This is a genomic window from Snodgrassella sp. (assembly GCF_024103505.1).
GTDB lineage: Bacteria > Pseudomonadota > Gammaproteobacteria > Burkholderiales > Neisseriaceae > Snodgrassella > Snodgrassella communis.
This window is the reverse complement of sequence record NZ_JAGGIJ010000001.1, coordinates 230,686-346,028: the sequence shown is the minus strand read 5'-3', so window position 1 is coordinate 346,028 and position 115,343 is coordinate 230,686. Positions and strand designations below refer to the sequence as shown.

100 protein-coding genes, 5 tRNA genes and 2 pseudogenes (2 of these 107 only partly in view) are annotated in these 115,343 nt (G+C 42.6%); 56 read left to right on the top strand and 51 right to left on the bottom strand.

The genetic code is table 11. The features are described 5' to 3' along the window. A protein-coding gene (nadE, locus tag J6578_RS01580; RefSeq protein WP_287953744.1) for an NAD(+) synthase crosses the window boundary here: on the bottom strand, positions 1-270 show its 5' portion. It extends 522 nt beyond the left edge of the window; 270 of the gene's 792 nt are visible here — the first part of the coding sequence; it begins with the start codon at positions 268-270; the stop codon falls past the left edge of the window. A gap of 152 nt (positions 271-422) precedes the next feature. On the opposite strand from nadE, the gene J6578_RS01575 reads away from it, so the two are divergent. The 4 genes from J6578_RS01575 (at position 423) to J6578_RS01560 (ending at position 4,538) form a co-directional block, all read left to right on the top strand. Next, on the top strand, positions 423-809 hold the full coding sequence (locus J6578_RS01575) for a gamma-butyrobetaine hydroxylase family protein (protein WP_239364337.1): 387 nt from the start codon (positions 423-425) through the stop codon (positions 807-809). Between the two features lie 70 nt (positions 810-879). Further along, positions 880-1,617, top strand: a complete 738-nt coding sequence (gene ubiE / locus J6578_RS01570) for a bifunctional demethylmenaquinone methyltransferase/2-methoxy-6-polyprenyl-1,4-benzoquinol methylase UbiE (RefSeq protein WP_093090796.1) — start codon at positions 880-882, stop codon at positions 1,615-1,617. A 76-nt stretch (positions 1,618-1,693) separates the two neighbouring features. Beyond that, positions 1,694-3,133, top strand: coding sequence for an aminoacyl-histidine dipeptidase (locus J6578_RS01565; protein ID WP_287953743.1), 1,440 nt, complete (start codon positions 1,694-1,696; stop codon positions 3,131-3,133). A gap of 211 nt (positions 3,134-3,344) precedes the next feature. Then, on the top strand, positions 3,345-4,538 hold the full coding sequence (locus J6578_RS01560; RefSeq protein ID WP_287953741.1) for an LD-carboxypeptidase: 1,194 nt from the start codon (positions 3,345-3,347) through the stop codon (positions 4,536-4,538). A gap of 40 nt (positions 4,539-4,578) precedes the next feature. On the opposite strand, the gene J6578_RS01555 is transcribed toward J6578_RS01560, so the two are convergent. Then, the gene (locus tag J6578_RS01555; RefSeq protein WP_093090790.1) at positions 4,579-5,028 is read right to left on the bottom strand and encodes an Rrf2 family transcriptional regulator; all 450 of its coding nucleotides are present in this window, start codon (positions 5,026-5,028) and stop codon (positions 4,579-4,581) included. An 85-nt stretch (positions 5,029-5,113) separates the two neighbouring features. After that, positions 5,114-6,331, bottom strand: a complete 1,218-nt coding sequence (hmpA, locus tag J6578_RS01550) for an NO-inducible flavohemoprotein (RefSeq protein ID WP_287953739.1) — start codon at positions 6,329-6,331, stop codon at positions 5,114-5,116. 281 nt (positions 6,332-6,612) lie between these two features. Here hmpA and lgt point away from each other — a divergent pair, with 281 nt between their 5' ends. Further along, positions 6,613-7,464 carry a prolipoprotein diacylglyceryl transferase gene (gene lgt / locus J6578_RS01545; RefSeq protein WP_093090786.1) on the top strand — a complete coding sequence of 284 codons (852 nt, stop codon included), beginning with the start codon at positions 6,613-6,615 and terminating at the stop codon, positions 7,462-7,464. Positions 7,465-7,549: 85 nt separating this feature from the next. Here the strand turns inward: lgt and J6578_RS01540 are convergent, their stop codons facing one another. The 5 genes from J6578_RS01540 to J6578_RS01520 form a co-directional block, all read right to left on the bottom strand. After that, positions 7,550-9,913 (bottom strand): DNA translocase FtsK, encoded by a 2,364-nt coding sequence (locus tag J6578_RS01540; protein WP_287953737.1) that lies wholly within the window; start codon positions 9,911-9,913, stop codon positions 7,550-7,552. A gap of 111 nt (positions 9,914-10,024) precedes the next feature. Then, positions 10,025-11,131, bottom strand: coding sequence for an anhydro-N-acetylmuramic acid kinase (locus J6578_RS01535; RefSeq protein ID WP_287952961.1), 1,107 nt, complete (start codon positions 11,129-11,131; stop codon positions 10,025-10,027). Between the two features lie 8 nt (positions 11,132-11,139). Next, a complete protein-coding gene (xth, locus tag J6578_RS01530; RefSeq protein WP_239364320.1) occupies positions 11,140-11,904 on the bottom strand; it encodes an exodeoxyribonuclease III in 765 nt (254 codons plus the stop codon). 75 nt (positions 11,905-11,979) lie between these two features. Continuing rightward, entirely contained in the window at positions 11,980-13,311 is a 1,332-nt protein-coding gene (locus tag J6578_RS01525) for a M23 family metallopeptidase (protein ID WP_239392855.1), read from the bottom strand. Positions 13,312-13,414: 103 nt separating this feature from the next. Beyond that, positions 13,415-14,635 (bottom strand): YihY family inner membrane protein, encoded by a 1,221-nt coding sequence (locus tag J6578_RS01520; protein ID WP_287950374.1) that lies wholly within the window; start codon positions 14,633-14,635, stop codon positions 13,415-13,417. A 132-nt stretch (positions 14,636-14,767) separates the two neighbouring features. On the opposite strand from J6578_RS01520, the gene wrbA reads away from it, so the two are divergent. Both wrbA and nfsA read left to right on the top strand, forming a co-directional pair. Further along, positions 14,768-15,367, top strand: a complete 600-nt coding sequence (gene wrbA / locus J6578_RS01515) for an NAD(P)H:quinone oxidoreductase (protein ID WP_093090778.1) — start codon at positions 14,768-14,770, stop codon at positions 15,365-15,367. Positions 15,368-15,386: 19 nt separating this feature from the next. After that, complete coding sequence (nfsA, locus tag J6578_RS01510) at positions 15,387-16,127, top strand: oxygen-insensitive NADPH nitroreductase (RefSeq protein WP_239364311.1); 741 nt, start codon at positions 15,387-15,389, stop codon at positions 16,125-16,127. A gap of 72 nt (positions 16,128-16,199) precedes the next feature. Here nfsA and J6578_RS01505 read toward each other — a convergent pair whose 3' ends face one another. Genes J6578_RS01505 through J6578_RS01495 form a run of 3 tightly spaced genes read right to left on the bottom strand, consistent with a single transcriptional unit; the run spans position 16,200 to position 20,047 of the window. Further along, a complete protein-coding gene (locus J6578_RS01505; protein WP_093090774.1) occupies positions 16,200-17,354 on the bottom strand; it encodes a GDSL-type esterase/lipase family protein in 1,155 nt (384 codons plus the stop codon). Then, positions 17,344-18,555 carry an SGNH/GDSL hydrolase family protein gene (locus J6578_RS01500; protein WP_287953735.1) on the bottom strand — a complete coding sequence of 404 codons (1,212 nt, stop codon included), beginning with the start codon at positions 18,553-18,555 and terminating at the stop codon, positions 17,344-17,346. The genes J6578_RS01505 and J6578_RS01500 overlap by 11 nt, the downstream gene beginning before the upstream one ends. Beyond that, positions 18,542-20,047 (bottom strand): MBOAT family O-acyltransferase, encoded by a 1,506-nt coding sequence (locus J6578_RS01495; RefSeq protein WP_287953734.1) that lies wholly within the window; start codon positions 20,045-20,047, stop codon positions 18,542-18,544. Before J6578_RS01495 ends, J6578_RS01500 begins: the two co-directional genes overlap by 14 nt. Positions 20,048-20,742: 695 nt before the next feature. On the opposite strand from J6578_RS01495, the gene J6578_RS01490 reads away from it, so the two are divergent. Genes J6578_RS01490 through J6578_RS01480 form a run of 3 tightly spaced genes read left to right on the top strand, consistent with a single transcriptional unit; the run spans position 20,743 to position 23,150 of the window. Further along, positions 20,743-21,723 carry a cation diffusion facilitator family transporter gene (locus tag J6578_RS01490; protein ID WP_287953732.1) on the top strand — a complete coding sequence of 327 codons (981 nt, stop codon included), beginning with the start codon at positions 20,743-20,745 and terminating at the stop codon, positions 21,721-21,723. A gap of 46 nt (positions 21,724-21,769) precedes the next feature. Next, the gene (locus J6578_RS01485) at positions 21,770-22,423 is read left to right on the top strand and encodes an HAD family hydrolase (protein ID WP_037405808.1); all 654 of its coding nucleotides are present in this window, start codon (positions 21,770-21,772) and stop codon (positions 22,421-22,423) included. A gap of 25 nt (positions 22,424-22,448) precedes the next feature. Further along, on the top strand, positions 22,449-23,150 hold the full coding sequence (locus tag J6578_RS01480; RefSeq protein ID WP_093090764.1) for an aspartate/glutamate racemase family protein: 702 nt from the start codon (positions 22,449-22,451) through the stop codon (positions 23,148-23,150). A gap of 106 nt (positions 23,151-23,256) precedes the next feature. On the opposite strand, the gene J6578_RS01475 is transcribed toward J6578_RS01480, so the two are convergent. From J6578_RS01475 to J6578_RS01450, 6 genes are all read right to left on the bottom strand, one after another. After that, positions 23,257-24,147, bottom strand: a complete 891-nt coding sequence (locus tag J6578_RS01475; protein WP_287953729.1) for an NAD(P)H-hydrate dehydratase — start codon at positions 24,145-24,147, stop codon at positions 23,257-23,259. Between the two features lie 70 nt (positions 24,148-24,217). Then, on the bottom strand, positions 24,218-26,782 hold the full coding sequence (glnD, locus tag J6578_RS01470) for a [protein-PII] uridylyltransferase (protein ID WP_287950382.1): 2,565 nt from the start codon (positions 26,780-26,782) through the stop codon (positions 24,218-24,220). 2 nt (positions 26,783-26,784) lie between these two features. Further along, positions 26,785-28,023: a multifunctional CCA addition/repair protein gene (locus tag J6578_RS01465; RefSeq protein WP_287953727.1), complete on the bottom strand. Its 1,239-nt coding sequence runs from the start codon at positions 28,021-28,023 to the stop codon at positions 26,785-26,787. 189 nt (positions 28,024-28,212) lie between these two features. Continuing rightward, the gene (locus J6578_RS01460; protein ID WP_239364302.1) at positions 28,213-29,526 is read right to left on the bottom strand and encodes an SLC13 family permease; all 1,314 of its coding nucleotides are present in this window, start codon (positions 29,524-29,526) and stop codon (positions 28,213-28,215) included. A gap of 809 nt (positions 29,527-30,335) precedes the next feature. Beyond that, the gene (locus tag J6578_RS01455; RefSeq protein ID WP_287953858.1) at positions 30,336-30,647 is read right to left on the bottom strand and encodes a DUF4303 domain-containing protein; all 312 of its coding nucleotides are present in this window, start codon (positions 30,645-30,647) and stop codon (positions 30,336-30,338) included. 601 nt (positions 30,648-31,248) lie between these two features. Further along, entirely contained in the window at positions 31,249-31,431 is a 183-nt protein-coding gene (locus tag J6578_RS01450) for a hypothetical protein (RefSeq protein ID WP_093090756.1), read from the bottom strand. A gap of 408 nt (positions 31,432-31,839) precedes the next feature. Between J6578_RS01450 and J6578_RS01445 the strand changes: the two genes are divergently transcribed. Together J6578_RS01445 and ribA are read left to right on the top strand one after the other, a co-directional pair. Beyond that, positions 31,840-32,544 (top strand): hypothetical protein, encoded by a 705-nt coding sequence (locus J6578_RS01445; protein WP_287953725.1) that lies wholly within the window; start codon positions 31,840-31,842, stop codon positions 32,542-32,544. A 5-nt stretch (positions 32,545-32,549) separates the two neighbouring features. Next, a complete protein-coding gene (gene ribA / locus J6578_RS01440) occupies positions 32,550-33,173 on the top strand; it encodes a GTP cyclohydrolase II (RefSeq protein ID WP_100151158.1) in 624 nt (207 codons plus the stop codon). A gap of 295 nt (positions 33,174-33,468) precedes the next feature. Here the strand turns inward: ribA and J6578_RS01435 are convergent, their stop codons facing one another. Further along, entirely contained in the window at positions 33,469-36,783 is a 3,315-nt protein-coding gene (locus J6578_RS01435) for a PilC/PilY family type IV pilus protein (protein ID WP_287953723.1), read from the bottom strand. Between the two features lie 1,548 nt (positions 36,784-38,331). Here J6578_RS01435 and comJ point away from each other — a divergent pair. The 5 genes from comJ (at position 38,332) to J6578_RS01415 (ending at position 40,349) form a co-directional block, all read left to right on the top strand. Further along, entirely contained in the window at positions 38,332-38,706 is a 375-nt protein-coding gene (comJ, locus tag J6578_RS10275; RefSeq protein WP_353846645.1) for a competence protein ComJ, read from the top strand. Between the two features lie 1,034 nt (positions 38,707-39,740). After that, positions 39,741-39,816, top strand: a tRNA-Val gene (locus J6578_RS01430). 32 nt (positions 39,817-39,848) lie between these two features. Continuing rightward, positions 39,849-39,925 (top strand) — tRNA-Asp (locus tag J6578_RS01425). Positions 39,926-39,952: 27 nt separating this feature from the next. Further along, positions 39,953-40,028, top strand: a tRNA-Val gene (locus J6578_RS01420). Positions 40,029-40,264: 236 nt separating this feature from the next. Next, positions 40,265-40,349 (top strand) — tRNA-Leu (locus J6578_RS01415). 451 nt (positions 40,350-40,800) lie between these two features. Here the strand turns inward: J6578_RS01415 and argS are convergent. Then, a complete protein-coding gene (gene argS / locus J6578_RS01410; RefSeq protein ID WP_093090745.1) occupies positions 40,801-42,522 on the bottom strand; it encodes an arginine--tRNA ligase in 1,722 nt (573 codons plus the stop codon). A gap of 272 nt (positions 42,523-42,794) precedes the next feature. On the opposite strand from argS, the gene J6578_RS01405 reads away from it, so the two are divergent. From J6578_RS01405 to J6578_RS01390, 4 genes are all read left to right on the top strand, one after another. Further along, positions 42,795-43,025: a hypothetical protein gene (locus J6578_RS01405; RefSeq protein ID WP_287953721.1), complete on the top strand. Its 231-nt coding sequence runs from the start codon at positions 42,795-42,797 to the stop codon at positions 43,023-43,025. Positions 43,026-43,285: 260 nt separating this feature from the next. Then, positions 43,286-43,669, top strand: a complete 384-nt coding sequence (locus tag J6578_RS01400) for a hypothetical protein (protein WP_287953719.1) — start codon at positions 43,286-43,288, stop codon at positions 43,667-43,669. Positions 43,670-43,713: 44 nt separating this feature from the next. Then, on the top strand, positions 43,714-44,661 hold the full coding sequence (locus J6578_RS01395) for an SHOCT domain-containing protein (protein WP_287953717.1): 948 nt from the start codon (positions 43,714-43,716) through the stop codon (positions 44,659-44,661). Between the two features lie 274 nt (positions 44,662-44,935). Beyond that, the gene (locus J6578_RS01390; protein WP_287953715.1) at positions 44,936-45,106 is read left to right on the top strand and encodes a hypothetical protein; all 171 of its coding nucleotides are present in this window, start codon (positions 44,936-44,938) and stop codon (positions 45,104-45,106) included. Between the two features lie 249 nt (positions 45,107-45,355). On the opposite strand, the gene metW is transcribed toward J6578_RS01390, so the two are convergent. Both metW and metX read right to left on the bottom strand, forming a co-directional pair. Then, positions 45,356-45,952, bottom strand: a complete 597-nt coding sequence (gene metW / locus J6578_RS01385) for a methionine biosynthesis protein MetW (RefSeq protein ID WP_287953713.1) — start codon at positions 45,950-45,952, stop codon at positions 45,356-45,358. Beyond that, on the bottom strand, positions 45,949-47,088 hold the full coding sequence (gene metX, locus J6578_RS01380) for a homoserine O-succinyltransferase MetX (protein ID WP_239364273.1): 1,140 nt from the start codon (positions 47,086-47,088) through the stop codon (positions 45,949-45,951). The genes metW and metX overlap by 4 nt, the downstream gene beginning before the upstream one ends. Positions 47,089-47,169: 81 nt before the next feature. Here metX and J6578_RS01375 point away from each other — a divergent pair, with 81 nt between their 5' ends. Next, positions 47,170-47,352 (top strand): protein MIGRI, encoded by a 183-nt coding sequence (locus J6578_RS01375; RefSeq protein WP_287950392.1) that lies wholly within the window; start codon positions 47,170-47,172, stop codon positions 47,350-47,352. 75 nt (positions 47,353-47,427) lie between these two features. Here J6578_RS01375 and J6578_RS01370 read toward each other — a convergent pair whose 3' ends face one another. Then, entirely contained in the window at positions 47,428-48,405 is a 978-nt protein-coding gene (locus J6578_RS01370; protein ID WP_239423335.1) for a malate dehydrogenase, read from the bottom strand. An 895-nt stretch (positions 48,406-49,300) separates the two neighbouring features. Between J6578_RS01370 and sdhC the strand changes: the two genes are divergently transcribed. The 10 genes from sdhC (at position 49,301) to J6578_RS01320 (ending at position 60,745) form a co-directional block, all read left to right on the top strand. Continuing rightward, the gene (sdhC, locus tag J6578_RS01365) at positions 49,301-49,681 is read left to right on the top strand and encodes a succinate dehydrogenase, cytochrome b556 subunit (RefSeq protein ID WP_287953712.1); all 381 of its coding nucleotides are present in this window, start codon (positions 49,301-49,303) and stop codon (positions 49,679-49,681) included. Next, entirely contained in the window at positions 49,678-50,025 is a 348-nt protein-coding gene (sdhD, locus tag J6578_RS01360; RefSeq protein WP_037405779.1) for a succinate dehydrogenase, hydrophobic membrane anchor protein, read from the top strand. Before sdhC ends, sdhD begins: the two co-directional genes overlap by 4 nt. 2 nt (positions 50,026-50,027) lie before the next feature. After that, on the top strand, positions 50,028-51,797 hold the full coding sequence (sdhA, locus tag J6578_RS01355) for a succinate dehydrogenase flavoprotein subunit (RefSeq protein WP_093090727.1): 1,770 nt from the start codon (positions 50,028-50,030) through the stop codon (positions 51,795-51,797). A gap of 12 nt (positions 51,798-51,809) precedes the next feature. After that, positions 51,810-52,514: a succinate dehydrogenase iron-sulfur subunit gene (locus J6578_RS01350; RefSeq protein WP_093090725.1), complete on the top strand. Its 705-nt coding sequence runs from the start codon at positions 51,810-51,812 to the stop codon at positions 52,512-52,514. Then, the gene (locus tag J6578_RS01345) at positions 52,514-52,780 is read left to right on the top strand and encodes an FAD assembly factor SdhE (RefSeq protein WP_093090723.1); all 267 of its coding nucleotides are present in this window, start codon (positions 52,514-52,516) and stop codon (positions 52,778-52,780) included. The genes J6578_RS01350 and J6578_RS01345 overlap by 1 nt, the downstream gene beginning before the upstream one ends. A 72-nt stretch (positions 52,781-52,852) precedes the next feature. After that, a complete protein-coding gene (gene gltA, locus J6578_RS01340; protein ID WP_287953711.1) occupies positions 52,853-54,136 on the top strand; it encodes a citrate synthase in 1,284 nt (427 codons plus the stop codon). 197 nt (positions 54,137-54,333) lie between these two features. Next, a complete protein-coding gene (locus J6578_RS01335; RefSeq protein ID WP_093090719.1) occupies positions 54,334-57,159 on the top strand; it encodes a 2-oxoglutarate dehydrogenase E1 component in 2,826 nt (941 codons plus the stop codon). Between the two features lie 65 nt (positions 57,160-57,224). Continuing rightward, positions 57,225-58,445 (top strand): 2-oxoglutarate dehydrogenase complex dihydrolipoyllysine-residue succinyltransferase, encoded by a 1,221-nt coding sequence (gene odhB / locus J6578_RS01330; protein ID WP_287952540.1) that lies wholly within the window; start codon positions 57,225-57,227, stop codon positions 58,443-58,445. 151 nt (positions 58,446-58,596) lie between these two features. Next, complete coding sequence (lpdA, locus tag J6578_RS01325; protein ID WP_287953709.1) at positions 58,597-60,009, top strand: dihydrolipoyl dehydrogenase; 1,413 nt, start codon at positions 58,597-58,599, stop codon at positions 60,007-60,009. A gap of 175 nt (positions 60,010-60,184) precedes the next feature. After that, the gene (locus J6578_RS01320) at positions 60,185-60,745 is read left to right on the top strand and encodes a TIR domain-containing protein (RefSeq protein ID WP_093090713.1); all 561 of its coding nucleotides are present in this window, start codon (positions 60,185-60,187) and stop codon (positions 60,743-60,745) included. A 135-nt stretch (positions 60,746-60,880) separates the two neighbouring features. On the opposite strand, the gene J6578_RS01315 is transcribed toward J6578_RS01320, so the two are convergent. From J6578_RS01315 to J6578_RS01290, 6 genes are all read right to left on the bottom strand, one after another. Further along, positions 60,881-61,291 (bottom strand): RNA-binding S4 domain-containing protein, encoded by a 411-nt coding sequence (locus J6578_RS01315; protein WP_176715022.1) that lies wholly within the window; start codon positions 61,289-61,291, stop codon positions 60,881-60,883. A gap of 109 nt (positions 61,292-61,400) precedes the next feature. After that, positions 61,401-62,639, bottom strand: a complete 1,239-nt coding sequence (gene pncB, locus J6578_RS01310) for a nicotinate phosphoribosyltransferase (protein WP_287952539.1) — start codon at positions 62,637-62,639, stop codon at positions 61,401-61,403. A gap of 101 nt (positions 62,640-62,740) precedes the next feature. Beyond that, positions 62,741-63,172: a PaaI family thioesterase gene (locus tag J6578_RS01305; protein ID WP_287953707.1), complete on the bottom strand. Its 432-nt coding sequence runs from the start codon at positions 63,170-63,172 to the stop codon at positions 62,741-62,743. After that, the gene (locus tag J6578_RS01300) at positions 63,169-63,648 is read right to left on the bottom strand and encodes a PaaI family thioesterase (RefSeq protein ID WP_100102053.1); all 480 of its coding nucleotides are present in this window, start codon (positions 63,646-63,648) and stop codon (positions 63,169-63,171) included. The genes J6578_RS01305 and J6578_RS01300 overlap by 4 nt, the downstream gene beginning before the upstream one ends. 58 nt (positions 63,649-63,706) lie before the next feature. Further along, a complete protein-coding gene (locus J6578_RS01295) occupies positions 63,707-64,540 on the bottom strand; it encodes a segregation and condensation protein A (RefSeq protein WP_287953857.1) in 834 nt (277 codons plus the stop codon). Between the two features lie 8 nt (positions 64,541-64,548). Continuing rightward, entirely contained in the window at positions 64,549-65,322 is a 774-nt protein-coding gene (locus J6578_RS01290) for a tRNA threonylcarbamoyladenosine dehydratase (protein ID WP_287953856.1), read from the bottom strand. Between the two features lie 102 nt (positions 65,323-65,424). On the opposite strand from J6578_RS01290, the gene J6578_RS01285 reads away from it, so the two are divergent. Further along, the gene (locus J6578_RS01285; RefSeq protein WP_037405757.1) at positions 65,425-65,895 is read left to right on the top strand and encodes a universal stress protein; all 471 of its coding nucleotides are present in this window, start codon (positions 65,425-65,427) and stop codon (positions 65,893-65,895) included. A 206-nt stretch (positions 65,896-66,101) separates the two neighbouring features. On the opposite strand, the gene J6578_RS01280 is transcribed toward J6578_RS01285, so the two are convergent. The 4 genes from J6578_RS01280 to trkA all read right to left on the bottom strand — a co-directional run bounded on the left by J6578_RS01280 (position 66,102) and on the right by trkA (position 71,573). Further along, complete coding sequence (locus J6578_RS01280) at positions 66,102-66,644, bottom strand: isochorismatase family protein (protein WP_239364245.1); 543 nt, start codon at positions 66,642-66,644, stop codon at positions 66,102-66,104. 94 nt (positions 66,645-66,738) lie between these two features. Beyond that, on the bottom strand, positions 66,739-68,625 hold the full coding sequence (locus J6578_RS01275) for a lytic transglycosylase domain-containing protein (protein WP_502957982.1): 1,887 nt from the start codon (positions 68,623-68,625) through the stop codon (positions 66,739-66,741). Between the two features lie 32 nt (positions 68,626-68,657). Next, positions 68,658-70,163: a TrkH family potassium uptake protein gene (locus J6578_RS01270; RefSeq protein ID WP_176715021.1), complete on the bottom strand. Its 1,506-nt coding sequence runs from the start codon at positions 70,161-70,163 to the stop codon at positions 68,658-68,660. Positions 70,164-70,175: 12 nt separating this feature from the next. Beyond that, complete coding sequence (gene trkA / locus J6578_RS01265) at positions 70,176-71,573, bottom strand: Trk system potassium transporter TrkA (RefSeq protein WP_239364240.1); 1,398 nt, start codon at positions 71,571-71,573, stop codon at positions 70,176-70,178. Positions 71,574-71,939: 366 nt separating this feature from the next. Between trkA and J6578_RS01260 the strand changes: the two genes are divergently transcribed. The 4 genes from J6578_RS01260 to J6578_RS01245 all read left to right on the top strand — a co-directional run bounded on the left by J6578_RS01260 (position 71,940) and on the right by J6578_RS01245 (position 77,639). Next, positions 71,940-72,836: a M48 family metallopeptidase gene (locus J6578_RS01260; protein WP_287950412.1), complete on the top strand. Its 897-nt coding sequence runs from the start codon at positions 71,940-71,942 to the stop codon at positions 72,834-72,836. A 282-nt stretch (positions 72,837-73,118) separates the two neighbouring features. Beyond that, positions 73,119-75,704, top strand: coding sequence for a bifunctional aconitate hydratase 2/2-methylisocitrate dehydratase (gene acnB, locus J6578_RS01255; RefSeq protein WP_287953705.1), 2,586 nt, complete (start codon positions 73,119-73,121; stop codon positions 75,702-75,704). Between the two features lie 346 nt (positions 75,705-76,050). Then, on the top strand, positions 76,051-76,983 hold the full coding sequence (cysK, locus tag J6578_RS01250) for a cysteine synthase A (protein WP_037405750.1): 933 nt from the start codon (positions 76,051-76,053) through the stop codon (positions 76,981-76,983). 158 nt (positions 76,984-77,141) lie between these two features. Next, a complete protein-coding gene (locus tag J6578_RS01245) occupies positions 77,142-77,639 on the top strand; it encodes a prokaryotic membrane lipolipid attachment site family protein (RefSeq protein ID WP_100149686.1) in 498 nt (165 codons plus the stop codon). A gap of 141 nt (positions 77,640-77,780) precedes the next feature. Here the strand turns inward: J6578_RS01245 and J6578_RS01240 are convergent, their stop codons facing one another. The 3 genes from J6578_RS01240 to J6578_RS01230 form a co-directional block, all read right to left on the bottom strand. After that, complete coding sequence (locus J6578_RS01240) at positions 77,781-78,272, bottom strand: peptidylprolyl isomerase (RefSeq protein WP_287953704.1); 492 nt, start codon at positions 78,270-78,272, stop codon at positions 77,781-77,783. A 54-nt stretch (positions 78,273-78,326) separates the two neighbouring features. Then, on the bottom strand, positions 78,327-79,307 hold the full coding sequence (locus J6578_RS01235; RefSeq protein ID WP_239428095.1) for a class 1 fructose-bisphosphatase: 981 nt from the start codon (positions 79,305-79,307) through the stop codon (positions 78,327-78,329). A gap of 104 nt (positions 79,308-79,411) precedes the next feature. After that, on the bottom strand, positions 79,412-80,260 hold the full coding sequence (locus J6578_RS01230; protein WP_037405743.1) for a 23S rRNA (adenine(2030)-N(6))-methyltransferase RlmJ: 849 nt from the start codon (positions 80,258-80,260) through the stop codon (positions 79,412-79,414). A 180-nt stretch (positions 80,261-80,440) separates the two neighbouring features. Here J6578_RS01230 and J6578_RS01225 point away from each other — a divergent pair, with 180 nt between their 5' ends. Beyond that, positions 80,441-81,127: a glutathione S-transferase family protein gene (locus J6578_RS01225; RefSeq protein ID WP_287950416.1), complete on the top strand. Its 687-nt coding sequence runs from the start codon at positions 80,441-80,443 to the stop codon at positions 81,125-81,127. A gap of 71 nt (positions 81,128-81,198) precedes the next feature. Here J6578_RS01225 and J6578_RS01220 read toward each other — a convergent pair whose 3' ends face one another. The 6 genes from J6578_RS01220 to J6578_RS01195 form a co-directional block, all read right to left on the bottom strand. Then, on the bottom strand, positions 81,199-82,260 hold the full coding sequence (locus J6578_RS01220) for a beta/alpha barrel domain-containing protein (protein ID WP_287950418.1): 1,062 nt from the start codon (positions 82,258-82,260) through the stop codon (positions 81,199-81,201). Between the two features lie 241 nt (positions 82,261-82,501). Then, positions 82,502-82,951: a large conductance mechanosensitive channel protein MscL gene (gene mscL, locus J6578_RS01215; protein WP_093090683.1), complete on the bottom strand. Its 450-nt coding sequence runs from the start codon at positions 82,949-82,951 to the stop codon at positions 82,502-82,504. A 152-nt stretch (positions 82,952-83,103) separates the two neighbouring features. Further along, the gene (fabI, locus tag J6578_RS01210; protein ID WP_037405736.1) at positions 83,104-83,913 is read right to left on the bottom strand and encodes an enoyl-ACP reductase FabI; all 810 of its coding nucleotides are present in this window, start codon (positions 83,911-83,913) and stop codon (positions 83,104-83,106) included. Between the two features lie 152 nt (positions 83,914-84,065). Then, positions 84,066-85,022, bottom strand: a complete 957-nt coding sequence (gene trxB, locus J6578_RS01205; protein WP_093090681.1) for a thioredoxin-disulfide reductase — start codon at positions 85,020-85,022, stop codon at positions 84,066-84,068. Positions 85,023-85,160: 138 nt separating this feature from the next. Further along, the gene (locus J6578_RS01200) at positions 85,161-85,352 is read right to left on the bottom strand and encodes a zinc-finger domain-containing protein (protein WP_037491685.1); all 192 of its coding nucleotides are present in this window, start codon (positions 85,350-85,352) and stop codon (positions 85,161-85,163) included. 88 nt (positions 85,353-85,440) lie between these two features. Next, complete coding sequence (locus J6578_RS01195) at positions 85,441-86,364, bottom strand: branched-chain amino acid transaminase (protein ID WP_037491688.1); 924 nt, start codon at positions 86,362-86,364, stop codon at positions 85,441-85,443. 326 nt (positions 86,365-86,690) lie between these two features. Here J6578_RS01195 and J6578_RS01190 point away from each other — a divergent pair, with 326 nt between their 5' ends. The 3 genes from J6578_RS01190 to pyrF all read left to right on the top strand — a co-directional run bounded on the left by J6578_RS01190 (position 86,691) and on the right by pyrF (position 89,088). Next, complete coding sequence (locus J6578_RS01190) at positions 86,691-87,032, top strand: LapA family protein (protein WP_080701853.1); 342 nt, start codon at positions 86,691-86,693, stop codon at positions 87,030-87,032. A 1-nt stretch (position 87,033) separates the two neighbouring features. Then, entirely contained in the window at positions 87,034-88,218 is a 1,185-nt protein-coding gene (gene lapB, locus J6578_RS01185) for a lipopolysaccharide assembly protein LapB (protein ID WP_093090677.1), read from the top strand. Between the two features lie 141 nt (positions 88,219-88,359). Then, entirely contained in the window at positions 88,360-89,088 is a 729-nt protein-coding gene (gene pyrF / locus J6578_RS01180; RefSeq protein ID WP_093090675.1) for an orotidine-5'-phosphate decarboxylase, read from the top strand. Between the two features lie 79 nt (positions 89,089-89,167). On the opposite strand, the gene ubiM is transcribed toward pyrF, so the two are convergent. After that, positions 89,168-90,382 carry a 5-demethoxyubiquinol-8 5-hydroxylase UbiM gene (gene ubiM / locus J6578_RS01175; RefSeq protein ID WP_287953703.1) on the bottom strand — a complete coding sequence of 405 codons (1,215 nt, stop codon included), beginning with the start codon at positions 90,380-90,382 and terminating at the stop codon, positions 89,168-89,170. Positions 90,383-90,549: 167 nt separating this feature from the next. Here ubiM and J6578_RS01170 point away from each other — a divergent pair, with 167 nt between their 5' ends. The 4 genes from J6578_RS01170 (at position 90,550) to prmB (ending at position 93,431) form a co-directional block, all read left to right on the top strand. Further along, positions 90,550-91,179 (top strand): Smr/MutS family protein, encoded by a 630-nt coding sequence (locus J6578_RS01170; RefSeq protein WP_287950421.1) that lies wholly within the window; start codon positions 90,550-90,552, stop codon positions 91,177-91,179. A gap of 247 nt (positions 91,180-91,426) precedes the next feature. Next, the gene (locus J6578_RS01165) at positions 91,427-91,930 is read left to right on the top strand and encodes a DUF2062 domain-containing protein (RefSeq protein WP_287950422.1); all 504 of its coding nucleotides are present in this window, start codon (positions 91,427-91,429) and stop codon (positions 91,928-91,930) included. Positions 91,931-91,934: 4 nt separating this feature from the next. Continuing rightward, positions 91,935-92,441 carry a DUF4157 domain-containing protein gene (locus tag J6578_RS01160; protein WP_287950423.1) on the top strand — a complete coding sequence of 169 codons (507 nt, stop codon included), beginning with the start codon at positions 91,935-91,937 and terminating at the stop codon, positions 92,439-92,441. Between the two features lie 84 nt (positions 92,442-92,525). Then, entirely contained in the window at positions 92,526-93,431 is a 906-nt protein-coding gene (prmB, locus tag J6578_RS01155; protein WP_287950424.1) for a 50S ribosomal protein L3 N(5)-glutamine methyltransferase, read from the top strand. Positions 93,432-93,479: 48 nt separating this feature from the next. Here prmB and J6578_RS01150 read toward each other — a convergent pair whose 3' ends face one another. The 3 genes and pseudogenes from J6578_RS01150 to J6578_RS01140 form a co-directional block, all read right to left on the bottom strand. Next, positions 93,480-93,944: a CYTH domain-containing protein gene (locus J6578_RS01150; RefSeq protein ID WP_239423354.1), complete on the bottom strand. Its 465-nt coding sequence runs from the start codon at positions 93,942-93,944 to the stop codon at positions 93,480-93,482. A gap of 98 nt (positions 93,945-94,042) precedes the next feature. Further along, a pseudogene (locus tag J6578_RS01145) lies at positions 94,043-94,987 on the bottom strand (serine hydrolase domain-containing protein); the annotation flags it as partial. Between the two features lie 463 nt (positions 94,988-95,450). After that, a pseudogene (locus tag J6578_RS01140) lies at positions 95,451-96,403 on the bottom strand (ABC transporter transmembrane domain-containing protein); the annotation flags it as partial. A gap of 424 nt (positions 96,404-96,827) precedes the next feature. Here J6578_RS01140 and J6578_RS01135 point away from each other — a divergent pair. From J6578_RS01135 to J6578_RS01115, 5 genes are all read left to right on the top strand, one after another. Then, complete coding sequence (locus J6578_RS01135; RefSeq protein ID WP_287953701.1) at positions 96,828-97,307, top strand: hypothetical protein; 480 nt, start codon at positions 96,828-96,830, stop codon at positions 97,305-97,307. 200 nt (positions 97,308-97,507) lie between these two features. Next, the gene (locus J6578_RS01130; RefSeq protein ID WP_287953700.1) at positions 97,508-97,987 is read left to right on the top strand and encodes a hypothetical protein; all 480 of its coding nucleotides are present in this window, start codon (positions 97,508-97,510) and stop codon (positions 97,985-97,987) included. A gap of 200 nt (positions 97,988-98,187) precedes the next feature. Beyond that, the gene (locus J6578_RS01125) at positions 98,188-98,667 is read left to right on the top strand and encodes a hypothetical protein (protein ID WP_287953700.1); all 480 of its coding nucleotides are present in this window, start codon (positions 98,188-98,190) and stop codon (positions 98,665-98,667) included. Positions 98,668-98,880: 213 nt separating this feature from the next. Next, positions 98,881-99,123 (top strand): hypothetical protein, encoded by a 243-nt coding sequence (locus J6578_RS01120; RefSeq protein ID WP_287953698.1) that lies wholly within the window; start codon positions 98,881-98,883, stop codon positions 99,121-99,123. Positions 99,124-99,163: 40 nt separating this feature from the next. Beyond that, entirely contained in the window at positions 99,164-100,900 is a 1,737-nt protein-coding gene (locus tag J6578_RS01115) for an SPM autocatalytic domain-containing protein (protein WP_287953696.1), read from the top strand. 197 nt (positions 100,901-101,097) lie between these two features. Here J6578_RS01115 and clpB read toward each other — a convergent pair whose 3' ends face one another. After that, on the bottom strand, positions 101,098-103,671 hold the full coding sequence (gene clpB, locus J6578_RS01110) for an ATP-dependent chaperone ClpB (RefSeq protein ID WP_093090663.1): 2,574 nt from the start codon (positions 103,669-103,671) through the stop codon (positions 101,098-101,100). A gap of 761 nt (positions 103,672-104,432) precedes the next feature. On the opposite strand from clpB, the gene J6578_RS01105 reads away from it, so the two are divergent. Beyond that, the gene (locus J6578_RS01105) at positions 104,433-104,792 is read left to right on the top strand and encodes a hypothetical protein (RefSeq protein ID WP_287953694.1); all 360 of its coding nucleotides are present in this window, start codon (positions 104,433-104,435) and stop codon (positions 104,790-104,792) included. A 606-nt stretch (positions 104,793-105,398) separates the two neighbouring features. On the opposite strand, the gene J6578_RS01100 is transcribed toward J6578_RS01105, so the two are convergent. Next, positions 105,399-105,489, bottom strand: a tRNA-Ser gene (locus J6578_RS01100). A 108-nt stretch (positions 105,490-105,597) separates the two neighbouring features. After that, entirely contained in the window at positions 105,598-106,380 is a 783-nt protein-coding gene (yaaA, locus tag J6578_RS01095) for a peroxide stress protein YaaA (RefSeq protein ID WP_093090659.1), read from the bottom strand. 208 nt (positions 106,381-106,588) lie between these two features. Here yaaA and J6578_RS01090 point away from each other — a divergent pair, with 208 nt between their 5' ends. The 3 genes from J6578_RS01090 to J6578_RS01080 all read left to right on the top strand — a co-directional run bounded on the left by J6578_RS01090 (position 106,589) and on the right by J6578_RS01080 (position 110,240). Beyond that, positions 106,589-107,773: an O-succinylhomoserine sulfhydrylase gene (locus tag J6578_RS01090; RefSeq protein WP_100151126.1), complete on the top strand. Its 1,185-nt coding sequence runs from the start codon at positions 106,589-106,591 to the stop codon at positions 107,771-107,773. A 171-nt stretch (positions 107,774-107,944) separates the two neighbouring features. Beyond that, positions 107,945-108,274 (top strand): thioredoxin TrxA, encoded by a 330-nt coding sequence (gene trxA, locus J6578_RS01085; protein WP_287953692.1) that lies wholly within the window; start codon positions 107,945-107,947, stop codon positions 108,272-108,274. Between the two features lie 700 nt (positions 108,275-108,974). Next, entirely contained in the window at positions 108,975-110,240 is a 1,266-nt protein-coding gene (locus tag J6578_RS01080; protein ID WP_287953690.1) for an MFS transporter, read from the top strand. A gap of 119 nt (positions 110,241-110,359) precedes the next feature. Here the strand turns inward: J6578_RS01080 and J6578_RS01075 are convergent, their stop codons facing one another. The 3 genes from J6578_RS01075 to aroA form a co-directional block, all read right to left on the bottom strand. After that, complete coding sequence (locus tag J6578_RS01075; protein WP_287953689.1) at positions 110,360-111,748, bottom strand: phosphomannomutase/phosphoglucomutase; 1,389 nt, start codon at positions 111,746-111,748, stop codon at positions 110,360-110,362. Positions 111,749-111,844: 96 nt separating this feature from the next. Beyond that, positions 111,845-112,885 carry a Holliday junction branch migration DNA helicase RuvB gene (gene ruvB / locus J6578_RS01070; protein ID WP_093090649.1) on the bottom strand — a complete coding sequence of 347 codons (1,041 nt, stop codon included), beginning with the start codon at positions 112,883-112,885 and terminating at the stop codon, positions 111,845-111,847. A gap of 81 nt (positions 112,886-112,966) precedes the next feature. After that, complete coding sequence (aroA, locus tag J6578_RS01065) at positions 112,967-114,280, bottom strand: 3-phosphoshikimate 1-carboxyvinyltransferase (RefSeq protein ID WP_287953855.1); 1,314 nt, start codon at positions 114,278-114,280, stop codon at positions 112,967-112,969. A 200-nt stretch (positions 114,281-114,480) separates the two neighbouring features. Between aroA and J6578_RS01060 the strand changes: the two genes are divergently transcribed. Next, entirely contained in the window at positions 114,481-115,101 is a 621-nt protein-coding gene (locus J6578_RS01060) for a hypothetical protein (protein ID WP_287953687.1), read from the top strand. Positions 115,102-115,296: 195 nt separating this feature from the next. Further along, on the top strand, positions 115,297-115,343 hold the start of the coding sequence (gene cmk / locus J6578_RS01055; RefSeq protein WP_287953685.1) for a (d)CMP kinase. Its footprint extends 628 nt past the window's final position; only the first 47 of its 675 coding nucleotides appear in the window; the start codon lies at positions 115,297-115,299; its stop codon lies beyond the right edge, outside the window.

Below are 115,343 nucleotides of genomic sequence, written 5' to 3'. Positions count from 1 at the left end.
GCTGGTAAGGTCTATTGAGTTACTTTGGATGTTGCTAAAGCGGCTTTTCAGCTGGCGGATATGTTCTTGTGCACGTGCTATTTGGTTCACTTTCTGGTGAATAGGTAGTTCCAGTACCAGTGTAGGCAGACCGGTTTGGGCGGCTAGGGTGGAGGCGACGGCGGAATCGATACCGCCGGAAACGCCAACGACAAAGCCCTTGCAGTTGGACTGGGTGGCGTAATCGCGTAGCCAGTTAACGATGTGTTCGATGATGGCTGCTGCTTGCATGTGATGCATCCTTTGGCTGATTGTATAATGGGGTTAATATACTTCTTTGCAGGTAGACTTGCAAAGTATCTGCAAGGGGGTTGTACAGGTGGTAGTCTGTTTCTGTGTGGGCAGTAAGTGGTATATTGGGTTAGAATAGGTTGTGTTTATTCATGGCTTGTGATGAGGAAGTAGTTTGTATGCAGGATAGGGTGCCAGCTGAAATCCGTTTGAGCCAGAACCGGCAGGTGTTAAGGCTGGTGTATGCATCACAGACATATGAGCTTGCCGCTGAGTATCTGCGGGTGTTTTCTCCCAGCGCAGAGGTGCGCGGGCATGGTGCGGGGCAGGAGGTATTGCAGACAGGTAAGCGTAATGTGACGATTGCTGGTTTGTCGCAGGTGGGTAATTACGCTTTGCGCATTGCTTTTTCTGATGGGCATGATACTGGTTTATATGACTGGGATTATTTGTATGATCTGGCTATGCGGCAGGCTGAACACTGGGCGGGTTATGAACAACAGTTACTTCTGGCTGGTGCCAGCCGAGAACCGGGCTAATGCTGTATTGATAATGGTACTGGTTGCTGGATATGTTTATTTGGGCAATATTTAATTCTGAAAGTGTGGTATGAGCGATCACAAAACTCATTTTGGTTATCAAACTGTTGATGAAGATGAAAAAGCGGGTCGTGTTGCCGGGGTGTTTCATTCGGTAGCCAAGAACTATGATGTGATGAATGATGTGATGTCTGGTGGTTTGCATCGGGTCTGGAAGCACTTTACGATTACTACAGCACCGTTACGCAAGGGTGACAGGGTGTTGGATATTGCTGGTGGTTCAGGTGATTTGTCACGCGGCTGGGCTAAGCGGGTAGGGCGTTCCGGTGAGGTGTGGTTAACGGATATTAATTCATCCATGCTGACTGTGGGGCGTGACCGTTTGCTGAACGAGGGGCTGGCGCTGCCTGTGGCGTTGTGTGATGCGGAGAAACTGCCGTTTGCGGATAATTATTTTAATCTGGTATCGGTGTCGTTTGGTTTGCGTAATATGACGCATAAGGAGGTGGCACTGGCTGAGATGTATCGGGTGTTGCAACCCGGTGGTACGTTGCTGGTGCTGGAATTTTCTCATGTGTTTAAGCCGCTCAAGCCAATTTATGATTTGTATTCTTTTAAGATGCTGCCGCTGATGGGCAAGCTGATTGCTAAGGATGCAGACAGTTATCAGTATCTGGCGGAATCGATCCGCATGCATCCGGATCAGGAAACGTTAAAACAGATGATGCTGGAAGTGGGTTTTGACAGTGTTAGTTATCACAATTTAACTGCTGGGGTAGTAGCGTTGCATAAAGGGGTAAAGTTTTAGTTTGCTGGTTGACACTGTGTTCAGGCTGCCATATGGTGGCCTGATTTGTTTTGACTTGTGATTGAGTATCAGGAATATGAGTAAAATTGAACAATTACAGCCACAGCCGGTATGGCAGTGGTTCGCGCGTTTATGTGCTGTACCACGCCCGACTTTTCATGAGCAGGCTGTGCGGGAAATGCTGGTGCAAGCAGCGCAGCAGCGTGGTCTGAAAACGGATGTTGATGCGAAAGGTAATCTGCGCGTCTGTAAGCCTGCTACGCCGGGTATGGAGAACTGTGTACCGGTGGCCATTCAGGCACATATGGATATGGTGGCGCAGAAAGGTGCTGATTCGCTGCATGATTTTCTGCGTGATCCAATTCAGACCAGAATTGAGGACGGCTGGGTTTGGGCTAACGATACAACGCTGGGTGCTGATAATGGTATCGGCTTGGCCATGGGGCTGGCGGTGCTGTTTGCTGATGATGTGGCTCATCCGGAATTAACGCTGATTATTACGGTGGAAGAGGAAATCGGTATGGGCGGTGCTGAGGCATTGAGCGCAGACTGGTTACAGATGCCGTATCTGATTAATCTGGATACGGAAGAAGCAGGGGAAATTTTTATCGGTTGTGCCGGTGGTCGTGACGCCAGTCTGACTTTGCCGCTGGACTGGCAGTCTAATCAGGCACCAGCCTGTACGATTCGGGTATCAGGCCTGCGCGGGGGACATTCCGGGATTGATATTGATAAGAATCATGCTAATGCTAATGTGTTGCTGGCGCGGGTGTTGTCCAGTTTGTATGCACAGAAGCCGTTTGCGCTGGGTTCATGGCAGGGCGGTGAGTTACGTAATGTGATTACGCGTGAGGCTCAGGCTGTGATTGTGATGGATGAAGCAGCAGCCCGTGCAGCGGTCAAACCGATTGCAGCTGTGATTGCAGCAGAATGGGCTGAAGAAGCGCAACTATGCATTGAGGTGTTACCGGCAGAAAGTTTGTTGCAGGCTGCTACACTGGCATGTACACGGAAAGCACTGGATTTACTTGCTGCTGTCCCCAATGGTGTGATGCGCATGAGTGCGGAGTTCACTGGTATTGTGGAAACTTCATCCAATATAGGTGAGGTGAGAACCAGTGCAGAAGGTTTGCAGATAAATTGTCTGATGCGCTCTCTTCTGGAAACGCCAAAAGATGAATTCAGTCTGCGTCTGGCTGCGCTGGCTCGTTTGGCTGGTGCACATCTGGATTTAACAGCAGATTTTCCGGGTTGGGCACCGAACGCAGATTCGCCATTGCTTAAGCTAACCAGTGATATGTTTGCCAGACACTATGGTAAACAGCCACCATTACAGATTATTCATGCTGGTCTGGAATGCGGTATTCTCAGTGGTAAGGCACCACATCTGGATATGGTTTCTTTCGGGCCGACTATTCGTGCGGCTCATTCGCCCGAAGAGCGGGTAGAGATTGCTGCTGTAGCTGAATGCTGGGCTGTTTTGCTGGATTTGCTGAAATCAATGCCCTCGCGCTAGTTATAGGTGGTTGGGTTCTGAAAAGCATGGTGATTCCATGCTTTTGTTATTTTTGCTGCTGGTGGTGAAAGGCTGGGCTATAGTAAGATATGGTTGGTTTGTATCGGCTTTGGTGTTCTGGTTCTGGCTGTTAATTGGTATGAACAGTCTTTTGTTACTATAGTCGGTATTTTTCTGTCAGATAACCCACTGAATCAGGAAGTGAGTTTTTATGGATGCCCAACAACAAAGCCGTCGTGGTTTTTTACGAGCCAGTGCTGCCTTCGCAGGAGCTGGTTTGTTGCAAGCGTGTGGTAACACCCAGAAGCAAACTGTACCGACAACGTCTTCCCCAAAAGTACCTGTACAATCAAAGAATAATCTGAATACTATGCGCATTTTTGCCTGTTCTGGTTTTGGAGAAAGTAGCAGTCGCAGTGAGCTGGCGGCACAACGTTTGGCTGTGGCTGGTTTTGCAGTCAGTAACCAGCAGGCGTGTGTGCGCCGCTATCAGCGTTTTGCCGGCAGTGATGCTGAGCGGGCTGCTGATTTGCAGGATGTGGCCGCTGGCCGTGTACCTGTGCCAAAGGTGCTGATGGGGCTGCGCGGTGGCTATGGCGCGATGCGTATTTTGCCGCTGGTTAACTGGTCGGCTCTGGGGGCGCGGATGCGCGAGCAGGGTACTTTACTGTTTGGTTATAGTGATGTGACTGCGGTGCAACTGGCTTTGCTGGCACAGGGGCAGATGTGCAGTTTTGCCGGACCTATGTTGTATAGTGAATTTGGCAAGCCGCAGATGAGTGAGTTTACTACTCGTTCTTTTATTGATAATAGTTGCAATCCGGCAATGGTGGTTAGGGTTGCTGCTATGCAGAATTATCAGATTCGAGCCGAAGGAGTTTTATGGGGCGGTAATCTGAGTGTGCTGTCTGCGTTAGTGGGGTCACCTTATATGCCGCAGATAAATGGCGGTATTTTGTTTATTGAAGACGTGGGTGAGCAGCCATATCGGATTGAACGTATGCTTCAGACTTTGTATCTGAGTGGTATTCTCGCACGTCAGCAGGCGATTGTGCTGGGTAATTTCCGTATGGGGTCGATTCGGGATGTGTATGACAGTAGTTATACCTTCAATTCTGTGGTACAGACTATGGCTCGGTTGACGAAGGTGCCGGTATTAACCGGATTTCCTTTTGGTCATGTTGCGGATAAGGTAACTTTCCCGCTTGGTGCCCGCGCTAGTTTGCATTCGACCAGTGATGGCGGTTATCAAATTGATTTCAGTGGTTATCCGGTGCTGAATGCTTCTGCACTGGCTTTAAATACTTTGCTTCCGCAGCCTCCGGCTGTTGAAGGTTTGCTTAATGGTGTAATGGGTGCGCCAGCTAGTGAGAATTCGTCGTCAGAAACAGAAGATGTGATGTAGTGTGCTCCGTTCAGCAGGGGTGGTGGTATAGCAGCCCGGGTTATTCCTGCTGCACCAGCCATTTTAAGACAGTTTGTTTGGTGGCCGGCGCCTGTAGCTGCCTGATGGTGTAGCGGTTTAGTGAGTGATAAAAAGCCTGCTGTGCCTCGCTGAAGGCTTGTGGCAGATAGCAGAATTCTTTTATGGAGCAGGGTGGCTGCTGGCAGTTGACTAAGGCGGATGTTTCGGATGAAGCTTGTTCCAGTGCCTGAACGATATCGCCCAGTTTGAGCTGATAGCTGGTGGAGGCCAGTCTGATACCGCCGTTTCGACCTTTGAATGAATTAATCCAGCCTGATTGTGCCATAAAATAAACAATTTTTACCAGATGGTTTCTGGATACATTGAGCTGTTTGGCGAGTTCTTCTACTGTAGAAAGTTTGGACTCTGGCAGGTATTGTAGTGATATTAATACGCGTAAGCCAAGATCGGTAAAGCGGTTTATTTGCATGGCAGTCTGTCGGGCAGTTGATAGGACAATTCTGCCCGTTTTCAGCTGCCATGAAAAGTTTTATGTATCAATTGCTGCTGATTGTTCAGGCTGCAAGCTGGCAGAATGTGCCTGTACCAAACAGTTCCATGAAGATTTGATTTTTCGGTATAGACAGGTTAAGCAATGCCTGATACTGGCTATGCATAAATTGTTTGGGGCCACAAATATAATAATCGGCATCTGCTGGTAATAAGGTGCTATCCAGCTCGGTGAGTTCTAGCCGGCCGATTTTGTCTGGGGCTAATTGTGTATCCGGATTTTCGCAGGCCAGATAGCTGTGCAGATTAGGCATGGTCTGCTGTAATGTGATGATGTGCTGGTGCATGGCCAGTACATTGCTGTTGCGGCAGGCATGAATGAAACTAATCTGTTGGTATGGATTGTTTTCTGCTGCGAGGGTATTGAGGATGGCGATCATGGGGGTGATGCCTACACCTGCGCTAATCAGTACGGTATTTTTATCCGGATTATGTAATAAGAAGGTGCCGGTTGGGTTGGTGACTTCTATTTCGTCGCCAATGTGGTAATGTTCATGCAGGGTGGTAGAAACATAACCTGCATCATGCTGCTGATCAGCAGCTTCTTTTTTGACACTGATGCGGAAATGGTCGACATGATTGCTATCGGACAGGGAGTATTGGCGCGGTTGTCTGATACCCAGTTGTGGCACCAAAACGCGTACGGAAATGTACTGGCCGGGCTGATATTCGGGCAATGGACTGTTGTCTACCGGTTGCAGATAGAATGAGGTAATTTCGCTGCTTTCTTCTCGTTTATCAACAATTTTGAATTTCTTCCAGCCTTTCCAGCCGCCTTTGGTGCTGTCTTGTTGCTGATAAAGGTTTGCTTCGACCTGTATGAGAATATCGGCCAGTTGCTGGTAGGCGGCGCGCCATGCTGCTATCAGTTCGCTGTCCATTGGTACGTTTAATACTTCGCTGATGGAATGGAGCAGGTTGGTGCCAACTATTGGATATTGCTCTGGCTGTATATTCAGGCTGACATGGCGGTGTGCTATCTGAGTGATGGCGTTGCCCAGATTCTGTAATGTCGTGATGTTTTGTGCGTAAGCAAGTACGGCACTGGCCAGTGCCTGTGGCTGAGCATCGTTGCGTTGGTTGCCGAGGTTGAATATTTCTTTCAGCTCTGGGTTGTTGCTAAGCATTCTGTTATAGAAGTAACGGGTTAGTTCAACGCCATGTTGCTGTAGTGTGGGTATGGTTGCCTGAACCAGTTCGATTTGTCTGGTTGTTAATTGCATGGTTGGTTCTCCCGAATAATTTAATATGTATATAAAATACATATTTGATATTAGACTGCCTGCTACTGGCTGTCAATGTGTATAGGTCTGTTTGTGAGAATTAATTTTACTCTAGTATGTCTTTGGAACAGCAGGGGTGCTGAAAGGGGCGCATAGTTCGGCTAATATGGGTTAAACTGTGAGCTGTTTTGGCTGTAGTGTTTATGGCTGTGCTGGCTGTTATCTGACGCATATTGCTGCGGTAGGTAAGATAATTAAAATATTTGAGGAATGATAAGTTTATGATGATTCATCCGAATTTTGATCCGGTGCTGGTGCATTTGGGACCGCTGGCGATTCGCTGGTATGCATTGAGTTATATTGTTGGTTTCTGTTTGTTTATCTGGCTGGGACGCAAGCGGATTAAGAGCGGACAGACGGTTTTTACCAATGAAACGCTGGATGATTTTATTACTTGGGGTGTGCTGGGGGTGATTCTTGGCGGACGTCTGGGTTATGTATTGTTTTATCAACTGGCTTTTTATCTGAACCACCCGCTGGAAATTCTGAAAGTCTGGCAAGGCGGTATGTCTTTTCATGGCGGTTTTATTGGTGTGCTGGTGGCAATGTGGTTATTTGCGCGCAAACACGGGATTAAGTTTTGGGCAGTAGCGGATTTTGTGGCGCCATTGGTACCGCTTGGTCTGGCATGTGGCCGTATTGGTAATTTTATTAATGGTGAATTATGGGGGCGGGTGACCAATCCAGATGCTTTCTGGGCTATGGGTTTTCCTCATGCACGAGAAAATGATATTGCGCTGGTGATGCAGGAACCGAACAAATGGTTGCCAGTATGGGAAAAGTTTCAGATGTTGCCGCGCCATCCTTCTCAGCTGTATGAATTTATGCTCGAGGGGGTTGTGTTGTTTGTGATTATGTGGCTGTTTACTAAAAAGCCACGTCCGTTGGGGCAGGCATCAATGTTGTTTTTGCTGGGCTATGGGGTATTTCGGTTTATTGTTGAGTTTGCGCGTGAACCTGATGATTTTCTTGGTTTGCTGGCGATGCATATGTCGATGGGACAATGGCTCAGTCTGCCGATGATTGTGATTGGTATGATTGGTTTTATTTACGCCGGCAGAAAAGCAAAGTAAGCGAGGCTGGAGGTATGGTTAATGCCGCAATAAATATGTTTTTATTGCGGCATTATTATATGGGCTGCTTCAAAATTGCTGGGTATTACAGATTGTCTTTTTGCGCCAGAATCCGCCGGCTGCCGCCTAGTTCGGCCGCAGAGACGATGCCGGCAGCTTCGAGTGCTTCCATTAGGTTGGCGGCACGGTTGTAGCCAATGCGCAAATGGCGCTGTAATGAGGAAATGGAAGTTTTACGCGTTTCCAGCACGAAAGCCACTGCCTGATCGAATAATTCATCGCTGTTGGCATTCGGGTTAACTTGATTGACGTTGGTTTGGGCAGCTTCTCCAGACAGTAAACCATCCACATACTGGGTGGGCGCCTGCTGTTTGATGAAATTAACCACTGCGTGGACTTCTTCATCTGATACAAATGCACCATGCAGACGGGTTGGTTCGGCTTGACCGGGCGGTAAAAACAGCATATCTCCTTTGCCAAGCAAATTTTCTGCACCCATCTGGTCGAGAATGGTGCGGCTATCGATTTTGCTGGATACCTGAAAGGAAAGCCGCGTGGGGATGTTGGCTTTAATCAGGCCGGTAATGACGTCGACACTGGGGCGCTGGGTGGCCAGTATCAGGTGAATGCCGGCAGCGCGGGCTTTTTGTGCCAGACGGGCAATCTGTTGTTCTACTTTTTTGCCTTCAACCATCATTAGGTCTGCCAGTTCGTCAATGACTACTACTATGTAAGGCAGTTTATCCAGCGGCTCCGGTTCATCCGGATTGTTACTAAATGGGTTGACCAGTGGAGTGGAAGCAGCTTTGGCGGCTGCTACTTTGTCGTTGAAGCCGTTAATGTTGCGCACACCTACATGCGCCAGCAAGCGGTAGCGTTTTTCCATTTCGGTAACGCACCAGTTGAGTGCCTGCGCGGCTTCTTTCATGTCGGTGACTACTGGTGCCAGTAGGTGAGGAATGCCGTCATATACGCTTAATTCAAGCATTTTCGGGTCTACCATGATAAAGCGTACTTCATCTGGTTGCGCTTTGTATAAAATCGACAGAATCATGCAGTTGACGCCAACTGATTTACCGGAACCGGTAGTGCCGGCAACCAGTAAATGCGGCATTTTGGCCAGACTGGCAATAACAGGTGCACCGGCAATGTCTTTACCCATTGCCATAGTTAATTGATCAGTAGCCTCATGGAAAATTTTTGCGCCCAGAATCTCCGCTAGCAGAACGTTCTGACGTTCATTATTGGGGAGCTCAATTCCCATGGTGGTTTTACCGGCGATGGTTTCGACCACGCGTACACTCTGGACTGAAAGTGAGCGAGCCAGATCTTTATTGAGGTTAACAATCTGGCTGCCTTTGACACCTTGTGCTGGTTCAATTTCATAGCGGGTAATAACGGGGCCGGTAGTGGCACTGGTCACTTCGACTTCTACACCGAATTCTTTTAATCTGGATTCGATTTGTGCAGCGGTTTGCTGTAGAAGCTCACTGTTGATGACGGTTGGTTGCTCGGTTGGCTTACTCAGCAGTTCGACATTTGGTAAATGGATAAGACCATTTTCACTTTTTGTGGCTGTCTGGTTAGGTACCGATGACGATTCGGTTAGATTCTGTGCGATGGTGGGTTCGGTGCGTACGGCTACCGTTTTACGATTGCTGGTAGCAAGTGGTGGAGGGTCGATATTTTTGGCAGTAATGGTTTTAGCCTGTTTGACCATGTGCCGGACAGTTTTGTTATTGGGCAGTTTGGTTATCAGGCGTTGCGGGCGGCGTAGCAGTTTGCACCAGAACCATTCACACTGAGCACCAAGTTTTTCGATTAATGTTAACCATGAAACCTGTAATAACAGTGATAAGCCAATCAGTATTAGGAAAACGCTGAAGATTAGGCTGCCGCTAAGGCCGAAAAGCTGTTGCAGCAGGCTACCCAGTGCTTGCCCAATCAAGCCACCAGCACCAATCGGCAGGGCATTATGAAGCATGCTGGCAAATACCAAATTTTCCAGAATGGGGCTGAAAACCAGCAGGATAAATAAACCGGTTAACGCTAACCAGCTGCTGTAGGGTTTGCTGTCATCACTGGTATTCAGTGAGCGGGCATTAAGCGGGCGAAAGCTCTGATACAGGGCAATGCCGGCAGCGATTATGCTCCACCAGACGGATAGGCCGAAAATGTAATAACCAATATCAGCTAACCAAGCACCGGTTAAGCCAGCCAGATTATGCGGTTTGTTAATCTGGATAATGCCACGAGACCAAGCTGGGTCTGCCATATTGAAGCTAACGAGAGACAATATGGTAAACAGGGTAATCATGAGCGCCAGAAGCCAGAAAATGTCGTTAATCAGGTTCATTAACCACGGCTGTTTTGGTTTGCTGACTTTCTGCGACTTGATTTTTTTTGGCGACTGTTTACGGGGGACAGATTTTTTTCGTGTGGTGGTCATAAATCTTGCGGCTGAATTGGTATTCTTATCTGAAATTAACCGGTTATTATAAGGTCTGTTGGAGGTTATGGCTGATATTGATAACAGGATTTAACGGTTTTTTGCGGATAGTCAAGCCCAGTAACCACAGCCGAGAATGCGTGCACCGGCTGCTCCTGTAGCATGATGGGTAGCTACTGGCTGGCGCTGATACCAGCATGCGGCCAGCCAAGCAAAGGCTGCGGCTTCAACCTGCTGTGCCGGTAGTTGTAGTGTGTCCGTACGGTGCAGAGTAATTCTGTACTTTTCGAGCAGTTGCGCCATTGTTTGCATTAAGAGCCGGTTTTGACTTCCGCCACCGCAGACATAGACGCTATGGGTAGCAGGCGCAGCATTTATGATGGCGTTTACTGCCGTTTGTGCGGTTAGTTCGAGTAGGGTACGTAGAACATCAGCAGGATTTTCCTGTCCGGTGAGATATTGGTTGAGCCAAGTGAGGCTGAACAAATCACGACCGGTACTTTTGGGATAGGGCTGGCTGAAATAGCTATGGCTGAGCATGGCTTGTAACAGTGGCTCAATTATCTGCCCCTTACTGGCTAGCGTACCATGGTAATCAAATTCCTGCTGCCAGTTATGCTGTACCCATGCATCCATAAGCATATTGGCCGGTCCGGTATCGAAACCGAAAGCCGGCTGTTGTGGCTGGAGTACGCTGATATTGGCAATGCCCCCCAGATTCAATACCACGCGACAATACTTTTCACTGGCAAAAACAGCCTGATGAAAAGCCGGCACTAATGGTGCTCCCTGACCACCTGCGGCCAGATCGCGACTGCGAAAGTCTCCTATGGTGGTAATGCCGGTAAGCTCAGCCAGTAATGCCCAGTCCATTAATTGAATACTGTAATGCTGTTTTGGTGCATGTCGAATGGTTTGTCCATGACAACCCAAGGCCGTAACCGCCTGAGCTTCGATTCTGGCTTCGCTGAGTACGGCACTGACTGCCTGTGCATTGAGATGAGCCAGTTCCTGTGCCAGTACGGCTGCCTGTGCCAGCTCATTATGCGCCGGAGTTTGCAGTGCCAGCAGCTGTTGTTTCAGTGGTTCAGGATAGGCAATAAATGCCTGCGCGCACACGTCAAGCCATTGCGTACCTGCCATTCTGGTCAGTACTGCATCAATACCATCCATGCTGGTGCCTGACATCAGGCCAATATAGTATTGGAAGGATTGCATACTGTTCATCAGGCAAGTGTAGCCATAACTGGCGCATGGTCACTAGGGCGTTCCCAGCCACGGGCGGTGCTATCAACCTGTACTTCACGTAATGCCGGCAATAATGGCAGGCTCAGCAGGATATGGTCGATGCGTAATCCGAGCTTGCGTTTGAACATATTCATGCGGTAATCCCACCACGTGTAATGGGCACTGTCAGGATATAGGTGATGCAGGCTATCAGTTAATCCCAGTTGCAGCAGTTGCTGAAACCAACTGCGTTCTTGTGGAGAACACAATACTTTATCCTGCCATTTTTTCGGGTCGTAAACATCTATATCGTGCGGTGCAATATTGAAATCACCCAGCAGGATGGTTTTCGGATGCTGTGCCAGTTCACTGCGCACATAGGCATTCAGAGCGGCAAACCAGCGCTCTTTATAAGCAAATTTTTCACTGCCCACTGCTTCGCCGTTCACACAGTAAGCACAGATAATTCTGATATCGTTGATGCTGGCAGCAATAATACGCTTTTGTGGCTCATTTAATTCTGGAATATCAATGGTAACCTGCTCAAGAGGCTGGCGACTGAGTATGGCAACACCGTTGTAAGTTTTCTGGCCATTCCATGCTGCATGATAACCAATCCGAGTAAATTCGGTCTCTGGAAATTTGTCCTGCTCAAGCTTCAGTTCCTGTAAGGCCAGAATATCCGGCTGATTTTCTTGCAGCCAGCGCAAAGTATGAGGCAGACGCACATTCAGTGAGTTAACATTCCATGTAGCGATTTTCATGATAAATTCTGTAACAGCAAAGCGGTTATTGTATGCGTAAAGTGTGACGAGTTCCAGACTGAGAATGGCTATCTTCTAATCCAACTGGGCAATGGTTACGCTCAGATTACGAATGCTAGCCAGTTGCTCATTCCAGTGCTGCTGTTTCTGCCTGAAATCGGCTAGTTCGCGTGTATTTAACGTACGGGTGGGCAGGGCAACACTGGTTGGGTTTACCGGCTGGCCATTAATCCGCACTTCATAATGCAGGTGCGGACCCGTAGAAACGCCGGTGCTGCCTACATAACCAATGATTTCTCCTGCCCGTACATGCTGGCCGATACTGAGGTTGGCAAAGGCACTCATATGCCCGTACAGGGTTTGCATGCTATCGTTATGGCGCAATACGACGGCATTACCATAACCGCCTTTGATACCAAAGCTTTCAACTGTGCCGTCAGACGGAGCATGGATGGGCGTGCCACTGGCAACGGCATAATCAATGCCGCTGTGCATGCGCAGTGTTTGCAGTATCGGATGAAAACGGGTACCGAATGGTGAGGATATTCGCGCACCTTCAACCGGTACGCTGGAAAAGCCTTTGCGCAGCGGTTTACCGTGGGCATCATAATACTGGCCATTGCCATCATTGCCGGTATCGTAGTAGTAGGCTTGATACAACTTGCCATTATGGCTGAATTCAGCAGCACGGATATCACCGGTTGAAAGTTCCTGCCCTCGATAATACAGGCTGTCGTAAATCAGACGGATAGTATCGCCGCTTTGCAACGTATTGACGTCTATTTTATCCTTAAAGATTTCGCGTAGTGATTCGCGGATTTCCACAGGTATGCTTGCCTGTGCCAGTGCGCCGCGGGCAGAGGTTTTGACGACCACAGCCTTGAATGTTGTCAGTGTTTCAGTATCAACCGCACTAACATCAGCATTCCAGCTGTTACCCACTTTTTTCAGTGCTACCAGATTTTTTTCACCATTGTCGTCGTCATTAAAAAACTGGATATTAGTCAGGTGGCCATCGTTATCCATACGTATACTGAATACCTGATTAACCTGTAGATGCTTGACTTTGTCTTTAATAATTTTAAGACCGATTATCTGCTGAATTTCTTCGGAGCTGATATTAAAGCGACTCAATACCATACTGATGTTATCTCCCGGCTGAACAATTTCATCTCGCCAGAAATTCAGATTGGTTGCATGAGCTTTGATGCTTACCGGTGCCAGTTTAAGATTTAAGTGTTTTGCCTGATAGCGCTCTGGAGTGTGCTTGCGGCTGAAAATACACACACAAGCTATGCTCAGTAGCAATAAAGCGACTACGGCAAAGCCAAACCATAGCCTAGGTTTGCTGGCTATTTTCTGCCTGAGGCGTCGAAGTAGTGCTGCTGAGTGGGTAAACATGGTCATGATTAGTATTTTGTTGAAAGTGCAAAATCAAAACCGGTAAATGTAAAACTATTTACCAGAAAATACCAGTGGCAAAGGTATTTTATACTTAATTCAGTGGTTACTACTCTGAAACCTGCGGTGGTAATTGTTTTACCCATTGATATAGGCTGATATCAAGTTGCTGTAGACAGGGTTGTAACAGCGACTGAATTGAACTGGACACCGCTGAATTGGAGTTTGGCTGATAAATAAATAGCTTATACAAATCAGCCAGTATGATTTTGTTTGGATCTGTCTGCAATAGCCAGCCATTGCTGCTGTAAGCAATATAATGCTGTTGTTGGAGCTGGGTAAGAATTTGGTCTAAATGCTTATCACTGATACTAAGTTGTTGTTGCAGCTGGCCGGATTTAACTGCTCCTCCATGTTGCTGAGCCTGTACTAACTGGTACAGCAAATTCAGCACATTTTCAAAAGGCTGATACTGATGCAGATAGCGAAATCTCTCCTGATGCCAATAGCGCAGCGAAGAAGTGAATACTGCACCGGTGAGTAACAACAGCCATAATAAATTTAGCCAGATTAAAAATACCGGTATAGCAGCAAAGGCACCGTATACTTTCTGGTAATTGCCAAAATAGATTACGAAAATAGCAAATCCGCGTCGCAGTAAATCCAGCGCAACAGCAGTGACAACTGCACCCAATAAAGCATGCTGCCACTGAACAAAACAAAATGGTACCAGCTTGTATAGCAGAAACAGTAACAGAGTAAACAGCACCAGATTAGTGATAATACCAAACAATGTGCTGTAAAACGGAATCTGGCTAGCCATATTGGCCGGATTGGATAATAAGCCAATAACTGAAAGGCTCATGCCCAGTGCCACTGGTCCAAGAGTAAGTAATGCCCAGTAAATCAGAATCCGAATCCATAACGGACGCTGGTCACGTGCCTGCCAGATCTGATTGAACGCTTGTTCTATAGTCTGAATCAGCATCAATGAAGTGATAATCATAAAGCTGATGCCTACTGCGGTGAGCCCACTGGCTTTATCGCGAAAGGCATACAGATAATCACTGACAGAGTCGGCACCGGCTGCCGGTACAATAATATGTGTCAGAAACTGGTTAAAGCGTGTTGCCATATCCGCAAACATGGGAAAGGCGTTTACCACAATCACAGTAATGGTAAAAAATGGTACCAGTGCCAGTAAAGTAGTGAAAGTTAGACTGGCTGCAATCAACGGCAGATTACAGCGCTGATAATTATGTCCAACAAACAGTAAAAATTGAGGCAGACGCTGCATTAAATATTTGCTTTTATTTGCATGTGTATCCATGGCTACTCCTGACAAGTGGCTAGCTGATTGTAACTAAAAAGCGCATACTGTGCAGACTTTCCATGCTTACTGGTCAAGTAATCATAGTTACGGCACAATACAAACATTCAAACACTATTAAAGGAGTGCTGTATGGCAGATTTACCTATTCTGGTGGTTTATTACAGCCTGTCTGGCAGTACGCGTAATCTGGCACTGGCGCTGGCACGCGGAGTAGACAGTGTGGCCGGTTGTGAAGCATTATTGCGAACTGTGCCCAAAGTGTCAGCTGTGTGTGAAGCGACAGAGCAGGAAATTCCAGACGAGGGTGCACCCTATGTTACCTTGGAAGAACTGCAAAGCTGTGCCGCACTGGCACTTGGCAGCCCAACCCGCTTTGGTAATTGTGCAGCACCTGTGAAATATTTTCTGGATAGTACCAGCAGCTTGTGGCTGGCCGGTAGTCTGATTGGTAAGCCCGCCTGTGTGTTTACCAGTACCACCAGCCTGCATGGCGGACAGGAAAGTACACTTTTAAGTATGATGACTCCTTTATTGCATCATGGTATGCTGGTGTGCGGTATACCATTTAGTGAACCGCAATTGAATCAGACACAAAGCGGAGGAACCCCTTATGGTGCCAGCCATGTTGCAGGACACGAAAATTGCTCCATACTGAGTGATGCAGAAGAAGCACTGGCATTTGCGCAAGGCAAACGACTAGCAGAACTGGCATTGCGTCTAGCGCGCTGAAACAACTTTAGGAATTATCATGAGTTACCACTCCAATTTAAGCAGTGCGGCTACCCTGCCCACTATTTACCGCCACCGCTCCATTCGAAAATTTACCGACGAAGCGTTAACAGATGAGCAGCGTGAGGCTATCTGGGAAGCAGGCCGTGCCGCTTCTTCATCCAGTTTTATGCAAATTGTGCACATTATTCGTGTAACAGATATGGAAAAACGTGCTGCCTTGTCTGAAGTTGCCGCTAATCAGAAATATGTGCGCACCGCAGCTGAATTCTGGGTATTCTGTGTTGATTACACCAAACACAAGCTTGCTTTTCCCGAAGCACAGCTAGACTGGACGGAAGGCATGATTACCGGTGCTGTCGATGCGGGTATCATGGCGCAAAACTGTCTGCTGGCTGCTGAGTCGCTTGGATTAGGCGGAGTGTATATTGGTTCCCTGCGTAATGATGTACAACGGGCAGCCGAACTACTGGAGTTGCCACAATTAACTTTTCCTCTGTTTGGGCTGTGTCTTGGGTATCCGGCGCAAGACCCAATGTATCGCCCGCGCTTGCCGCTGGATACATTAGTGAGCGAAAACCGCTATCGTCCGCTCGACCCGGCCAAACTGGCTGCTTATGATGAACAGCTCAACGTATATTACCGTGAACGCAGCGGACTGGAACTGAACTGGAGTAAGGCAGTAGCCAATAATTTTGCTCAGCCGGTACGTCCACAGATTCTGCCATTTCTGCACCAGCAGGGTTTAGCCAAACGCTAAATAAATTTGGTAAAAATTTACCAGTTCTGCCTCGTGCAGAACTGGTATGATTGAATTGAAGTAGGGCTAATCTTATCGACGCAGTGAAAGAATACTGTCTGCCAATGCTTCACCAAGGCGCTGATAACCACTGGCTGTAAAGTGGACGCCATCACTGCGCGCCAGTCCCTGATTTATCCATGATTTCATACTGCATTCGCCCCCCATTACCGCTTGCCAGTCCCAGTAGAAAGTATGCTGGCTTAATGCCACTTCTTTTTGCATCGCTTGCAGCTCAGTTAGCTTTTCAGGGCGCACACCACAGGAACCAGCAGTACTTTTCAGGCTTTCTGGTGCTCCCAGAAGCATAATGGCACTTTTAGGTGAAGCCGTGCGAATCCGGGTAATCGTCTCCAGCAAATTCTGCTTAACCGTTTCAACTTCTACCCCGTTATAGGCTTCATTTGTGCCAAAGGCCAGAATAATCAGGTCTGGTGCAATCACATTCAGCTCCTGCTGCCATGCCTGAGTATTCCAGCGATTCCACTGATTGAGCTGGAAACCATTAATTCCCAAAGCAGAAAATACTACTCCCTGTTGGTTTTTATTTCGCATCCACCATCCGCCTATAGCAGTCTGAAAATTCATGCCAGCTTTGATTGTTAGCGGAAAACGTGCATTAAACGTACTGAAATGCCACTGATTATCCTTAGGCTGTGCTGAAAGCAAAATTTCCTCACCATTACCATCCGTAACGAACAAGTCTTCATCATTCTGTCCCTGCCGGATACTGACAATAACCGTTTGCTCAGCTTCAGGTTCACGGGTTCTGATAGTCATCAGCGAACCAATAGACGGAGTAGCAATCAAACCGCCGAGAGCATAATTCTGGCTGGCTTGCGTACGGCTGGAAATAGCCTGCCAGCCTTGATTCTCATAAGTAAAGCGTGCCAGCCGCATACCGGAAAAATGAACGGGCATCGCCCAACCCGGACCCCCATTGCCCAGTTGCTGTTGCAGACGCACACGCGCGGCGTTAGTAAGGTAATCTGCCGCAGTATGGGAATCGCCCAGTTGCACAATATTGAGACTTTTTTTCTGTAAAGCTTCAGTAAGCTGTGCAGCATGTTCAGCCTGTGCGGATAAAAGGGCATGATAATGGTTGGATTGTGCCGGAGTTGGATCAGCTGAACAGGCCATTATCCACAGGCAGCAGCCCAGAATGGCAAAATGTTTTTTAGTGTCCATTTGACGTATCGTTTTTAACAGACTGAGGCGGTAGATTAAAGCGGTTAAAAATGTTTCTGGCAATTATTTTCTGTCCTGAAACTGTGAAATGAATACCATCAGGACTACGGGTTTTGATTTTCTTTCCGTCAGCTTCTGTTAGCGTATCATTGAATTTACCACCATTGCTACCAAGCATAGCCCGCGTATCCATTATATAGCCGTGATTTTTACTTACTTCATCTGTAGTGAGCTCGCGCAGGTAAACCATTTGTTCATTAAGCTTATTGCGACGCATATCCGGCGGTGTAAGCCATAAAACAGTTACCTGATGTTGCCGGGCAGTATCCATAATGGTTTTAATTCGGCTGCGGTACATACTTTCCCATTGTGCAGATGCAAAGCTGATAAACCTGCTGCCATTTCGCGGATCGGGAACATCCCACGGATCATTCGGACCTAGAAACATCACCATTATCTTGATATGCGGATTATTATCCAAAGTACGCTCAATAGTTTGCGGCCAATTAAAGAAACTGGAATAGGTCAACCCAGTACTCTGCTTACTCAGATTGATAGTTTTAATGCCATAGTCATCACTAAGCCATTTTTGCACATGTGGTGCTACAGCTTGCATCAGTGAATCACCAGCAAAAAATACCACATCGTTAGAACTGAGCGTAAAGGCTGTTTTAATACTATTTTCTCTTGCAGTCTTTTGCAGCTTCTGCTGGCGTTGCTGTTCAGCCAGATTCGCCTGTTGCTGTAACCTTACCTTATCCCTGTGTGCATAGACATAATGCTTATTAAAAGCCGTAATAATATCGTGGTTAACCGTGGCAATATTCTGATTAAGCCGAACAACACCATCATTAAGCATCATGCCAATCTGTGCTCCTTTTTGCCACCATATCTGTTGTTTCAGTTTTAGTAAAATGCTGTTTTGATGGTAGGTTTGTTGATAATAAGCTGTCACCGAATCTTGCATCAGCCATAATGAAATGCCCGCAGTAATCATCAAAGTCAGCAAAACAAAACGAAATTGCTGCTTATTATTTTTCTCTACCTGTATTTCAGTTTTCGGTTCTTCACTGGCCACCACCATCGGCAAAGTGGTTACTGTTTTCAGCGTCACCACCGGTATTTGATTAAACTGACTATATTTTTTTTGCTGATTGTAATTTTGATATGAAGGCAGACGGCGATATTTAGAAGTTGGCATAGATAAATCCCGGAATACCAGCCGGCGCGCAGATTAATACCAGAATCAGCAACAGCAATAGAGGGAGAATCAGGCTGTAGCGAGGCAAAGTATCAGCACGCTCATATAACGAAGCAATGAATTTTGCCAGCAACGGATACAGCATCCATGCCAGCAATAACAGGCTGAAAAAGTAAAATGGATTGGTAGTCAGTGGTACATTAACATGGTTGTATAGCAGAGCATGTAACAGGAGAAAGGCATCATTAACAGTTGGCGCACGGAAAAAGACAAAACAGAAACACACAAAATGTACCGTAAACACAATGCTGATAATATTGCCAGCCTTATTGCTTTTACTCAGACCATTGCGTGCCTGTTCCAAAGTACAGTGGCGCAGACGGGAGTACAGTAAATCGCCTAGATTCAGCGCAATCATGCCGGCACCGTGTAGTAATCCCCAAATAAAAAAGTGCCAGCCATTGCCATGCCAGATACCAGATAAAACCATGGCAATCAGCAGATTGAGTTGGGTTCGCACCATACCGTGCCGGTTACCACCTAATGGAATATAGATATAATCGCGTATCCACGTGGACAAACTGATGTGCCAGCGCTGCCAGAATTCCCGGATATTATGAGCCAGTAGTGGCGCGCGAAAATTCACGGGCAAACGAAATCCCAGCAGTAGCCCCATAGCTACTACTAAATCACTATAACCGGAAAAATTGAAAAAAAGCTGTATTGTATAGCCATAAATAGCAGCCAGAATTTCCAGACTGTGATACTGCATAGGATTCGCAAATACCGGATCAACCCAGTTATCGGCAATCCAGCCTGATAACCACCAGTTTTTCATCAGTGCTATTACAATCAGACATAAAGCTACAGCGGGCGCCAGAATCCGGCGGCGTTCTGGCATGTGTATTTGCGTTAGCATACCACAGGGCTTACTGGAAATATCTGTCAGCCCGCGCGCATCATAGGCACGTGCAATCGGGCCTGCCGTAATAGTAGGAAAAAAACTCAGATACAAAGCCAGCCCGGGCAGAGAAAATTGCCTGTCAGCCGGTTGTGCATTGCTGCGCAACTGATAAAGAGAAACCAGATAACTGATTGCCTGAAATGAATAATAAGATATGCCCAGCGGTAATATAATGCCCGCCAGCCAGTCAGAATTGTGGCCGAATGTATCCAGACCATCGCCCAACTGAGTGCGGAAAAAATCGAAATACTTCCACACCATCAGATTCAGCAGCGTAAACATGTACCCGCTTATCAGCCAGATTTTGGGTTTACTGCTGACATTAATCCGGATGGAAATAACATAAATAAATACAGTGAATATCACTAAAGCAAATAATGCCTGTGCTTTCCCGCTCAAATAAATAATTAAGTAGCTAGTACACAGTAAAAGCAAATTTTGCAGCTGCGGTCTGGCTCCCAAAAGCCAGTACAGACAGAAAAAAGCGATAAATGACAGGCCGAATTCAATGGAAATAAAGCTAAACATGAAGCAGATGAACAGTCAAAAAATAGTGATTGTTAAACCATGCCAAATAAAACTAAGCAGAAAAGTTCCTATTGAAACCTGTTAACTCATGTTTGTGCGTATAAACTGAAACTACGCACCTGCTGCTCCTCTAACAGGGTTGCAATCGAATAGTAATATTATTCAGATGCCGTTAATACGCTAAGAATTAATATTCATACACTATGAACACAAACCCGCTTACACAGATAAAGTAAAGCTTACAGTGTAACATTGCTGAATTTACATTCTTTTCAGTTAATCTGAATTGGCGGTAATTCCCATAATCCGATACTGCTATGCTAAATTAATTGAATTAATGACGGGAAACAATATTTTACCTGTAAATGTGAAGAATTGTAACAAAATTCAGATATAAAATTTTGTTATCAGAACAAAATTAATTTTAGTAAACGACTATTAACCGCGCGCGCAATACCCATAAAGCAATATCTCGACTCTCTGCCACAAGTACTATTGACGTCTTACTTAATTAAACAGCAGCAGATTTTCTCTTTTTTCTGTTAATATCAAATAGAATCAGGTATTCACCATTTGAGAGTATATTTGTATCAGCAACATGTCTCGGAATGATCACAACAGGCGTAAAAATTTGAATTTCACCTCCTATCAGGGTTTAGCCCGTAGCAGTAGCAGACAATTGAAAAAGGCATTATATGCACGAACACAACCATACCCATGAACACCACCATAATGGTGCTGCACATCATCACCATCTAGGTTCACACAGTACAGATAAGCAGGTTTTACGCATATCCCTGCTGGTGATCGGCGCATACATGGTAGTAGAAATTATAGGTGGCTGGTTAACCAATAGCCTTGCGTTGCTGTCGGATGCAGGCCATATGTTTTCGGACACACTCGCACTGGCATTATCCCTAATAGCATTTCATCTGAGTGAACGCCCGGTTAATCAGCGCCAGACTTTTGGCTATAAGCGTTTTGAAATTATTGCTGCTGCGGTGAATGGCATGGCACTGATTGTGATTGCAGTAATGATCGTGTATGAAGCAATCGGCCGTTTTATCAATCCACCCGATATCGCTACCCGTGGCATGTTGATTATCAGCATTCTTGGCTTGCTGGTGAATATCATTATCGCTTGGTATATGCATCGGAGTAGCGAGACCAAGCATAACGTCAACATGCGTGGCGCTTTTTTACATGTGCTGGGCGATTTACTGGGTTCTGTGGGGGCAATTGCTGCTGCCGTACTCATGATGCTGTTTGGCTGGCGCTGGGCTGATCCGCTCACCAGTATCGTAGTTGCTTGTCTGATTGCCTACAGTGGCCTAGGAATTCTGAAAACAACCCTGCGCATTCTGATGGAAAGTACACCAGATACCATTGAACTGGAACAATTGAGTAACATTATTCTGGCCATGCCCGGAATTGAAGCAGTACATGATTTACATGCATGGACCATCACCAGCAACATGAATGCCTTATCCTGCCATATTGTGGTTGATGGCGCATTAACAGTGACAGAAGCAGAAAAATTAGTGAATGCACTGGCAGAAACACTACTGACACATAACATCCACCATGTAACCGTACAGACAGAAAGCACTGCCCATACCCACAGCAATAATCTGCTGTGCTGCATTCCATCGGTTGCCCATCGGCATGTACATTAATACAATACATGCTGAATGATTAATGATATTTGACTGGATAGAAAACATGATTAAAGCAGTATTATTTGATTTGGATGGTACACTTGCAGATACCGCACCGGATTTAGGTACAGCCCTTAATCGGGTATTGGAGCAGCAGCAATTACCGCCCAAAAATATGGCCGAAATTCGTCCTGTAGCCAGTCATGGCGCCGCAGAATTGATTAAACTAGGTACAGGGATACAGCCTGACAACCCTAAATTTAACGCTTTAAGACAGGCATTCATGGCAGAGTATGAACAGCACTTTACCGAACAAACAGTACTCTTTGGCGGTATAAATGAAGTCTTACAGAAGCTCGATCAGCAAGGTATAGTCTGGGGTATTATCACCAATAAATCACATATATTCACCGAACGCCTGATACCGAAACTAGGTTGCAGTATCGCGCCGGCAGTTGTCGTCAGTGGTGATACCACCAGTGCACCCAAGCCGAGTACCGAACCAATGTATTATGCTTGCCGGCAAATCAACGTGATGCCTGAAAACTGCCTGTATATCGGTGATGCGGAACGTGATATGCAGGCCGGACGCAATGCCGGCATGACAACAGTACTAGCAAACTGGGGTTATATCAGTGCACAAGATAACACAGCAAGCTGGCCGGCAGATTATATTATTGAACAGCCAAAAGAAATTCTCAGATTGCTGACAAAATAGCTGTTTAACTAACAAAAGGGATATCATGAAAACCATCGGTTTACTGGGCGGTATGAGCTGGGAAAGCTCTGCCGAATATTACCGCATGATTAATGAACAAGTACGTGACCGTTTGGGTAGCCCGCATTCTGCCCGAAGCGTCATGTTATCCGTAGACTTTGCAGAAATTGAAGCATTGCAGCATCAGGGATGCTGGGATGAATTGGCAGAAAACATGTGTACGGCTGCGCGCCAACTGGAGCAGGGCGGAGCACAATGCATCGTAATTTGTACCAATACCATGCATCGCATGGCCGAACAGGTACAGAACACCGTGCGCATTCCACTGCTGCATATTGCCGATGCAACTGCACAGCAGATTTGTCGCCAAAAACTGCACAAAGTGGGTTTGCTAGGTACAGAATTCACCATGAAACAAGATTTTTATAAAGGGCGGCTTACAGATAAATTTGGTTTGGAAGTAGTGATTCCGAATGACACAGATTGCCAGACCGTACACAAAATCATTTATAACGAACTGGTATCAGGTATTATCCGAGAAGAATCGCGCCAGCAGTACCGGCAAATTATCCAGCGTCTGGTAGATGCAGGTGCACAAGCGATTATTCTGGGCTGTACCGAAATTATGCTACTGGTTTCGCAGGCTGATAGTCCTGTTCCGGTATTTGATACTACTGCTATCCATGCAACTGCCGCCGTAGACTGGGCTTTGGCAGATGAGCAATAAATGCGCAGCATCTTTCCGATATCGTAAAAACGCTAATATATAAACTAACACAAAACCAAAACTGATGGTCATTATCTGCTCATCGCCATCAGTTTTTTTATCGTATTCAGACTGGTTCAGTCAGGCGGTTACGCAGCCAGCGTACAGCTGCTGCTATTTCACTGGCACATAAACCTATGGGGCCGATTTCACTGGCTGCAAGAATGTCTGCCGCAGCACCATGTAACCACACACCAGCATAAACAGCCTGTTGTGGCGGTATGCGTTGAGCCAGTAAACTGCCAATAATCCCAGCCAGCACATCACCACTACCGGCAGTTGCCAGCCCTGAATTACCCGTTTCATTTTGCTGTACCTGCCCGTTGGGCGACGCGATCAGACTCTGGTGACCTTTCAATACCACCCATACATCATATTTTTCGGCCAGACAGCGCACAGCCTGATAACGGTTATTCTGTATCTCACCGATCGAACAATGTAACAGACGTGCTGCTTCGCCCAAATGCGGCGTTAAAATAATGTCTTGTTGATTTTGTCTGCTGCTCAGCAAAGCCGGCTGTTGTGCCACCAAATTAAGCGCGTCGGCATCCAGTAGCATAGGGACAACGCTTTTCTGTTGCAGACATTCAGTCAGCTTAGTTAAAGCAGATGTTTCTGTTCCCAGACCGCAGCCAATCACCCATGCAGTAATATCTGAGCGTTGTAGCAGCCGATTTGCAGTACTCAGCATAATTTCAGGCTGCTGAAACAGTAACGGTATTGGTAAAGCAGACTGGTGAAAGCCAAGCCAGACTTTACCGCAACCACAATGCAAAGCAGCCATGCCCGCCAGCGTAATCGAACCGGCCATCCCTTCAGCACCACCCACAATGCCCAGCGTGCCAAATGTGCCTTTGTGGCTGTGCGCAGAGCGAGGCTGGCACAGAGCTGGAAAGTGAATAAGCGCCAGTCGCCGCCATTGCCTCAGAAGTTCATTATCAATCTGAAACCCGTTCATTATCCGCTCCCTGTCATTACCGCTTACTACCATTGTAAAGTATATCTCAGTAGATGCGTATCATCTTCACTTACAGCAGAAGCTGATCAAGCAAAGCATTTTTAAGCCGTAATTGCTGCCGCGTATCGGCTAGCTGAGGGGCATATATCAAAAAACTGTCTTCCACACGCTCATCTAAAGTTGTGATTTTAGCAAAGCGAATACTGATGTTTAGCTCAGATAATACCGCGGCAATATTAGCAAGTAAAAACCGCCGGTTAGCCGTAATAATATGCAGATTATACCAGCCAGCATCTTCCTCATCGTCAATGCTGATACGCGGTGCAACTGGTATATGGCGGCTACGCCGGCTCAGATTGGCCGGATTGCTGGCAGACATCGGCAAATGACCGTTGACAAACTGATTCAGCGCCAGTTCTGTTTTATTCTGAATAGCCAGATAATCGCCAGTGCTGAGCCCTGAGGGAAACTGCAAAATAAAAGTGTCCAGAATAAAATTGTGCTCAGTAATATAAGCACGGGCAGTCAGAATATTCATACCGGCCTCACTGAAAACCGAGGCCAGCTCAGTAAACAATTTCGGACGATTAGGCATGTACACCATTACCTTTAACGTATCAGTATCCGGTAGCAGCCGAGTATGCGCCTGTGCCTGTTGTTCATAATTGATAATTTTCGACAAATGCCAGAGAATATCCTGCCACTCATGGCGGGCAAAATAAGCCTCCCCCAGAATGTGCCACAACTCCCGTTGCTGAGTTTTGCTAATATGATAATGACTTAACTCATGCATTGCCTGCTGCCGGCGGTCAAGAATAGCTGCCTGCCGGTTACTTTGTTTACCACTTAAATGGTGCAGCGTGGCTTTATATAATCTTTCCAGCAGACTGGCTTTCCAAGAACTCCAGATTTTAGGATTGGTGCCACGAATATCAGCCACTGTAAGCAAATACAGCGCAGTCAGGCGTTCAACCGTTTTTACCTGTTTACTGAATCGGGCAACTACTTCCGGATCCTGAATATCTTCTTTTTGTGCAGTCATCGACATCAGCAAATGCTGTTCTACCAGCCACGTGAGTAAATCACTTTCTTCCGCATCCAGAAAATGATCTTCAGCAAAACGCCGTGCATCAGGCACACCCTTTTGCGCATGGTTGCCGCCACGCCCCTTAGCAATATCATGAAACAGTGCCGCCATATATAAAACATGCTTATGCGCAAAGGAATGCATCAGAGTAGATGCAAAAGGCAATTCATGGCTGTGCTGCTCCATAGCCATGCGCCGCATATTGCGCACCACCATTAAAATATGATCGTCTACCGGATAAATATGAATTAAATCGTGTTGCAGCAAACCAACGATTTTTCCCCATGCAGGCAGGTAGCGTCCCAGCACACCATACAGATTGATAAACCGCAGTAAATGAGTCAGCCCGTCGCCATGCCTGAAAAAACTGGCAAAACACTTGCGGTTAACCGGATTCTGATAAAACTCCTCATTAACCAGCTCATGGGCTGCTGCCCACCAGACACGCAACGTTTTCGGCGCGAGACCAACAATATCGCTGTGTTCCTGAGCAATGCGCAGAATAGTAAAAATATGTTCTGGCTTTTTCCGGAAAAGCTCAAGATCGTGTACTGCCAGCATATTGCCAACCTGATAGTAATACTCATCAAGTTCCGCAATCACACGCGGTAGAGTAGCATAGACACGGTCGCGCAGCATTGGCACCAGAATGCCACTGAGCTGTTTTACCCCTTTAAGAGCACGGTAAAAATCATGCATCAGCTTTTCACTGGCACGCGAAGTGCCATCATCTGCATAGCCCAGATTCTGTGCCACCAGCGTTTGCAGATCAAAAATCAGCCTGTCTTCTGCACGTTTGGCAGTTAAATGCAGCTCAATGCGGATTTTTGCTAACTGTTTTTGGCAGCTAAGTAACAGTCTGGCTTCAGTGCGGTTCAGAATCGCCTTTTTCATCAGCTCATGAATCTGCGGCGGTAATCCCTGTACCTTAGCCAGCCACAGCAGCGTATGAATATCACGTAAACCGCCCTGAGTAGTTTTTACATTCGCTTCCAGCAGACTGGCTTCACCTGAAGCTTTGGCATAGCGTTGCCATTGCTCCAGTATTTTCCCTTCAATAAAAGCGGCTACATCACGCTGCAAATCAAGCTGATGGATAAATTCTGTTGCCAGTTGCTGTTCACCGCACAGAAAGCGACTTTCCAATAAAGCAGAATCTCCCGTTAAATCCTGCCGTGCACTTTCACATAATTCCCCAATCGTGCCCACCTTTAATGCTGGCTGTAATTGCAAATCCCATAATATTTGCACAAATGCAGCAATCTGCTGTTGCAGATCATCATCAATCACATTTTTACTGATAATAGCCATATCCGTGTCAGAATACGGATACATCTCCCCACGCCCGAAACCACCTATAGCCAGTAAACATAACTGCTTTCCGGCAAAAAATTCCTGCCACAGCGTAAGTAACACCTCAGTAACAACCTGAGTATGCTGGCGAAAATATCCAAATGGATGCTGGCGTTGCCGGAACATCTCTGCGGCCAGTTGTTTATGCAGTGATAATTTATCCGATAATTGAGTGACAAGCGCAGAGACAGACATAATTAGTAGCCGTTAGATTGAGATTGACGATAAGCATTCTGTAACGGGCGGATCTGATTCAATCTTGCCTGATCTATAGCCTGAGCAATCTGCTGCGAATCAGCCGTAGTACGGGCGATTGAAGCTGCATCAATATCCATTGCCGCAGATTGCATGGTCAGCCAGTGCTGCTGTTGTGGGTATTGCTGTTGTTCAAATCCTAGCCGCCCGCGTATATCCGCCACACATACCCGTAAAATCTGGGCAAACCGTTGCGGGCGGCGAAAAGCATCGGTTTTTTTCAGAATGTCCAGAACCGTTTTCGGTTTGAACTGGCTCACACTGTGCAGCCTGATATGATATTCACAGACAAGCCTTGCCAGCTGTGCGCACACCTTAGGCACCTGCCAGCGCTGGTTAACTGCCTCCACAGGCAGAATACCGGCATGATCGTGTCCGGGGTGGCTAGGTAATTTATCAACTGGTGTCAGCGCCTTACCCAGATCATGGGTAAGCGTAGCGTAGCGTTCTTCCAGCGAATAATCATGTTCGGCTGCATACTGCAAGCAAAGTAGCGTATGCTCACCAGCATCTATTTCCGGATGATAATCAGCCCGTTGCGGTACACCGAATAAAGCATCTACTTCCGGCAGAATAATCTTCAGTGCACCACAGATACGTAAAACCTCAATCATCAAACGGGGTTGCTTTTCCATCAGCCCTTTCGCCAGCTCCTGCCACACCCGCTCAGCAACCAGCGCATTTACCTCACCATTGTCCACCATCTGGCGCATTAATACCATCGTTTCATCCGCAACCTGAAACCCGTAACGGGCTGCAAATCGGGCGATACGCAAAATCCGCACAGGATCTTCCGCAAATGCCGGGCTGACATGGCGCAAAATACCACGGCGTAAATCAGACAGACCATTATATGGATCGATCAGATTGCCCGCTGCATCTTCTGCCATCGCATTTATCGTTAAATCACGTCGCTGCAAATCCTGCTCCAGCGTAACATCAGCTGCTGCATGAAAAGTAAAGCCAGCATAACCTGCCGCTACCTTGCGTTCCGTGCGCGCCAGCGCATATTCCTCATGTGTCTGCGGATGCAGAAAAACCGGAAAGTCTTTACCCACCGGCTGATAGCCAGCCTGTAACATATCTTCAGCGCTGGCACCTACAACCACCCAATCGCGGTCAGCTACCGGACGTTGCAAATACTTATCCCTTACCGCCCCACCAACTAAATAAATTTGCATATCAAACGTATCAATCAAAAACAGAATATCATTGTGCCGTAGTCCAGAGCAGCTGTTAACTGATTTTTCCACCAGATAAACCCAAAACCAATAGAAAAACACAATTCAAAGATCAGCCAGCTCCAGACAATTACAGCATAGATAATAAAAAGCTCTGCTTACAGGCAGAGCACTTACATCGCACGGTAATTACATCATTAGCACGGGCACAATCATAGCCAAGCCCGGGAAAATCGGCACCGTAGAAAAAGCAATAATCAGCAGACGTTTAAACATTGTCTCCTGCTGCTTTTCATCCGTAACACTCACCACCAGCGTACCGGCAATATGAATCGGATTAACCACACTGAGCATCGCCGGAGCTGCACAGGCTGTCAGAATCAGCGAAATTTGCGGTGAGTCACCAAAAATAGTAAATACCATCGGAATCATCAGACTGATTACGCCTAAAGTAGACGACTCAACATTACTCAGGAAAGTAATCAGGTAAGCCAGCATAAATAGCAAAGCGATTTTACTGCTGGTCAGACTTAACAGCCCATGCTCAACTGCTTTCATCGTATCTATCTGCATCATCGTACCAATAAGAACCAGCAAACCACTGATAACCACCACAGCATTCCACGGAATCTTTTTCACAAAATCCTTACTGTTTTTAGGGAAAAACAGCATCAGCACCACAGCCAGCGTCAAAGCAGTTAAGCCCACATTGGCTTTAGCAAAGACCACCAGCAGAAGAAAAATCAAAACTGCAACAGTAGAGCATATAGCATAAAATGGTTGTAACTGATGATTGTCACCGTTTTCCTGCTTGATTGGTTTAAGCAGCAAAAAGCCCTTTTTGGATGCATTAACATCATCTTTATCAACTACTCTTTTTTCATGAAACACAATCTGTAAAGCAATGACAAAAATAAAACTGATTAACATTCCCAGCAGCCATACCAGCCACGGGTTATACACAACTTGCGCCTTTTTAGCTGCATCAAGAATTACCTGACCAGTGGGATTAATCGGCGACAATGCCCCCGTATTAGCCCCAATAATTGCTGCCATCTCACAGATAAAAAACAGTCTGGGATGTTTTCTGCCCAAAGCTGCAATTACTGGTACCAGCAACGTAATCGAAGCAGTAGAAAAGGCACCGGCTGTAGAAATAGTAAATCCAATAAAATAGCCAATCCAAGGTACAACATGCGTATGATGCCCCAACTTAGCGTATACCTTATCAGTAAACCAGCTCAATCCGCCGCTTTTTTCCAGATGAGCAAATAATATAGACACACCAATTAACAACGTCACAATAGCGCCGGGAAAATGATGGAGAACATCCTTACTACTTAGCACCATCCCTGTGGCAGAACTATCTGCAATGAGCACAGATACCATAACCAACACTGCTGTAGCACTAAACCCCAGCAAACCAATATTGACATGTCGCCAGACAGCCAGAATCAAAATCACAACTAATAATACGAGCGATAATACTTGTAGTAAGTTCATAGATTGTCCTGATTTGTTATCGTTCTGAAAAAAAATTACGCAGAAAATCGTAAAATAATCAAACGGAATTTATGCTAATTTGACCTTAGTCGTATTCTCCTTCGTCAAAGTTGAGTGAATGCATCATTTATCATTTATAGCGTATTTAATAGATTCTAACAAACTAAAATTAACCTAATGGATATATTTGCAATAGCAAACCCTCTTAGAAAAAAAACTGATTTAAAACAAACTTACAAAATATACTTATGTAAGATAAAAGAAAAAATTTTAATTAATGACATTTTGTTCTCTGGAAAAACAAAATGCACTTATCAAAACCATTGATTACCATACACATATAGAATATATGTAAAGTATTATTAAATTTGGCGATGAGCACAAACTTACCACATCATTGTTGCAGGAAACAAAGCTGTGCCCGAAATAATCGGGAAAGCTAAAAAGCAATTATCAACAGATACTGAAATCAGCTGCTTACCTCAATCGCATCTCGAACTATCAGCACGATCGTTATATCAATATGTTAGACAACAACACCAGAGGGCATTCCAGCATAATCAGCCATAAATACCGGAAGATCCAAAATCATAAAATTAACCGCTTTATCTGACCAATCAACCCAATAACAGACGATTTCACATCATTCAGATAGAAAAGATAACAGAATTAGATGGTTAGTAACCATAATACGCAAATTTTCATCCGGCATCCGAAACATGCATATACCAATGTTATACTGTTGAAAACCAGCATTGAAATAAATATCTTTCAAGCCATAAAGATAAATGCTTATAGCCAAAAATATTTTAATCAGACAAAACCAGATTCATGTGCTCTATGGCTTCTTCAATATCTTCATCATGGTCTATACAAAAAAATTTAAAATCATTTGTTTTAGGAATTTTTTTAAAAATTTCTGTTTTTGAAAATTCAACTAATTGGTTTGTGAATAAATCAAACAAACTATTAACGAAAGCTTTCCATGCACCATAATCATCATCAACGCCATTAGGATAAAGCTGATTAAAATAGTTATTGAGCTCATCCTCACTAAAAACGTATAGCGTATCCAAACATTGATACTCCCAATCACCGATATTGTATCTGAGGTGATAAATTGCCTCAGTCGTACAGTAATTCTCATCAAAACCCCCGTTTTAATAACTGTTTAAAACCTTAGCAAAAACCTGTTCCGTATTAAAGCATCAATTAATTTCGCCGTATTCACAGTTGCAATCAAAGGCAAAAACATAAAATATTAACCCAGAATCTTGTATTAAAAATTTCTCAATCCCATTAATGGAAAAATCAAAAATCTTTTTACTTATCTAGTGGTTAAGGCTGATCAAAGAATTACTTCACCCTCATCTTTGGATACTAATCTTGTGAATTAATAATATATAATCAATACCTAAACAATCATTAAAGTGATTGCAATAACTCCTTAGTTCACTTCTTTAATAAAAAATCATAACCAACATATTAATTAGTATATTGGTAGAAAATTAGCATAAAACCAAACAGTATAAAAGAGAGAAGAAGATGACTACATAAAACACAGCCAATAGTAAACATTCATAGTACTAATACAGCATTAATATAATCAATAACAAACAAAAGCTATCTGGTTGCCTGTTATCATGCAGCAGTTACCACAATAACAAATTACCGTTTAACAACATGCATGACAGCCAGCCAGATAGCTTGCAACAAATATAATCAGTGCTTACTGTCTGGTGTGCGTTCCTTCAACTTCCAGCTATTACCTGCATGCTGAGTTGGAGGTGCTTTTTCATGGTCTTTCAGCGTAATATAATTTTCCACACCATGACCATGCTGATCAACTTCCTGATAAATTCCGCCATTAGTACCAGAATTATCACCGGGTTTCAGATTACTCATATACCACTCCTTTTACAATATCTACCGTGAAGCTACGGTAGACTTATTATTGATTGTAATTTTAAATAATACAAGAACTTAACCTTAATTTAACTTGCTGAGATTAAATTAACAGCTACAAGAGTTTAAAGTAAACTACGGCATCTTTAGATACGGCTAATTAATAGCAGAATATATTGATTCAGCTAGTCATTAATCAACAAATAAACTCATTGTTGGCAACAAACAGCAAAATAATCATTTATAAATAACTGATAGAAATGATTTAATCATAGTTGCTGATTCTCAGCATCCAAAATACCATAATAAACAATAAAGAAGTTTTTAATCACCCATGTAGCTTGTATCCGGTATCCGGGCGATTTTCGGTTACAATAATCGCTTGCCAAGAAAAAAGTAAGGACAAATATGATATGCGCTCAGGTGCGTGATTACCTGCAAACGCAAGGATTAAAAGTACCGGCAGAAGAAGTACAGATGGCCATATTGGCGATACAATCTGTATTAGAGCTGGCGCAGGCAGAAATCGATATGTCTGTATTGTGGTATGAAGAAAACGGATTCAGACTGGCACAAAAATTTGGTTTGGATCAGGCAGCATTGCGTCAGATACAGCCAGTTGATCTGTTTACCGCCAATAATAACAGCGCTTATACCTTGCGCCAGATGTATCTTGCTTTCGACTCAATAGCAAGCCGGCATCATAACGATACCTTTGCTGTATATTTATACGAAACAGATGACAAAGCAGGGCAGTTATATCGATTATTGGCTCAGGGCAGTAAATTGCCGGCCAGAATTGAATGCGGGCAGCAACAGGTGCAACAGTATCTATTTGCCCGAACAGCGACAACCGGCTGGCTGAATCAAGTAAATGACGTTCAGCAATGGCTTGCAGATGGCAGCCTGAGCGGTGAACAGACCGGTGCCTCCCAGCTAGCAGCGCCCATAACCGGAGAGCAGGGGCAGATACTCGGCGTATTGCACTCCACCCATCAGCATAATAATGCCATTACCGACGCCGAATTAATCGACTGGACAGCACTGGCCATAGCGATCACACCATTACTGCAAAATCTGCATAACGCCAGTACAGCACTTATCAAGGGATAAATATCATGACAACAACACATCAAAACCAGATTAAAGATCATAGCCCAGTACGCTTTATTGCCTCCTGCCGTTTACCAACACAGTGGGGTGAATTTACCATGTACGGGTTTGAAGACATACGCAACCGGCAGGAGCACGTAGCACTCACCGTAGGCGACATTGCCAGTGGCCAAGCAGTACTGGGACGAATTCATTCGGAATGTCTTACCGGCGATGCCTTATTTTCCAAGCGTTGCGATTGTGGCCCGCAGCTTGAAGCTGCCATGAAAGCCGTGCAGCAGGCAGGGCGCGGCGTAATCGTTTACTTACGTCAGGAAGGGCGTGGCATTGGTTTATTAAACAAAATCAGAGCCTACAAACTACAGGATGAAGGTCTGGATACAGTAGATGCCAATCTGGCCTTAGGGCTACCCGTAGACGCCCGCGATTTTTCTCTGGCTAAAGATATACTTGATTATCTCGGTATACACTCAGTACAGCTAATGACCAACAATCCGCAAAAAGTGGCCACACTCCAGGCGCATGGTATCAACGTAGTTAATCGCATACCCCTGCATGTTGGACAGAATCCTGAAAATCAGCATTACTTGCATACCAAAATTGAAAAATTAAAACACTTTACCGACTAAATTACCTATCCAGTCTGCTCGCATTTCACAGTAACTACTTGCAGACTGTATTGAATACCACATTCATCATCTTTTCACCAATACTGTATTTTTAATTTACAGTCCCCTCAACTGAGTAGTTACAGAGAATTAATCAATTACAGAATAATTTTATACACTTAACACAGTACAGCAGAGTGAAATAGAAGAGTGTTCACCTGAGTATTAAAATTGAAGCAGCCGGTTCAAACTGTAAATTAAATTCAGAAAGAACCGGCTGCTTCAATTTTTAAATAGAAATCAAGTGCCACCTGATTTACATATAATTAGTTTTAATTTCCCTCCATGACAGGCGTTTAAAGGAAATGGGACACATATTAACCCCTTCAAAATCAATGCTGTTACCCTGATTATCGAATCCTCCGATTAGTGAACGGAAGCAACTAGTAGGTTGTTTACGGTCACCACCACCGGGTACAAGCGGGCTGCGTAAGCCTGATTGAGAAGTAACCTTTTGATTCCCCCCGCCAATAAACGAATATGCTATCGTACCTTGTACGCCAACACTGCTTGATAACTCAGGATCATTGCTAATATGGGGATCATTCCGAGTCAATGCGCTACCAGTCAGCGCATTAAACTGAGTTGTGCGGCTATAGACATTTGTACTTTCATTGACAATCGTTGTATCACAAGGATCTTTCGGTTTAGTATCACCGGATACCGAATATGAGCGAGTTACCACGATGCCTGCGTATAAAAGCTGTTGTACAGGCGTTACCACACGCTCACCATCATTATTTAATTTAAAATACCATCCCTTATATCTTTGTTGAGAGAACGGCAAATTACTTAATTGACCTTTGCTGCCATTGTATGTCATTACTTGCTCTAAGAGTGAACTCTTATCAATTAAAGCATTATTGGTTTCATCCGGATCATCATAGATACCATAAATAGCTTGTTCATCATTATTATTCAAATCAGACTGGTAAATATTACTGCCCGTACCGAATACAATAACCAGTTTTTTATGGCCACTTGAATTATTCTGAGCCGTTTCGTTTTCAACCTCGTATATAGCAGGAGTAGCAGTTATCGGCGCTCCTGCCGAGAATATTTTAGTGGCAGTCCATTTGGCCGGATCTGGATTGCGCAGATCAAATCTGAATAAATTGCCGCCATAATCGCCTGCGTAAACCAGATCAGCAACGCCATCGCTGTCCAGATCATAAGCAACTGGGCTGGAGAGACCGCCCGAACCGCCAGGACCTACCAGTTTGGCAATTTGCTCACCAGCTTTCATGCCCACTTTCGCATATCCCGCAGTGCCAACATCGATACCTAATGCATCATAAACAAATAAAGCAGATTCAGGAGATTGTTGCACCGGTTGAGCCATATTGTCAGAATAGTTATAGCCATTATTAATAAAGGCAGCCTCTCTGATATGATCGGTAACGGATGTCCATGAAGCTTTTACATCTTTGTTCACCCGGATGCGCGAAGCTATTGGTGTGCCTATCGTATAACCAAATTGATTATTAGCACCGGAAGGTGTCTGAAACAAGAATACATCCTTATACCAGTCACCGCTACTCATATTGTCGGCTGCTATAGGCGCACCGGAAATCAAATCATTTCCACCAATATTAATAGCGAAAGCACCACGTCCGGCTTGCCCCATATTGGAAATCATATAGATTAAGCTTGGTGCATCTTTTCTTTTTTCAGTTTCATACACCGAGAATCCACCATTCAATAAATAGCGGTGAGGATGATTGGAATCCCTGCCATACTGATTATTAGTCAGATCTTTATAGTAATGAGCCACCAGATCACTACCATTATTACTCTGGCGCTCAATAGCCATTGGCATATAATTAAACTTCAGATCATAGGGATGGTCTGCATTATTAGTTGCGCGGAACACATAAACCATACCATCATTTGCAGATGTAATCATATATTTCTGATAATTGGTTTTATCAGTGCCCACGGATACTTTATCGCCGATAGACCGAATCGGATTATCCAGAATGTCGCCTATATTACGACGGCTTTCATCACTAGTGTTTTTATCTATTTTGTCGCGCTGGCGATAATCCAGTACAAAATCATCTTTTTTAATTGCACTATCAGCTTTCGAGCGGGCATACCAGCTCAATAATCCTTCCAGCCACTCTGAATTATTTTGATAATTATTATTTGGTATCTTAAAATAATTATTATCAAACTTTTTCAATGAACTGGAGTACAGATAAGTATCTTGCCCATCGTTTAGCAATAGCTGACGATTGCCATAAGTTGGCTGCCTGTCACATGAGGTTTTACTTGTATCATTCTTGGCATGAATACAGATTTTACTGCTCCAAGGGCCGGTATCTACTATTGCTGTAACAACAGAATCAGCAGACGTACCACCTGTTACCGCAACAGTAGGTACGGAAGTAGTCACGTTGGTTATAGAGGTTGTTGTTGCTCCTTTGATTTTCTCAAATATCTCTTGAAATGCGTTAAGAATTTGCTGTTGTGAATTTGCATTAAAAAAGTATTTTGCATCTGGATTGGTTATTGGATCGTAATCCGGTCTGGGCGAAGCGCCATTGCGCAGATAGCTATGAGCAGTTTTTTGCAGGTTTGTCAGTCCCTTATAGCCAAGACCCACACCTATGGTAAATGTCTGTACAGTCTGTGTGAATGTATCAGAATGCCCCGGGTTGCCCGCTAGCGGATCAGGGCCATCCCATGGCTGACCAGCATCATCGGTAAGCCTTCTATCTTTAAATTTATTTGTATTAACATTGTAAGCCCCGCCCCAACCATCAGTAAAATCTTTTGTATAGCTATATTTACCAAAACTTTTAGTGGCTAAAGTTTTTGTGTAATACTCTAATAAATGGGTGTGATCTACTACACCAACATTCGTCGGCCTGTACTCATCTCCATCAAAATAGCCATCATATCCCCATGTCAGATTTGCTGCATACTTGGTAGAATCTGTTATTGGAAGGGTACCTGCATCAAGACCGTCAGTTAGCAGAATCAGGTAGGATTTCTGGCAACGATATTGCAGCTTATTAATTATTGTATTTCTCACTACGCCATTCAGACGAAGTGTGGTAGGGGTGCCGCCAGCAGCTATCAGTCCAGCAATATTATATTTTGTATTCCCATTAATATGATCCATGATCCAATCATATCCTTCTTTAGTTGAAGTATCATAAAAATGGTTATAATTTGCATATACCGCATTGTTGGTTTTCCGATCCAGCTCTAAAGTTAACCAGTTGTTCATCGGCTGAAGGCTATAATAGAAATTATTTCTGTAATCATTGACAATCTTTGATAATACAGTTTTAACCATCTTAATTTTTCTTAATGGTGTTATGCCGTCAGCTTCCGTGTTCGCTTTACAAAAACCGTAATAAACTCGCTTATGCTGTTCTACCGGATGATCAGGATCATCGTAGTCGTCCATTAACCATCCCAGATCAGGCACGTCTATTCTGTCATTTTCATCACTCCAAGGCGAAGGAACGCCCCAGTTATTACATTTTTTTGTACGTGAATCTAGGCTTTTGCAAGTGTAAGTATAATATCGACAACTATAGCCCATAGGATCAATCATACTGCCAGAATCATCAATATAAAAAGTAATGTTTGGCTTGATATTAAAAGCTGTTGTAGTAGTTGATTTACTTTGCAGATGTAAAGGTATATCAGCAAATATATTGTTTGCGGCCTGTGCCTGAAATATAAATACACCAAAAATACTGGCAATTGCTTTTGAAAGGATTTTTTTACCAATGCCAGCCTTGGAATTAGCATCCTTGTGATCCATATACATTTACTCTCCACTCAGCGTACAAGCAGTATCTAGCTCTATAAGTTGAATACAACTTACGCAACTTATAAAGTTAAAATGGATCATATTATTATCTATAAGACATAATTATTCAAATGAAAGGTTAAAATTCATATGTAAAATATTATTAATTCATATGTATCTATTTTAATAAGTTAATTAATTTACATATTTTATAAATTATAATTAAATATAATAAATATAAGTTCGAAATTATTGAATGATAGTTAATCTGCTTAAAATAATAATGTAGAGGAATGTAGGGTTAGTTACACTTTATCTTAAAATAATAAAAGAATCGTCTAAAACTTATAAAGCGGTTTGGCCGAAATTATTTAATAGTTTTTAACGCAATTGTAGTAATTAATGAATCATTGAATGTTTTATATTTGGATTTTTCAATCCTGAGATATCAACTAATTCTTTTACATTATGCTTGTTCATTATTAGAGTAATTTCTAAATTAGAAAATATTGTACATTGTTTACTTAGGTGGTGCCGCGGGCGCTAGAAAAAATGTATTAGAGTATCACGTATCTTTTGTTTGTAAATTCAAAATTCTTTATTTGTGCTTTCTTGTTATGATAAGACTTAATCTACTTTTTTCCTTAAGGAAAAAATTGTTAGTACGATTACTGGTATTTACATAATATAAAAAGAGATATTATTGCACCATGACAAGAATTGATAGATTCAGATAAAAATCTGTTTGATTCATATCGTACGGTATACTTTGATTTAGATGACAACAAAGTTGATATTAAATCATTAAGCGAGATTTATAATTTAGGTATGCATGTCACAACAATCAGTATGAATCTTTCGGAATGCTTTGGATTGATTAGTGGTGAATATATTCATCAATTAAAGTTCAGTTAAAAGCTTATCACTACAAGCTTAAATCGGGGATATACATAATATTCATTGGTATTTGGATATGTCAAAGATACCATATCAAATGGCTGCATCGATGGTGACGATTAACCATGCTGGTGCCAAAGTGAATAGAAAAAATTGCTTGGAAGGAATGATAACGAAATCAGGTTATGATTGAGATGAATGGCCAAAGGCGGTATTTAAAGAAGATGGGAAAGGTGCCGCGTTAGGTATTGATTTGGTAATAATAGTGGCGTTGAGTCAAGTATAGGAAATATTGTGTTAAATTTTCTCGACGGAACCAAGATTAAAATAAAGGTTTATAAATGGAAAATGATAAAAACCAAGTAGTAGATTTATTGATATCATATAATCAAATTTTAATTCGAGCAAGATCTTACTTCTGAGCAATTATCGCAGTGAGGCAAAGTAAATATTAAGCAAGGTGCTGTAATTCATAATAATTATGTTATTTTTGATCCTTTATTTGCAGATGCTTTTGGTGCTAATGTTCTTTTAAAATTAACAGACAAGTTTGTCATCGATAAAAAAGCACAACGTTGTATTGTTACACCGTTTTATGTTAATGGTAGTAGTCATGTTGAAGTTGCCTCTGCAACTGAGAATCTTAAAATTAACATAAAGTTAGATTCGCCTTTATATTCTCTTTACTACGAAATCTGTGAAAGTGATGAGGTTTTTTATAAATTTACTTTTGTACCTACAGAAATCCCCATAGAGGCTCAATATCTTATTGATGATCCTTGGGGAGGGGAGAAAAATAAAACTCTTAAACTTGGTTTTTTGTAATTAAATCAAATTATAAATTAAAATTATTTGATAAAAATCAGGTTAAAATTTTAAGGAAAGTGATTCTGAATGCTTTTGATTGCGTTATTTACTATATATTAAATACGCAAGAAAAAAATAAAGAAAAAATTCAGTAAATATAAATAAGTATGATTAGTTAATGATCACTATGGCAATTAAGAAATGGCACTCAGTCCGCTTGGAGGTAGACCAGCAAGGCTTGGGATACCGATTTTGTTGTGCTATTTAGCTGGATTACCCACTTAATACTGTTGATGATATGCAACTGCTTTGCGTGTGCTTAAGTTATCTAACCGATATCCCGCAACGTTTATACGCTATTTATTAGTAAAGTGGTGGTGACAATGTCAAAGAGAGGTAACTAGTCTGCTATGACTATACTGAAGTTTATCTATAGGTTTCGGTTACAGTTGGCGACGATTATGTAACGAATAGCTTTGCTTATGATATTGCCAATTAATTTAATGCACTTTCATTAATATCCGGCAGGATTTTCTTTGTATTATCGCTGATAATGGCATTTTGGTAATAATAAATACAGCTTTTGGGCAATTTAATTAACTATTTATTTGGCTGGTGCTCTATATAGGTACGATTAGGGTATCAGGTTTGCTTGAGGATGCTTTTGGTAATGTAATAGGGAGAGTGTTTTGCGCTTATGCATGAATTCAGTCTGCAGACTACTGAATATCATTAGAAGTAAATCTGGTTGATGTTATCTATGTTTAAATCTTTTGGGGTAATTTTGTGCTTTTGATTTATGTCTAAATAATTTTGTTATGCAAGGCATTTTATTTCGACTTAATAATAATTTTTTGAATCTTTATGAAGAGGAGTTACGTTAGCAAGAATAGTTCTTTACGCACATTGAAAGGAATAGCTGAAAATATGAGGCGTTGCGTTTGTATATTTTATATTTTAAAACAGTATATTATAAAATAATTGTTTGATGTGATTAAAAATAGCTTGCTGTGTTTCTTACTCTATGATTTAATACGCGCCTCAACAGTGCAGGGTGATTAGCTCAGTTGGTAGAGCGTCTGCCTTACAAGCAGAATGTCGGCGGTTCGACTCCGTCATCACCCACCAGTTTACTGTTTTATGCCTAGCATGAAACTTGCGCGGTGGTAGCTCAGTTGGTTAGAGTACCGGCCTGTCACGCCGGGGGTCGCGGGTTCGAGCCCCGTCCGCCGCGCCAATTTATGGTTTCGCTGTTTTCTTTTATGGGTGATTAGCTCAGTTGGTAGAGCGTCTGCCTTACAAGCAGAATGTCGGCGGTTCGACTCCGTCATCACCCACCAAATCTTTCATACTATCTCATTCTTAATTTCAGTTGATTAAATTTCCAAATTTCTATTAGGTTTTTGAACTATTGTTATTTTGTTATTGCTGTGTTTGTACAAATAAGTGCTTAAACATTGCTATGAGTCTCTGAATAAGCCGATATGCATCTGTTTGTATATAATTGAGATTTTTTGCTTGGCATAAATTATAAACTATTTTATAATTCTACGCTCAGTCAGTTTTGATTGTTTGTGCGGATATGGCGAAATTGGTAGACGCACCAGATTTAGGTTCTGGCGCCGAAAGGTGTAAGAGTTCGAGTCTCTTTATCCGCACCACAGATTTTAAAAGATATCTTAGAAATTAAGATATCTTTTTTATTTTGTTATTCCGTTTTGTTTATTCTCTTTAAGCTTTATTTAAGCTTATATCTGCTACAGTTTTTCAAAAATCGTTTATTTGTTTATTGATTTATTTTACGGGTTGAAATAAGTTTTATCTGAATCAAAGCCGGTTTATTTTATATTTTATTCGGTTTTATGCTTATGTAAATAAGCTTTCAGGATTATTTTATTGCTTTTAGTGAAAATAGCTGAATGTTTGATTGAATAATTGTTTTCAGATTTGAATATTAAAGCATTTATTTAGAATTTGGTTACAAGTTTATTTGCTGGATATATTGATTCCCATAGATGAATATTCCGATTTATTTCAATAAAAAACTGCACTGTCTGGCATAAAGCTGATGCAGGCAGTGCAGTTTATGATTCTGAAAATTGATTATTAAGGCTACATGGTATCTAAGGTATCTATACCTAATAAAGCTAAACCTTGTTGCAGGGTTTTGCCGGTAAGGCTGGCTAGCTGCAAGCGACTATTGCGTGTGGCCTCATCTGTTTTCAGTATTGGGCAGGCTTCATAGAATCGACTGAATAGGGTAGCAATTTGATACAGGTAAGCTGCCAGATAATGTGGATAGGCGGTATCGGCAACGCTATTAAGTATGTCTTCAAATTTAAGCAATTCTACAGCCAGTTGTTGTTCCAATGGTTCATTGAGGCTAATTTCGCTATTTTTATCCCATGTCTCTGCTTTGCGGAATACGCTTTGTACGCGGGTGTAGGCATACTGTAAATAGGGAGCTGTATTGCCTTCAAATGATAACATGCTGTCCCAGTCAAATATGTAATCGCTGGTGCGGTTTTTACTTAAATCAGCATATTTTACTGCGCCGATACCTACTGCATGTCCAATATGTGCTATTTCGGCGGGGGACAGGTCGGGGTTTTTGCTGGCGACTAAGGCAGATGCACGAGTTACGGCTTCGTTGAGTAAGTCCAGTAATTTTACGGTGTCACCGCTGCGGGTTTTAAATGGTTTGCCATCTTTACCCATCATGGTGCCAAAGGAGACATGTTCTGCGAGTACGCTTTCCGGTAGCCAGCCGGCTTTGCGGGCTACGGTAAATAATTCTTGAAAATGCAGGCTTTGGCGTGCATCTACAACATATAAGAGGCGATCGCCATGCAGGGTATTAATGCGATAGCGTACACAGGCTAAATCGGTACTGGCGTAAAGGAAACCGCCATCTTTCTTCTGGATAATGAATGGCATTGGTTCATCATCCTGATTTTTAAATTCTTCAAGAAAAACTACTTTTGTTCCATCGCTGTCTACAGCGATGCCTTTGGCCAGCAGTTCGTTTACGGTTGGTTGTAGCTGATCGTTATAGAATGATTCACCGGTTACATCTGTAGGTAATAGTTTTAACCCCAGTTTTTGGTAAACAGCCTGAGCATGTTGTAGTGATGTTTGTACAAATTGTTGCCATAAAGCCAGTACGCTGGCTTCTCCGCTTTGTAATTTGACTACATATTCGCGGGCGGTATTGGCAAAATTTTCGTCTTCGTCAAAGCGTATTTTGGCGTTACGGTAGAATTGTTCCAAATCGGCTAGTTCCAGATCGGCACGACCGTTTTGTTGCTGTTCTGTCAGATAAGCTACCAGCATGCCGAATTGGGTACCCCAGTCTCCTACGTGGTTCTGTGCAATAACTTTGTGCCCCAGAAAAGACAATACTCGGTTTAGGCTGTCTCCAATAATGCTGGAGCGTAAATGCCCTACGTGCATTTCTTTGGCAAGGTTGGGAGAAGAATAGTCGATCACTATGGTTTGTGGTTCGCTGCTGTGAGTAATGCCTAAATGATCATCCTGTAAAGCGCTCTTGATATATTGAGCCAGTTTTTCCGGTCGCAGATGCAGGTTGATAAAGCCAGGACCAGCAACTTCTGCTGTGGCAATTAAGGGGTTTTCTTGTAGGGCATCGGCGACTTTCTGAGCCAGTTCGCGTGGGTTTTGTCTGGTTTTTTTGGCTGCACCCATGACGCCATTGATTTGATAATCACCAAAGTCTCTGTTTTTGGCTGGTTGCAGGATAATTGGGTGTTCGGTTAATCCGGCTGCGCTGAATGCCTTTTCAACTTCAGTGGCAACTTGTTGATATAATTTCATGTTGGTTTAATGATTAAGCAAATGGTTCATTTTCGCATAAATATGTGTAAATCGCATTATTGGTTTAGCTAAAGGTAATGTTGCTAGGGTAACTTTAGACTACAAAATAGTTTCTTTGTATTTTATTTATGCAGTATTCATTCTGTTAATTAGCAGTATGAACCTTGATAATTTTTTTTGTGGGAATATGCATAAAGTGGGGTAGCTATTATCTTATCGCTCTTACTTGATAAAACCAGTGGCAACGATGTTTTTCTTTTTATGGTTAGTTGATGCGATGTCTGTTGGCGATTATTGTGAGCTTGGTTCATTATATCTTTTGGGTAACAGATGAAGCGATAGATAATGCGGCAGGAGGTTTCGCAGAAGTCTATATTAAGGTTGGTATACGCAAGAGGTTTAAAAATGTCATTGGTTCTAAAAGCTCAAATGAAATTTTTTCAAAATTTAAAGAGACAGGGTGTGCAACAGGCAATCCTAGTTATGTAAAAGATGGCGTATGAGCTGTCTGTAGGATATATAAAAGTGTTTAATAAAACTGCTCAATCACTGCTGGTCAGAAATGCTGATCAAGACAAGTGAATGTTAAACCAGAACCAGTAATTGCAGGCAACCAATAACAGGGTAAAAACGACAATAAAAAGCGTGTTAATATACAAAAAATGAAAGTTAAAACTTTATCAAGTACAGTTAGCGGTAATGCTGTAGCAGCGATGAAAGAATTAAATAACTACATGTTTAATCAGCTTGGGACATCAATGACATGAAAAAGTTATTCCTAACTCTCTTACTTCTACCATCTTTGGTAATGGCTACTGATTTTAAAACTGCTGTATCAGGCAAAAAACTAACGTTTGCTGGCGCAACTTGTGCCGGCGTGTCTTTTTCAAAAGATGGCGCGATTGCGAATATGTATGATGAACAGGTGTCTAATTGCAATCTAAATATACCATTCCTATTGCGCGTAAAATGGCTAAATGACAATACAGCTATACTGGTTGAAAAAGTTCAAAAAAATAAAAGTGCCCCTCCTCGCGTTTTTGTAATGCAGTTTCAATCGTTGAGCGGGAATAAAGTTACTGTTAAGGATGTATGGATAGGTTGGGGCGCTCACCCAGACCAGATTCAAAAATACACAATTAATTGATGCATCAACTTGGATAAAACTTTGATACTGCAAAAGGAATTTTTATGTCTAAGCCATCTTTGACAAATGAGCTTACTCGCTTGTATGAACTGCTGGAGAAAGGGGCGATTACACAGGAGGAGTATGAGGAACATAAGGCTTTATTATTAAACCAAGCCCGCGGTGCATCTTCACAGAATGATAGCTATAGTAGTAGTCCGGCACAGGCTAAACCAGCAGGTGAAGTACCACAAATTATCATCAATCAAAGCTCATCAGTTGCCGCGTCAGCCAGTGCAACTGCTGTAGCCAAAAATGGCGGTTGTTTAAAAAGTGTTTTAGCTGCAATTGGTTTTCTGGTTGTAATTGGTGCAATTCTGAAAGCTTGTTCTAGTGACGAAAAAACAGTATCAAGTACGCCTGCATCAGAACCGGCTGCTCAGATTGTTGCTAATGCAGTTAATCAGGAGGCTGCTCAGGAAAATATGCAGGCTGCATTGCAAACTGCGAAGCAGGAGAATACAGCAGTAAATAATGAAATAAATGCGTTATGGACTGATATGGATGCGGATGTGCGCAACCATTTAAAGTCTCAGCAGCTTGCATGGAACCAGCAAAAAAAGAGGCAGTGCCAGTCAAACCAATACCCTACGCCGGAGCAGAATCAAATTGAGCATTTAAACTGTGAAACAAGCCTAATACACACACGCATATCTGAACTGGAAATACTACAGAATCAGCTATATGCGGAAGTAAAGGAGGCGAAGCTACAAAAGCTAAGGCAGGAGGCAAATGATTCATTGGAAGTACTACAGGCAACATGGGATTCCATACCGGAACCGATTAAGGATCAGCTGAGTACAAACTTTAAAAACTGGACTAAGAGTGCGGATAATGAATGCGATTCTGCAAAGCCGGCTGATACACAGGTGCAGACAGATATCAACCGATACATTTGTAGAATAAAGCTGGTAAAAGCTAAAACCAAGGAGCTTGAGGGTTATAAAATTTAATCTTGATTATGTTGCAGATTCAAGCCGGTTTAGTGCTGGCTTTTTTATTGAGGTAAATGATGCTGCTAGTTGGGGGTATTCTGAATGTACCGAATTTCAAGGAACTTAATGTTATTTGCAATAATACGCTTAGTCGATAACGTCATTTCCATGAAAGACAATAATATGCTCAATATAGCAAGGCATTTGTCGAAAAAAGCTTCTTTGCCTGTTACAACAAAGTAGCTAGTTCGTATAAGGTTACTGTGTAGCAATTCAAAGGAGCAGTCGGGGCATGAATGTGTGGCGCATGAGTGGCCAGATTGAAACATTGGCGGCCAGTACACTTAAATTTCATATCATCACGCCTGAATACGTCTACGCCAATGCTTGTATTACGGGGTATGACAGGACAAGAAAGGTGTCAGGTGGTGCGCAGTTGATTAAGGTTAATCTGTATTTTTGATCTTTTTAAATTCGCAGTTAGGTTTTTTCTTATCTCTGTTTTAAGTAGGCGATGCTTTTTTGAATAATATTATTCAGGCTAGATTGTTTTTTATCGGTTAGTAGCTAAAGATAAGTGTGTTCTGCGGTAGCTGATGATGGTATATCAATGATATGTCATGTGTACAATTTTGAAAAAAATATTCAGCATTATGTGTACCTGTAAATGAATGTAGGGCAGGGTTCTAGCTGGCTATCTTTGTCTGTGCACTCAGCCGACGCGATAAAAGGCCAGGCTACCCAGCAGGTTTGGCAAGAAGGATACGCGCTTATTGCCACTCATTACGGCACGTTGTAGAATTTTTAAATGATTTTTGCTGCATAATCTGTCGAAATCCTGAAGTGTACACCAGTGAATGTTGGGGGTGTTATACCATTGATAAGGCATGCGTTCTGATACTGGCATATGTCCACCAAAGGCGATTTGCAGGCGATTGCGCCAGTAGCCAAAGTTGGGAAAGGTTACAATGGCTTCTCTGGCGACGCGTTTCATTTCCTGCAAAATATTTTCGGTGTTTTTCATGGCTTGAATGGTTTGGCTCAATACAATGGTATCAAAGCTATTATCGTTAAAGTGTTGTAATCCGGCTTCCAGATCGGCCTGTATGACGTTGATACCACGCTGCATGGCAGCTAAAACACTGCCGGTAGCAATTTCCAGCCCATAACCTTGACAATTTTTGTGTTTGATCAGGGCGGCGAGTAGTTCACCATCTCCACAGCCTAAGTCGAGCACTCGGCTATTGGGGGCAATCCAGTCAAAAATCATTTTTAAGTCACCACGCAGTGACGTTGATGATGTATTCATTGTGTTAGCTCAGTAGCAATATTATTAAAATAAATACGGATGGCGGCCTGATAGTCGGGATCTTCCATTAGAAATGCATCATGACCGTGGGCAGACTGGAGTGCAATATATTGCACGGGTTTGTTGGCAGCAACTAGTGCGTCAAGCAATTCTTGTGAACGTCTGGGTGAGAAGCGCCAGTCACTGCTGAAGCTGGCAATAAGTATTTTTGCCTGAATTGCTGATACTGCGGTAATTAAATCACCGGCATAGTCACGTGCCGGATCAAAGTAATCCAGTGCTTTTGTCATCAGTAAATAGCTATTGGCATCGAATACGTCGGCAAATTTGTCACCCTGATAATGCAGGTATGATTCGACTTCGAATTCAACGTTGTAATCATACTGAAAGTTTTGTTGACGCATCTGACGACCAAATTTTTTGCCCAGTCCGTCTTCCGCCAGATAGGTGATGTGTCCCATCATGCGCGCTATACGTAAGCCGCGGCGGGGAATCCGTTGTTGTTGTGCATAATGTCCCTGACAATAGTCGGGGTCGGTAAGTATGGCTTGTCGAGCCACGTCATTAAAAGCAATATTTTGTGTCGATAAACGAGGTGCAGAGGCAATAATCAGTGCATGACGTAAACGTTGTGGCTGATCAATAGCCCATTGTAATGCCTGCATTCCGCCCAAACTGCCACCCATTACTGCTGCCCACTGCTGGATACCGAGCCGGTCGGCAAGCATGGCCTGACTTTTAACCCAGTCTTTTACTGTAACCATGGGGAAATCAGCACCATATGCTTTACCGGTAGCCGGATTGATGCTCAGTGGTCCGGTACTACCATGGCAGCCGCCCAGATTATTGAGGCCAACGACAAAAAATCGATTGGTATCAACTGGTTTTCCGGGGCCAACCATGTTATCCCACCAGCCAGGGTGTTTGTCGTTACTGCTGTGGTAGCCGGCAATGTGATGATTTCCAGACAGTGCATGGCAGATTAGTACGGCATTAGTTTTGTCTGCGTTAAGGGTGCCATATGTTTCAACCATCAATTCAAATTGTGGTAAAACACAGCCGTTTTGCAAGGTTAATGGGCTGCTAAAAGACCATTTCTGCGGGGTAACAATGCCAATGCTGTCTATTTCTTTCATGAGTATAGGTAAAAGAATAGAAAACTGGCATTATAGCGACTTTGTCTGATTTGCACAGATTTAACGTGTTTTGAGGGAGATATGTTAGGACGATTGCTGCGTCTGTTTATTGTGATAATGTTGTTGGGGGTGGTGTTAAGGTATGTACTTGGAAAACAGCAACAGCAAACCTTTGGCTATTGGATTAATTGTCTGGCGCTGATTTTGCTGCTGGTTACTTTATTGATGTGGCTGTTATATGCACTGAAAACGGTTGTCTGGTAAAACAGGATTGTTGGTGTTTTCCTGATAAGATATCCGGCCAGCTATTCTGGCCGGCCGGATATTGAGTTTGCTTTTTTACAGTAAACTGCTAATTTCTGCTTTTTCTTCTTCAAGTTCTGCTAGAGTTTGGTTGATACGCTCTTGGCTGAATTCGTCAATTGGCAAATCTTTGATGATGGTATATTCACCATTTTTACAGGTCATGGGGAAGCCAAATACAATTCCCTCCGGAATGCCGTAAGAACCATCGGATGGTACTCCCATGGTAACCCATTCATCGTCACTGCCGATTACCCAGTCATGAATCTGATCAATAATGGCGTTTGCGGCACTTGCAGCTGAAGATAGTCCACGGGCTTCTATAATGGCCGAACCGCGTTTACCAACTTTAGGTAGGTATTCGTTTATATACCAGTCCTGATCGTTGATTATTTCAGCTACGTTTTCATTTTCTACGGTGGCAAAACGGTAATCGGTGTACATGGTAGGGCTGTGGTTTCCCCATATGCACAGTTTTTTGATTTTACTCACTGGTTTGCCGGTTTTTTCAGCTAGCTGGCTAAGTGCGCGGTTTTGATCCAGTCGCATTAGTGCAGTGAAGTTTTTTGCCGGTAAATCTGGGGCAGATTTCATGGCGATATAGGCATTGGTATTGGCTGGATTACCAACTACTAGTACTTTTACATCGCGGCTGGCAACTTTATTTAAAGCTGCGCCTTGTGCTGCAAATATTTCTGCGTTTGCCTGTAGTAGGTCACTGCGCTCCATCCCTTTGCTACGCGGTCGGGCTCCGACGAGGATAGCTATGTCCGCATCTTTGAATGCTACCTCTGGGTCATGCGTGGCAAACATGTCAACCAGCAGTGGGAATGCACAATCCTGTAATTCCATCATTACGCCCTGAGCCGCGGTTTGTGACTGGGGTAAATCAAGAAGTTGCAGAATCACTGGTGTGTCCTTGCCAAGCATGTCGCCACTGGCAATACGAAACAGTAAAGCATAACCAATCTGGCCGGTAGCACCCGTTACGGCAATGCGTACAGGTTTTTTCATAACTTATCCTCTTATTAAATGATAAAAAATAACTACTAGGATTTTTTCTTGTCTTTAGGGTGGGGGATTAGGCAGTCCTACAAAAATTTGGCGCGTATGATAACAAAATTCTATTTAAGGTTAAATTAATTGGCGTAAATACATTGATGCTTTTTGAGAATGTTGAGCATGCTGAAATAGTTTTTTTATGTTGTTTTAATGTTTGTATAAAAATTTTATAAGGATTTGTTTTTATGAGTTTGGTATGTCATATATGAAGTTTGAATCAATTTGCTATCAATATATCTGTATAACGATAAGGTAAAAAAGCAGGTTTGATCGGTATTGAATAAACCTAGTCTGGTGGTGGCCGCTGGGGGGATGCAGTCCTACTGGCAGGTTTAAAAAATGAAGAACTGGTTTTAGCAGTTATGTTGGTAAGGTGTGTTGGTTTTACTAAAGTAATCGGTGAATTAATTTAGTTGTTGCATTCTTGCCAGATTTAAATGGGTTGTTTGTACTTTGTTGCTACAGTTTTTATGCTTTTTGTTGATTAAATAAATTGTTTTGCCGGATACTGCTTAGCAATGGTGTCATCAGGCTTTATTGCAGTTAGAAACAGTCAGGCTGTTGAGGAACGGATATGTTTTTGCCGGCAATTTCGTCAGGTGTATTTAAGCCAGAGTACGGTGTACATTATGAGTGGCACTGACATTATTTATGGTTGGTTAATCAATCTTTGCAGTTAAGCGGTATGTATGCTCTGCTGGTTTGATGTGCTAATTGTAAATAAATTTTGTGTTGTGTTTTTGCATATTTGCTAAAAACGAGGTCAATTGCTGTAAATTTCGGTTGTAGCGGCTTAGGTCGCTGGTTTTTGAGTTTTAAATTATTTAATAATCAAGAGGAGTTATCGATGCAAAATGAAAGGCCAGTGTATCTGGATATACATAAGATACGATTACCCATTCCGGGTATTGTATCTATTTTTCATCGCTTTAGTGGTGTGGTGCTATTTATCTGTATTCCGCTGTTGTTATGGCTGTTTTCAGGTACGCTGTCCCATGAATCTGCGTTCAATACTTATCATGCGCTTATGCAACATCCGTTGGTAAGGTGCATTCTTTTTGTTTTGTTGCTGGCATATGTGTATCACAGTCTGGCGGGTGTTCGTTTTCTGCTTTTGGATATTCATAAAGGCACAGAACTGAATACAGCTCGAACTTCTGCTAAAGTCGTGGTTGTGTGCGCAATTGTCTTGACCGTTATTATTTATGGAGCGTGCTGGTTATTATGATTGATCGTAAATTGGCCGGCGCGCACTATGGTCTGCGCGACTGGATTATGCAGCGTATCACTGCGGTAGTCATGCTGGTGTATTCAGTACTCTTTTTAATCATGATTATTTGTTTACCGCACAGTTATGAGCAATGGCAGTGTTTTTTTGCTCAAACCTGGGTACGTCTGGTTACACAAATTTTTGTGCTGGCGCTGATATTACATGCTTGGGTTGGTATTCGTGATTTGTGGATGGACTATATTAAACCTGTAGGTTTACGTCTGTTTTTACATGCTGCCACGATTTTATGGCTGGTTGGCTGTCTGATTTATTCTGTTAATGTGATTTGGGGGTTAGCATGAGTATGCCCAAGAGTTTACCGGTACGTCGTTTTGACGCTGTAATTGTTGGTGGCGGCGGTGCAGGGCTTCGCGCAGCTTTGCAACTTTCAAAAGCAGGTTTGAATACAGTGGTGCTGTCTAAGGTTTTTCCAACCCGTTCTCATACGGTTGCTGCGCAGGGGGGTATTTCTGCCTCTCTTGGCAATGTGCAGGAAGATCACTGGAACTGGCATATGTACGATACGGTTAAAGGTTCGGACTGGCTGGGTGACCAAGATGCGATTGAGTTTATGACGCGCCGCGCACCTGATGCTGTTGTGGAGCTGGAGCATATGGGTATGCCGTTTGACCGTGTTGAATCCGGCAAGATTTACCAGCGCCCGTTTGGCGGACATACTGCCGAATTCGGTAAGCGTGCAGTAGAACGTGCCTGTGCTGTGGCAGACCGTACCGGCCACGCAATGCTGCATACTCTGTATCAGCAAAATGTACATGCGGAAACTCAGTTTTTTGTTGAGTGGGCTGCTCTTGATCTGATTCGTGATTCCGAGGGTGTGGTGATTGGTGTGATCGCCATGGAAATGGAAACGGGTGATGTTTTCGTTCTGCATGCTAAAGCGGTGTTGTTTGCTACAGGTGGTGCGGGTCGTATTTATGCTTCTTCTACTAATGCTTATATGAATACCGGTGATGGACTGGGTATGGCTGCACGTGCAGGTATTCCTCTGGAAGATATGGAATTCTGGCAATTTCATCCTACTGGTGTGGCAGGTGCCGGGGTTTTGATTACTGAGGGTGTACGTGGCGAAGGCGGGATTCTGCTAAACAGTGATGGTGAGCGTTTTATGGAGCGCTATGCACCTACTGTGAAAGATTTGGCTTGCCGTGATGTGGTTTCGCGCGCTATGTCCATTGAAATCCACGAAGGGCGTGGTGTTGGTAAGAATAAGGATCATGTTCTGCTGAAAGTCGATCATCTTGGTGCAGAAAAAATTATGGAAAAATTGCCCGGTATTCGCGAAATTTCCATTCAGTTTGCTGGTGTGGATCCGATTAAAGATCCGATTCCGGTGGTACCAACTTGTCACTATATGATGGGCGGTATTCCTACTAATTATCATGGTCAGGTGGTGATGGCCAAAGGGGATGATCTGGAAGCTCCAGTGCCTGGTTTTTATGCAGCAGGTGAATGTGCCTGTGCTTCGGTGCATGGTGCTAACCGTCTGGGTACCAATTCATTACTTGATCTGGTGGTGTTTGGTAAGGCGGCTGGTGATCATATGATTGATTATATTAAGAAGCAGGGTGCGCATCGTGAGTTGCCTGCTGATGTGGGCGAGAAAACACTTGCTCGTCTCAGCCGTCTGGAAAATCAGACTAATGGTGAAGAAGTATCTGAAGTACGCAATGACTTGCAGCGCTGTGTTCAGTCACATGCAGGTGTGTTCCGTACCGATGCTTTGCTACAGGATGGCATTGAGAAAATTAATGCGATTGCTGAACGCGTAGCCAAAACGCAGATTCATGACAAGAGTAAAGTGTGGAATACAGCACGGCTTGAAGCGCTGGAGCTGGATAATCTGATTGAGGTTGCTCAGGCGACACTGGTTTCCGCTGCTGCACGTAAAGAATCACGTGGCGCCCATGCTTCAGATGACCATCCAAACCGTGATGACGAAAACTGGATGAAACACACATTATATTACGCAGAAGACCAGCATCTGGAATATAAACCGGTACATACCAAACCTTTGAGTGTGGAATATATAAAGCCGGCTGAACGCGTTTACTAAGGAACTATCAAGATGGAAAAAATCCGCTTTCAAGTGTACCGCTACAATCCTGATGTGGATGCCAAGCCGTACATGAAAGATTATGAACTCGAAATCGAACCTACAGATGTGAAGCTGTTGGATGCGCTGATTAAGCTTAAGGCACAGGATGACAGTTTGTCTTTTCGCCGCTCCTGCCGTGAAGGCATTTGTGGTTCTGATGGGATGAATATTAATGGTAAGAATGGCTTGGCCTGTTTGACTGATATTCGCAGTTTGAAGCAGCCAATTGTTTTGAAGCCACTGCCTGCTTTGCCTGTTATCCGTGATTTAATTGTTGATTTTACGCAGTTCTTTAATCAATATCATTCGGTTAAACCCTATTTGATTAATGATACGGCGGCACCGACAGGGGAGCGTTTACAGTCACAGGCGGAACGCAAGGAGCTGGACGGTTTGTATGAGTGCATTTTATGTGCCTGCTGTTCTACGGCATGTCCTTCATTCTGGTGGAATCCGGATAAGTTTGTGGGTCCGTCCGGTTTGCTGAATGCATATCGTTTTATTGCAGACACTCGTGATACGCGCACTAATGAACGTCTGGATAATCTGAATGATCCATACCGGCTGTTCCGTTGTCACACGATTATGAATTGTGTTGATGTTTGTCCAAAACATTTAAATCCAACGCAGGCTATTGGTAAGATTAAAGATTTAATGTTAAGAAGAGCGATCTGATGCAGTATTTTGATGATGTTGCTAAACGTCGCATACGCTGGTTAACTCGTCGTGGTTTGCTGGAACTGGATATCATTTTAGGCCGCTTTATGTCTTGTGCCTTTGACCAGTTATCTGATGATGATTTAAATGCGTTTGTGGCGTTAATGGATCTGCCGGATCCAGAAATTCTGGCATTGATCAATCAGTCCGATCAGTCTGAAAGCTATATGTATCCACAGTTTGAGCCTGTTCTTGAAAAAATCAGGCAGGCTCAATTTCTATAAACCGCCTTTTTTTGTTAATGTTATTAAAATTATTTAATTTAAATAGAAAAAGTGAAAATTAAGGAGTTGGAGATGATTAAGAACGCTATACTTACCATCGAAGGGCAAGAACCTTTTGAGATGCCGGTATTGTCCGGTAGTTTGGGACCAGATGTGATTGATATTTATAAATTGTATGCTGGTACTAATATGTTTATGTTTGATCCGGGATTTACTTCAACCGCATCCTGTGAATCAAAAATCACTTTCATTGATGGTGAAAAGGGGCAGTTATATTATCGGGGATATCCTATTGAGCAGTTGGCAGAATACAGTGATTATCTGGAAACCTGCTATTTACTGATTTATGGTGAGTTACCTGATGCAGTCGAAAAGCAGAAGTTTGAACTGGGTGTCTTGCGTCATAATATGGTGCATGAGCAGTTAACCTGGTTCTTCCGAGGATTTCGTCGTGATGCTCATCCGATGTCAATGATGGTAGGGGTAGTAGGTGCCCTGGCAGCGTTCTATCAGGATAGTTTGGATATCAATAATCCTGATCATCGCCGAATTGCTGAATACCGCATGATTGCCAAGATGCCCACTCTGGCAGCCATGTGTTACCGCTACTCAAAAGGTTTGCCATTTAATTATCCGCGTAATAGTCTGTCTTATACTGGCAATTTTATGCATATGATGTTTGCTAAGCCAACTGAGGACTATGTAGTTAATCCTGTGTTGGAACGTGCTTTGGATAGGATTTTCATTTTGCATGCTGATCATGAGCAAAATGCTTCTACATCAACTGTACGTTTGGCTGGTTCTTCAGGTGCTAATCCTTTTGCCTGTATTGCTGCGGGTATTGCCTGCTTGTGGGGGCCGGCTCATGGTGGTGCCAATGAGGCAGTTTTAAAAATGCTGGATGAAATTGGTGATGTTTCCCGCGTTGAAGAATTTATGCAGGGGGTTAAAGAAAAACGTTATCGTTTGATGGGCTTCGGGCATCGTGTATACAAAAACATGGATCCACGTGCCAAAATTATGAAACAGACTTGCGATGAAGTATTGAATGAGCTGGGATTGCAAGATAGTCCCAAATTCAAATTAGCAATGGCTCTGGAAAAAATTGCTTTGGAAGACCCTTATTTCGTTGAACGCAAGCTTTATCCGAATGTCGATTTTTATTCGGGTATTGTTTTGAGTGCATTGGGCATCCCTGTTGCGATGTTTACTGTACTTTTTGCTTTGGCTCGTACGGTAGGCTGGGTTTCACACTGGCATGAAATGATAGCTGATCCGAATCAGAAAATTGGCCGTCCACGACAGCTATACACTGGTTCAGGTCGACGCGATTATCTATCTGTAGATAAACGCTAATCATTTTATGAGTTCAGGCAGCTTTATAGCTGCCTGAAACATACTGATGCTTCATCCCCATGTATGCGCGTGGTGATCTGGAATCGGTATGTTGATATGCGGTAATCTGGAATCGGCATTCGATTCTCGAATTGAATATTGGTAGGGGATAGTGATATTCCTGTTTTATTAGTTTAAGGTAAAAAAGGGTTTTTACCATGATGGAAGAAAAAACCAGTCTTTCTTATTTATATGGTGCCAATGCTCCTTACATTGAGGAGCTTTATGAGAGCTACCTAAAAGATCGAAATTCAGTTGATGAATACTGGAAAGATTATTTTGACAAAGTAGCTGCAATGCCGGGTTACGTTGCCAAAGATATACCGCAATTACCAATTCAGGAATCATTTGTCAATCTGTCCAGACAGCATGGAACTGCTGCTCAAGGTAGTGTTGATTTAAATATATTACAAAAGCAGGTGTCAGTATTAAATCTGATGAATGCTTACCGTATTCTGGGTAGTCGCAATGCCAATCTGGATCCGTTAAAACGCCGCTCTAAAGAGTATCTGGCTGAATTGGATCCGGCACAATATGGTTTGACGGCTGCCGATATGTCTATTAGTTTCTATACTGGTAGTGATTTTTCACGCAGTCCGAAGCTCCCTTTATCTGAAATTATTAATAAACTAGATCAGACTTACTGCGGTACGGTAGGTGTGGAGTTTATGCACATTACTCGTCCGGATGAACGCAATTGGGTTCAGGAACGGGTAGAAAAAGATTTATCAGCAGGTAGCTTCACTCCTGAACATAAACGTCGCATTCTGAAACAATTGACTGCTGCTGAAACTCTGGAACGTTATTTGCATACCCGCTATGTTGGCCAGAAACGTTTTTCACTGGAAGGCGGTGAAAGTACGATTGTTGCACTGGATTATCTGACGCAGCATTGTGGTGAACAGGGTGTAGAAGAAGTCATGATTGGTATGGCTCACCGTGGCCGTCTGAATGTGCTGGTAAATATCCTTGGTAAAGAACCACGCGATTTATTCAGCGAATTTGAGGGTAAATATACCACCACTCTGCCAAGCGGTGACGTGAAATACCATATGGGCTTTACTTCCGATCTGGCTACTGGCAATGGTCCGTTGCACGTTTCGCTGGCTTTCAACCCTTCTCATCTGGAAATTGTTAATCCGGTAGTGGAAGGTGCTGTTCGTGCACGTCAAAAACGTCGCGGTGAATCTGGTCGCCAAGCTGTGCTGCCGGTATTGATTCATGGCGATTCTGCGTTTATCGGTCTGGGTGTGAATCAGGCTAATTTCAATCTGTCTCAAACCCGTGGCTACACCACTGGTGGCACTATTCATATTGTGATCAATAATCAGATTGGCTTTACTACTTCTGATTTGCGCGATACACGTTCAACTGTGTATTGTACCGATCTGGCTAAAATGGTTGATGCACCGATTTTCCATGTGAATGGTGATGATCCTGAGGCTGTGAGCTATGTGGTAAGTCTGGCCATGGACTATCGCAAGTCATTCGGCAAAGATGTGGTAGTAGATATTGTTTGCTTCCGCAAACTGGGTCATAACGAAGGTGATGATCCAATGCTGACACAGCCAATGATGTATAACAAGATTCATCAGCATCCGGGAACACGTGCGCTGTATTCAGACCGTCTGGTAAGTGAAAATGTGATTACTAAAGAACAGGCGGATGGGCTGATTCAGGCTTATCGCGATGCGCTGGATAAAGGTGAACATGTTGAGCAGACTACGCTGACTGATTACAACCATAAGTACGCAGTAGACTGGACACCTTATATGGGTACACACTGGAATCATCCGGTTGAAACGGGTATTCCTGCCGCAGATATTCAACGCTTAACTGCAAAATTCACTGTGCTTCCGGAAGGTTTTACACCACATAATACGGTGAAGAGAATGCTGGCCAATCGTGTTGCTATGGCTGAGGGTACACAGCCTGTTGACTGGGGTATGGCTGAAACACTGGCTTATGCCAGTCTGGTAAGCAATGGTAATGGTGTGCGCATTTCAGGTGAAGATTCCGGTCGTGGTACTTTCTCTCATCGTCATGCTGTGCTGCATGATCAGAAACGAGAAAAAAGTGATGCCGGTGCTTATGTGCCGCTACGCAATCTGAGTGAAAATCAGGCTTCTTTCTTGGTGATTGATTCAATTCTGAATGAAGAAGCTGTGCTGGCCTATGAATACGGCTTTGCATGCAGTGCACCTGATCAGCTGGTTATCTGGGAAGCGCAGTTTGGTGACTTTGCCAATGGTGCTCAGGTTGCAATCGACCAGTTTATTACTTCTGGTGAAACCAAATGGGGTCGTTTGTGTGGTTTAACTGTGATTTTACCTCATGGCTACGATGGTCAAGGACCTGAACATTCTTCTGGTCGTCTGGAGCGCTGGCTGCAATTGTGTTCTGAAGAGAATATTCAGGTTGTGATGCCATCAGAAGCATCTCAGATGTTCCATGTGTTGCGCCGTCAGGTATTGCGTCCATATCGCAAGCCACTGGTTATTTTCATGTCCAAACGCTTGTTGCGTTTCAATGAATCCATGAGTCCACTAAGTGATTTCACTGAAGGCCATGCTTTCCGTCCGGTAATTGGTGATCAGGTTGAAGGCAATGAAAACAGTGTTAAACGCGTGATTCTGTGTGCCGGTCAGGTGTACTACGATATTAATAAAGCGCGTTTGGAACGTGATCTGGGCAAAGATATTGCGATTGTACGTGTGGAACAGCTATATCCGTTCCCATATGAACAGCTGGCTGCTGAATTGAGCCGCTATCCTAATGCAACTGAAATCCTGTGGGCTCAGGAAGAGCCAAAAAATCAGGGTGCTTGGTTCCAGATTCGTCATCGTATTGAAAAAATTGCAGGCAGCCAGCAAAAAGTTATTTTTGCCGGTCGTCCGGCCAGTGCTTCACCAGCAGTGGGCTATATGAGTAAACATGTCGCTCAGCTGAAACAATTGGTTGATGATGCTCTGGAATTAAAATAATACGAATCCATTCTGAATATTTGGCCACCTAGGTGGTGGCCTTTGGCCTTTTTTAGGAGTAATCCATGATTATTGATGTAACCGTTCCTATGCTTCCGGAAAGTGTGACTGAAGCCACTCTGATGTCCTGGAATAAAAAAGTGGGAGATTTCGTACAACGTGACGAAAATCTGATTGATTTGGAAACGGATAAAGTTGTATTGGAATTACCAGCCCAGCAGGCCGGTAAACTGGTAGAAATTATTGAAGCTGATGGTGCAACTGTGACAGCAGGCCAGTTGCTGGCCAAAATTGATACTTCAGCAACTGCTGAAGCAGCATCTGAGACTGCAACTGCTCAGGAAGCGGCTCCTGCTGCTCCTGCTCCTGCTGCAAGTGCTGCACCGGCTAATCAGTCTCAGGCTGGTGTTGCCATGCCTGCTGCTGCCAAACTGGCGGCAGAAAAAGGTGTGAATACAGCTACTATTCAGGGCTCAGGCCGTGATGGTCGTGTACTGAAAGAAGACGTTGCCGCTGCTGCATCTGCCTTGGCTGCTGCTCCTACAATGGCTACCAGCAAGGCTGCTGCGCCTGCTACAACTGGTGATCGTGTAGAGCAACGTGTACCAATGTCACGCCTGCGTTCTCGTGTTGCTGAGCGTTTGTTGCAGTCTCAGCATGAAAATGCCATTCTGACTACTTTTAATGAAGTGAATATGAAACCGGTTATGGATTTACGTAACCGTTATAAAGAACAGTTCCAGAAAGAGTATGGCGTTAAACTGGGCTTTATGTCTTTCTTCGTTAAAGCTGCGGTTGCTGCTTTGAAGAAATACCCTGTTGTTAATGCGTCTATTGATGGTACTGATGTTGTATATCATGGCTACTTTGATATTGGTATTGCTATTGGCAGCCCTCGTGGTCTTGTGGTACCGATTCTGCGCGATGCTGATCAGATGAGTATTGCTGATATCGAACAGGCTATTCATAATTATGCGGTGAAAGCCAAAGATGGTAAGCTGGCATTGGAAGATCTGACTGGTGGTACTTTCAGTATTACCAATGGCGGTACTTTCGGTTCAATGATGTCTACGCCAATTATCAATCCGCCTCAATCAGCCATTTTGGGTATGCATGCTACCAAAGAGCGTGCTGTGGTAGAGAATGGTCAGGTTGTGGTTCGTCCGATGATGTATCTGGCTCTGTCTTATGACCATCGTCTGATTGATGGTCGTGAAGCAGTATTGACTCTGGTAGCCATTAAAGATGCTCTGGAAGATCCTGCACGCTTGCTACTGGAGCTGTAAGTAAATGAGCAGGCTGCTGTAATCACTCCGTAAGATGCATCAGCCTGATGATGACAACCGTAATGATGGTCACAGCGAATAAAAGGGCGTTTGTGCTACATTACGGTTTTATTTAATCAGTCAGAAATATTCGTGATTGAAAGGAATTTTGATGTCTCAATTTGACGTTGTGGTAATTGGTGCTGGTCCTGGTGGCTATGTTGCTGCTATTCGTGCTGCTGAGCTGGGTTTTAAAACAGCTTGTATTGATGCTGGCTTAAATAAAAAGGGTGATGGCCCTGCATTGGGCGGCACATGTCTGAATGTAGGTTGTATTCCTTCCAAAGCTTTGTTGCAAACTAGCGAAAATTATCATGCAGCGCAAACTGAATTTGCTGAACATGGTATTGATGTTCAGGTTAAAGGCTTTGATGCCAAGAAGATGATTGAACGTAAAGATGCCATTGTTAGTAAATTGACTAATGGTATTGGCTTTCTATTTAAAAAAGAAAAAGTAGAAAGTATTTTTGGTAAAGGTTCTCTGCAAGGTCAGGTTGATGGTCTGTGGCAGATTGAGGTGGATACTAATGGGTCGAAACAGCTGGTTACTGCCAAGCATGTGATAGTCGCTACTGGTTCGCTGCCACGTCCGCTACCTTTAACTGAAATTGATAATGTTAATGTGCTGGATAATGAAGGTGCTCTGAATCTTGAAGCTGTGCCAGCCAAACTGGGTATGATTGGTTCTGGTGTGATCGGTCTGGAAATGGGTTCTGTTTGGAACCGTCTAGGTGCAGAAGTTACTATTCTTGAAGCCATGCCTACTTTCCTAGCTGCTGCTGATCAGCAGGTAGCTAAGGAGGCATTTAAGGTTTTCACTAAAGAACAGGGTTTGAATATTCATCTTGGTGTAACGGTTAATGAAATTGTTAAAGGGGATAACAGTGTAACGGTTAAGTACACTGTTGCCGGTGAAGAAAAAACAGAAACTTTTGATAAGCTGGTTATAGCAATTGGCCGTATTCCTAATACTAATGGTCTGAATGCCGAAGGTGTTGGCCTGCAAAAAGATGAGCGCGGTTTTATCGTAGTTGATGATGAATGCCGTACCAGTCTGCCAAATGTTTGGGCAATTGGCGATGTGGTTCGGGGGCCGATGCTGGCACATAAAGCTTCTGCTGAGGGTGTGGCTGTGGCTGAGAGTATTGCAGGACAGAAACCTTTTGTGGATATGAATACCATTCCGGCAGTAATGTATACTCATCCGGAAATTGCGTGGGTAGGACAGACTGAGGAGCAGTTAAAAGCTGCTGGTGTGAAGTATAAGAAAGGTCAATCCAGCTTTGCTGCTAATGGTCGTGCTCTTGGTATGGGGCAGGCAAAAGGATTTGTTAAGGTTCTGGCAGACGCGGATACAGATCGTGTTTTAGGTGTACATATCATCGGGCCAGTGGCTTCTGAGTTGATTGCTGAAGCTGTGATGGCTATGGATTTTAAAGCATCTAGTGAAGACATTACTCGTATTGTTCATGCTCATCCGACATTATCTGAAGCAATGCATGAGGCAGCTTCTTCTGTTAAATAAAGCTGTTTGTTAAATGAGTTTAACCCGTATCCTGAAGATACGGGTTTTTTATATATTAGTATGTTTGCATATATGTGTTTGTATATTAAAGCTTTTATGTGGCATTTTGTTTTTATTTAGGGTAGTATATGTTAATTTTGTGTTCTTTCATGTAATAAATACGTCAGAGAAATCTATGCCTACCAATTACTGTGCTTTTCATGTAGATGAACCGTTTAATGAATTTGTTGCTGATGCATTAACTCGGAAAGATTATTTTTATTATAATCAGTTGAGAAGCTGGAAAATTCAGAATGCACTTTTTCCATTTAATGATGTTCATGATAAAAGGTATGATGTTCGTGATGGTAGTGATTGGGAAAATGTTTTAAAACCACGCATTCATAAGCGTTTAAATGATGCTGATAATTTAATATTAATTTTGAGTGAGAATACTATTCAATCGCGAAGTTTGAAAGAGGAGATTGAATTTGGTATTGAATATCTTAAGTTACCAGTGATTGTGATTTATGCTGAATTGCGTCAAAAAAATGATATGCTGATTAATGGAAAAAACAATATAAATTTTAAGTTACATCACTTCTGGAATAAATTACCCATATTCAAAAATTTAAAATCGCAGGTTCCGGTTTTGCATGTGCCATACAATAAAGAAATGGTTGCCAAGGCGCTGAAAAAGAATAATTTTGTCAAAGGTAACGATTTCAAACCAAATAATTATATGTTGACGGCTTGATTGTATTTGGCTTTATCAGTAAATATGATGTTATCTGATATAGATAATGGAAATGTTTACTCATATTTGTTTTAAGCTTTTAAGGAAATTTTCGTGGCTGAAAAGGGCATTTGCCCAGATTAAGCGCGTTGAATTTTATTCTTCCCATTGCCTTTTTACTTTATCAAGTGCTCTACGGTCGCGTTTGGTGGGTCTGCCATCAGGATAGGCAGCACTTATCTGGCTGGCCTGATTGAGGGCTTTCATTTGTTCCCGTTTGGCAGCAATGCTGCTGTCTTCACTATAAAGTAAGCGCGCTTCCGGTGCCGGGCGGCGCATTTGATTAAGTTGCTGTACCTGAATTTTGTAGGGCAGGGAGTTGAGCGTTAAATCAATAATGTCGCCAATCTGGATATTTTTGCTGTTTTTGACTTTGGCTCCATTGACCTGAACGCGTCCTAATTCGATATGTTTTTGCGCCAAAGCGCGGGTTTTGAAAAATCGTGCGGCCCATAGCCATTTATCCAGTCGCATACTCGTGGTGTTGATATTGCTGTTTTTACTCATTAATTTATGCTCATCCTAATGGTTGCTTAGATTTATCTTAAATGCTTATAAATGGTAAGCTAAATTATTTTGCAAATTTAAGGCAGAAATTTGCGCTTGTTGCCCTGCTTTAATTCGGTTTTACGGTTGTGCTTTCTGGTATGTCGAAAATTTGCCGCAGATAAGCCAGAAATGTGTTGTTGTCTGTCATGGTTTTACCGGGAGAATCAGATATTTTGGCTACAGACTGCCCGTTGCATTCGACCAGTTTTAATACGATATTCAAGGGAGTTAAGCCCATATCACAAGTAAAATTGGTGCCAATTCCGAAACTGGTTTTGAATCGGCTGTTAAAGTGGATATATAGGTCCCATGCACGTTGTAAGTCCAGTCCGTCACTGAAAGTCAGCATTTTGGTACGAGAGTCTATTTTAAGTTTTTGATAATGGGTATATGCTTTCTCTCCCCATATATAGGGATCCCCACTGTCGTGGCGCAGTCCGTCAAACAATTTGGCGAAATATAGGTCGAAATCGCGCAGGAAAGCATCCATGCCGACTACATCAGTTAAGGCTATGCCTAAATCGCCACGATATTCATGTACCCATGCCTCCAATGCTGCTTTCTGAAAATCACGTAAGCGCACGTCTAAGGCTTGAAAAGCCTGTAAGAATTCATGTGCCATTGTACCAATGGGAGTCAGTCCGAGTTCTTTGGCTATATGAACGTTACTGGTTCCGCGAAAAACGCTGGGGGCAGCTTGATGAAGAGTTTTTACGACATGTTTTTGCCATGAATAACGATATCGGCGTCGGGTACCAAAATCGGAAACGATGAATGGTGAGCTATAACGTTGTTGTTCTGATGCGTATCGGTGTATTAATTCGGCTTTCGCTTGTAAGCGGCGTTCGCCTTCGGCTAGTATCTCGGGGGTTTCCAGTCGATGAAAATACAGTTCGTTGACAATTGAAAGAACGAATATTTCAAAAAACATTGCCTGTATGATGGGGCCTTCGATACGAATATTCAGGTACTGGTTGTTGTCTACGGATGTTCTGATGAAGCGGCGTTTCAGCTGGAACAGTTCCATGTAATCGACAAAGTCACTTTTAATGAAGCGTAAGCTGCGCAAGTATTGCAATTCGTCTGCGGTGAATCTCATTTGGCAAAGACGATCCAGTTCCCAGTCGAGTTCTGCCAGAATATCGCCCAGCGGATATTCAGTCTCATTGTTATTACGGCAGCGAAATTCATAGACACCAGTTGCCTGTGGAAATTGATGTAGGACAACTTGAAGCATGGTGAATTTGTATAAATCTGTATCCAATAGTGACTGAATAATCGGCGGACGGTTGGTATCTATGGCCATATCGCAGGTTTAACTCTTAAGTGAAGTGATAATGCTATTCCAGAAAATATATCTTCAGACTTCTGGTATAGGCTAGCAGTTTACTTTTTTTATCCGGCTATTTATTGCTCAGGCATCTGTAAGTGTGCACGTGCAAAAGCAATAGGTTTATCTGGCTGGTTTTGCCACATTGTGACGGTAAGGTGTGAAATGCGCTTGCCGGCATGGAGAATCTGACATTGGGCATAACTATCGAGTGCCTTGCCACTGAGTAAATAATCTGTTGTGTAGTCGATTATTCGGGCCGGTTCAGCAAGGTTTTGCTGTTCTTGCAAATATAAATTGATACAGCTTTGTAAAAAGCCGCCAATCAGGCCACCATGAAGTGCAGGCAGAAAAATATTTCCAATGTTTTGTTGGGCAAAAGGTAAGCAGTAGAGCCGGTTGTTCTGGCTGTCTGTGCCGATTTTCAGATTAATTGCGGCACTATAGGGCATAGATTGATAAGCCTTGCTGGTTAATTGTTCATCCAGCTGGAAAATGGTTGGATTCATTTGGCCTGCTCCTGTTGCAGGTATTTCTGCAATGCTTGCTTTTCTGTTTCAGATAACGGGGTATGGATAAAGGTAGCCATACCCAGAGCAAAGGGCTGATTTTCATCTTCCTGAAAACAATGGCTGCGGATAAATGCAATCTGCCCTTCATGTTTGTAACAATGCGCACGAACATGAATGGATTGATGGGCTGTGGGCTGTTTTAAATAATCTATGCGCATATCCAGTGTGGCAGTGGTTTCAAACTGCTGAAATAATGCGGCTAGTGAGCAGGCAGAAGCCATATCAACGAGCGTAGTGATTACACCGCCATGAATATTGCCACTATCAGTATTTTCAAGCAGCTCATCGCGCCAGTTAATAGAGATAACAGGTTCATTGGTACTACAATCTCCATAAATTTTTAGCCAGCGACAATGCGGTAGATTCAGATAATGATTAAAGAGGGCTTTAAATAATTCGGGCTGGGCAGGCATGAGGACATCCTGATGTAAATAGTAATTGTTATATTAGGGTTTTTCACGGTGCTTGTCACTACGAAGCTGGATTATTAACTGCGGTTAAGTCGTCCTTAGTTTCTATACCGGCAGTTTGAATAGCAATCCGGTCTTCGGTACTGTGCTGGGTAATGTAGATCAATCCTTCTTTAGCCAGCTCCAGCAATGCGATAAAAGTAGTAACAACCAGTGCCAGACCGTCGTTACGGCCAAAAAGTTCAGTAAAGTAACAGTGCTGATGGGTTTGCAGATGGCGTAAAACAGCAGTCATCTGTGCGCGTACTGATATGGTTTCTTTGACGACATTATGGCTGCGGTTGTGCTGCGAACGTGCCAGAATTGTTAGCCATGCACGAGTTAAATCAGCTATCTGTACTTGTGGTGGCTGGGTTACGGCAACCAGTTCTACGGGTAGCCAAGCCCAGGCAAAATCACGTCCGGCACGGGGTAAAGTGTCTAGTTCGGTAGCCGCTAGTTTCATCTGCTCATAGGCAAGCAGGCGGCGTACCAGTTCGGCACGCGGATCGGCTACTTCTTCCTCGCTGGCGGGTGGTGTAGGTAGGAGTAAACGGGTTTTAATTTCAATCAGTACTGCTGCCATCAACAGGTATTCGGCTGTTAAGTCCAGCTCATGCTGTTGCATTTGATGAATATAGGACAGATACTGCTCTGTTACAGTGAGCATAGGAATATCCAGTACATCAATATTCTGTTTGCGAATCAGGTACAGTAATAAATCCAATGGACCTTCAAAGCTCTGTAAAACGACTTGCAGTGCATCTGGTGGAATGAATAAGTCTCGCGGAATTTCAGTGACAGGCTGTCCGAAAAGAACAGCAACAGTTTTTTCTTCAGTATTTACTGTACTCATACCCGTATTCAATCTCTGCACAGGTGTTCCAGACATGCCTGTGCACAACGCAAGCCAAAGCTGGCTGTGACAACCATGGCTGCACCATATCCAGCACAGGAAAGGCCTTGAGGAGCAGCTTGTTCGGTATGGCAAATACCAGTTTGCGGTGGTGTAATATTTTCACGAGAATAGATACAGGGTATGTGCATTTTATCAGTAGGCTGACGACTGAATCCATGCTGTCTGCGTAATGTATAACGCATATTGGCCAGCATGCGGTCATTGGTTACTTGGCTTAAATCGGCACATTGAATCAATGCGGCATTTTTTTGTCCGCCAGCACCTCCTGAAACAATAAATGGTTGTTGCTGGGCGATAAAGAATGCAGCCATGGCTGCTTTTACGCGTACCTGATCGATGGCATCAATCACAAAATCAAAGCGCTGGCTGAATATCTGGCTGAGATTCTCTGTATCTACAAAATCTTCTATACAGTTTACCTGACACTCAGGATTAATGTCTGCAATACGCTCTGCCAGCGCTTCGACTTTGGGCTTGCCAATCAGGCTGATTAAAGCTGGCAGCTGGCGGTTGATATTCGATTCTGCCACATTATCCAGATCAATCAATGTCAGTGCACCGATGCCACTGCGTGCCAGCGCTTCTATTGCCCATGAACCGACGCCACCTACGCCGACTACACAGACGTGTGCTGAAGCAAAACGTTGTAGGCAGTCCTCGCCGTACAATCTTGCGATGCCGCCGAAACGACGGTGATAATTTGCTGAGGAATGGAATATCTGCGACACGTAATAAAATCCAGAAAGCTGTTTTAAGCAGGTAGTGGTATTATACTGTATCTGCTAAATGATTCGAATTGTTAAAAAGATAAGGAGAGTTCCATGTATAAACATTTACTGGTGGCAGTAGATGGCAGCCATACTTCGGAAAATGCTTTAGCTCATGCTATTGGTCTGGCCAAGGTTGAAGATGCAGAATTAACTGTTGTCAATGTGGCCAATCCGACTGAATATATGGCTCTGGCTCCTGAGTTTCTGCAACATGAAAGCTATGAAGCTGCTGCCTTATCAGAAGGTAATACGGTACTGGATGCTGCGGTGGAAAAAGCCAAAGCGGCCTTGCCGGCGGACAAAGTGCATCGTCACTTGTTGATTGCCAACAAGGGAGCAAAGGAAATGGCGCAAATGTTGGTTGATTATGCTGATGGTAATGGCAGTGATTTGATTATTCTGGGTACGCACGGTCGTAGCGGTTTGATGCATTTACTAATGGGTAGTTTTGCTGAAACTGTTATGCGTGAGACAAATCTGCCACTATTAGTTATTCGCAGTACAGCTGCAGATGAAGGTTAAACAGACCAATAAACCTGAAAGAGTAAATTGCTAGTAGTTAAAATTTTGGGCATTACCACAGGTTTTATATAGATAAAAGCTGAATCTGCATTTAAGCAGATTCAGCTTTTTAACTGATATTACCTTAGATATTGAACTGGTTATTCAATAAAACTGTACTTATGTTTTAATAAAGATGCAGTTATTTTGCCGGATGCACTGGCGGGTTAACGGATATATTTTTTGTGAATCTCTTTGAATTGTGGGTTGTTGGCACTACCCAGCCATTCAAAGGCAATCATCTCACGACTAACGATTTGACAGCCGCTTGCCTGCATACGTGCCAGACCCAGTTCAACATCACGTTGCCGGCGTGAGCTGACTGCATCTGCAACCACAAAAACTTCGTAACCATGTGCGCGCAAGTCTAAAGCAGTCTGTAGTACACAGATATGGGCTTCTATACCAGAAATAATAATCTGGTTGGCTTGTTGCAGGTTATCTTTAGTCAACACTCCGGCGGAGAACACTGAAAAACTCTGTTTTTGTACGATTTTGGCTTGTGGTGCAGCGGTCATGATTTCTTCATGGGTTGCGCCGATTTTGTCAACACAGTGTTCGCTGATTAGGGTGGGAATGGCCATATCATGTGCCAATCCTGCCAGCCATATATTATTGGCCAGCACTTCATCTGTATTATTCAAGGCGGGTAACAGGCGTGTCTGTAAATCAATCATTAATACTGCGGAGCGTTTACTGTCTATTAACATAGTTTGCTTTCACCAATGGTTGGGTAATCTGCATGTCAATTATGCTTTATTTATATGGAGCTGAGTTTGGCTGAAGTTAACTCAGGCAGGCATATTAGCGTGCTGGCACTGTGCCCATGCGTTCTGTCAGTGTGGTACGGGATTCACCAAAAAGATTGGCATAGTAAGTGGCATTTGCCATTACGTTTTTGACATAGGTACGGGTCTCATCAAAGGGAATGGTTTCGGCGTAAATTGCGCCTTCCAGCGGAATATTTGCTTGCCAGCGCCGAGCCCGACCCGGGCCAGCATTGTAGCCGGCGGTAGCCAGCACTTCATCAGCAAACTGGTTGCGTACATTGCTCATATACCATGTACCCATGCGAATGTTGCCGCGCATGGTATACAGTTCGCTGCTATCCATGCCCAGTCGTTTTGCTATATCACGGGCTGTAGCGGGCATAACCTGCATCAGGCCGGTAGCACCCACACTTGAACGGGCGCCTATCATGAAGCGGCTTTCTTGCCGGATTAAACCATAAACCCATGCCGGATCGATGCCAGCTTGCTGAGCATAAGGGACTGTCAGTTCTCGGAATGGAGCAGGATAGCGTAATTCATAGTTCAATTGGCCATCGGCTTTGTCTGCGCTATAAATACTCATTTCATAAAAACCAGTATTTTCAGCCAGTGTTGAGGCGGCAATTTGTGTTTCATCATTGTAGTTGCGTGTGGCATAGCGCCATTCCTGTTGTGCCTGACGACGCATTGGCCAGTTGTTTTCTGACTGTGCGGTTTTAAACAAGGTTAGGGCGCGATGGATATTGCCATCTGCTGCTATTTTGCTTTGAACCTGATGACTGCTTTTAGCTACAGTACTTTGGGTATTTGCTTTTCTACCTAAGGCTTCTGTTGCCAGCAGGGAATAAAAGTTGCGTCCGCGTTGTGCTGTCTGTTCGAATATCTCTTGTGCCTGGCTGTTTTGTCCTAATGCACGATAACTGCGTGCTAGCCAGTATTGCCACGTAACCTGTTGTTGGAGTGCTTGTGGCATACTAAGGATAATGTTGTTCAGTTTTTGCCAGCGTTGTAAACGTAGTGCGGAACGGGCATACCATTCCCACATATCATTACTCATTTGTGACGGATCGGCACGATCAAAATAGTTCAGTGCGTTACTGGCATTTTGGTTATAAGCCTGAGCCAGCCCCAGTTGCGCCCAGCCGAAACCGGTTTGCTCTTTGGTCAAGCTGGCTGATAACTGTTGTAAGGTGATTGCTGCGCTTACTTTACTGCGATTTTCTTTGTTAATTACCTGATAGAGCAGTGCTTCCTGTGCACCCTGACTGCCACCTGTTCTGCTGCTGAGTGGATCGGGCAAGGGACTGCCCAATGCCTGCGCCAGATTACGGGCATTGGTAATTTGATTCAGTGCCAATAGATATCGTACTCGGCGCCAGCCAGCCTGTGTACTGATTTGCTGACGAGCAGCCGCCTGTTCCAGCCAGCGGTTGCACCCTTGTGGTAGATTACCTGTTTCTGTGCTCAGGCTGGCAAGTAAATCCGCATCATTCTCTATTCCAGCCAATGCAGCGTAGCAGCGTGTTTCCTGTTCGCGAAAGTTTTTATCCAGTTGCGTATATTGCTGCTGAAATATATTCCAGTTCTCGCGTTTTCCTAATTGCTGTAACCAGATGTTGCGCAGACTGTTGCTCATGGCACTGGCTGGCTGCCGCGCCAGAAATTGTGCTGGCAAAACGTCATCACCGTTTTTCGCCGCTTTAAGCGCATTCTGATACTGCTGGAAGCTACCGATGATTTTATCCGGTGTTTCTATAGCCTGAGTGCCCGGGAGAATGGCATTACCTGTATTCTTGTTAATTGGCTGAAGAACCACTTCATGCTGATTACTGCATGCAGCCATCAGAAGTAGGGTGCCTGAAATCAGATAGTGCGGTTGAACGGACAATTTTGATTTCAGAGTCATTAAGTGCTTAATCAATTTTTTTCCTTCAATTTTTCTCATAATATAATTTATTTTTTCCAATAGGCTGGTGTAAAGAGGATAAAAACAGTAAAAATTTCCAGACGCCCAAGCAGCATGATGACGATGCATAACCATTTTTGTATATCTGAAAGAAAAGCAAAACTGTTTGCTGGTCCAACTGCACCCAACCCGGGACCTGCATTGGTAATACAGCTGATCGCCGCTGTAAGTGCAGACAGAAAATCCAGTCCGCTGATCATCAGGGCAAAGCTGAATAAAATGATGGTAATCACGTATACAAAAACAAAGGCCATTACCGTCAGCGCCCGCCTATCGGGAATATTGCTGCCATTGATTTTTACCATGCTGACTGCATTGGGGTGCAACATCAGCAACATTTCACGCAGGCTGAATTTAAACAGCACAATAGCGCGTACAGTTTTGATACCGCCACCGGCAGAGCCCCCGTTTGCAAGAATGTTAGACAGAAAAAACATCCATAGTGAGGCTATTAAAGGCCATTTGGCAAAATCGGTATTAGAATAACCATTGGCTAGCCCGATTGATATCAGATTAAAACTGGTGTAGCGGAATGCTTCGGCAAACGAATAAAAGCTGTGCCACCACAGATACAGGCTGATGCCAAGAATACTGAAAAACAGTACGCACATCAATACTCTTACTTCTTCGTCGCGCCAGTAATAGCGCAATGATCTTTTTTGTAAGGCATTAAAGTGATTAGTGAAATTGATTGCCCCCAGAAGTGTGGCCATGCTGAGAATAATCTCAATCGGAATGGAATTAAAATAGGATATGCTATTGTCGTGAGTGGAAAAGCCGCCGAGTGAAAAAGCGGCCATTGCATGACAAACTGCATCAAACCAGCTCATGCCGGCCAGACGTAACGCCAGAAGTGTAATGATGGTAAAGAGTACATAAACACTCCATAGGCGTTTGGCTGTCTCTGAAATACGGGGAGCCATTTTACTGTCTTTATTTACCCCCGGTATTTCGGCTTTGAATAATTGCGTTCCACCCACACCCAGCATCGGCATTACCGCCACTGCCAGTACAATAATACCCATACCACCCAACCAGTTGAGCATATGGCGCCAAAAGTTTAATGACGGTGCCAGCGTATCCAGACTGGTGAGAATAGTCGCCCCGGTAGTTGTCAGGCCGGAAATGGCTTCAAAATAAGCATTGGTAAAGCCCAGCCCGGGCAAGTAAATGTAAAATGGCAGACTGGCTATCAGGGCAAAGCCAATCCACAACATGAATACCAGTGTGTAGCCATCACGCGGACGCAGTTCACGGTTATAACGCATAGTTAGTAACCAGGTTACTGCGCATACGCTCATGCTGATACCTGCTGTAAAGGCAAAAGCGGGGAATACATGATCCATGTACAGTAAGGAAACAATGGCTGGTGCTAGCAGCAATAAGGAAAACAAAAAACCGGTTTTAGCCACAATATGCGCTGTCGGCGCGATTTTGTTGATAAAACTTGATTCTTTGTGGTGCAAGACAAAATGGTTGGTAAAGCGGCTCATAAGAATGCTGCCTCAGGCAAAAAAGCCCAGTTTGACCTGAATCATTTTTTCCAAATCCTGTACAGCCTTGCGTCGAGCCACAAAAAATATAACATGGTCTCCATCTTCAAGAACTGTATCATGATGATACATAATAATTTTTTCCTTGCGCACTACTGCACCGAAATAACAGCCACTCGGCAAACGTAACTGCGACATGGTTCTACCTATTAGTTTGGAGGTATGACGGTCACCATGCAGCACTACTTCAATCGCTTCTGCTGAACCACGGCGCAAAGGATATACCGCCATAATATCGCCCAGATGCACATGCGTCAAAATTGAGCCAATTGTTATCAGATGCGGAGATATCACAATATCAATGGCACTTCCTTGCAATAAGTCAACGTAACTTGAGCGATTAATAATTGCCATTACTCGTTTGGCACCAAGATTTTTAGCCAGCATTGCCGACATGATATTATTTTCATCATCATTGGTAAGTGCACAAAAAACATCAATCTCATCAATATATTCGCTTTCTAGCAGGCTCTCATCCGATGCATTTCCCATTAGTACAAGTGTATTGTTGAGGTTTTCTGCCAGCCATTCTGCCCGGTTTTGTCTGCGCTCAATAATTTTGATATCCAGACTAGTTTCCAGTTGTCTGGCCACCCGATAGCCGATATTGCCACCGCCGGCAATCATAATCCGGCGGGTACGTTTGTTAATCGGCCGCAGCTCGCGCATGATATTTTCAAGATATGCCGTGGGTGTCAGAACAAAAACTTCATCATCTACCTGTAATATGGTACTGCCTGTTGGCACGAGTAGGCGATTATTGCGGTAAATGGCACAGATCTGGCAATCCACGCCTTCATCCAGATGCTGCTTCAGTGCGCTGATGGGCTTATTAATCAGCATGCCTCCATTCTGGGCACGAATGACCAGCAAACGGATTTTATCCTGAGCAAACCGCAGGATTTGCAGGGCACTTGAGTGCAGCAATAGATTGGCAATTTGCTCGGTTACCAGCTGTTCTGGGCTGATTGCCTCGGTAATATTGAATAAGTCCAGACTGGTTTTGTAATTGTTGCTACCGGTTTCAAATTCAACAAAATCACTGTAGCGTACCCGGGCAATGCGGTTGGGGGTATTGAATAGCTCATAAGCAATTCTGCAGGCCGCCATATTGGTTTCATCGCTCTGGGTTAAAGCCAGAATCATATCCGCATCCTGAGCACCGGCGGCAGACAATACAGAAGGCCATGCACCATTACCTACGATAGTTTGCACATCCAGACGCTGATTGATTTTTTGCAGGGCGTTCTCATTGATATCAATAATGGTAACATCATTATTGTTCATTCTGGCTAAATTACTGGCGATGGTCGAACCTACCTGTCCACAGCCAAGAATCAATATTTTCACGTTATTTATATGACCTTAGTGGTAATCATCAGCATTGTAGCCTTTGTATTCTCGGGTGCAAATATTGGTGCAAAACTGCTACACAGCTGTAAACTGACTCTCTTATGGGATATGTCATTGATATGCCCGCTCTGGTTGGTGCTAGATAATTTAAATATTTGAAATTTATTAGGATTTTAAAAAGTGTGTGCCATGTTGATGTGACAGGGAAGAATACATACTTTCTAAAATATTCAGCTTTGTTAATAATTGTGTGTATTAATTAAATTAATACAATATAATAAAATAGCGTTTTACATGTATAACTGAATGTAAAACAATAAGAAGTTATAATTTTTCAACCAGTTACTTACTAATGGATAAATTATGTATTCAATCAGGTGGCAACCTAAATTAATTACTCTGGCGGCAGTTTTTATGGGATTGGGCGGTTGTGCTCAGGTAGCCGATGTCATGGGGTATGATACACAGACACTAAATGCCAGCGCGGCTAAAAGCTACAGCCAAATGATGGGTCAAGCAAAGTCTGAAGGGGTAATTGAAACTAATACACCTGTGGCCAGACGTGTACGTGCCGTATTTCAGCGTCTGGTACCGTATGCCAATGCTGCCAATCAGACAGGTGTGCCATTTGACTGGCAGCTTAATGTTATTCGCAGTGATGAGCCCAATGCTTTTGCCATGCCGGGGGGCAAGATGGTAGTTTATACCGGTATTGTAAAACGTCTGAATCTTAGTGATGATGAAATTGCAGCGATTGTTGGTCATGAAATGACTCATGCTTTGCAGGAACACAGTAAAAAAGCGGCAGGACAGCAAATTCTCACCAGTACAGCCCTTGAAATAGGTAGTACTGCATTACAGTCGAAAACAGGTGTCAGTGCTGACCGAGCTGGCCTTTATAAAGATATACTAAATCAGTATGGTCTGACCCTGCCTTTTTCACGTCATCAGGAAAATCAGGCTGATGCCGGCGGCTTGCAATTAATGGCTCAGGCAGGTTATGACCCGCATGCAGCTGTTACAGTATGGGAAAAAATGAATAAAGTTTTTGGCAAGAATAGTTCTACGAGCCTTTTATCTACCCATCCAAGTAACGATGCGCGCATTACGGCATTGAAAAAAATGTTGCCTGAAGTACTACCTGTTTATGAGCAGGCCAGACAAAACAATATTACACGGCAAAAAACAAATGTCAGAGAAAGATCTTCAGGAGCCAATAATGTTCGCAAGAATACTGGCAAAAAGAAAAATCGTTCCTGAAACTGACTGAAATCAGTGAAATAAACGGAATCAGTAGCATTTTATGCAACTGGTCATTCTAAAGCTTAATTCTGCATGTTAAATTCAGTTGGACGATAATTGTATGGCAGCCTGAAACAGGCTGCTTTTATTTTAATTTTTACATTTTCTGATGTTCACTACATCTGACTACAAATTATTTCAATCGACCATGTTTTCGGTTATCATTCATACTATTGCATTAAAACTGCATAATAAAATGACAAGAAAAATTTAAAAACCATTACATTAAGGACGTCCAAGATGTTAGAAGCCTATCGTACAGCCGCCATTGAACGTGAAGCGCTGGGTATTCCACCTTTGCCATTGACAGCAAAGCAAACAGAGGAATTAATTGAATTGCTAAAGAATCCTCCTAAAGGGGAGGAAACATTTCTTGTTGATTTACTGTCGCATCGTGTGCCACCAGGCGTAGATGATGCTTCTAAGGTCAAAGCATCTTTTTTGGGTGCCATTGCTGAAAAAACTGTTAGCAGTCCTTTAATTACCCCCACATTTGCAGTGGAACTGCTTGGTACGATGTTGGGAGGCTACAACGTTCAGCCACTTATAGAATTTCTGGACAATGAGGAGCTGGCTGCTACCGCTGCCAATGCCTTAAAACATACTTTGCTGATGTTTGATGCTTTTCATGATGTAGAAGAAAAAATGCGTGCCGGTAATCAATATGCGCGCGAAGTGATTGAATCCTGGGCTAATGCAGAATGGTTTACCGCACGTGAAAAAGTACCGGAAAAGATTACCGTTACTGTATTTAAGGTGGCGGGTGAAACCAATACTGATGACTTATCACCAGCACCAGATGCATGGAGCCGCCCGGATATTCCTTTACATGCATTGGCTATGCTTAAAAATCCGCGTGAAGGTATTCAGCCGGATAAACCGGGCGAAGTAGGTCCAATTAAACAATTGGCTGAACTGAAAGCCAAAGGCAATTTGGTAGCGTATGTAGGTGATGTAGTTGGTACCGGTTCTTCACGTAAATCGGCTACCAATTCGGTAATCTGGCATACTGGGCATGATATTCCTTATGTACCGAATAAACGCTTTGGTGGTGTTTGTCTGGGTGGCAAAATCGCGCCGATCTTTTTTAATACTCAGGAAGATTCAGGAGCGTTACCCATTGAGGTTGATGTCTCTAAACTGGAAATGGGTGATGTCGTTGATATTTTGCCATATGAAGGCAAAATTATTAAAAATGGCGCAACTGTTGCCGAATTTGAACTGAAATCTCAGGTTATTCTTGATGAAGTTCAGGCAGGGGGGCGTATTAATCTGATTATTGGTCGCGGCCTGACTGCGAAAGCACGCGAAGCACTGAATCTGGGACATTCAGAAGTTTTCCGCTTACCACAGGCTCCTGCGTCGAGCACTGCCGGTTTTACACTGGCGCAAAAAATGGTTGGTCGCGCCTGCGGTTTGCCGGAAGGACAAGGTATTCGGCCGGGTACTTATTGTGAACCCCGTATGACTACAGTCGGTTCTCAGGATACGACAGGACCGATGACTCGGGATGAACTGAAAGATCTTGCCTGTCTGGGTTTCAGTGCTGATCTGGTGATGCAGTCTTTCTGCCATACGGCAGCCTATCCGAAACCAGTGGACGTAAAAACCCATAAGGAATTGCCGCTGTTTATGTCTTCACGTGGTGGTGTTTCTCTGCGTCCGGGCGACGGTATTATTCACTCGTGGCTCAATCGCATGCTGTTACCGGATATGGTGGGTACAGGCGGTGATTCGCACACCCGTTTCCCGCTGGGTATTTCATTTCCAGCCGGTTCAGGTCTGGTGGCTTTTGCTGCTGCTACTGGTGTAATGCCGCTGGATATGCCTGAATCTGTATTGGTACGCTTTTCCGGTACCATGCAGCCGGGTATTACTTTGCGTGATCTGGTTAATGCCATTCCCTTGCAGGCCATTAAGGAAGGCCTGCTGACTGTGGCCAAAGCTGGCAAAAAAAATATTTTCTCTGGCCGTATTCTGGAAATCGAAGGTTTGCCGGATTTGAAAGTAGAGCAGGCTTTCGAGTTGACTGATGCGTCTGCTGAACGTTCCGCTGCTGGCTGTACTGTGAAGCTGCATAAAGAACCAATTGAAGAATACCTGAAATCCAATATTGTGTTGTTGAAAAATATGATTGCAGATGGCTATCAGGATGCCCGTACCCTGAAACGCCGTATTCAGAAAATGGAACAATGGCTTGCTGAACCAAAATTGCTTGAGGCTGATGACGATGCCGAATACGCTGCCATAATTGATATCAATATGGACGAAATCAAAGAGCCTATTCTGGCCTGCCCGAACGACCCTGATGATGTGAAAATCTTGTCTGATGTTGCCGGTACGCATATTGATGAAGTATTCATCGGATCCTGTATGACTAATATTGGTCATTATCGCGCTGCTTCTGCCTTGCTTGATGGTAAAAGCGATTTACCAGTGCGCCTGTGGGTAGCACCACCAACTAAAATGGATGCTAAAGAACTTTCGGATGAAGGCTATTACAGTATTCTTGGACGCGCAGGTGCGCGGATGGAAATGCCGGGCTGTTCTTTATGTATGGGCAATCAGGCACAGGCGCGTGAAGGCTCAACTGTGGTGTCTACTTCCACCCGTAATTTCCCAAACCGTTTGGGCAAAAATACTAATGTATATTTGAGCTCAGCTGAACTGGCGGCAATTTGTTCCAAGCTGGGACATATTCCCAGCATTGAGGAGTATCGCGAAAATATTGCCATTATCAATGATAAAGGTATTGAAATTTATCGCTATATGAACTTCAATGAAATTCAGGATTATGTAGATGTGGCCGCCAAAGTTAACGTTTAGAGCAAGACATTTTTAGTATTATGATAGAAAGACTACCGGAAGGTAGTCTTTTTTGTATGAGTAGAATCTGATGATGCATATAATAGTCGGTATTAATAAATGCTTCTATCATTTTTTATAAAATTAAGTATTCGATTGTGTGAATAAATTTTCGTATTACTGCTATAATGAATCATGATTGTTGGTATTAATAACCTGAACTAAATTAGGTGTTTAAAACCAATTCCAAAACCTGTTCAAAGCCTTTATAAATATTAATTGTATTAACCTGCTGATAAATTATTTTGGTTAGTTCTGGTTTTAATCTATGATAATAAAGATTGCTTCTCATGACAAAGGATAGAAAATGAATATCGCCTCTAGCATCACTGATTTAATTGGTAATACGCCATTGGTGCAGCTTAATCGTTTGAGTGCCGGGTTGCCTGGTAAGCTGGTGGTTAAACTGGAATTTTTTAATCCAGGCAATAGTGTTAAAGACAGAATTGCTGCCAGCATGATAGATGCAGCGGAAAAGGCGGGTAAAATCCATTCTGGTACTGTTATTGTAGAACCAACTAGCGGTAATACTGGTATCGGGCTGGCTATGGTGTGTGCAGCCCGGGGATATAAACTGATTATCACCATGCCGGAAACGATGAGTAAGGAACGGCGCATGTTATTACGTGCATTTGGCGCTGAACTGGTTTTGACACCCGGTGCAGAAGGTATGGCTGGCGCCATCAGTCGTGCACAGGCTTTTGTGGATTCTGACCCACAGAAATATTTTATGCCGCAGCAGTTTGAAAATCCGGCTAACCCTGAAATTCATCGTGAAACTACTGCGCAGGAAATATGGCATGATACTGATGGTAAAGTTGATATTTTTGTCGCTGGGGTAGGCACAGGTGGTACGGTTACCGGAGTTGGTGAGGTGCTGAAGGAAAAGAAACCTGGGGTGCAGGTTTATGCCGTAGAACCTGAGGCTTCAGCAGTATTGTCTGGCGGATGTAAAGGACCGCATCCGATACAGGGTATTGGCGCAGGTTTTGTACCTAAAATTCTGAATACTCATGTTTATGATGGGATTATTCAGGTATCTAATGATGCAAGTTTTGATACAGCCCGTGCTATGGCATCCAAAGAGGGTATTTTGGTGGGTATTTCTTCTGGTGCGGCAGTTTGGGCGGGTTTGCAGTTGGCAGCAAAACCGGAAAATAAGGACAAATTGATTGTCGTTCTGATTCCTTCTTATGGTGAACGTTATCTCTCTACACCATTATTTGCTGATCTGGCGTAAATCCTACTTTTTACGATTAATACCGAATCAGTCAACTGGTTCGGTTTTTTCTTGCAGTCATAGCTGTGGTACAATTATTATGAATACATGTTCAGCCATACGCTCAAGCTAACTGGCTTTTATTTTGTTTTAAGCAATATACGTTGAGTAAACAAATGATGAAAAAAACATTAGTATTATGTGTCATAGCAGCCTTTTTAGGTGGTTGTTCATCTATGGATAAACCTTTATTGACTAGACATGGTAGTAAGCAAACAAAGCCGGTACAGGTTGTAAATGGGGCTGCGGCAAGTGCTGAATACCGTTTAGCCAGTAGCCACTGGTCTGATGTCGCTAAAATTCGTGATGAGGCTACCCGCTTAAGTTTTCAGGTTTCTCAGGGAAGTATTACTAAAGTTCAGGCTGCGCAGTTGCTGGATCAGTTTCGCATAGCTCAAGTAGGGCATAACGTAGTAGATGACGATGTGTATGCTATTTATTTGCGTAGTGCTGTAGAAAGCCAACAAGGTTCAATTGATACTGCTCAATCCAAGGCTTATATTCAGACAGCTCTGGCAGGCTGGCAGCAGCGCTGGCCGGTAATGAGTTCTAAACCGGCTAATCCTGCATTTACTAACTTCCTGCTGGAAGTGATGAATATGAAGCCGTTACAATGATTTTGTATATAGAAATACCCTGTCTGTTAAAGTTGACAGGGTATTTTTTGAATCAAATTCCTTTGTGTCTAAAATGGTTGACTGTTACTCACAGCTAAAAAACAGGCAACCTGTAACTGGTTGCCTGTTGTGAAATGCTGGTTAAACGATTTCAGCCTTTTCAATAACAACATTTTCAACCGGCACGTCCTGATGGCCGCCATGATTACCGGTTTTTACGCCTTTGATTTTATCAACTACATCCTGTCCTTCAACTACTTTACCGAATACAGCATAACCCCAGCCGTGTAAATCCGGTTTGGTGTGATTGAGAAAGTCGTTGTCTTTCACATTAATAAAAAACTGCGCACTGGCTGAATGAGGCTGCATGGTACGAGTCATGGCAATGGTATAGCGATCATTTTTCAGGCCATTATTGGCTTCGTTCTCAATTGGTTCATGTGTTGGTTTCTGTTGCATGTCTTTGTCAAAGCCACCGCCCTGAATCATGAAATTATCGATAACACGATGAAAAATTGTGCCATCATAAAAGCCCTCACGCACATAACGTTCGAAGTTTGCAGCTGTTTTCGGTGCTTTCTCATGGTCAAGTTCGATGCCGATAACGCCAAAATTGGTAGTTAATTTAATCATTGGTATCTCCTGATGGGAGTGAAACAAAAAAGATTGCAGTGTTAGCTGCAATAATTAGCTTGCATTATGCATAGCGGTAACATAGTCAACTTCTTCTTTACTGCCAAGCACAACGGCTATGCGTTGGTGTAAGCCTTCTGGCTGAATATCCAGAATGTTCTGCCGGGCATTGGTAGCGGCACCCTGTGCCTGTTCAATTAACAGACTCATCGGATTGGCTTCATACATTAAACGCAGCTTGCCCGGTTTATCGGGATTACGCTGATCCTGCGGATAGGTGAAAATACCGCCACGAATGAGAATACGATGCACCTCAGCTACCATAGAAGCTACCCAGCGCATATTATAGTCTTTACCACGACAGCCGATTTTGCCGGCCAGTAACTGGGCAATATAGTTTTGCATCGGAGGTTGCCAATGGCGCTGGTTGGACATATTGATGGCAAATTCAGCAGTGGCGGCAGGTATCTGTGGATTTTCCTGAGTGAGCTGAAACTGATTTTGCTCATTAAGGGTAAACATGGCGATGCCGTGCTTTAAAGTCAGTACCAGAATCGTTTGTGGACCATACAGAACATAGCCACTGGCCAGCTGCTGCCGGCCAGGCTGTAAAAAGCTTTCAGTAGTAAGTGTGCCATCTGGTTTGGCTAATATTGAAAAAATGGTGCCGATGGAAATATTGACATCAATATTGGAGCTACCATCCAGAGGGTCGAATAAAACCAGAAATTGCCCGTTGTCATTGGCTGTTACAAATGAGTCTTCTTCTTCGCTGGCAAGGCCGGCAATGGCCGGATTGGCTGATAAGGTATCAATCATAATCTGATTGGAAAGTACATCCAGTTTTTTCTGCTCTTCACCCTGAATGTTGCCTGTATGTGCACTGCCCAGAATGTTATCCAGCGCACCCAGACGGACTTCGCGGTTGATGTGCAGACATGCCTGACTGATGCTGATGATGACTTCAGGTAAAAATGGTGTGACAGTATACTTTTGTTGCTGTTGTTGCAGATAATCAGACAGTAAAACGGACATGCAAATACTCCCTTTTAAAATTGAGTACCATTATACAATAGCCTTGTCAGCCAGACTAAAGCACTGGTGCAGTCATCGGGCTGATCTGTGTTGGTTGTATGAATTTAATTAATCTCTGAATGCAAAACAAAATGTGCGCTGTCATCCTGAGCCAGTAGCCGAGTCATCGGCGGTAACGCTTCAGCCAGTAGCTGCGGTAAAGTGTAGGGCGGATTGATGATGAATATACCACTGCCGTGCATACCAAAGCCATCTGGGCGCGGTGCATGGACATAAAGTTCTGCCTGAACGAAATTATCTGGAACCAGTTTTTGCAGGTTTTGTGGCAGTTTTTGGCTTTCTGCGCGACTCAGACATGGATACCAGACCATATAGCAACCACTGGAAAATTTTTTCAGGGCAGCCTTAAGTGTATCCACTACCTGCTGATAATCTTGTTTTAATTCATAGGGTGGATCTATTAATACGACTGCGCGCCGGCTGGGAGGTGGCAGCATTGATAACAGACCTTTAAAACCATCGTCACAGAATACTTGTGCGCGATTAGGTTGTTTAATGTTGCGCATGTTATTACGTAATAACTCTGCATCGGCCGGATGTAATTCAAACAGTCGCAGGCGATCCTGCTCACGTGCCAGAGCCTGAGCCAGCCACGGGGAACCACAATAATGGTTTTCAGCGTCAGGCAGACAAGCTGTTACTGCATGACGAAAAGGTATCAGGCTGCTATCCAGATCTGTTGCAGCCAGAATACGGCTAATCCCTTCACGATATTCGCCTACTTTCTGGGCTTCATCGCTAATCAGGTTATACAGACCGGCTCCAGCATGAGTATCTATATAGCAATACGGCTTATCTTTCAGTTTGAAATATTCCAGTACTGCCATCAGGCAGTAATGTTTAAGGATGTCGGCGTGGTTACCGGCGTGAAATGCATGACGATAGCTGAGCATGAGTGAGTGGCTGCTGTAAGAAACTATGAACTGAAACTGTTATTGTACAGAATTTATGTGCACGGGCAAAAAAATCAATATCAATAGCAATTACTGAATCTGGTGCCAATTTTGTACAGAGAACAAGGCGTAAATGAGTTAAGATGTACTGAAATAAATACAATAGGAAAGATAAAGGCTATGAGTTACACGCTTTATATTGGTAATAAAAATTATTCTACTTGGTCTATGCGGCCGTGGCTGGTGATGAAGCATTTTCAAATTGACTTTACTGAACAACTAGTGCGTTTTGATGGCTTGGCTGCTGATTCAGTTTTTAAGCAAACCATATTGCCACTGAATCCCTATGGTACCGTGCCGGTTTTAACCGATGGCGATTTGGTGGTGAGCGATTCTCTGGCAATCTGTGAGTATCTGGCTGAACGCCATTCATCATTACCTTTATGGCCACAAGACTACAAAGCACGTGCCAGAGCCAGAAGTGTGGTAGCCAAAATGCATAATGGGTTTAATCATATACGCCGGCATTTTCCAATGAATATTGAGGCGGTGCTACCAGAGATTGGCCAGATTGTGCTGCGTGATTTTCCTGCCGTAAAACAGGAAATCGATTTTCTCGATCAGCATTTGTCGTCACTGCTTGCTGCATCGGCGGGAAAATACCTGTTTGGAGAGTTCAGTATTGCTGATGCCTTTTATGCCCCGATGTGTTTAAGGTTAAAAGGCTTCCAGATTCAGACTTCAGAAATATTGGCTAATTATATTAATACTCTATGTGCTACTGATGCTGTAGCAGCATGGATTGCTCAGGCACTTGAAGAAAAAGATTTCATTGCTATGGATGAACCTTATCGTATTGCACGCTGAAACATCATGTTCTGATAATAGTGAAGAGTGGTGCTGGTAGCCTGATTCAGCTCAGGCCACCAGCAGGAATTTTATCCATTCAGGCTGCTTTTAATTTCCAAAGCCAGTTGCGGATTCCACATGGCGCCGGTGGCACTCATTACCGCATCGGCTCCGACTAAGCGGTAAGCCTGATAATGTGCTGCACTACTTACTCCGCCAACACCAATAATCGCAAAATGATTATTCAGGCGTGTTCTTAATCTGGCCAGACGTTCTACCATTTCCAGCCCCGCCCAGCGAATGGCCTCACCGCAGACGCCACCAGTAGGACGATCAAGCCCCAGCGCAGGTTCACCATTTGCTGTAACTGGTCTGGCTGATAAGGTATTAATCGTACTATAACCATCAACAGTGCCATCCAGCCTACTTAAAAGCGGAAAGATAACATCGTCATCGGCAAAGTAGGCCAGTTTCAGAAACAGCGGCTTATCAGGTACAGCGTTTTTGATTTCTTTGGCTATCCGTTCTACTTTATCAAAATCAAAACACAATAATTTGTTTACGCCTTCGTTTGGACAGCTTAAATTGGCCTCCAAAATCGGTGCAGCAGTTTCGTCTACTAAGCGTGCAGCACAGGCATAATCTTTTTCTATGCTGGCTTCATTGCCGGCAGTACCCTGAAAGCTGCCAATAATATATTGCCCTTTTTGCGCAGCATTAACAGCTTCGGCCATATCGGGTTGCCAGATATCGGGATTAAATGAAGGGACGCCAAAAGAATTGGTGATAGACAATGGAGTTGTGTAGTTGGTATCGGCCAGCACTGTATCGGTATTGGCTGACAATCTACCTGTAGGATGAACAGAAAGCACATTGGGTAAAGGATGGCTGGCTTGAGCACGGGTGCGCACGGTTTTATAAACACACAAATCAAAACCATGATTGAATGCAGCTTTGACAAAGTTGGCATTCAGTAATGGTCCGGCAGGAATGCCAAAAGGCAGGTTAACTTGCAGATTGAGAAAGTTCTCAGTTTGCTTATTGTGCTCTATGGACGGTGCTGCACTACTAAAATCACCAAACGGGCCATGCTGATAGTTCTCTTCGTAGCTTAATGCAGGGTTGTAAAACGGAGTTAGGTTAGTTTGCATTATTATCCTGATAATCTGGTTTAATTTTTCTTTGTTTGATTATGTCCGTTAGGCTGTAATGTGTAGTAATCAGGTTGATTAGTTACATCTAGCTTTCTGTACATAATTCATTGGAGCATACACCATGTCTTCGGGCATAAAAAAAGCTACGGCAATATGTAGCTTTTGAATATTCTAAACAAAATAAATTTTAGCTGATGTGAAGTGTACACGACGTTTTAAAGCAAAATAATGATCTGGATTAACTTAGCTCAGATGTGCAGTTCGGGCAGCGCTTGGCCTCAAGCGGAATTTCGGTACAGCATTGTGGGCACTGTTTAGTCGTGGTTTTGGGCGGGGGATTTTTATGCAGCTTATTAATTGCTTTAACAACCATAAAAATGGCGAAGCCTACAATAATCAGGCTGATAACGGTGTTAATAAATAAGCCAATATTCAGGGTTACGGCTCCGGCAGCCTGTGCGGCACCAAGCGTTTCATAAGGGCCGGGCGATTTTGAACCATTGCGCAAAGTAAAAAACAGATTGGAAAAATCCACTCCGCCAATCAATAATCCGATTGGTGGCATAATGACATTGTCTACCAGTGATTTGACCATATTGGTAAATGCAGTACCTACTACCATACCGACAGCCAGATCAATTACATTGCCACGCAATAAAAAAGCTTTGAACTGTTCAAAAAATTTCATATCAGCCTCCTTGGCTGGCTTCAAATAAAATATCTAGTTTTTTCATGGTAGCGCGATTAAATAGGCAGGCAAACATGAGCAGAGTTATGTAATGTAAAAATAATAAAAGCTGCCTGAAAGAATATTCAGACAGCTTAAATGGATGTTATGCATCAGCTGTTATGCGTACTCACTAAATCTTCTGGTACACCCAAAGCATTAATACTGTAGCCACCATCAACATAGGTGATTTCGCCGGTGATGCCAGAAGCCAGATCTGACAATAGGAAGGCAGCGGTATTGCCGACCTCTTCGATGGTGATATTGCGGCGAATCGGATTTTGTGCTGAAACATGCGCCAGCAGACGGCTGAAATTAGCAATGCCTGAGGCAGCCAGTGTTTTAATCGGGCCGGCTGAGATGCCATTGCAGCGAATACCTTCCTGTCCCAGACAGGCCGCAGTAAAGCGAATACCGGCTTCAAGTGAAGCTTTGGCCATACCCATCACATTGTAATTAGGAATAGCGCGTACAGCCCCCAGATAGGTAAGTGCCAGAATAGAGCTGTTATGTCCGCTCATTAATGGTCGTGCAGCCTTAGCCAGTGCAGGCAGGCTATAAGCAGATACTTCGTGAGCTGTCATAAATGCTTCACGTGTGATGCTGTCCAGAAAATCCCCATTCAGAGCTTCTTTAGGAGCAAAAGCAATGGCGTGTACCAGTCCGTCTAGTTGTGACCAGCTTTGACCTAAATCAGCAAACAACTGGTTGATTTCTTCATCACTTTGTACATCACAACGATACACCAGTTCAGAACCAAGTTCGGCTGCCATTTTGCGAACCCGCTCTTCTAGCTTGTCCACTACATAGGTAAAGGCCAGTTCTGCCCCCTGTTCATGGCAGGCTTTGGCAATACCATAGGCAATAGAGCGTTCAGAAATCATACCAGTGATGAGGATTTTTTTGCCTTGCAAAAAGCCCATAATTATTATCCTTGAACGTGATTTGTGTTTAGCTTAAAGGGCGCATTATAACTAATATTTAATTTTACGCGAAATGCTTGGATAAAGTAAAAGCTTTAAAACCGGCCAGCTGAAAGATACTCAGCTGGCTGGTTTTCTGATAATTAAAATAATCAGCTGTATAATCCAGAGAGGTAATGATCGGCATCCAGTGCCGCCTGACACCCAGATGCTGCGCTGGTAATGGCTTGACGGTATATGTGGTCTTTAACATCACCGGCGGCAAATACACCCGGGATATTGGTTGCACCCACATTGCCTTCATTACCACCTTTGGTAATCAGATAGCCGGTAGCATCCATATCCAGCTGCCCTTTGAATATCTGTGTATTTGGTTGATGACCGATAGCAATGAAGATGCCGGTTATGGCAAGAACTTCGCTTTCATTTCCGGCGTAATTAATACGTACAGCATTGACACCGCTGTCGTCACCGAGAATTTCATCTACGGTGGCATTGAGCTTAAGAATGATTTTGCCTTCTTTTACCCGTTCCAGCAGTTTATCTATCATAATTTTTTCGGCTCGGAAGCTGTCTCGCCGATGAATAATGGTAACAGTACGCGCGATATTGGCCAGATACAGAGCTTCCTCAATTGCAGTATTGCCTCCGCCAACTACAGCTACATCCTGATCTTTATAGAAAAAACCATCACAGGTGGCACAGGCTGAAACTCCCCGTCCTGCAAAAGCTTCTTCGCTGGGTAAGCCTAGATATTTGGCTGACGCACCTGTGGCGATGATAAGAGCATCACAGCTATAGCTGCCCATATCTCCGGTAAGGGTGAACGGGCGATGCTGTAAATCCACCTGATTGATGTGATCGAAAATCATGTTGGTGCCAAAGCGTTGAGCGTGTTCGAGAAAACGTTGCATCAGCTCAGGCCCCTGTACACCATTGACATCAGCCGGCCAGTTATCTACTTCGGTTGTTGTCATTAATTGACCACCCTGTGCCATGCCGGTAATCAGAGTAGGTTTTAAGCCGGCACGGGCAGCATAAACGGCAGCGGTATATCCTGCCGGCCCGGAACCAAGAATAATTAAGCGGCTGTGTGTGAGTTCTGTCATGACAATTCCTTATTATTGTAGCAATGCTGGGATGAAACGATGGTAGTAACTGTACCACAATACCCGCAGATGATTAAATCTTCCGGCATTGACTCGACAAGAAGGTATTTTGTCTACAGTGCTGTCAAATGGTAAATTTTAATGATGATTTTCAGCAATGCCATGCAGATGATATTGCTTGCCACAATAAGGACATTCGATGCTGCTGTTTGATTGAATTGGTAAAAACACCCGTGGATGACCGTTCCATGTTTCGTTTTCTGGGCCGGTACAGATCAGGGGTAAATCATGTGGAGTGATGGTGGTAACGGGCTGGGCAGTAGTATTCATTATATTTCCTTGGATATGTTCAGAACTATTATGCGAAACAGGCCTGATTACAATTAATATTTTGTTAATCAGGCCTGCTGCTTGCTGCTTAGTCGATATAAGTTAACCAAGATTCATACTTGGCATTTTTGCCATGTACAATTTCAAAATAACGTTGCTGAATTTCAGTGGTTAACGAACCTCGGGCGCCACAGCCGATAACACGACCATCCACTTCACGGATTGGTGTGACTTCAGCAGCCGTGCCTGTGAAAAATACTTCATCAGCGCAATAGACTTCATCACGGGTAATGCGTTTTTCAGTGACAGATAACTGCATATCGGCGGCAATTGCCATTACAGTACGGCGGGTAATTCCGTCTAGAGCAGCATCCAGTGCCGGAGTATAGAGTTTGCCATCATTGACAATAAAGATATTTTCGCCCGAACCCTCGGCTACAAAACCATTTGCATCCAGCATGATGGCCTCATCGTAACCATTGCGTGTTGCCTCAGTATTCGCCATGATGGAATTCATGTAATTGCCATTGGCTTTGGCCTTAATCATGGTGATATTTGGATGATGACGGGTAAATGAGCTGACTTGTACGCGAATCCCACGCTGCATGCCTTCTTCACCCAGATAGGCACCCCACGGCCAGGCAGCAACAATTACCTGTACGTCATTCAGATCTGGACCCACGCCTAGTTTGTTCGAACCGTAAAAAGCCATTGGACGAAAATAGCATGAATTCAGTTTGTTGGCTTTAACTACTTCAATATGCGCCTGATTAATCTGTTCCGGCGAGAAGGGCAGGTTCATGCCGGTAATTTTAGCTGAATTAAACAAGCGTTTGGTGTGATCCTGTAAACGAAAAATGGCAGTTCCTTGCTGAGCTTCATAAGCACGTACGCCTTCAAAAACACCCATGCCATAATGTAATGTGTGGGTTAATACATGGGTTTTGGCATTGCGCCAGTCAACAAGATTGCCGTTAAACCAGATAAAACCGTCGCGATCGGCCATAGACATAGTAAAACTTCTCCAAAATAAGACATTAAGCTGCGTGGCCGGAACTCTGTCTTGCAATGGATAGGGCGAGGCAGAGCTGATGACTTGGGCAGTACAAAAAATGGTAAAAGCAGCCTATGGTCTTAGTTTTAGCCAGTGGCTGCTGTTACTTTATGTAAACATAAATATTATACACTGCCTATTTTACTTGCCAATGCTGAAAACAAGGACAGTTTTTGCTAAAAAGTAGTGAAATCGTTTAAACTGTGTTGCTTCTTGGATAAACAGGATGGTATCTGGCATATAATTGTTTTTTCATAAAACAGTATATTACAGGGTGGATAAGCATGAAGATTATTTATACATTAATAAAAATAGTGGTATTGCTGGCGTTATTATTACTGACTGTTAGCAACACCCAATTGATTGCATTTAATTATCTGCCTGGGCAGATGGTGAATTTACCGTTAATTGTACTGTTGCTGATATTTTTTATTATCGGTGCGGTTTTCGGTGTTTTTGCTATGTTTGGTCGTCTGCTGCACCTGCGCAGTCAGGTTAATCAGTTGCAGAATCAACTTAATAAACAGGCTAAAGCTGCCAGCCAGTCTGTGCCAACAGATAATATTGTCGTTACCACCACAGCGGCAGAAACCAATAATACTAAGCAGATGAAGGCAAGCAATTAGTATGGATAGTAATGATTTCTGGATGTGGCTGGCACCAGTTATTCTGTTACCGGTATTTTTCGCTATGGGGTGGTTTGCTGCACGTGTGGATATGCGTGCGGTGCTGAAGCAGGCGAAAGCCATTCCGGATGGATTTTATAAAAGTCTGGATGCTCTAGTGGAGCGTAAAAGTGCGGTAGCAGTGCGGGAGCTGGCAGAAGTGGTAGATCAGCAGAATGATGCTCGCCAAAGCACTTACGAGCTGCATTTGACTTTGGGCAAGCTATATCGCCAACGCGGTGAAAACGATAAAGCCATTGCCCTGCACCAGAGTTTGTTGCAATTGCCAGAAACCATTGCAGAACGTCGTGATACAGTAGCCTTTGAGCTTGGTCAGGATTATCAGGCTGCCGGTCTGGTCGATCGTGCTGAACAGATACTGGTTGGCTTACTTAATGGCAGTAAAGCCAAACAGGCGCGGCAGATACTGCTGAATATTTATCAGCAGGATCGTGATTGGGAAAAAGCCATTAAGCTGGCTGAGGAACTCAGCACCGGTGACCAGACTTATCAATTTGAGATTGCTCAGTTTTATTGTGAACTGGCACAACTGGCTTTGTATCAGTCTGAATACAATAAAGCGCGTGAATATATTTTTCAGGCGCTGGCTGTAAACCGCAAATGCAGTCGTGCCAATATGATTATGGGTGATGTTGAACTGAAACAGCAGAATTATCAGGCTGCAATAGATGCCTATAGTGCTATCGAAAAGCAGAATTATGAGTATCTGAGTCTGGTAGGTGAACGCTTGTATGATGCTTATGATGGTTTACAGAAAGCAGCTGATGGAATTGAGGTATTGATTGGCTTTGCGCAGACTTTCCCGCAGCTGGATCTGTCTGGCGTGATTTATGAAAAATCTCTGCCTGTCTTTGGTGAAGACAGAGCCAGAGAAATCGTTATTGATTTGGTGCGACGCAGACCTACTCTTACCGGAACGTACCGTTTATTAGGGGTATTGCAGAGCAATATTAATCCGAAATGGAAAGTTGATGTTGATATGATGCGTTCGGTAGTGGGCATGCAGATGCAGAAATCTGTGATGTACCGCTGCCGCCATTGCCATTTTAAGTCACAGGTTTATTTCTGGCACTGTCCGGCCTGTAATAAATGGGAAACATTTACGCCTAATCGTATTGATGTTTAAATCTTCTAATAAGCTTTGGATCGGCCAGTCAGCTCTGGCTGTATCCTGCATTGATCAATGAAATTCACTACTTAAATTACAATTGATATTTTATAAATTTGAGTAGCTGCCTCTTTTATTTACTTGCTATTTCCGAATAATATGAATCCATTAATGCTTGATACCACACTGATTAATCAGCCAGCAAAACCAGTGATTGTGGCACTTGATTTTGCCAATGCCGAATCAACACTGGACTTTGTACAGCAGCTGAATCCGAATTTGTGCCAACTTAAAATCGGCAAGGAGTTATTCACTGCCACTGGGCGCTATCTGGTAGAACAACTGGTATTACAAGGCTATCGGGTTTTTCTGGATTTAAAATATCATGATATTCCTAATACCGTTGCTTCCGCCTGTAAAGTGGCTGCTGATATGGGGGTATGGATGGTAGACATGCATGCTTCGGGAGGGCGCAGAATGATGGAGGCTGCTGCCGAAGCTGTGAGCAATTGCAGCCAGCCACCATTATTGATTGCGGTGACGGTTTTAACCAGCATGACGCAGGCTGAATTGGCTGAAACAGGTTTGAGTTCGCCAATAGAGGAAGTGGTAATGCGTCTGGCAGAACTCACTCGCCAATCAGGACTGGATGGGGTGGTTTGTTCTGCTCAGGAAGCCTCCTTGTTACGCCAGCAATTGGGAGAAGAATTTTTACTGATTACACCCGGTATACGCTTGCACGATGCAATTGAGGATGATCAGCGTCGAATTATGGCGCCTAAAGCAGCTCTGGCTGCTGGTAGCAGCTATCTAGTAATGGGGCGGCCGATTACTCGAAGTGAAAATCCAGCTGAGGTGCTGCAACAAATCAATAACGGTTTGATTTAGGTCGGTATAACATCAACGTAAAAATGCCTGCTAGCGTTTGCTGAAAGCAGGCATTTAATCCATTAGTTATTAATATTGATTAGCCGGTTAACTGTTTGCTAATCAGTTTTTTTACTGGCGGCATATTATTGCTGATACGTAATACCAATGAGCGAATCAGGCGCGCTGGTTGGCTGTCATTGGTAAACAAAGATACCATCGCATTTGTACCATGATACAGTATACGGGTGTGTGGCATATGTTGTCTCTGGTACTGTGCTAGTAAGGATTGACTGGCAATATCTTTGCCTTTGTCTACAGCTTCATTAATTAGTTTGGCTAATATGTTCACACCACTTAATCCCAGATTAAAACCGTGTGCTGTTACCGGATGCATACCAACAGCAACATCACCAATTAAAGCGCTGCGCTGAGCGTAAAATGCGTTGGCATGAACGCCGACAAGCGGATAGTGATGAATGGTACTGACAAGATGCATTTCACCAAGTTTTCTTTTTAGCTGTTTGGTAATATCTGCTGCCAGCTGCAAGGGAGACATATCCAGAATTTCACCCGCATGTTCGTTGTTAATCGTTACCACACAGTTTGTGAGGTTTTCTTCCAATGGTAGCAAGGCAAGAGTACGGCCGTAGTGGAAACATTCCAAAGCAGTATGTTGATTACTCAAGGTATGGCGCATGCGGAAAACAATAACTGTACGCCCGAAATCATGAATCTGAGCAGAAATACCTAGCTGGCGGCGTGTATTGGAAAAACGGCTGTCGGCAGCAATCAGTAGTTTTGCGCAGATAGTCTGGCCATTATCAAGAGTGGCTTCGATCTGATTGGCAGCTTCATTTCTTACGTCAACAATACTGTGTCCGGTTATGAAATTGACATTGTGAAATGATTGTACAGCTTCATATGCAGCACGCCGTATATGATGATTACTGATGAGAAAACCTAGTGAGTTGGCAGGTTTGCCGCGAGCCATGGTCGGTTGCTCAAAGTGTAGCTGATAATTGGAGCTGCCATTTATTACTTTGGCATCGCGCAGGGGATAAATTTCATCGGCTGGAATTTTCTCCCACATATCCAACTGTTGCATCAATTCCTTTGAATAATGTGTCAGAGCTATTTCTCTGCCATCAAAAGGTGGTTGTGCTAGCGTAGTCAGTTCCTGTTTTTCTATCACAGTAATTGACAGTCCTGAAGGAGCCAGCGCGCGCGCCAGACTTAGTCCGGCAGGACCAGCTCCAACAATAATGACATCAGTTTCTTTGCCTGAACATAAAGACACATTATTTGCTGTCATAAAATCTATTCCCGAATGAATATATCCAATACCGTGTTAGGATAACTGAAAATCGGCATGAATCCTATCTTCTTTGGTCAAAAAGTTAATAAAAGTCAAGCTTAGTATACAGTTTGCGGCTCTGTTAAAATCATGGAAATGGTATTTATATATAAATGGTTACTCGTATGGCTAAACACTCTTTTCAGGATCAATTGCAGCAACTGGGTAAACAGGCTAAAGCTAATCGCTTAGCCCAAGAGCAGCAAAAGCAGATAAAAGCTGCACAAAAGCAACAGACAGATATTAGCTTTACTGAAGCGATGGGTAAGGATGTCATTCCATTAAAGGCTAGAAATCAGTTTCAGCATCCGCGTGACAATGCTCCGATTAAACCGCGATCGCAACAGGAAGAATCACTTAACCATGCCAGCTATTTTTACATTGGTGAAAATCAGCAGGATGCAGCACCGGCAGTGTTCAGTAAAAATGGTCGTGGAAAGGCTGATATCCAGCGTCTACAGTCCAAACATTGGCCGATTGTGGCTTATGTTGATTTACATGGCTATCGTCAGGAAGAAGCACAGCAAGTGCTGAATGAATTTATTTATTATATTCAGCAATATGGTGTAGTGGGCGAGATAGTTCATGGCAGCGGGCTGGGGTCGAGAGATTTTCAGCCGGTTTTAAAAACGCTGGTACGACGCTGGCTGATGGCTCATCCGGAGGTGCTGGCCTATGCGCAGCCAAATGAACGCAATGATGGTGCTGTCTATGTATTGGTTAAAAAGAAACACCGTACAAAGAATTGGGAGTGATTTATTTTCAAATAAACAGTATTCACATGTTAAAACTAAGACAAAACAAATAGAATCTCAACTTGAGCCAAAACAGATGTCTATGTGTACTAATTTATCAGGGCACAAACTCTAATAGCTGATGCAGACGATAAACAAATAAGTTATTTTAAAATTTAAATCGGTATGAAAAATGGTATTTAGATCTATCTGAGCGATTATAATGTTTAGTTGTATAGCCAAATGGTTGCAGTCTCTAAGACAAAAAATGCCTACTCAGGCCTCAATATTTGCTTCAGCGTGGTTTAAACCTTTTGCACGCTGGTTTGATCGCCCGTATTACTGGCAATTGAATCGTGAGCGTGCAGCTTCGGCTGTAGCAGTAGGGATGTTTTGCGGCTTAATGCCCGGACCTACGCAAATGCTCAGTGCTTTGCTGGTTGCCTATGTTGTGCGCACGAACTTACCTCTGGCATTGCTAACTACACTTTATACCAATCCACTAACTTATGTGCCATTATATTATTGTGCCTATCAGATTGGTGCCAGATTAATGTATGGCCAGTGGGGACACCAAATGCCAGCTTTTCCCGATTTCACTATGGGGCATCTGGGCGTTGAGCTGTGGCAGTGGCTAATTTGCTTTGGCAAGCCTTTGCTCTTGGGTGTGCCTGTGCTGGGTGTAATACTGGCTGTTGTCGGTTATATTATGGTTTGGAATGGTTGGCAATGGTTTACCAGCAGGCATACAAACACCGGTAGTCAGAAATAATATTATGCAACGTCCCCTAACATGCAATGAACTGAATCTGGTTAGAAAAATTCTGGGTAATGCCGCAGATTGGTCACAGGTGCAAATTGTCTGCGGTGCGTGGTGGCTGCTACATCCGCATGCAGCCATTACCTGTGGCAATCATATTATTTTTCCAGTAGCTTACTATGCAGATGATTTTACACAGACCAGTTTGAGCCGACAGGCGTGGTTCATACATGAATTAATGCATGTTTGGCAATATCAGCATGGTTTCCCAATTATACTTGCTGGTGTCTGTCTGACACTGAAAGCGGGTTATTATCAGGCACGTGCCTACCGCTATCCGCCTTTAAGCACCATTAAAAGCCTTGGGCGGCTAAATATGGAGCAGCAGGCTCAGTTGGTGCAGGATTATTTTCTGGCACTCGTCGGAGATAAGCGCCACCAGCCTTTTTTGGTGCATTTTCGTCGCCTGCTTAAGCCGTTAATCCGCCATCCCGATAATCGTCGTTTACTGCCACATTACTAAACATTCAGCTGTATTGGTCAACTATCTTGGGTTATCCGGTTAAACTGTTATAATCAGCGCTTAATTTTCTTGCCGGAGTAATTCATGTCTGTATTTGAGGTAGCAGCGCAGCAACTGCATAGTGTACGTGATTTTTTACGCTTTGCCGTAAGCCAATTTGAAGAAGCTGAGCTGTTTTATGGTCATGGTAATGATAGTGCCTATGATGAGGCGGCCTATCTGATTCTGCATACCTTACATTTACCACTGGATACACTAGAACCATTTTTAGATGCACGCCTGCTGGAAACAGAAAAATCAGTCTTGCTGAAATTGATACAGCGCCGTATTAGCGAACGAATTCCAGTTGCTTATCTTACTAATCAAGCCTGGCAGGGTGAATACGAATTTTACGTGGATGAACGGGTGATTGTACCGCGTTCATTCATCTATGAGCTTTTAGGTGAACCTTTGCAGCCATGGATTGAATACGATGAGCTGGTACACAGGGCACTGGATTTATGTACAGGTAGTGGTGCGCTGGCAATTCAGTTGGCACATTGTTATCCGGATGCGCTAATAGATGCTGTTGATATTAGTCTGGATGCACTTGAAGTGGCTGGCATCAATGTTGAGTCCTACGGTTTGCAGGAACGCATTAGCCTGATTCATACCGATTTATTCACAGGTATCGATACTAGCTATGATTTAATCGTGTCTAATCCCCCTTATGTCGATGCTGAATCCGTGGCGCAATTACCGGATGAATACCTACATGAACCGGAGCTGGCGCTAGGCAGTGGTACTGATGGGCTGGATGCGACCAGACAGATTATCCAGCAGGCAGCCAAATACCTGAATCCGCATGGTGTATTACTGGTTGAAATTGGTCATAACCGCGAAGTACTGGAGCAGGCATTTCCCGAACTACCATTTACATGGATGTCCACCAGTGGTGGTGATGGTTTTGTGTTCCTGCTAACTCGAGAACAGTTATTGGGTGAAGTATAAATTGTTGCTCATCTGATCAGTTTGCCTCACCGTACAATTATGGTGTATTTACCATAATGTAAACGGCAGACTGACCAGATTGCTATTGTAATAGCGAGGATCATCTGAAACTTCCTGTCCAATCCAGTCAGGTAAAACAATCTGCTGATTCGCGTGACTCAATTCAACTTCAGCCACAATCAGCCCCTGATTGGCACCTAAAAATTCATCTACTTCCCATACAAGACTATTTAAGCGTATGTGATATCGGTATTTTTCAATTACTGGCTGTTCAACCATATAACGTAGCATATGCTGAGCGTCTTCAACAGGTATCGAATATTCAAATTCAGTTCGCGTAATGCCTTGATTAGTACTTTTAATGGTGAGCCAGGCTTGAGTATCACAGACACGGACACGTACAGTTCGCTCCTTGATAGTAGACAGATAGCCCTGACAAAAATATATAGCAGGTGCCAATCCCCGCCAGCCATTACCTTCTACCAGAAATTTACGTTCAATTTCTTCTGCCATAATCAGTATTTGCCATTAAGTTATGTGTTGAATGAAAAGCACCAGAAACTGCCTGACAGTTATCTGGTGCAGATATATATTAAGCTTAATAATAACAGTTACAAAGCCAGTTTATTAGCAATAGCATTAAACATTAGCGATGCTTCCAATGGCTGCTCCAGCATGGATGGCTCAGCTTTAGGCCATGTTGACCATTGTACGATAACCAGTTTCTGTGCCTGATTAACCATAATAATCTGCCCGTAAATACCTAATGCCCACATACTGTCTTGATTGTTCAAACCTGTTTTGGGCGCAACATTAGTTGCTGTGGCTGGAATGCTGTTATTCCACCATTCATAACCATAAGTACCTTCAGGATGTAGTTTGCTGACAGAATTTTTAGCTTTATTCCAGTTACGTGCATCTTTCACCCAGTTTTGGGGCAAAATTTGTTTACCATTGGGCAATATACCGTTATTCATCACAAACAGGCCGAATTTACCCCAATCCTCAAGCGTGGCATTAAAACCATGAGCACCAACATCATGTTTGCCCACTGCATAGCTGTGCCATACACCGTCTCGGTTCATGCCATATGGCTGCCAGATTTTGTCCTGAAGATATTTGGCAATACTTACACCTGTGGCTTTTTCCAATGTATCGCCCAGTTACCATGCTCCGCCTGAAGAATACGACCAAGCTTTTCCCGGTTTGGCATAAGCTTTGCGTTTCGGATCTTTGACCAGATTGTTAACACAGGCATAAGTATTCGGATGAGCCTCACACTGGGTAAGCTGAGAGAAATCTGATTGCGGGTTGGTATAATCTTCATTCCAGCTCACACCTGAAGTGTGCTGAAGCAGTTGGCGAATGGTAACATGTTCCCATGCCGTGCCGCGTACATCGTGATTGTATTTCACCACTTCATCATCCAGCGATTTGATTTTACCTTCTTTTAGCGCGACACCTACCAAGGTAGAAACAACTGATTTGCCCACAGAACGAGATGTCCACAATGTAGTAGGGTTGTTGTCATTGGCGTAATAATCCCATACCACCTTACCATCATTCCATTGACATTATTGCGCTTTAAATAGTCTTTCAGTAGATATAACTTTCCATTTAACTGATAATCTAGTTTAGAGAGATTGTGCGGTGCTCGTGGTAGTGGCTGACCATTGGCTGCATAAAATACATCAGCATCATAAGAGCGGTAATCATTACGGAAACCAATGGCACGCAGTTACTGATTCCAAGTGAGCATGTTTTTAACATTTGGCAGTTTAGTGTCAACTGGAGTAGAAATGTATTTGGCGAAGCTGTACAACCAAACTTTATATTTATATATTTATAAATTCAATTTTTTAGGTGTCAGTGCAGGCTAAAAATTGCTATTAGCCAGTTTTATCTTTTTAAAACATGATTTTGAAACAGCTGAAGACTGCTGGCAAATAAATATCCTGATTTCTGTTTTAGCAAAATAAAATCGAAAACAGAATGGGATGTATCAATATGTACTAGCTCAAACTTATCATTTAAAAGCGTACACAATACAGGACTGACAGTGGCCGACCAGAACGCATAGCACAGTAACGACACCAATACCACCAGTGTTAGCCAGCCACTGTAATACGTATGACTAATAAAAAGATAAACGAGAAACAGAAATCCAGAACCGAAGTCAGCGCCTGTCCTTTGAAAAAATCACTGATCTGCTCCAGCTACTGTACTCGTGTCACCGTACCACCTACACGCCAATATTCGAAATAAACCTGAAGTAAACTCCGTAAATGACGAAACAGCTATGCTTCCAGTTCCACATCAATACGCGAAATTATATGAGCAAAAATATAAATACGTAAGCTCCTCCATACCACATCAAATAAAGTCACCACCAGTGGGGCAACAGCAATCACATCCAAAGTAGAGAACCCATGATGGACCAACATCTTGTCCATCACCACCTGAAAAAATAAAGGCGTGATTAAAGCAAATAACTGAATCACAACCAATACCAATAATACTTCCAAAAATATTAAGGTATTTAATAACTGACGGAATAAACCAAGTAAAAAATCGAATTTAGCCAATTACCCCATAATAGAAGCATGGGAAGTGACTAATATACCTTGCCCAGAATAACGCGCAGCAAATATTGCCTAACATAAAATAGCCGGTTTGCCTTTTGCTCTATCCTGAATAAAAAAACGGCCATCATCAACTTTAGCCAAAATATAGTACTGTCCGTCATCACGCTAAATTAAAGCGGGCTAAATAATTCAAGCTAAAAGGAAAATATCATGTCTCACCAGTCAGACTTTTAAACTCAGATCTTTAGCGTCCAGTAACTATTTATTCGCATCTAAATTACCCTAATCGGCAAAGCGGTGAGCGATGTCTGTTGGGTTGGCGGCGAAGCCATGGTAATGAGCTAAAAAAACAAAACGGAAAATGTTAATTTGTGTTATGTTAATGATAGTTTAGGGCTGAGGTTGGGCAGTGTTATGGGTGAAAAGGAAGAATTAAAAATAAATTTATTTAAAATTAATGACAAAAATTGTTGTAAAAATAGTACAAAACCGAAAATCAATATATTGTTTTGATATTAATTGTTCTGATATAGTTTTGTAAAAATTTGTCTAATTTTTTATGCAAAATTAATGGATGTACTTTGATTATTCAGTAGCAAATATGCTATTGCATTTATACGGAAAGGATACGATATTTTGTAAAGGCAGCTATCTTTCTAAATCGGAGAAGCCGGACAAACACAAGTTGCAGGGCACATAAGAAATTCAGACTATATTTAACGTACTGTTAATCATTAAAGATAGCGAAAAACTATATATATTTTTTACAATACACTGTTTTATCGTTGATAAAATTATTTTTGGAGGACGAATGTTTGATCAATTTTTGGATTTCATATCGGGTCGTTGGTTCTGGATACCGGCTATATTTTTCTTTGGTATCTTTCTGATATACCTAGGGAAAAGAAGGCTACGCTCTGAAGCACAACCAGACCCAAGATACGATCTGATCCCAGATGAAGATGTGAAAAAATTCTGGCGATGGATGTCAGAATACAATATTTGTCTGAGTAAGTTTCATATCTATTTTTTTGGTCCGCTTATGATCGCTTTTGCTATTATTAACGGTTTAATGCTATTGGTATTTAATGCCAAGACTGATAACTTAATGTCAATAGAACAAATTGTTTTATTTATTGTATTTATTTCGTTTGGTTGTTTTTTAAGTGAAGGTGCTTCAATTGTACGTGGGGGGAATGGTGGAGGTGGATCAAATGTAAGTGTTAATAAAAGTTCAATAATTGATATATATAAATGTATTAATTTTCGTTCAAAGGAAGAAAAAAAATGAATTATAAAAAATTTAAAACCACCTATTGGTGAACCAAAAAATTTTTATAGGCAGCAGATTAATATTTTAAAAGGTATTAACTATATACCCTATTGTTGGGTAATCGGTCGCAGTATATGGTTTATTACATGGAGTGTGTTTTTTATCTATTTTACAGTACGGATTTATCAAGATAACTTTTTATATAAATAGAGGACAGTATGTTTGATCAATTTTTGGATTTCATGTTGGGTCGTTGGTTCTGGATACCGGCTATATTTTTCTTTGGTATCTTTTTGATATACCTAGGGAAAAGAAGGCTGTGCTTTGAAGCACAACCTGACCCAAGATACGATCTGATACCAGATGAAGATGTGAAAAAATTCTGGCGATGGATGTCAGAATACAATATTTGTCTGAGTAAGTTTCATATCTATTTTTTTGGTCCGCTTATGATCGCTTTTGCTATTATTAACGGTTTAATGCTATTGGTATTTAATGCCAAGACTGATAACTTAATGTCAATAGAACAAATTGTTTTATTTATTGTATTTATTTCGTTTGGTTGTTTTTTAAGTGAAGGTGCTTCAATTGTACGTGGGGGGAATGGTGGAGGTGGATCAAATGTAAGTGTTAATAAAAGTTCAATAATTGATATATATAAATGTATTAATTTTCGTTCAAAGGAAGAAAAAAAATGAATTATAAAAAATTTAAAACCACCTATTGGTGAACCAAAAAATTTTTATAGGCAGCAGATTAATATTTTAAAAGGTATTAACTATATACCCTATTGTTGGGTAATCGGTCGCAGTATATGGTTTATTACATGGAGTGTGTTTTTTATCTATTTTACAGTACGGATTTATCAAGATAACTTTTTATATAAATAGAGGACAGTATGTTTGATCAATTTTTGGATTTCATGTTGGGTCGTTGGTTCTGGATACCGGCTATATTTTTCTTTGGTATCTTTTTGATATACCTAGGGAAAAGAAGGCTGTGCTTTGAAGCACAACCTGACCCAAGATACGATCTGATACCAGATGAAGATGTGAAAAAATTCTGGCGATGGATGTCAGAATACAATATTTGTCTGAGTAAGTTTCATATCTATTTTTTTGGTCCGCTTATGATCGCTTTTGCTATTATTAACGGTTTAATGCTATTGGTATTTAATGCCAAGACTGATAACTTAATGTCAATAGAACAAATTGTTTTATTTATTGTATTTATTTCGTTTGGTTGTTTTTTAAGTGAAGGTGCTTCAATTGTACGTGGGGGGAATGGTGGAGGTGGATCAAATGTAAGTGTTAATAAAAGTTCAATAATTGATATATATAAATGTATTAATTTTCGTTCAAAGGAAGAAAAAAAATGAATTATAAAAAATTTAAAACCACCTATTGGTGAACCAAAAAATTTTTATAGGCAGCAGATTAATATTTTAAAAGGTATTAACTATATACCCTATTGTTGGGTAATCGGTCGCAGTATATGGTTTATTACATGGAGTGTGTTTTTTATCTATTTTACTATACAGGTTTATTTACATAATTTTTAATTTATTAAAGGATATATGATGGAAGCAACAATGACAAATAATCCACAACTTTTTAAATTAAACCCAATTACTGCACAGCTAAGAGAATATTGTTCTTTCAAAGAGGCTCTCTTTGGAGATGCATTAAGTGGCACATCAACGGTAGGAACAATAATTTCCATTATTGAATATTGTTTAGGTAGAATATTTAAACAAGCTAAGGTTATGGAGATTGTGGATCATTTAACAGCAAAACAGGGGTTGGTAACAAGTATTCCTCAGTTTTTTCGCTAAACTTGGAAGTGGTCAGGTAACAGGAAGTGATATATTAGGAATGGCAAATACACTTACTGGATATATATTGTCTATTGCTGTACTTGTTGGAGCTAGAATTAACCCATGGGTTTTTGGTGCTTCGATACTAATTGATATAGCTAATATGCTTTATCAATATATAACCTGCAAGCCAAAAGATGAAACTCCAAGCAAACAAGAAGCGGAAAGCCAGGCATCACCTCTGATCATTGATCTAAATTTTAATGGTGTTGAAACCGATCGTTTGGGCATTGGCGCCTATTTTGATTTAGACCACAATGGTTTTGCAGAAGAAACTGCTTGGGCCAAATACAATGATGGTTTACTGGCATTGGATTTAAATGGTAATGGCATAATTGATAATGGTTCTGAGCTGTTTGGCAACAATACCATTCTGCCCGATGGTAGCAAGGCCAGTAATGGTTTTGAAGCATTAAAACAATATGATTCCAATGGCGATGGTGTGATTAATCATTTAGATGACATCTGGTCTAAGCTGAGAGTATGGCGAGACCAAACTGCTGATGGCATTACCCAGCAAGGTGAGCTACACACATTAGATGAATTAGGTATTACTTCTATTGATCTTCATTACAAAGAATCGGATTATGTTGATAATAGCAACAACGGTCATAAACAGCAGTCAACAGTTACTTGGAAAGACGGTAAGACCAGCAATATTGATGATGTCTGGTTGCAAACTGATGTTTCCAAAACCATAGACAGAACGCCACTGGGTGATGTTCCTCAGGATATTTTAGATCAGGTCTATGTTTTACCCACTGTTAATGGTTTTGGTAATCTGGTCAATCTGACCAAGGCCATGGCGCAAGATCACAAGCTATTAAAAATGGTGCAGGATTATATAGCCTTAGGGCAAGAAAACCAGACCGACAGTCAATTAGATGCCATTATCTATCAGTGGGCACAGGTAACGAACGTCGACAAAAATGGCCGGACTAACACGGTAAATGGTCAGCAACTGGCGGTATTGGAAATTCTAACCGGCAGTGAATACCACCAAAATGGCTGGGGCAAAAACCCAGGTCCTAATGCGGGGAATATACTCACTCAGGAATACAATAAATTCCGTCATTATGTAAAATCCATGATCTTGGCACAAACAGATTATGCAGAAATTTTTAAGCCGGAAATGATTAAAAATGTTATCACTGGTTATGATGACATTGTCTTTAAAAATCTTCAGGACTATTTAAGTCAACTCTCACAAAAAGTCCATGATGGGGATACCGATTCAATTAAAGAATTACTGAAAATATCGAATATCATGCATGGCATGAATACGTATAAAACTTTTGTATTCGATAATATGGTCAAAGATATTGAGAAATTCAGTGAAAATGATTTGGCTCTTTCGAAATACCTGTCTGGCAATTTGTTGATCGGAGATGAAAATAGTAATAATTTATTTGGTTCATCTTCTGCTGATTATATTATTGGCAGCAAAGGCAATGATTCATTAGTTGGTGGTGATGGTGATGATACTTATGAATTTTCCTTTGGTGATGGTGTGGATACTATTTATGATTCTGAGGGAAATGACCGTATTGTCCTCAAAAATATTCTACCTTCACAAGTCAGAATTAGTCGTAAGCTGGATTCTCTGGTGATTGAACTCATCAATGCCGGCGATAAAACACCCACAGGGGATAAATTAATTATTCAAAATTACTTTGATATTGTGGGTAATGGTTTAGGTGAAGGGCTTATTGAAACTATTATTTTTGCAGATTGATTCATTACTGACGCTCCATTATTGGTTTAAAATACATTTAATGTCAGATTAAATAAAGACTACTGCAAATACTGATATATACCTTGCCTAGCAATGTTTGCACTATAGGCTATCGCAGATATCAGCGTAAAATAATTCCAAAGCTGTTTTGCAGTTAAAAAGAAACCTGCATGGATGCAGGTTTCTTTAATCATTTATCAGGCAAAAGTCAGTGTACCATTTTCTGCAGTCAGCATAATCGTACTGTCTGGTGCATAATTGCCTGCCAGTAGTTCTTTAGCCAGTGGATTTTCTATTTCAGTCTGGATAGCGCGTTTCAAGGGGCGGGCACCATAAACTGGGTCAAAGCCCACTTTAGCCAGTACATCCAGAGCCGCATCATCAACCTGTAAATGCAAATCCATTTTTTCAAGACGCTGACGTAGGCCTGCCAATTGAATATTGGCAATAGCACGGATATTTGATTGATTGAGACTGTGGAATACCACTACCTCATCAATACGATTAATCAGCTCAGGACGGAAGTATTGTTTTACATCTTCCATTACCACCGCTTTGATGGCTTCATAATCATCACTTACCATCTTCTGGATTTCCTGACTACCGATATTAGATGTCATCACAATAACGGTATTTTTAAAATCCACTGTTCGTCCTTGACCATCAGTCAGACGACCATCGTCCAGCACTTGTAACAAGATATTGAAAACGTCTGGATGAGCTTTTTCCACCTCATCTAGCAGGACTACACTATATGGATTACGCCGTACCTGCTCAGTCAGAAAACCGCCTTCTTCATAACCAACATAGCCGGGAGGCGCACCAATTAAGCGAGCTACAGAATGTTTTTCCATATATTCAGACATATCCACCCGAATCAGATGGGTTTCGCTGTCGAACAGGAAGCTTGCCAGTGTTTTGCAAAGTTCCGTTTTGCCTACACCGGTAGGGCCGAGAAACAAAAAACTGCCATAAGGTTTGTTCGGATCAGCCAGACCGGATCGTGAACGACGAATGGCATCTGCTACCGCCCGAACCGCTTCATCCTGTCCAACTACACGCTCATGTAGCACTTCTTCGATTTTCAGTAATTTTTCCCGTTCACCAGCCATCATTTTTGTTACTGGAATACCAGTCATGCGTGAAACAATTTCAGCAATTTCTTCCGAACCGACTTTAGTACGCAATAGTTTGTTGGGTTGGTTATCCTGCCTGCCACTGTCTGCTGCCTGCAACTGCGCTTCCAGCCGTGGCAACTCCTCATATTGTAGTTTAGCCACTTCCTCCCATTTACCATCACGTTTGAGCGCATCCATCTTAATCTTGAGCTGGTCAATTTGCTCTTTAATGGTCACACTACCTTGAGCTTTAGCACGCTCAGCTTTCCAGATTTCATCCAGATTGGCAAATTCGCGTTTAACATTATCTAGCTCCTCTTCCAGCAAAGCCAAACGCTTTTTACTGGCTTCGTCACTTTCTTTAACCAGAGAGGCTCGCTCAATTTCAAGCTGGATTTCGCGGCGTTTAAGCTTATCCATGCTTTCCGGCATAGACTGGCTTTCAACCTTAATCAGCGAAGCCGCCTCATCAATTAAATCGATGGCTTTATCCGGCAGAAAGCGGTCAGTAATATAACGATTGGATAATTCAGCTGCGGCTACAATTGCAGGATCAGTAATTTCTACACCATGATAAATTTCATAGCGTTCCTGTAAACCGCGTAAAATCGCAATAGTGTCTTCTACCGTAGGTTCTTTAACCAGTACTTTCTGAAAACGTCGCTCCAGAGCGGGATCTTTCTCAATGTACTGGCGATATTCATCCAGTGTAGTAGCACCGATACAGTGCAATTCACCGCGTGCCAGTGCCGGCTTGAGCATGTTGCCGGCATCCATGGCACCATCTGCCTTGCCTGCGCCCACTAAGGTATGAATCTCATCAATAAAAATAATCGTATTACCTTCATCTTTGGCCAGATCATTGAGTACCGCTTTCAAACGCTCTTCAAATTCTCCACGGAATTTGGCGCCAGCAATCAGGCTGGCCAAATCAAGCATCAGCAAACGTTTATTGCGCAAAGAGTCCGGAACTTCATTATTGACAATCCGCTGCGCCAAACCCTCAACAATCGCCGTTTTACCAACGCCGGGTTCGCCAATCAGCACTGGATTATTCTTAGTGCGCCGTTCCAGCACCAGAATCGTACGCCGTATTTCATCATCGCGTCCAATGACTGGATCCAGCTTGCCGGCGCGAGCTTTTTCTGTCAGGTCGGTTGTATATTTTTTCAGTGCCTCACGTTGGTCTTCTGCATTAGGATTATCCACACTTGCCCCTCCACGAACAGCATCAATGGCAATATTCAGTTTATCTTCAGTAGCACCAGCCTGTTTCAGGATACGGCCGCATTGCCCATTTTCCTGTACAGCAGCCAGCAGAAATAATTCACTGGCAATATAAGCGTCACCACGTTTAATAGCAGCCTTATCCATTAGATTTAAAATATGCTGCAACTCGGTACTAGGCAGAATCTCTCCGCCCTGACCAGAAACCTTGGGCAAAGCATCAATGGTAATTTCTATTTGTTGTTTCACTTGTGCAACATTAACACCAGCCTGAGTTAACAGGGCGGCACTGCCACTATCGGTATCATCAACTAAAGCTTTCAATATGAAAACTGCCTCAAGATAACCAGCATCTTGTCCAAGCGCCAGACTTTGTGCATCCTGTAAAGCCTGCTGAAATTTTGCTGTAAGCTTATCGAATCGCATCTGATTTCTTTCATTTAATTTTCCATTAATGGAAATATTGGTATTAGGAAATTAATGTCAAGGGTTAATATTGCTAAAAACTCATTTTAGAAGAAAATTATTGTTTTATATATAAAAATATTAATCTGTGTGCCGCTGTATATCATCTTCTCTAACTAATAAGTATTTTATAGATGTCGGGGTTAATTTATACGACGGATTTATCAGATTATTTGCTAACAGAATTCTGATGTAAAATATTTGTATTCGAAATATAAAAATAATCTTTACTCAGCTAAAGTCATAACAAATTCTTTTGAAAACCAATGCAAAATTTTGACTCAATAACTTATATTGATTAAGACAGATAATTTTATTTATTTGTCAAATTAAACTGATTTAGTGTCATATACGGATTTTATAGAAAATAAAATAAAATCATATATATAAATTGCTGATAATGGCAAATTAATAACAGGATGTCTGCTGATTGCAGGCGGCAGAATTTCACAAATTTTGTGAGTATATCTGTGGATAACTATAAAAAAACAAGGTGAATCAACTTAGTCTTATGGTGATTAAAATTTGGGCAATTTTTCTTGTTCATTGCTGCTAAAAATGTGCTGCTGTAAAAGTATAGTGTGTGCTACAAATCACATATACACCGATATGTAGTCATGTCACCAATTGTTAAATCAACTGATTAAAACCTTATTTTTTTAGCGTTATTTTTTGTAATGGTGTAAAATTAGCTTTTGTTTTGAATATTTACTAAGATAACCATGAGAACCGAAGAATTTAATAAATGTCGTGAATTTCTTGAAGGGCAAATCATGCGTACGCCTGACAACAAAGAATTAATAGCTGCTTATCAAAAGCTGCTCGAATTGAAAAGCATTTACGATACTGAAATTCATATTTCCATGTTAGATAAAAAAGCACGCAGAATGGAATTTCAGCAGCAAGTACAGACTACTGTATCTGCTACAGAAAATCATCAAGAAGGTATTAGTACAAAAGACGACGTGCAAAACTATAATCAGTTGCAACTTAATCAAAACAATCAAAACAATTTAATGGCAAACCAAAAAAACTGGTACAACTACCAGCGAATTCAGCATCATCATTTTGGTGATAACTGATTATTTTATCGGATTGAATTCAATAATTTTAAATATGAATCATTTCTTAGATGTGTAATCGGTTATTAAAACAAAAGTTTGCTAAAGTAAACGGTGAAACTTTTGTTTTTTAATGGGTATAAATAATACGTACATTCGTAAACTATGTTGAGCGGATATTAGTATGAATTATATTGTATATAGTTTTAGAAATTGCAGTATTATCAACAATTATTAACTTAAGTTATTGAATTAATTTGATTGTTGGAATCAATAATGCTGATAAGTAAGTAACATATTGGCAGACACTAGCTTAGATATCGATATTTTTAGAGTAGATCTTCAATATTTTGGTAGTCTTTGTGTGTTTCAATAAGTGGAAATTCTGGATATTGCTTTTGTATGGCTTATTATTAGAAACCTTGAATTTTATTCAAACATAGTGACTAGAATGACTATTTTGGGCATATTGTCACAACATACTTAGTTTGAATACTCCAAAATACCACAAAGATTTAGATGTGTATGAAAGTAGCTGAAAAAGTTTCGAATAAAATAAAGACCTAAATATTATTATTTAGGTCATATTTGGGCTTTTAAAAAAGTAAAAGCATCTGAATAATGTCTTGGCGGAAGCGGTGAGATTCGAACTCACGGTGGGCTATCAACCCACGACGGTTTTCAAGACCGTTGCATTAAACCGCTCTGCCACGCTTCCGTCTTTGAAGATGCGCATAATAGACGATAAATGCACATTTGCCAAGTGTTTTATTTAGGTGAATTTAGGGTATGAGGCTAAATCATTCATTTTATTTTTGATTAAATTTTAATAGTGCATATTTTCATCACGCAGAAATACCCACTGTTTGTCGCTGGATGAGGCTTTATCATAATAATAGCCTTCGTAATCGAAATCTTTTAACTCTTCTGGCTCAGTTAACTGCTTCTCGGCTGCATAGCGCATAAATAAACCACGTGCACGCTTGGCATAAAAGCTAATAATTTTATATTCGCCATTTTTTTGGTCTTTGAATACGGGAGTAATCACTTGAGCAGAAAGCTTTGAGGGCTTTATCGCTTTGAAATACTCCTGTGAGGCAAGGTTGATTAATACCTGATCTTGTACTGCCTGCATATTCTGTTCAATGGTGCTGGTAATGATATCCCCCCAGAATGCATATAAATCCTTGCCGTAAGGATTAGCAAGTTTGGTGCCCATCTCCAGACGATATGGTTGTATCAAATCCAGTGGTTTGAGTACACCGTATAAACCGGAGAGAATGGCCAGATGCTGCTGTAGATAGTTTAATCCTGTTTCAGATAAATGGTTGGCATCCAATCCTTCATAAACATCGCCATTAAAAAGATAGACAGCCTGCTTAGCATTGTCCAAGGTAAAGGGAGGTTGCCAGTGGTGATAGCGTTCGGCATTCTGTAGAGCAAGCTTGTCAGAAATACTCATTAAGGTTGCAATTTCGTGTGGCGCCAATTGCTGTAGTAAAGGCACTAGCTGCTGCGCCTGTTGCATTAATTGAGGCTGTGTGCACTGTTTGGTCGTGATTGTTGCTTCTTCATTGAGTTTTTTAGCGGGTGATATAACAAAATACATTTTTTTCCTTGATATTTGACTGTTGCTCTTTTGCATGTACTACTTATGCTCGGCAAAACGATATGCTTAGAATAGATTGCGGTTAATATATATAGGGTTTGCAATTCAAGAATACTATAATCTTTATTATAGGTAAGCTGGTTATTTGCATAATCATAAAAAAAACGGCACAATTCTTTACTCATATTTATAGATAAATTAAACAACCATGTCTACTTTACGATTGCATCCGGAAACCATTGCTATCCGCGGTGTTAAGGAACAAACCTCATACAATGAACATAATTCAGCACTGTTTTTAACCAGTAGCTTTATGTTTGACGATGCAAAAACCGGTGCAGCCTTGTTTGATGGTTCCACTCAGGGCTTTACCTATACACGCACTAATAATCCAACTGTGGCAACATTTCAGGCACGGGTGGCACAACTGGAGCAGGGTGAGGCAGGCTTAGCTACTGCCACGGGTATGGCTGCAATCAACGCAGTTTTTCTGGCTTTATTAAAAACCGGTGATCATCTGGTAGCCAGTAAAAGCCTGTTTGGTACGACTATCGGTTTGTTAAATAATATATTGCCCCGATTCGGAATCGAGGTAACGCTGGTTAGCCAGACAGATATGGCTCAATGGCAGGCTGCTATTCGACCCAATACCAGAATGCTGTTTGTGGAAACGCCATCTAATCCACTCAATGAGCTGGCTGATATTGCTCAGCTGGCAGAGCTGGCACATCGTCATCAGGCTTTGCTGGTAGTTGACAACAGTTTTTTGTCATCGGCCTTACAGCAGCCATTACGTCTGGGCGCCGACTTGTCGGTGCAGTCAGCAACTAAAGCAATTGATGGTCACGGGCGGGTGATGGGTGGTGTTATCTGTGGCAGTGCAGCATTAATTAATGAAATTTTTTTACATGTGCGCACCACTGGCGAGGTATTGTCTCCTTTTAATGCATGGGTGCTGTTGAGTGGCGTGGAAACCTTGTATCTCCGTATGGAAAAGCAGAGCGCCAATGCTCTGGAAGTAGCGCAGTTTCTTTCTACTCAACCTCAGGTTGTTGCCGTGCACTATACAGGAATGACTAACCACCCGCAAAAAGCGCTGGTACATAAGCAGCAGCAAGGTGGTGGTATTGTGGTGGCCTTTGAGGTTAAGGGGGGAGAGCAGGCTGCGTGGCAGGTAATTGATACATTAACACTCTTTAGTAAAACGGCAAATCTTGGCGATGTGAAATCTACGGTTACCCATCCATGGACAACCACGCATGGTCGGATGGCACCGGAGGCGAAGCTTGATGCTGGTATTCAGCCTGGGTTAATTCGTTTATCTATTGGATTGGAGCATGCTGCTGACTTAAAAGCAGATTTATCCAATGCATTAAGTCAGATCAACGTTTAATATGGTGTAAAGAAAATTTCTAAAGAATTGATGTAGCCCGTAATGGCCAGTAACAGTTGATTTTTAAGTTGCTGTGTACTATTGCAGCTGTTTAGTTTTGGATACTCCTGTTGCATTAATGACTATTTAGCTATATTTTATATAGACAACCGATAATAAAAGGAAATCATAATGAGTAGTGATTTAATTGTTCATATTGGCGATGGCAACTTTGAGCAAGAAGTTTTACAGGCAGATACCCCAGTATTGCTGGATTTCTGGGCTCCTTGGTGCGGACCTTGTAAAATGATTGCGCCAATTCTGGATGATTTAGCCCCGGCTTATCAAGGCAGACTGAAAATTGTTAAGCTTAATGTTGATGAAAATCAGGAAACGCCGGCTAAATTCAATGTTCGTGGGATACCTACTCTGATGATTTTTAAGGATGGTGCTAGTGTGGCTACGAAAGTAGGAGCCTTAAATAAAGGACAATTAGAAGCGTTTATTAATGCTTCAATATAAATATTAGTTTCTCAATTTCATAAGTGCCCTCAAGCTGGCAGTGATTATAAAATTTTGAATTTAGATTTTATGATTTATGCTGTCTGCTATGAGGGCATTGTTTGTTCATTATAATCAAAATTTAATCTCTCTGAGTATTTCTATATTGCCTTATTTTGCTAAACCGTTTTCAGGCAGATTTTACATTTCAAGATTTGTATCAGTTTACGAAATAGACTTAAAGTAACCTAAATTGAGATCTGCTAACTCTTATAATTTTTCATCCTAGCTTGCTTTTGATTGCCATCAGACGACAATATAAATAATTATAATTCTGCTTGGTTGATGCTTTGATTGTAAATTTGGAAGTTAAATGAAATTATTATTAATAATAATAAATTAAGTGGATAATATTATTGGTAATAATATAATCTTATGATTATATGTAAATATATTGTAAGCAAAAAATAAGATATTCAGTAAAATAAAGTTATTTTGTAAAATTAATAAAAAAATTTATTAACATGGTATTTTAAAGTCATAAAAAATTTCTGATAGTACCGAAATTGAAATATTTTTTAATTTTGTTGTTTAAAATATTGTAATTTAGGCGTATTGTGTTAAATGTGAGTTAGTAGTGACTTTATTGAACACGTCTCTCCGGTTTTGCTAGAATGATTTTGTGAAATTTCATTCGGAATTAAACGAAAGCGAGTACGCTATGAATCATGAATCCAAGTTGTCTGTATCTACTCCCGGTGGCAATCAATCCAGTGCATTGAATAAAACATTTGTAATTGCCTGGCTTATCTGCGCCATTTTCTATTTTGTCCAATATGCATTGCGTTCTGCACCAAGTATTATGCAGAGCGAAATGATCGCCACTTTGAGGATTTCTAAAGTGGAAATGGCTGCAATTATTGGTCTGTATTTCTATTCTTATGCTTTCTTTGCGTTGGTTTCAGGCGTTTTGCTTGATCGGATCGGACCACGTTTTACAGCATCATTAGGTATTATTCTGGTAGTTGCTGGCTGTATACTTTTCTGTACTGGTACTGTTATTACTGCTCAATCTGGCCGTTTCTTGCAAGGTGCTGGTTCTGGGCTGGCCTTTACTAGTGCTGTGTTTCTGGCAACTCGTGGTTTCCCAAAGAAATGGTTGGCCACTGCTGTAGGCATGACACAGTGCTTTGGTATGCTCGGTGGTTTTATGGGACAGGCTGTAGTATCACCGATTATTAAACATCAGATAATGGGCTGGCAAACATTCTGGATGGTGGCGGCCGGCGTTTTGGCTGTGATATTTTTTGCTTCTGTAATCATCACGCCACGCACTCGAGAAGGGAAAATTGATTGGACTGGTTTAAGTCATCCTTATCTTGTGGTATTGAAAAACCCGCAATCTTATATTTGTGCTTTCATTGGTGCCATGATGTTTATGCCTACTAATGTCGGCAATATTGCCTGGGGTAATCAGTTTTTGCAGGAAGGTTTGGGTTCCGGTACTGATACTGCTTTGCGTTTGGCCATGGTTCCACTGGGCTGGGTAATTGGCTGTCCCATTCTGGGCTATTTATCCGATGTGATTGGTCGTCGTAAGCCTGTTGTTATGGGCAGTATAATTGCAATGGGTATTACTGGCGGTTTTATTGTTTATCTGCCTGAAGTTATGCCACCTTATATAATGGGTTTACTATTTGGTGTTGCCTCTGGAGCAGCAATGATTCCTTACACCATGATTAAAGAAGTTAATCCTGATGAAGTGAAGGGTACAGCTACAGGTGTGATTAACTTCTTTGTGTTTGTGATCAGTGCGATAATGACCAATCTGTTCAGTTTACTGATTGCGCACTTAGCCAGCGCAGAAGGAGGCCAGCTAAGCCTGAAGATTTTCCAAACCGCAGACTTTGTTTTTGTTGGTGGTTTGATTCTGGCTTTTATTATGACAATGTTCGTATGCGAAACGGGTAGTAAAGCTAAAGCTTAAATTGTCTAAACTGGTTTTTTAACCAGCGTGCAAATTAACCAAACGGCTACTTTAAGTAGCCGTTTGTGGTTTTAGTGCAAATCAGATGCTGCATCTGATGCCAAATTCAATTTACACATTTAATTCCAGCTTAAATCCGGATTTTGTGAAATTACAGCTTTGAATTGAGCTATGATATTGTCTAAAGCTTGCTGGTTGTCTGCCTCAAATCGTAATACCAACACAGGGGTAGTATTAGAAGCGCGCATTAGCCCAAATCCATCTTTAAATTCCACTCTTAGACCATCAATGGTGATGCGTTCAACTTCATCATTAAACTGAGCATTTTGTGCCAGACTGGCGATAATTTCGTGCCCTGATTGTCCCACAGGAACGGCAATGTTTAATTCAGGTGTAGATATGCCTTCAGGCAAATCATTTAAAACTGCTGATGGATTTTCACTTGCAGACAAAATTTCCAGTAAACGGGCACCGGCATACAAGCCATCGTCAAAACCTAACCAGCGTTCTTTAAAAAATACATGACCGCTCATTTCACCAGCCAGCAGTGCACCATGTTCCTTGATTGCGGCTTTAATGAAACTGTGACCGGTTTTACTCATGATGGATTCGCCACCATGCTGCTCAATCCATGGTTTGAGTAATCGAGTAGATTTAACGTCATATATAACTTTTGCTTTAGGATTGCGTGCCAATACATCTGCTGCAAATAGCATCAGCTGGCGGTCGGGATAAATAATCTGCCCATCTTTGGTTACTACACCCAGACGATCACCATCGCCATCAAAAGCCATACCGATTTCTGCATCACTATTCTGTAAGGCCTGAATTAAATCCTGTAGATTGGCTGGCTTAGCCGGATCAGGGTGGTGATTGGGGAAATTGCCATCTACTTCACAAAATAATTCTGTTACTTCACAGCCCAAAGCACGATATAAATCTCCAGCATAAGCGCCGGCTACTCCATTGCCTGCATCTATCACAATTTTCATTGGCCGTTTAAGCTGAACATGATTGGCAATATAATTAATGTATTCAGATGCGATGGGTAGGGAAACCACGCTTCCGCTATGTTCGACGGAGGAGGCCAACTGACCGGATTCGATAATTTTGCGTAATGTCTGAATATCGTCACCAGCAAGAGTAGTTCCAGCTAACATCATTTTAAAGCCATTGTAATCAGGTGGGTTATGGCTACCTGTAATCATGATACCACTACCCTGACAATGCTCAATCGCCGCAAAATACAGCATTGGTGTAGCAACCATACCTACATCAATTACATTAATTCCACAGGCGCTAATACCCTGAATTAGACTGGTTGCCAGAATCGGGCCCGACAGGCGGCCATCGCGGCCAATAGCAATCTGGTTGATTCCTTTGCTGAGAGCTACGGTAGCAATGGCGCGGCCAATCAGCTCAGCTGTATCTTTGTTTAATGAAACATCCACAATGCCACGGATATCATATGCTTTAAATATGCTAGCATCAATCTGTTTTGAGGTCATGAATAATGTCCTTAGTTGTTCTTGTATTTGGTTAAATTTTAAATCAGTGTTTTTAGTGATAAATTTTAAAGATAAGGCTATCTGTTTACAGATGAATTAGGCTTTAGTGCTGGGAGCAGGTAAGCCAAAATGGCTGTAGCTTAATTCCGTAGCCATTCGTCCTCGTGGTGTTCTCTGTAAGAAACCCTGCTGAATTAAATAGGGTTCGATAACATCTTCGATGGTATCAGTTGATTCGCCAATTGCTGCTGCAATGTTATCCAGACCAACAGGTCCACCTGCAAATTTATATAGAATAGCTTCCAGATACTTGCAGTCCATAACATCTAGCCCGGATTGATCAATATCTAACATTTTTAATGCCGCATCTGCTACTTCGGCATTGATCTGACCTTGGTATTTTACTTCGGCATAATCACGTACACGTCGTAACAGGCGATTGGCGATACGAGGCGTCCCCCGGCTGCGTCTGGCGATTTCAGCTGCACCGGTGTTGTCAATTTGTAATTTTAACAGTTGGGCGGAGCGGGCAACAATAGTAGTTAAATCGGTGTTATTGTAGAATTCCAGACGTGAGACTATACCAAAGCGGTCTCGCAATGGATTGGTTAGCATACCTGCTCGAGTGGTAGCGCCGACGAGAGTAAAAGGCGGGAGATCGATTTTGACCGAGCGCGCTGCGGGGCCTTCTCCAATCATGATATCTAACTGGTAATCTTCCAAAGCTGGGTACAATATTTCTTCTACTACCGGATTGAGGCGATGAATTTCATCTATAAAAAGGACGTCATGTGGTTCAAGATTGGTAAGCAGTGCAGCCAGATCTCCAGCTCGTTCGAGTACCGGCCCAGATGTCTGGCGCAGATTAACGCCAAGTTCATGAGCAATGATATGAGCCAGAGTAGTCTTGCCCAGACCAGGAGGGCCAAATAATAAGGTATGATCCAGAGCTTCACGCCGTATTTTCGCAGCCTGAATAAAGATAGAAAGCTGTTCTTTGGTCTTATGCTGTCCAATATAGTCTGTCAGCGCGCGCGGGCGCAAGGCGCGTTCCAGCTGTTCCTCCTGTGCTGAGGTAGTTTGCGGGCTGATGACACGTTGTGGCTGTGCACCTGAAAGTTGGTCTGTTTGTAGCATGGCTAAATAAAAAAAACAAATTATATCAATAACGGCTTTAGGCCAGAGTAAATAGAAAACAGACTGGGTAAAGTTCTGATTTTAAATAGGTGTGCACATGCCAGTAAAAGCTTTGAAATATTCGGGGAAAGTTTTATTGACACATTGTGGATCGTCTATATAGACGGAAGTGCCCAGCAGGCTGACAAGTGAAAAACACATGGCCATTCTATGATCGTCATAGGTCTGGATGTGGACGTCGGCCTGCAATTTTGCAGGAGGCGTAATACTGATACTGTCCTCAGTGGCCATAACATGAGCACCAAGTTTGCGTAATTCAGTAGTCATGGCTTCGATGCGGTCAGTTTCTTTAACGCGCCAGCTGGCAATATTGCGAATATGACATGTTTCTTTACAGGCCAGAGCCACAATGGCAAGAGTCATAGCTGCATCCGGAATATGATTGGCATCGATATCGAAGGGCTGAATAGGCTGATCAGAGCAACGTGATATCTCAATAAACTGTTCACCCCAGTGTACATGTGCACCAATTTTTTCCAACTCGTGTATAAAGGCAATATCACCCTGAATGCTGTGGGCGTCAATACCATTAACACGAATAGATTTACCAGATATTAGTCCGGCAGCAAGGAAGTATGAAGCACTGGATGCATCACCTTCTACAAAAATTTGTGCAGGCGCATGATAGTGCTGCCCAGCAGGCAGCTGAAATGTCTGAAAATCTTTGTGTTTAACCTGAATACCAAATTGTTCAAGCAGCTTTAAGGTAATAGTAATGTAGGGTTTGGATATAAGTTCGCCACAGACATCAATGGTGTAAGCTTTTCCGGTTAACGGTAAAGCCATTAACAGTGCGGTTAAAAACTGGCTTGATACATTACCTTTAACGTTGATATGGTTATTTCTGTTTTGCTGGGTAGGATAAATTTGTAAGGGTGGAAAACCGGTCTGCCCCTTATATTCGATTACTGCTCCGGCTAATTGCAGAGCTTCAACGAGGTCACCAATAGGGCGTTCATGCATACGTGCCACGCCGTGTAAATAATATTCTCCTCCCAGTATGGCCAGTACGGCAGTTAAAGGCCTGAATGCTGTGCCTGCATTACCAAGGAATAAATCTGCCTGCTGTTGTGGGAACTTACCTTTGCACCCGTGTACTCTGATATGTAAGTCCGATTTTTTATCTTCGGCAGCTAAATATTCAATTTTGACGCCAAGGTTCTTTAATGCTTTCAGCATATAATGAGTATCATCTGAATCAAGTAAATCATGAATTTCACTCGTATTCTCAGCTAGTGATGCTAGGAGCAATATACGATTGCTGATGCTTTTTGAACCGGGTAAATTGATACTGGCTGAATGACAAATACTGGCTTTTAAATGCAGGGTATTCATGCTGATATTGGCTAATTTCAAAGATTTGGCTGGAAGTTTATCAGTTAATTGTGCTACAGGATATCTATATATGCAGTGATTTTGACATGTATAAACAGAAAAGTGCGCAAACAAACTATAAATAAAGTATATATAAATCAGGTGATCAATTGTAACCTTAAGTATAATAGTCACTATATTAATATTTTAATGTGATGGCTATGAAAATGAATCTTGACTGGCACTGGTCTAAATTCAGTACAGTCTGGTTATTAATAATATTGTTTGTACCTTTGGTGCAGAGATTACATATCAATCCTGATTGGGTGATATTTATTGAACAGGGGCAAACCTTTTTCTTACTATTTTGCTTTGTATTTACCCTTTTATCAACTTTATATAGTAGATTAACTGGCGAAGAAAGAGCATTCTGGTTGTGGGCATCATTATGGTGGCTGGTATTGCTGGGACGTGATCAAAACTGGGGCAGACAAACTTTTTCTGGTTATTCGCATGCGTTTTATCATGGTGTAGCAGCAGTGTTGATTCTGGGACTGATATTAATGTTGTTGTGGCCACGCTTGCGTGCCGGCATCAAATATTACTATCACCAGCCTTTTCCTGCATGGAATTTCCTGCTAGCTGCTACAGGCTTTTTATTGGCTGATGCAGTAGAACGTGGACGCTGGATTGCACATTTTATTCTGTATAATCCTATTTATGATGATATGCTGGAAGAATTATATGAATGTCCCTTTATATTGGCTTTGTTTACTATATCAGCTGCGTTACAATGGCGAACAATAATTGGTTCGGATAGGAAAATTATTAAAGCAAGTTGAAGCACGATAAATTACGGTATTGGCTAAAAATGGAATTCTGGCCTTCTGATGTTGAAAGTGAGATTGGTGGTTTATTAATTTTACTAATTATGACTAGAGCAAATTTTCTGCTTTAAAATATAAAAATATCAGTCAGTTATTGCTTGAGGATAAATTTCAGTATAATGTGCAGAAAATTTTGTGAAAAGGTAAGATATGGCTGTGTCGCAATCTGAGCCACGAATGAAAGTAATTGCTATTGA

Coding starts and splice junctions, on each gene's coding strand:
- J6578_RS01260 (WP_287950412.1), top strand. CDS start 71,940: ATGTATTCAATCAGGTGGCAACCTAAATTAATTACTCTGGCGGCAGTT.
- ubiM (WP_287953703.1), bottom strand. CDS start 90,382: ATGACAGCAAATAATGTGTCTTTATGTTCAGGCAAAGAAACTGATGTC.
- J6578_RS01075 (WP_287953689.1), bottom strand. CDS start 111,748: ATGACCTCAAAACAGATTGATGCTAGCATATTTAAAGCATATGATATC.
- J6578_RS01575 (WP_239364337.1), top strand. CDS start 423: ATGGCTTGTGATGAGGAAGTAGTTTGTATGCAGGATAGGGTGCCAGCT.
- J6578_RS01195 (WP_037491688.1), bottom strand. CDS start 86,364: ATGTCTATGGCCGATCGCGACGGTTTTATCTGGTTTAACGGCAATCTT.
- hmpA (WP_287953739.1), bottom strand. CDS start 6,331: ATGCAATTAACAACCAGACAAATCGAACTGGTTCAGGCAACCATACCC.
- J6578_RS01485 (WP_037405808.1), top strand. CDS start 21,770: ATGATTAAAGCAGTATTATTTGATTTGGATGGTACACTTGCAGATACC.
- J6578_RS01240 (WP_287953704.1), bottom strand. CDS start 78,272: ATGATTAAATTAACTACCAATTTTGGCGTTATCGGCATCGAACTTGAC.
- J6578_RS01565 (WP_287953743.1), top strand. CDS start 1,694: ATGAGTAAAATTGAACAATTACAGCCACAGCCGGTATGGCAGTGGTTC.
- J6578_RS01480 (WP_093090764.1), top strand. CDS start 22,449: ATGAAAACCATCGGTTTACTGGGCGGTATGAGCTGGGAAAGCTCTGCC.
- gltA (WP_287953711.1), top strand. CDS start 52,853: ATGATTAAGAACGCTATACTTACCATCGAAGGGCAAGAACCTTTTGAG.
- J6578_RS01200 (WP_037491685.1), bottom strand. CDS start 85,352: ATGAATACTACTGCCCAGCCCGTTACCACCATCACTCCACATGATTTA.
- yaaA (WP_093090659.1), bottom strand. CDS start 106,380: ATGTATTTTGTTATATCACCCGCTAAAAAACTCAATGAAGAAGCAACA.
- J6578_RS01150 (WP_239423354.1), bottom strand. CDS start 93,944: ATGGCAGAAGAAATTGAACGTAAATTTCTGGTAGAAGGTAATGGCTGG.
- J6578_RS01525 (WP_239392855.1), bottom strand. CDS start 13,311: ATGACCATGTTTACCCACTCAGCAGCACTACTTCGACGCCTCAGGCAG.
- J6578_RS01280 (WP_239364245.1), bottom strand. CDS start 66,644: ATGTTAATAGACAGTAAACGCTCCGCAGTATTAATGATTGATTTACAG.
- J6578_RS01080 (WP_287953690.1), top strand. CDS start 108,975: ATGAATCATGAATCCAAGTTGTCTGTATCTACTCCCGGTGGCAATCAA.
- J6578_RS01390 (WP_287953715.1), top strand. CDS start 44,936: ATGAATGTGTGGCGCATGAGTGGCCAGATTGAAACATTGGCGGCCAGT.
- metX (WP_239364273.1), bottom strand. CDS start 47,088: ATGAAAGAAATAGACAGCATTGGCATTGTTACCCCGCAGAAATGGTCT.
- metW (WP_287953713.1), bottom strand. CDS start 45,952: ATGAATACATCATCAACGTCACTGCGTGGTGACTTAAAAATGATTTTT.
- J6578_RS01235 (WP_239428095.1), bottom strand. CDS start 79,307: ATGTCCGTTTTACTGTCTGATTATCTGCAACAACAGCAACAAAAGTAT.
- J6578_RS01445 (WP_287953725.1), top strand. CDS start 31,840: ATGATATGCGCTCAGGTGCGTGATTACCTGCAAACGCAAGGATTAAAA.
- J6578_RS01105 (WP_287953694.1), top strand. CDS start 104,433: ATGAGAACCGAAGAATTTAATAAATGTCGTGAATTTCTTGAAGGGCAA.
- glnD (WP_287950382.1), bottom strand. CDS start 26,782: ATGTCTGTCTCTGCGCTTGTCACTCAATTATCGGATAAATTATCACTG.
- J6578_RS01405 (WP_287953721.1), top strand. CDS start 42,795: ATGCGATGTCTGTTGGCGATTATTGTGAGCTTGGTTCATTATATCTTT.
- J6578_RS01555 (WP_093090790.1), bottom strand. CDS start 5,028: ATGCAAATAAACCGCTTTACCGATCTTGGCTTACGCGTATTAATATCA.
- J6578_RS01370 (WP_239423335.1), bottom strand. CDS start 48,405: ATGAAAAAACCTGTACGCATTGCCGTAACGGGTGCTACCGGCCAGATT.
- J6578_RS01220 (WP_287950418.1), bottom strand. CDS start 82,260: ATGCAAACTAACCTAACTCCGTTTTACAACCCTGCATTAAGCTACGAA.
- J6578_RS01435 (WP_287953723.1), bottom strand. CDS start 36,783: ATGATTGATCCTATGGGCTATAGTTGTCGATATTATACTTACACTTGC.
- J6578_RS01170 (WP_287950421.1), top strand. CDS start 90,550: ATGGCTAAACACTCTTTTCAGGATCAATTGCAGCAACTGGGTAAACAG.
- J6578_RS01400 (WP_287953719.1), top strand. CDS start 43,286: ATGAAAAAGTTATTCCTAACTCTCTTACTTCTACCATCTTTGGTAATG.
- J6578_RS01375 (WP_287950392.1), top strand. CDS start 47,170: ATGTTAGGACGATTGCTGCGTCTGTTTATTGTGATAATGTTGTTGGGG.
- argS (WP_093090745.1), bottom strand. CDS start 42,522: ATGAAATTATATCAACAAGTTGCCACTGAAGTTGAAAAGGCATTCAGC.
- J6578_RS01495 (WP_287953734.1), bottom strand. CDS start 20,047: ATGTTTAGCTTTATTTCCATTGAATTCGGCCTGTCATTTATCGCTTTT.
- J6578_RS01190 (WP_080701853.1), top strand. CDS start 86,691: ATGAAGATTATTTATACATTAATAAAAATAGTGGTATTGCTGGCGTTA.
- J6578_RS01060 (WP_287953687.1), top strand. CDS start 114,481: ATGAAAATGAATCTTGACTGGCACTGGTCTAAATTCAGTACAGTCTGG.
- J6578_RS01460 (WP_239364302.1), bottom strand. CDS start 29,526: ATGAACTTACTACAAGTATTATCGCTCGTATTATTAGTTGTGATTTTG.
- lpdA (WP_287953709.1), top strand. CDS start 58,597: ATGTCTCAATTTGACGTTGTGGTAATTGGTGCTGGTCCTGGTGGCTAT.
- J6578_RS01335 (WP_093090719.1), top strand. CDS start 54,334: ATGATGGAAGAAAAAACCAGTCTTTCTTATTTATATGGTGCCAATGCT.
- ruvB (WP_093090649.1), bottom strand. CDS start 112,885: ATGCTACAAACAGACCAACTTTCAGGTGCACAGCCACAACGTGTCATC.
- J6578_RS01535 (WP_287952961.1), bottom strand. CDS start 11,131: ATGCAATCCTTCCAATACTATATTGGCCTGATGTCAGGCACCAGCATG.
- J6578_RS01505 (WP_093090774.1), bottom strand. CDS start 17,354: ATGGACACTAAAAAACATTTTGCCATTCTGGGCTGCTGCCTGTGGATA.
- nfsA (WP_239364311.1), top strand. CDS start 15,387: ATGAGTTACCACTCCAATTTAAGCAGTGCGGCTACCCTGCCCACTATT.
- J6578_RS01465 (WP_287953727.1), bottom strand. CDS start 28,023: ATGCAAATTTATTTAGTTGGTGGGGCGGTAAGGGATAAGTATTTGCAA.
- J6578_RS01350 (WP_093090725.1), top strand. CDS start 51,810: ATGGAAAAAATCCGCTTTCAAGTGTACCGCTACAATCCTGATGTGGAT.
- mscL (WP_093090683.1), bottom strand. CDS start 82,951: ATGAAATTTTTTGAACAGTTCAAAGCTTTTTTATTGCGTGGCAATGTA.
- J6578_RS01540 (WP_287953737.1), bottom strand. CDS start 9,913: ATGACCACCACACGAAAAAAATCTGTCCCCCGTAAACAGTCGCCAAAA.
- J6578_RS01305 (WP_287953707.1), bottom strand. CDS start 63,172: ATGAATCCAACCATTTTCCAGCTGGATGAACAATTAACCAGCAAGGCT.
- cysK (WP_037405750.1), top strand. CDS start 76,051: ATGAATATCGCCTCTAGCATCACTGATTTAATTGGTAATACGCCATTG.
- J6578_RS01560 (WP_287953741.1), top strand. CDS start 3,345: ATGGATGCCCAACAACAAAGCCGTCGTGGTTTTTTACGAGCCAGTGCT.
- J6578_RS01245 (WP_100149686.1), top strand. CDS start 77,142: ATGAAAAAAACATTAGTATTATGTGTCATAGCAGCCTTTTTAGGTGGT.
- J6578_RS01165 (WP_287950422.1), top strand. CDS start 91,427: ATGCCTACTCAGGCCTCAATATTTGCTTCAGCGTGGTTTAAACCTTTT.
- prmB (WP_287950424.1), top strand. CDS start 92,526: ATGTCTGTATTTGAGGTAGCAGCGCAGCAACTGCATAGTGTACGTGAT.
- J6578_RS01125 (WP_287953700.1), top strand. CDS start 98,188: ATGTTTGATCAATTTTTGGATTTCATGTTGGGTCGTTGGTTCTGGATA.
- J6578_RS01345 (WP_093090723.1), top strand. CDS start 52,514: ATGCAGTATTTTGATGATGTTGCTAAACGTCGCATACGCTGGTTAACT.
- wrbA (WP_093090778.1), top strand. CDS start 14,768: ATGGCAGATTTACCTATTCTGGTGGTTTATTACAGCCTGTCTGGCAGT.
- J6578_RS01490 (WP_287953732.1), top strand. CDS start 20,743: ATGCACGAACACAACCATACCCATGAACACCACCATAATGGTGCTGCA.
- J6578_RS01230 (WP_037405743.1), bottom strand. CDS start 80,260: ATGCTCAGCTATCGTCATGCATTTCACGCCGGTAACCACGCCGACATC.
- trxB (WP_093090681.1), bottom strand. CDS start 85,022: ATGACAGAACTCACACACAGCCGCTTAATTATTCTTGGTTCCGGGCCG.
- J6578_RS01135 (WP_287953701.1), top strand. CDS start 96,828: ATGTTTGATCAATTTTTGGATTTCATATCGGGTCGTTGGTTCTGGATA.
- J6578_RS01160 (WP_287950423.1), top strand. CDS start 91,935: ATGCAACGTCCCCTAACATGCAATGAACTGAATCTGGTTAGAAAAATT.
- J6578_RS01395 (WP_287953717.1), top strand. CDS start 43,714: ATGTCTAAGCCATCTTTGACAAATGAGCTTACTCGCTTGTATGAACTG.
- ribA (WP_100151158.1), top strand. CDS start 32,550: ATGACAACAACACATCAAAACCAGATTAAAGATCATAGCCCAGTACGC.
- sdhA (WP_093090727.1), top strand. CDS start 50,028: ATGCCCAAGAGTTTACCGGTACGTCGTTTTGACGCTGTAATTGTTGGT.
- aroA (WP_287953855.1), bottom strand. CDS start 114,280: ATGAATACCCTGCATTTAAAAGCCAGTATTTGTCATTCAGCCAGTATC.
- J6578_RS01225 (WP_287950416.1), top strand. CDS start 80,441: ATGAGTTACACGCTTTATATTGGTAATAAAAATTATTCTACTTGGTCT.
- J6578_RS01130 (WP_287953700.1), top strand. CDS start 97,508: ATGTTTGATCAATTTTTGGATTTCATGTTGGGTCGTTGGTTCTGGATA.
- fabI (WP_037405736.1), bottom strand. CDS start 83,913: ATGGGCTTTTTGCAAGGCAAAAAAATCCTCATCACTGGTATGATTTCT.
- J6578_RS01320 (WP_093090713.1), top strand. CDS start 60,185: ATGCCTACCAATTACTGTGCTTTTCATGTAGATGAACCGTTTAATGAA.
- pyrF (WP_093090675.1), top strand. CDS start 88,360: ATGAATCCATTAATGCTTGATACCACACTGATTAATCAGCCAGCAAAA.
- lapB (WP_093090677.1), top strand. CDS start 87,034: ATGGATAGTAATGATTTCTGGATGTGGCTGGCACCAGTTATTCTGTTA.
- lgt (WP_093090786.1), top strand. CDS start 6,613: ATGATGATTCATCCGAATTTTGATCCGGTGCTGGTGCATTTGGGACCG.
- J6578_RS01450 (WP_093090756.1), bottom strand. CDS start 31,431: ATGAGTAATCTGAAACCCGGTGATAATTCTGGTACTAATGGCGGAATT.
- J6578_RS01315 (WP_176715022.1), bottom strand. CDS start 61,291: ATGAGTAAAAACAGCAATATCAACACCACGAGTATGCGACTGGATAAA.
- trxA (WP_287953692.1), top strand. CDS start 107,945: ATGAGTAGTGATTTAATTGTTCATATTGGCGATGGCAACTTTGAGCAA.
- clpB (WP_093090663.1), bottom strand. CDS start 103,671: ATGCGATTCGATAAGCTTACAGCAAAATTTCAGCAGGCTTTACAGGAT.
- J6578_RS01285 (WP_037405757.1), top strand. CDS start 65,425: ATGTATAAACATTTACTGGTGGCAGTAGATGGCAGCCATACTTCGGAA.
- J6578_RS01295 (WP_287953857.1), bottom strand. CDS start 64,540: ATGAGTACAGTAAATACTGAAGAAAAAACTGTTGCTGTTCTTTTCGGA.
- odhB (WP_287952540.1), top strand. CDS start 57,225: ATGATTATTGATGTAACCGTTCCTATGCTTCCGGAAAGTGTGACTGAA.
- J6578_RS01115 (WP_287953696.1), top strand. CDS start 99,164: ATGGCAAATACACTTACTGGATATATATTGTCTATTGCTGTACTTGTT.
- J6578_RS01475 (WP_287953729.1), bottom strand. CDS start 24,147: ATGAACGGGTTTCAGATTGATAATGAACTTCTGAGGCAATGGCGGCGA.
- ubiE (WP_093090796.1), top strand. CDS start 880: ATGAGCGATCACAAAACTCATTTTGGTTATCAAACTGTTGATGAAGAT.
- J6578_RS01090 (WP_100151126.1), top strand. CDS start 106,589: ATGTCTACTTTACGATTGCATCCGGAAACCATTGCTATCCGCGGTGTT.
- sdhC (WP_287953712.1), top strand. CDS start 49,301: ATGCAAAATGAAAGGCCAGTGTATCTGGATATACATAAGATACGATTA.
- J6578_RS01500 (WP_287953735.1), bottom strand. CDS start 18,555: ATGCCAACTTCTAAATATCGCCGTCTGCCTTCATATCAAAATTACAAT.
- acnB (WP_287953705.1), top strand. CDS start 73,119: ATGTTAGAAGCCTATCGTACAGCCGCCATTGAACGTGAAGCGCTGGGT.
- pncB (WP_287952539.1), bottom strand. CDS start 62,639: ATGGCCATAGATACCAACCGTCCGCCGATTATTCAGTCACTATTGGAT.
- sdhD (WP_037405779.1), top strand. CDS start 49,678: ATGATTGATCGTAAATTGGCCGGCGCGCACTATGGTCTGCGCGACTGG.
- J6578_RS01300 (WP_100102053.1), bottom strand. CDS start 63,648: ATGCCTGCCCAGCCCGAATTATTTAAAGCCCTCTTTAATCATTATCTG.
- xth (WP_239364320.1), bottom strand. CDS start 11,904: ATGAAAATCGCTACATGGAATGTTAACTCACTGAATGTGCGTCTGCCT.
- J6578_RS01270 (WP_176715021.1), bottom strand. CDS start 70,163: ATGAGCCGCTTTACCAACCATTTTGTCTTGCACCACAAAGAATCAAGT.
- J6578_RS01520 (WP_287950374.1), bottom strand. CDS start 14,635: ATGGATACACATGCAAATAAAAGCAAATATTTAATGCAGCGTCTGCCT.
- J6578_RS01120 (WP_287953698.1), top strand. CDS start 98,881: ATGACAAATAATCCACAACTTTTTAAATTAAACCCAATTACTGCACAG.